This is a genomic window from Klebsiella sp. A-Nf5 (genome assembly GCF_002810545.1).
In the GTDB taxonomy this organism is placed as follows: domain Bacteria; phylum Pseudomonadota; class Gammaproteobacteria; order Enterobacterales; family Enterobacteriaceae; genus Klebsiella; species Klebsiella variicola.
On sequence record NZ_PIOG01000268.1, the window covers coordinates 169,804 to 285,146 of the forward strand.

Genomic DNA, 115,343 nt, shown 5'->3' on the forward strand with positions numbered 1-115,343 from the left:
CCACCAGTCCGCTTTCGCCTCCCCCGGCGGCGGCAGAAAGCTGCGCTGACGGGAGATCCGCCGCTCCGAGTTGGTGACCGTGCCATTCTTCTCGCCCCAGGCCAGCGCCGGAAAGCGGATGTGGGCGAAACGTCCGGTATCGGTCTGGGCGGCGACATCCGAGACGATCACCAGCGGACAGGCGGCCAGCGCCTGGCTCACCGCGTGGCTGTCAGGGAGCGACACCACCGGGTTGGTACCCATGATCCAGACCGCTTTGACCTCGCCGCGGCCAATGGCGGCAAACAGCTCCACGGCGGTCAGCCCCGGGGTCTGCGCCAGCCGTTCCGTCCCCCAGAAGCGGGCCAGCCGCTGCAGATCGTCTGGCACAAAATCCATGTGCGCCGCCAGCATCGTCGCCAGCCCGCCGACTTCGCGGCCGCCCATGGCGTTGGGTTGACCGGTCAGCGAAAAGGGGCCACAGCCGCGGCGGCTATACTTCCCGCTGGCCAGATGGACGTTGATGATTGCGTTACATTTGTCGCTGCCGCTGGCGGATTGATTGATTCCCATGGTGTAGAGGGTGATCGCCCGCGGGGCGGCGATGAACTCGCGATAGAAGGCCGCCACCTCATCGGCAGCCAGGCCGCAAAAATCCGCCACCTTCGCCACGTCCCAGCCACTCGCCTCGGCCAGCGCCTGCGAGCCATCGCGAAAGCCATCAACGCAGGCACCGGCTTGCACCAGGGCGTTAAGTAATCCCACAAACAACCCACCATCGCTTCCCGGGGCCAGCGCCAGATGGCGGTCGGCGATCTCGCAGGTGGCGGTGCGTCGGGGGTCGATCACCACGATCCGCAGCCGGGGATTATCCCGCTTCGCCTGCGCCAGCCGTTGGAACAGCACCGGATGCGCCCAGGCGGCGTTCGAGCCGACCAGCACCACCAGATCGCTGTTTTCCACATCCTCATAGCTACAGGGCACCACATCGGCGCCAAAGGCCCGCTTGTAGCCGGTCACCGCTGACGACATGCACAGCCGCGAATTGGTATCGATGTTCGCCGCGCCGATAAACCCCTTCATCAGCTTATTGGCGGCATAGTAATCCTCCGTTAACAGCTGGCCGGAGGCGTAAAAGGCCACCGCCTGCGGGCCGTGCTGGTCGATGACCTGTTGCAGGCGCGCAGCGGCCTCCGCCAGCGCCTGAGGCCAGGCTACCTGTTGGCCGTCGACCTCCGGCGCCAGCAGCCGCCCCGCCAGGCCCGTGGTCTCCCCTAATGCCGCCCCTTTGACGCACAGGCGGCCGAGGTTCGCCGGATGCTGATCGTCGCCGCGCACGCTCACCTGCCCCGCGTCATCCACGCTCGCCAGTACGCCGCAGCCCACACCACAGTAAGGACAGGTCGTTCGGATGGTCTGCATCAGGAGGCCTCCGCGCGCGCCAGCAGTTGCTGGCTGCCCACCCACACTTTGCCGTTTTCCACTTTTACCGGCCAGGCGCGTACCGCCTGTTCACTGCCGTCGCACGGCCAGCCGTCGCGCAGGCGAATCCGCTGTTTGTACAGTGGGGAGATCACCACCGGCTCGCCGCCGACGTCCCCTAACAGCCCGCGTGACAGGACGTTGGCCGCGCTGCCCGGCTCTCGGTTGTCCAGGGCGTAGACCCGATCGCCGAAGCGGAACAGGGCAATCTGCCGCTCCCCTAAGCGGGCGCCAATCCCCGCCTGCGCCGGGATGGCGTCAAGGTCGCATACCGCCTGCCACGGCCGGGATGGGAGTTCGCCTTCGGGCAACGTCTCAGTCAGCAACAGCTGCGGCTGACCACGCAGCTCGTGGCGCTGCACCGCCTCGTCCGGCTGGTCGCTGTTCACGAAGGAGCGGAACAGCGCCAGACGCTGCGGATCGTTGAGGGTGGTCTGCCACTCGCACTGGTAGCTGTCGACGATCCTGGCCATCTCCTGCTCCAGCTCCTCGCCAAGGCCGAGACTATCCTCCAGCACCACCTGCCGCAGATAGGCGACGCCGCCCTCCAGGTTATCCATCCAGGTGCTGGTCCGCTGCAGGCGATCGGCGGTACGGATATAGAACATCAGCAGACGATCGATGCTGCGGATCAGCGTCGCTTCGTCGAGATCGCTGGCAAACAGGTCGGCGTGACGCGGTTTCATCCCGCCGTTGCCGCAGACGTACAGATTCCAGCCTTTATCGGTGGCAATCACCCCGATATCTTTCCCCTGGGCTTCGGCGCATTCGCGGGTGCAGCCGGAGACCGCCATCTTGATTTTGTGCGGGGCGCGCAGCCCTTTATAGCGATGCTCGAGCCGCACGGCGAGCCCGGTGGAGTCCTGCACGCCGTAGCGACACCAGGTTGAGCCGACGCAGGATTTCACCGTGCGCAGCGACTTGCCGTAGGCGTGGCCGGTTTCAAACCCGGCGTCGGCCAGCTCGCGCCAGATAGCCGGTAGCTGTTCCAGCCGCGCGCCAAACAGATCGATACGCTGGCCACCGGTCACTTTGCTGTAGAGCTGGTAACGTTTGGCGATCTGCCCGATGGCGATCAGCCCGTCCGGCGTCACTTCCCCCGCCGCCATCCGCGGCACCACCGAATAGGTTCCGTCCTTCTGAATATTGGCGAAATAGCGGTCGTTGGTATCCTGCAGCGGCAGGTGCGCCGGCTTCAGCAGGTACTCGTTCCAGCAGGAGGCCAGCACCGAGGCCACCAGCGGTTTGCAGACATCACAGCCGTGCCCCTGGCCGTAGCGGCTAATCAGCTGCTCGAAGGTATGGATATGGTTGACCCGCACCAGGTGGTAGATCTCCTGGCGCGACCACGGGAAATGCTCGCAGACGTCTTTTTTCACTTCGACGCCCTGCTCCGCCAGCTGGTACTCCATCACCTGTTTCACCAGCGCGCTGCAGCCGCCGCAGCCGGTGGCCGCTCTGGTGCAGCTTTTTATCGCCGCCATATCCCCCGCCCCATGGTTCACCGCCTGGCAGATATCGCCTTTGCTGACGTTATGGCAGGAGCAGATCGGCGCGCTGTCCGGCAGCGCCGCGACGCCGAGCGCCTTCGGCGCGGCGCCCTCCAGCGCAGGCAGGATCAGGCTCTCCGGACGCGGCGGCAGCGCCATGCCGTTCAGCATCATCTGCAGCAGCGTGGCATAGTCGCTGGCCTCCCCCACCAGCACACCGCCAAGCAGGGTTTTGCCGTCCTGACTGACGACGATTTTTTTGTAAACCTGCAGCGGACCGTCGGTCCATTGATAGCTCTGGCAACCCGGCGTGCGCCCCTGCGCATCGCCAAATGAGGCCACGTCGACCCCCAACAGCTTCAGTTTGGTGCTCATGTCGGCGCCGCTAAAGCAGGCGTCTTCTCCCGCGAGGGTGGCCGCGGCGATACGCGCCATCTGATAGCCCGGCGCCACCAGACCGTAAATTTTATTGTCCCACAGGGCGCATTCGCCTATCGCCAGCACGTCCGGGTCAGAGGTGCGGCACTGGCCGTCGATGTGAATGCCCCCGCGTTCGCCCACCTGCAGCGCGCAGCCGCGGGCCAGCGCGTCCTGCGGACGGATCCCCGCCGAGAAGACCACCATGTCGGTCCGCAGCGTACCGCCGTCGGCAAAGTTCAGCCGCAGGCCGTCGGCCTCGCGCACGATGGCGGTGGTCGCTTTGCTGGTATGCACCCCCACGCCGAGGGCGACGATCTTCTCCCGGAGCATCGCCGCCCCGCCGTTATCCAGCTGGACGGCCATCAGGTTCGGGGCAAACTCCACCACGTGCGTGTTCAGCCCCAGCTGTTTCAGGGCGTTAGCCGCCTCCAGCCCGAGCAGGCCGCCGCCGATCACCACCCCGGTCTTCGCCGCGGCGGCATGGGCGGCGATACGGTCAAGATCGTCAAGCGTGCGGTAGACAAAGCACCCGTCGAGATCGTTGCCAGGGATCGGCGGAACAAAGGGATAGGAGCCGGTCGCCAGCACCAGTTTATCCCAGTGGGTTTCATGTCCCTCGGCGTCCCGCACCAGCCGCGCGTCGCGGTCGATCGTCGCCACCGCCTCGCCGAGACGGAGTTCGATGCCGTGCTGGTGAAAGAAATCATCGGCCACCAGCGATAGCGATTGAGCGCTGCGCCCGGCGAAATATTCGGAGAGATGTACCCGGTCGTAGGCGGCGTAACGCTCTTCGCCAAACACCACGATTCGATATTGCTGATGCAGGTTGCGGCTCACGCATTGTTCGAGAAAATGGTGGCCGACCATGCCATGTCCCACCAGCACTAATACAGGTTTCGTCATCGTCATTATTCCTGCAGCCTGCGGCTGCGTTGAAGAGGGGTCAAAAAGCCAGTCCGCAGTGGCGGGCTCGTCGCTGTCCAGGCGCGCGGTGAGCGCGGTGGCGGCGGTGCAGTCGCCCATCAGCAGCACGCCGCGCAGGCGGCCGTCGCGCAACAGCAGGCGACGGTAGTGGCGATCGATGGGGTCCCAGCTGGTATAGATGTCATCCTGTTCGCCGGCCTGCTGCTCCCCAGCGCCAAAGAGTTCAATGCCGGTAACCTTCAGGCGGGTCCCGGCGTCCTGCCAGACAAAGCCCTCGCCGGGGGCGCCGCACAGGCGATCCGCCAGTACTTCGGCCTGGCGCAGGCAGGGAGCTACCAGCCCCCAGGTCTGGCCGTCAATTTCGCAACATTCCCCGATGGCGCTGATCCCCGGCAGCGAGGCGGCCATCTGGCGGTCAACCACGATCCCCCGCTGGCACAGCACGCCGCTCTGCGCCGCCAGACGGCTGTCGGGCTGCACGCCGGCGGCCAGCACCACTCTGGCGGCGCGGAAAGCGCGCCCGTCCGCCAGCCGCACACCATCCTCTTCGATGGCGGCGATCCGGCATTCCAGCACGCAGCGGATGCCGCGCGCTTCAAGCTGCTGCCTGAGCTCATCGGCGGCAAAAGCGTCGGTCAGCGGCGCCATTAATCCGCTGCCGCGATGCAGAAGAGTGACCTCCCCGCCATGGCGACGCAGCGCCGCCGCCGCTTCCACACCGAGTACTCCGCCGCCAATCACCACCGCCGGCCCGGGTATCGCCAGAATTCGTTCCACGTCCACCAGGGTGCGGAAGGGGATAACCTGCGGACGATCACGGCCCGGCAGCGGCGGGATAAAGGGCCGCGAACCGGTGGCGAACACCAGCTCGTCCCACGGCAGCCAGGTTTCCGCGATGCGCAGCCGCCGTTGCTCAACATCGACTTCATCGACCGCCTCGCCGGATCGCAGGCACACCCCGTGCCGGGTGTACCACTCCGCCGGCAGCAACGGGAGCTGCGCCGCCGTTTTTTCGCCAGCCAGCAGCGGCGAGAGCTGAATGCGGTTATAGGCCGGGTGCGGCTCGTCGCCGACGACGGTAATGGCAAACCGCGCGGGGTCGCGCTCAACCAGTCGCTGCACCAGTCGGGTGGCCGCCATGCCGTTACCGATCACCACCAGTCGCCGCGTCATGACCGCCCCCTTACGCCGCTTTCGGCTGTTTTTCATACAAAAAATGCAGGATCTGCTGACGCAGATGGTGATACCGGCTGTCGTCCGCCAGCTGAACGCGGTGACGCGGACGCGGCAGATCGACCGCGAGGATCTCACCGACCGTCGCCGCCGGACCGTTGGTCATCATCAGCACCCGATCCGAGAGCAGCACCGCTTCATCAACGTCGTGGGTGATCATGACGATGGTGGTATTAAGCTCCTGCTGAATATGCATCACCGTGTCCTGAAGGTGAGCGCGGGTCAGCGCATCCAGGGCGCCGAAGGGCTCATCAAGCAACAGCACCTTCGGCTTCATCGCCAGCGCCCGGGCGATACCGACCCGCTGCTTCATGCCGCCGGAGATCTCCCCGGGACGTTTGTGCAGCGCATGCCCCATCTGCACGCGTGCCAGGTTGTGTTCGATCCACTCCCGGCGCTCACTCTTGCTCATGGTGCGACGGAACACCTGATCCACCGCCAGCGCCACATTATCGAAACAGCTCAGCCACGGCAGCAGCGAGTGGTTCTGGAAAACCACCGCCCGCTCCGGCCCGGGCCCGGCGATTTCCCGGTTATCACACAGCAGTCCGCCCTCGGTGGGCGTCGTGATCCCGGCGATCAGATTCAGCAGGGTCGATTTTCCGCAGCCCGAGTGGCCAATCAGACTGATGGTCTCCCCTTCGACGATATCGAAGGAGACATTCTGCAGCGCCAGGAACTCGCCGCTGGCGGTGTTAAAGCGCTGGCTGACGGCCTGCACCTGAATTAATGGTTTCATGTTGGCTCCTTATTTTTCCTGCCAGCTAAAGCGGCGGGCGAGCAGCATCAGACCCTGCTCCAGCAGCAGGCCGACGACGCCGATAATGACGATGGCGATGATGATGTTTTCCACATTGAGGTTGTTCCACTCGTTCCAGATCCAGAAGCCGATCCCCAGCCCGCCGGTGAGCATTTCCGCCGCCACGATCACCAGCCAGGCGATGCCGATGGAGAGACGCACGCCGGTGAGCACCGCCGGCAGCACCGCCGGAAAGAGAATTTTGCGCATCACCGTCCACTCCGAGAGCTGGAGGACTCGGGCGACATTGAGATAGTCCTGCGGGATCCGCCGCACGCCTTCCGCGGTGTTGATCACCATCGGCCAGATGGAGCAGATAAAAATGGTCCAGCTGGAGGCCGGCTCCGCCTTCTGGAACAGCAGCAGGCCAATCGGCAGCCAGGCCAGCGGGCTGACCGGGCGCAGCAGGGCAATCAGCGGATTAAACATGCGGGCGAAGAACAGCGAACGGCCGATCAAAAACCCCAGCGGAATGCCCGCCAGCGCCGCCAGGCCGAAGCCCACCGCTACGCGCTGCAGGGAGGCCAGCACGTTCCAGCCGATGCCCATGTCATTGGGCCCGTCCTGATAGAACGGATCGGCAAACAGCGTCAGCGCCGAGTCCAGCGTGCTCAGCGGCGTGGGAAAGCCTTTGCTGTGCATCGCCGCCAGCTGCCAGGCCAGCAGCAGCACCCCCAACCCCAACAGCGGGGGCAGCAAGCGCTGAGTGAGCTCACGCAACCAACGCGTGACGGTTGGCGTGGTACGCCGGACCTGCACCGGCGGCAGGATAATCACTTCGCCAGGCGCGTTCTCCACGCTGACGACCGGTTGCTTACGTTGTGCCTGCTTCATCTCATGCCCCCTTACGTTGAATGGCAAAATGGCGGGCGTAGCCTTCCGGGTCGGACCCGTTCCAGACCGTACCGTCCATCAGTGTGCTGCTGCGCATCGTGGCTGCCGGTGCGCTGATCCCGCCGACCGCCTGGGCGGCAGCCTGCCAGACGTCGATGCGGTTAATGCGTGACGCCACCGCGAGGTAATCCGGAGCCTGCTTCAGCAGTCCCCAGCGGCGGAACTGGGTGAGGAACCACATTCCATCCGACAGCCAGGGGAAACTGACCTCGCCCCCGGCCCAGAAGCGCATCGGATGGGCATCCTGCCAGCGGCGGCCGAGGCCGTTGTCATACTCCCCAAGCATCCGGCCGGTGAGGTACTGCTCCTTGGTATTGAGCCAGCCGCGTCTGGCGAGCAGGCGGGCCGTCTCCTGAGTGTTCTCCGGCGAGGCGGCGATCCAGCGCTGCGCCTCCATCAGAGCCGCCACCAGCGCGCGGGCGGTGTTCGGGTTGCGTTCCACCCAGTCGCGACGGGTGCCCAGCACCTTTTCCGGATGCTCGGGCCAGATATCCTGGGAAGTGGCCGCGGTGAAGCCAATGCGGTCGTTAATGGCGCGGGCGTTCCACGGCTCGCCGACGCAAAAGCCGCTCATATTGCCGATGCGCATGTTCATCACCATCTGCGGCGGCGGCACCACGACGGTGCGCACATCGTTAAAGGGATCGATGCCGGCGCTCGCCAGCCAGTAGTAGAGCCACATGGCATGGGTGCCGGTGGGAAAGGTATGGGCGAAGGTGTAGCTGCCCGGCGCGCTGCGGTCGATCAGCCGTTTCAGCCCGCCGAGGTCGGTTACCCCTTTCTCCTGCAACTCGCCGGAGAGGGTAATCGCCTGGCCATTACGGTTGAGGGTCATCAAATTAGCCATCGCCTGCGGCTTGCTGGCGATCCCCAGTTCAAGACCGTACAGCAGGCCGTAGAGAATATGTGCCGCGTCCAGTTCGCCGGCCACCAGCTTGTCGCGCACCGCCGCCCAGCTGGCTTCCTTACTCGCCACCAGGGTGATGCCATACTTTTTGTCAAACCCCTTCGCCGCGGCGATGGCCAGCGGCGCGCAATCGGTCAGCGGAATAAATCCGACCCGCACGCGGGTTTGCTCCGGTTTGTCCGATCCGCCGGCCCATGCGGCCTGCATCACACCCGGCAGCAGCATCGCGCCGCCCAGCGCGGCCCCTGCCTGCAGCAAGCGCCGCCGGGAAATTGAAAACTTGTCGCTCATATCCGCTCCACCACGCGCAAAAAAAAAGCGCCCGACAGTGCATACGCACTGCAGGACGCCTTTATCCACGGACACCCGAACCGCCATTGGTTCGTTGTCCGGACTTTTATTCACTCAATCAGTAATGCAAACGGGATGCCAGCTTTGGCAATGGCGCGCTGGCCGGCTTTTCCCCAGCGTTGGCCGGTTTCTCACGTAAAAGTGCACCGCCGGCAGGCAAAGAATGCCCATTGATTGTGCATCTACTCCTTTGGTGTTAGCGGCCAAATCGCCTTCACCATCAGCAGCGCGCGGGCTATCTCAACCATGCGCTGATTTTTATCCATGGCCATCTTACGCAGCGTCTGCCAGGCCTGCTCCTCCTGCATTCCCTGGTGCGTCATCAGCAGGCTTTTCGCTTTTTCGATCAGCTTGCGTTCTTCGAGCGCGTCTTTCAGCGAGGCCAGCTGGCTCGAGAGCTGCTGCAGCTCATAGGCCTGCTGGCGCACCAGCGGCAGCAGCTGTTTATCCAGATGCGGCGTCAGGGTATCGACTTCCTCGCCGGCCAGCCAGCCTGGCGCGTCGTCCACTAGCAGCGCGTCGGTGGCGTCCAGCAGATCGTCGATCAATTGTTCTTCCACTTCGCGCAGGTGCTCAAGCCGCTGGGTTTGCAGACCAAACCAGCGCAGCGCTGTTTCCCCGCCGTCGGCGGCAGGCTGGCGGGTGCAGGCGATCCGCCGCAGCTGTTCGATGTCCAGGCCGGCCTGGCACTGGGTGATAAACAGCTGGACGGTCGCCGGGCTGCCCAGCGCCTGAAAGCTGTCGAAGCAGGGCTGCTGACCGTCAATACGGTCCACCAGCTGCTGGCGCAGGCTGTCGCTGAACTCGCCGCGGGTAAAGCCCAGAGCGCCCAGCGCGCGTTCCTGACCCACCAGCTCTTTACCCTGCATAAAGCTGTACAGCGCGACCATGCGGCCAGCCACCGGCGGATCGTCAATGCTGTCATTGAGCTGCGGGACGATGTTCAGCAGCTGGCGGATGACGCGGCTGAACTGCTCCGTCGCGGCTTCAGCGGTAATCTGCCGGCGAGCGATCTGCTCGCGCAGCGCCGGAAGCTGCAGCAGATCGCCAACCGCCCTGGCAATGCGCCAGCACAGCGCGCTGCCGGCGACCGTACGTGCCCGTTCGAGGCTGGCATAGAACAGCGCTAACCGCTCATCAACCAGCGCCCCGCCCGCCCGACACTCCGCCGCATACAGTTGGCCGCCCGAGCAAAGAAAAATATTCGACGCCCCGCGCTCACACTGCAGCATATGCACCAGCGCGCTGAGCTGGCTGGCCAGTTCCCCCAGTTGGCTAAGCTGCTGAAGCTGTTGTTTTTGCAGGCGACGCGCCAGCTGTAGCCAGGCTGTCACATCGTCCGCGTGACCAGTCGTATTATTCATACCCCTCCTCCGGGTTAACGCTTTATACTGCGGTAAAGCAATAACCGTGCCTTTAAGAAGGAGTTTGTATGCAACGTATTGTGATTATCGCCAACGGCGCCGCCTATGGCAGCGAATCCTTGTTCAACAGCCTGCGCCTGGCCATTGCCCTGCGCGAGCAACAGTCCGACCTCGATCTCAAGCTGTTTCTGATGTCTGATGCCGTCACCGCCGGGCTGCGCGGGCAGAAGCCGGCGGAAGGATACAATGTGCAGCAGATGCTGGAGATCCTCACCGCCCAGCAGGTGCCGGTGAAGCTGTGCAAAACCTGCGCGGACGGTCGCGGCGTCAGCGCGCTACCGCTGATTGACGGCGTAGAGGTTGGTACCCTGGTTGAGCTGGCCCAGTGGACGCTGGCGGCAGATAAAGTGCTGACCTTCTGAAGATAGGCTGTCGAACGGGATGAAATGTCACGTATTGGCGCTTGAAGAGGCAAAAAAAACGTTAGCTGAATGCTTTCAGGAACAACGTCATTTTTGTTTAATCTTTATCCCTTTTTTTGATCAAAATCAGCATCCCGACCCGCGGCGTTTGATGTGATGCACAGAGCAAAGTGTGAACAATATCACGCGAGGACTGGGTGGGCAGGATGCTGTAGCGGGACAGAAACGGGGTACAAAAATGGCGATGGTTAAAGCAAGTTTGACGTTGTTTGGTGGTGACACACTGGTGGTGCGGTGCTCAGAGCGCTGCCATATTCATCTCATGAGCGCGAAGGTTCCGGGCGACAGCCATGCGGATATTCTGAGCGTGCAGGATCGGGACAGCGCCTATCTGACGGTGCCCTACAGCGGCACATGGAACGTGCTTATCGACAGTCACAGCCAGTCACTGGAGCACTCCATCAGCTACGTTCCGGCCTGACCGTCACTTCCAGAACTTACGCCCGGCCATGCCGGGCGTTTTTCTTTTCCGCGCACTCAGGCCAGGCCTGGCGTCGGACTCTCGCCCAACAGCGCGCGTACGCTGGCCACGAGGTCATCAAGACTGGCATCGTGCATACCCAGCGTGCTCAACGCCTGCTCAAGTGAAAAAAGGTACTGGGCGTTGGTGCCGAGCGGGCCGCTAGCCCGGGCGATCAGCGGGGCGATAACCTGGGCACTGGTATCCGGTTCAAACAGCGGATGGCGCGGATCCATAATAAACACCAGGGCATTCACCGTCCGTCCGTCGTCCAGCTCCAGCTTGCACCAGGTGGGCAGATAGCAGCCGGTGATCATCTCCCGCTTCCACAGCAGGGTCAGCTCTTCTTCCAGCGTGTCGTCAGGCAAACGATAGGCGACGCCGGTGGTTCGGCCGCCCTCTTTGAGAGCCAGCATGCGGCCCGGCTGGCAGGCGCTACCGCGCCCGGCGGTCAACCGCAGGCAAAACGCACGATGCCAGCCCGGCAGCGTACCGGTGCAGGACTCGCGATAATTGAGCGCCGGGTTCCAGATAAGCGAACCGTAGCCAAAGATCCATACTGAGCCATCATCCGGGCGGCAGGCCAGCGTCGCCGCCAGCGAGGCTGCACGTTGTTCTGCCGACCAGAGTAGCGATTCCTCAATAGCGCCAAACGCTGTCTTACAATCCGCATTCATTAAGAAATCACGAGTTAACACTGTTTACTACCTCCGCCACTGCCCGCTTCCCGGCGTTCGTCTCATGCATCCGTCAATATTGCTGAAATATTATCCAGCTTTATCCTTCAATAAGCAATCAGCGGGGCGCTGGCAAGCATAAAAGCGGCGTCAGCAATTATTTTTTCTTATGCCACTTATCATCATCGCCTTTCTCGTAGCTGTTCTTCACCGCCGCCCAGGCGACTTTGTGCGCCGTCTCTTCGCGGCTGGCGTCATCGCGCCGCTCATCTTTATCTTTATATTGATCCCAAGCGCTGTTAAACGCTTCTTTATAAATTTCCTGCGCATGAGCAGGCAGAACATGCTGAACGCTGTCGGGGAGTTCTTGTTTATTGCGATAGGGCATACTGACCTCCTGTTTGAGCATTAAATTTAAGTCTGGTACGCAAGCGGCTGGCTATCAACGTCAAAATGAGTAGAAAAATTATTTTAGTAATTATCTGAATAGTAAGAACTAAATAGTGGTAAACATAAATTATAATAAACTAATCAAGATATCACTCGATACCCGTAAATTTAAGTAAAAAACCAGCGGTAATTTATCAAAATCTGTTACTTTACCGCCCTACGTTTTTATAATTATAACACCTGCATAAATGGAGATGGTTCATGACCCATGCACATGAGGCGGTAAAAACCCGCCATAAGGAGTCTTCCCTCGTCTTTCCGGTGCTGGCGCTGGCGGTGCTGTTTTTCTGGGGCAGCAGCCAGTCACTGCCAGTGGTTATCGCAATTAATATCCTCGCGCTGGTCGGTATTTTAAGCAGCGCCTTCAGCGTGGTCCGCCACGCCGACGTCCTCGCCCACCGCCTGGGCGAACCCTATGGCTCCCTGATTCTCAGTCTGTCGGTGGTTATCCTTGAAGTCAGTCTGATCTCCGCCTTAATGGCCACCGGCGACGCCGCGCCGACCCTGATGCGTGATACGCTCTACTCCATTATTATGATCGTCACCGGCGGTCTGGTCGGTTTCTCTCTGCTGCTGGGCGGGCGTAAATTTGCCACCCAATATATGAATCTGTTCGGCATTAAGCAGTATCTTATCGCCCTGTTTCCGCTGGCGATTATCGTGCTGGTGTTTCCGATGGCGCTGCCGGGCGCAAACTTCAGCACCGGGCAATCGCTGCTGGTGGCGGTGATCTCGGCGGCCATGTACGGCGTTTTCCTGCTGATTCAAACCAAAACCCATCAGAGTCTGTTTGTTTATGAGCATGAAGACGACAGCGACGATGACGACCCGCACCACGGTAAACCGTCTGCCCACAGCAGCGGGTGGCATACCGCCTGGCTGCTGGTGCACCTGGTGGCAGTGATCGCGGTCACCAAAATGAACGCCAATCCGCTGGAAACACTGTTGACCAGCATGAACGCCCCGGTGGCCTTTACCGGCTTCCTGGTGGCCCTGCTGATCCTGTCGCCGGAAGGCCTTGGCGCCCTCAAAGCGGTGCTCAACAATCAGGTACAGCGGGCGATGAACCTGTTTTTCGGCTCCGTACTGGCCACCATCTCGCTGACGGTCCCGGTGGTCACCCTCATCGCCTTCCTGACCGGCAATGAGCTGCGCTTTGGCCTTGGCGCCCCGGAGATGGTGGTGATGGTCGCTTCGCTGGTGCTGTGCCATATCTCCTTCTCCACCGGGCGCACCAATGTGCTGAACGGCGCGGCCCACCTGGCGCTGTTCGCCGCCTATCTGATGACCATTTTCGCCTGACCCCGCTTACCCGCCCGGCGGAGTCCGGGCGAAAAAAAAGCCTGCCGGTGTTAACACCGGCAGGTTTTTTCATTGACGCAGTCAGGCTTACTTGCTGGTATCCAGCTCGTCGAAGCTTTTCACCAGATCGTCAATCGCTTTCATCTGCTTGAGGAACGGCTCCAGTTTATCCAGCGGCAGCGCGGACGGGCCGTCGCATTTCGCGTGCTCCGGATCCGGATGCGCTTCGATAAACAGACCGGCGATACCTACCGCCATACCGGCGCGAGCCAGTTCGCTCACCTGCGCACGGCGGCCACCGGAAGCAGCGCCAAACGGGTCGCGACACTGCAGCGCGTGGGTGACGTCAAAAATGACCGGCGAGTTGTTGGAGGCTTTCTTCATCACGCCGAAGCCGAGCATATCCACGACCAGGTTGTCGTAACCGAAGTTAGCGCCGCGGTCACACAGAATCACTTTGTCGTTACCGCCTTCGATAAACTTATCGACGATGTTGCCCATCTGGCCCGGGCTGACGAACTGCGGCTTCTTGACGTTGATCACCGCCCCGGTCTTGGCCATCGCTTCCACCAGATCAGTCTGGCGCGCGAGGAAGGCCGGGAGCTGGATCACGTCCACCACGTCAGCCACCGGCTGCGCCTGGCTGGCTTCATGAACGTCGGTGATGATTTTCACGCCAAAGGTCTGCTTCAGCTCCTGGAAAATCTTCATCCCTTCTTCCAGACCCGGACCACGATAGGAGTGGATGGAGGAACGGTTGGCTTTATCAAAGGAGGCTTTGAAAACGTAGGGGATGCCAAGCTTCTGCGTAACGGTCACGTAATGTTCACAGATGCGCATCGCCAGATCGCGAGACTCCAGCACGTTCATCCCGCCGAACAGCACGAACGGCAGGTCGTTTGCTACGTTGATATCACCAATGCTAACCACTTTTTGTTTCATAAGTTCGCCTTATCAGGGTGTAACCGGAATGGTTCCAGACTAATGCAATGTAATTTGTTTGTGCGAAATCGTGTTGATCTGTGCGCGGATCATCTCGCTGATCGGATCTTCCGGACACTGCTCAACGAAATAGCTTAGATCCAGCAGCGCCACGTGATCGCAGTCCAGCTGGGCGTATATCAGCCCACGATCGCGGATCTCGTACGGATCTTCCGGGTTAAACTGCAGCAGCGCCTCACTGGCGCGCAGGGCCAGCTCCATCTGCCGCTCTTCCATCAGCGCCGACTTCAGGGTATCCAGCAGTTTGCGGATCACTTCGGCGTTGTCGGCTTCGTCGAGATCTTCATTAAACAGTTCCGCCACCGGCCCGATGTTGCCCTTCAGCCATACCTCCAGGGTATGTTCGTCAAGGGTATCTCCGTTAAACGGATTAATCAGCCACATCTCTTCGCTGGTTTCCGGGTCCGCACGCAGCAGCATCTGGGTCGGGAAGATCACTGGCACCACCGGTAACCCCAGGCGCTGAGCGATCCACAGCAGGATGGCACCTAACGATACCGCGCTGCCCTGGCGGTTGATCAGCACTTTATCCAGCCACAATGCGTCGGAAAGACGATAAATGCCCTGCGAAGCGCCAAAGCCCCACTCTTTGTAAAACAGCGCCAGCAAGCGTTCTATCTGGCGTTCCTGGTCCCACGAAGTCGCAATCTCTTCCTGCGCCAGGCGCAGCAGCCGCTGCAGCTCTTCCTCGACAAAATGCGTCGGAAAATCGTCGCGGACCTGCTCAGAAATGAGGACCATGCCATCACATAATGGCGCTTTGTTAAATTCGAAATCCGCTAATGACCCCATGCCCTACCCCAGTATCGGTATTCTTGTGATGGCGAGTTGAATGATAATAAACAACACCACCAGCGCCAGCAGAAACGCGATAAAGCGGCTCTGCTGACTGCGCGGACGACGTCGGCCCAGCGCGATAAAACCTAATGCGATGTAAATGATAACGCCAAACAGCTTTTCAGTCAGCCATGCGCCGTCTTCGGTGAACGGCAGGTAGTGCGTTATCGCCATTAAACCCGCACCGCTGAGAAACAGCAGCGTATCGCTGCAGTGCGGCGCAATTCGCACCCACCGCTGGTTCAGCAGCGGGCTCTGGTGATACATCCACCAGTAACGTAAAACGAACAATCCTACCGACACCACCACGCTGGCGATGTGCAGGTAGAGGACAGCCGTGAATAAGTTCATCAGCCAACGTTCTCCATGTCGGGTAAGTGTCCGAGAGTCAGACGTTCATTGTCGCCATAGTCGCGACAAGTTGAGACGTCGAGATAGCCCGCTTCGCGGAACAGGGCGCGAACTGCCTCGCCCTGGGTCCAGCCATGCTCCAGTAGCATCCAGCCGCCGGGCTGCAGATACTGCCGCCCCTCGCGGATAATCTGCGCCAGATCGGCCAGCCCCTGGTCGGCAGCGACCAGCGCCGTCAACGGCTCAAAGCGCACATCGCCCTCGGCGAGATGCGGGTCGGCGGCGTCGATATAGGGTGGATTACTGACGATCATGGCGAAACGCTGCCCGGCCAGCGCGCTAAACCAGTCGCTTTGCCGTATCGTCACGTTAGCGATGCCCAGATGGGCGGCATTGCGCAATGCCAGCGCCACGGCGTCCGGGATCACGTCCACCGCGGTGACCTCACAGTCCGGACGCTCGCTGGCCAGCGCCAGGGCAATGGCGCCGGTCCCGGTGCCAAGATCGAGAATACGGCACGGCGCGGCAGGCAGTCGCGCCAGCGCTTGCTCCACCAGACACTCGGTATCCGGACGGGGGATCAGCGTCGCCGGGGAGACAAACAGCGGCAGCGACCAGAACTCACGCTGCCCAACCAGATGGGCGATGGGTTCCCCGCGCTGGCGACGCTGCAGGAGCGCCTCCAGCGTCGTCGCTTCGTCAGCAGACAGCATCGTTTCGCCGAAGGCCAAAATCCAGGTGCGCGCCCGGCCGGTAACATGTCCCAACAGGATCTCGGCATCGCGTCGCGGGCTGTCGCTTTCACGTAGCCGGGCGATCGCCTGCTGCAGCCAGGCCTGAAAGGTCATCATTCCTGCTCGGACAGTGCCGCCAGCTGATCGGCCTGATATTCCTGAACAATCGGCTCAATCAGCATATCGAGTTTGCCTTCCATGGTTTCATCCAGACGGTAAAGCGTCAGGTTGATGCGGTGGTCGGTCACGCGCCCCTGTGGGAAGTTGTAAGTACGGTTGCGGTCGCTACGATCGCCGCTGCCCAGCAGGTTACGGCGCGTGGAGGCTTCCGCCTGCTGACGCTTGGCCACTTCGGCGGCGCGGATACGCGCCCCCAGTACAGACAACGCCTTGGCTTTGTTTTTATGCTGGGAACGTTCGTCCTGACACTCCACCACAATGCCGGTCGGCAGGTGAGTAATACGGATAGCCGAGTCGGTGGTGTTGACGTGCTGACCGCCCGCGCCGGAGGAGCGGAAGGTATCAATGCGCAGATCCGCCGGGTTAATGTCCGGCATTTCGGCTTCCGGCAGCTCCGGCATCACCGCCACGGTGCAGGCGGAGGTGTGGATACGCCCCTGCGATTCGGTGGCCGGCACACGCTGCACGCGATGGCCGCCAGATTCAAATTTCAGCCGACCGTAAACGCCGTCGCCGCTGAATTTGGCGATCACCTCTTTGAAACCACCGTGTTCACCTTCGTTGGCGCTGAGGATTTCCACCTGCCAGCGGCGCGATTCGGCGTAGCGGCTGTACATGCGGAACAGATCGCCGGCAAACAGCGCCGCTTCGTCACCGCCGGTTCCGGCGCGCACTTCCACGAAAGCGTTACGCTCGTCATCGGGATCTTTCGGCAGCAGCAGCACCTGCAGCTGTTGCTCCAGCTGGTCGCCTTTATCTTTGGCGTCACGCAGCTCTTCCTGCGCCATTTCGCGCATTTCCGGATCGTCGAGCATCATCTGCGCAGTTTCGATATCCTCCTGCACCTGACGCCAGTCGGTATAACAGCGCGCCACATCGCTCAGTTGAGCGTATTCCCGCGACAACGCGCGGAATTTATCCTGATCGGCAATCGTCGCGGCATCGCCGAGCAGCGCCTGCACTTCTTCATGGCGCTCGTACAACGCTTCCAGTTTGGCAACAATAGAAGACTTCATAGGCGTGAATTCACCCTGTCCTGAAAATAAGAGAAAGGTGCGCTATTCCAGCCCGAGGCTGTTGCGCAGAATATGCAGGCGTTCGTCGTCCCCGTCACGGGCGGCCTGCTGAAGAGATTTGGTTGGCGCGTGGATCAGGCGGTTGGTCAGCTTACGCGCCAGATCCTGCATAATTTCCTGGGCATCACCGCCCTGCTCCAGCGCGGCCAGCGCCTTCGCCGTCAGCTCCTCACGGACCTGCTCAGACTGAGAACGGTATTCGCGAATGGTCTCGCTGGCGCTCTGCGCGCGCAGCCAGGCCATAAATTCGCTGGTTTCCTGCTCGACGATCGATTCCGCCTGCACCGCCGCGGCCTTACGCTGCGCCAGGTTGTGCTGAATGATGTTTTGCAGATCGTCGACGCTGTAGAGGTAGGCGTTGGCCAGCTTGCCGACCTCTGGTTCGACATCGCGCGGGACGGCGATATCCACCAGCAGCATCGGCTGGTTACGCCGCGCCTTGAGCGCGCGCTCCACCATACCTTTGCCGATGATCGGCAGCGGACTGGCGGTGGAGCTGATAATAATGTCGGCCTCTTTCAGCCGTTCGTCGATATCGCTGAGAGCAATCACCTCGGCGCCTACTTCGTCCGCCAGCACCTGGGCGCGTTCGCGGGTGCGGTTGGCAATGACCATTTTGCGTACGTGATGTTCGCGAAGATGGCGCGCCACCAGTTCGATAGTTTCACCGGCGCCGACCAGTAACACGGTGACGCTGGAAAGCGATTCAAAGATTTGCCGCGCCAGGGTACAGGCGGCGAACGCGACAGAAACGGCGCTGGCGCCGATATCGGTTTCGGTACGCACGCGCTTCGCCACCGAGAACGATTTCTGAAACATCCGCTCCAGTTCGCTGACGTTAAGATGGCCGCGGCTGGAGTCGGCAAAGGCCTTTTTCACCTGCCCGAGAATTTGCGGTTCGCCCAGCACCAGCGAATCGAGGCCGCTGGCGACGCGCATCAGATGGCTGACGGCGTCGTTATCCTGGTGCCAGTAGAGGCTCTTACGCAGGTCTTCTTCGTTGAGGCCGTGATAGTTGCACAGCCAGCGGATCAGCGCTTCCTGCAGGTTATCCTGCTCTTCGACGCTGAGATAGAGTTCCGTACGGTTGCAGGTCGACAGCACTACCCCACCCTGCACCATCGGCTGAGCCAGCAAGCTCTCCAGCGCCTGATCGAGCGTTTCCGGCGAAAACGTCACGCGTTCTCGCAGGTCGACCGGCGCTGTTTTGTGATTGATGCCAAGAGCTAAAAGGGTCATTGTGAGGGAGTAGTACCAGCGTTGCTAAGGTTAGTCTGAGTGCATCATACAGGATGCGCGTAATCAATAAAAGAGAGGCTCCCCTTTTGGAGTAATAGCCAAAGCAAGACCGCCATTAACGTTAATTTTTTGATTTCAGACAACTTGAACGTAGACGCTATCGCCCGGCGACGCTAGCATTAAGGGTTATAAATGTAACCTGCTACACAAATCGGCCCGCTGTTCCCCTGCCGCCGTTTTTCCCTGTAGACATCAAGGATTTATCATCATTATGAATCGACTGTTCCGCCTGCTGCCGCTGGCCAGCCTCGTCCTCACCGCCTGTTCTCTTCATACGCCACAAGGGCCTGGCAAAAGCCCGGATTCGCCGCAGTGGCGTCAGCACCAGCAGGCTGTTCGCAGCCTCAACCAGTTCCAGACTCGCGGGGCGTTTGCCTATCTTTCCGATGAGCAAAAAGTCTATGCACGCTTCTTCTGGCAACAGACCGGCCAGGACCGCTATCGCCTGCTGCTAACCAACCCATTGGGCAGCACCGAGCTGTCGCTGACCGCGCAGCCGGGCAGCGTGCAGCTGATCGATAACAAAGGCCAGACCTACACCGCCACCGATGCCGAAGAGATGATAGGCCGCCTGACCGGGATGCCAATCCCGCTGAACAGCCTGCGCCAGTGGATCATCGGCCTGCCGGGCGACGCCACCGACTATTCGCTGGACGAACAGTACCGTCTGCGTGAACTTAACTACACGCAAAATGGCAAAACCTGGCACGTCACCTACGGCGGCTACACCAGCGATACCCAGCCAGCCCTGCCGTCTAATGTCGAGCTGAACAATGGCGCTCAGCGCATCAAGCTGAAGATGGATAACTGGATCGTGAAATGATGAGCCGCTGGCCCTCTCCTGCAAAACTGAATCTGTTTTTATATATCACCGGCCAGCGGGCCGATGGTTACCATACCCTGCAGACGCTGTTTCAGTTTCTCGACTATGGCGACACCTTGACCATCGAACCGCGAACTGACGGTCAACTGCGCCTGCTGACGCCGGTGGCCGGCGTGCCGGACGAGGAGAACCTGATCGTTCGCGCCGCGCGTCTGCTGATGCGTGCCGCCAGCGAAAGCGACCGCCTGCCGGCGGGGAGCGGCGCCGATATCAGTGTCGACAAGCGCCTGCCGATGGGCGGCGGTCTGGGCGGCGGCTCATCCAATGCCGCCACCGTGCTGGTGGCGCTCAACCATCTGTGGGGCTGCGGTCTCTCGGAAGAGGAGCTGGCGACCCTGGGCCTTCAGCTGGGGGCCGATGTGCCGGTCTTCGTGCGCGGCCATGCCGCCTTTGCCGAGGGAGTCGGCGAAATTCTGACACCGGTGGAGCCCGAGGAAAAATGGTACCTGGTGGCGCACCCGGGGGTCAGTATTCCGACGCCAGTCATTTTTCGCGATCCGGAGCTACCACGAAATACCCCGCGCCGGTCAATTAATACGTTATTAAATTGTGAATTCAGCAACGATTGCGAGCTTATCGCAAGAAAACGTTTTCGCGAGGTTGATGCAGCGCTTTCCTGGCTGTTAGAATATGCGCCGTCACGCCTGACCGGCACAGGGGCCTGTGTGTTTGCTGAATTTAACACCGAATCCGCTGCCCGTCAGGTGCTGGACACTGCCCCGGCATGGCTAAATGGCTTTGTAGCGCGCGGAGTTAACCTCTCGCCGCTCAAGCAGGCCCTGCTCTGAATCCTGCGCCGTGATGGCGCAACGATAACGAGTCAACCGGGGAAATTGAGTTACGGTGACAACGTCACCCTGTTCCAGACGTTGCATCGTGCTCTTTAAATACACCGACTGGATCGAATGGCGCCAGCCCGCACATTATTGGCCCACTCATCCACCACTGGACGCATGCCTGAGGTTCTTCTCGTGCCTGATATGAAGCTTTTTGCTGGTAACGCCACCCCGGAACTAGCACAACGTATTGCCAACCGCCTGTACACTTCTCTTGGCGACGCCGCTGTAGGTCGTTTTAGCGACGGCGAAGTCAGCGTACAAATCAATGAAAACGTACGCGGTGGTGATATTTTCATCATCCAGTCCACTTGTGCTCCCACCAATGACAACCTGATGGAACTGGTTGTTATGGTTGATGCTCTGCGTCGTGCTTCGGCAGGTCGTATCACCGCCGTTATCCCTTACTTCGGTTATGCTCGCCAGGACCGTCGTGTTCGTTCTGCTCGTGTGCCAATCACCGCGAAAGTGGTGGCGGATTTCCTGTCCAGCGTCGGCGTTGACCGCGTGCTGACCGTTGACCTGCACGCAGAACAGATCCAGGGCTTCTTCGATGTGCCAGTTGATAACGTGTTCGGCAGCCCAATCCTGCTGGAAGATATGCTGCAGCTGAACCTGGACAACCCGATTGTGGTTTCTCCGGACATCGGCGGCGTCGTTCGTGCTCGCGCTATCGCTAAACTGCTGAATGATACCGATATGGCTATCATCGACAAGCGCCGTCCGCGCGCCAACGTCTCCCAGGTGATGCATATCATCGGTGACGTCGCGGGTCGTGACTGCGTGATGGTCGACGATATGATCGACACCGGCGGCACCCTGTGTAAAGCGGCAGAAGCGCTGAAAGAGCGTGGCGCGAAACGCGTATTCGCTTACGCCACGCACCCGATCTTCTCCGGCAACGCTATCCAGAACATCAAAAACTCTGTGATTGATGAATTTGTCGTCTGCGATACCATTCCGCTGGCACCAGAAATTAAAGCGCTGGATAAAGTGCGTACTCTGACGCTCTCCGGTATGCTGGCTGAAGCTATTCGCCGTATCAGCAATGAAGAATCTATCTCTGCTATGTTCGAACATTAATCGAGCCGAGCATAAAAACCCGCTGCGGCGGGTTTTTTTGTCTCTGAATTTTTAATTCTTCCACAAAATCATTCGGCATGCGTCAAGGCGGCAAGTGAATGAATCCCCGGGAGCGTACAGGCAGTACGTGACCGGGGTAAATGAACCCAGCCAACACAGAGGCATCCCGAAGGATGACGTGGAAATGACCAATGCCTCCTTCACCTGCCATTTAGTTGACAGATGATGCGCTCATGGATGAAACATTATTGTGAACAGATTATTTTCCTCACATGTGATGCCTTTCCGCGCCCTCATCGACGCTTGTTGGAAAGAAAAGTACACCACGGCCCGCTTCACGCGTGACCTGATCGCCGGGATCACCGTCGGGATCATTGCGATTCCGCTGGCGATGGCGCTGGCGATTGGCAGTGGTGTGCCGCCGCAGTACGGCCTCTATACCTCCGCGGTGGCAGGGATTGTGATCGCCTTAACCGGCGGGTCGCGCTTTAGCGTTTCCGGCCCAACCGCCGCCTTTGTGGTGATCCTCTATCCGGTCTCACAACAGTTTGGCCTGGCGGGGCTGCTGGTGGCGACGCTGATGTCGGGGATCTTTTTAATCCTCTTTGGCCTGGCGCGCTTTGGTCGTCTGATCGAATATATCCCGCTGTCGGTCACCCTCGGTTTCACCTCCGGGATCGGTATCACCATCGGTACCATGCAGATTAAAGACTTCCTCGGTCTGCAGATGCCCCATGTGCCGGAGCATTACCTGCAGAAAGTGGCAGCGCTGGCGATGGCCCTGCCAACGATTAATCCCGGCGATGCCGCCATCGGCGTCGTCACCCTTGGCACCTTGATCCTCTGGCCGCGGCTGGGTATTCGTCTGCCGGGCCACCTTCCGGCGCTGCTGGCCGGCTGCGCGGTGATGCTGGTGGTTAATTTGCTCGGCGGCGATGTCGCCACAATTGGCTCGCAGTTCCACTATCAGCTGGCGGACGGCACTCAGGGCAACGGCATTCCACAGCTGCTGCCGCAGCTGGTACTCCCCTGGGATATGCCGGGCTCAAACTTTACCCTGAGCTGGGCCTCGCTGCAGGCTCTTCTACCTGCCGCCTTCTCCATGGCGATGCTCGGGGCCATTGAATCTCTGCTGTGCGCGGTGGTGCTCGATGGCATGACCGGTACCAAGCACAAAGCCAACAGCGAGCTGATTGGCCAGGGGCTGGGCAACATTGTCGCGCCGTTCTTCGGCGGGATCACTGCCACCGCGGCGATTGCCCGCTCGGCGGCGAACGTCCGCGCCGGCGCCACATCGCCGGTGGCCGCCGTGATCCACGCCCTGCTGGTGATCCTGGCGCTGCTGATCCTCGCCCCGCTGCTCTCCTGGCTGCCGCTGTCGGCGATGGCCGCCCTGCTGCTGATGGTGGCATGGAACATGAGCGAGGCGCATAAAGTCATCAATCTGCTGCGCCATGCGCCGAAGGACGACATCGTGGTGATGCTGATGTGCATGTCGCTGACGGTGCTGTTTGATATGGTGATTGCTATCAGCGTCGGGATCGTACTGGCCTCGCTGTTGTTTATGCGTCGCATCGCACGCATGACCCATCTGGCGCCAGTCAACGTCGAGGTACCAGACGATGTGCTGGTGCTGCGGGTGATTGGCCCACTGTTCTTTGCCGCCGCCGAGGGCTTGTTCAACGACCTGGAGACCCGGATCGCCGGCAAGCGCATCGTGGTGCTGAAGTGGGACGCGGTACCGGTTCTCGACGCCGGCGGCCTGGATGCCTTCCAGCGCTTTGTGAACAAACTGCCGGAAGGCTGTGAGCTGCGCGTATCTAACCTCGAGTTTCAGCCGCTGCGCACCTTAGCGCGCGCCGGCGTCAAGCCGCTGCCCGGACGTCTGAGCTTCTACCCCGATCGTCAGGCCGCGCTGGCTGACCTGTGATCCCCCGACGGCAGGCCTCTGCGCCTGCCGCCGCCTGATATAACGCCATGATCAAGCATAAAACCGGGCGCAATATTTGTCTGCGGGCAACATTGGTAACGACGATATCTGGACAAAACAGGGGGTAAGGCGACGGGAACAAAACGAAGATGAAAGAAACGAAAACATGAAGATGCATCGGCCGTTACCGGCCGATGCGGAAAATCATTTTGCGGTTAGCTGTGGCGATGCTGATTACGACGGCAGCGTTTATCATAGTGGCGCACCCACCAGTAGCGGTCGCTGACCTGCTCGTGGCCGCCAATACGGGCACCGGCCAGCCAGAGCACGGCGCCAACGAAGATGCTTAAGATTGCGCCATGCGCAAAGAATTGCGGCAGGTTAAGCTGCGGAAGCTGGTTCAGAATGGAGTAACCTACCCCCACAACCATCACCACCAACCCTAACCCCATGAGTACGTTACCGAGTAACGAAGCGTTTTTGCGTTTCATGTGTCACCTCCGGACTTTGGGTTGCCAGGGAATATCCCCAAATCTTATAGGTGTAGTATAGACAGGGTCCCTGCCCTGGAGTGCGCCCACGATCACATTAGTGAACACCGATTAGACAAATATTTACAAATAAGCCTCTGAACAATATCAAATTCTAATGATTCAGGTGGGTAATCATCAATGCTGGTATTGTCTCGTGGGCAGAACTTTGTCAAGCGCGCCCGCAGACAGTACACTACGCGGCAGAGAATGCCCCATGCAGGAAAGAAAACGTGACCATTAAACTGATTGTCGGCCTGGCCAACCCCGGTGCGGAATATGCCGCCACCCGGCACAACGCTGGCGCCTGGTATGTAGATTTACTGGCGGATCGCCATCGTGCGCCGCTGCGCGAAGAGAGCAAGTTCTTCGGCTACACCTCGCGCATCAATCTGGCGGGCGAAGACGTTCGCCTGCTGGTTCCTACGACGTTTATGAACCTCAGCGGTAAAGCGGTGGCTGCAATGGCGACCTTTTATCGCATTAACCCGGATGAAATTCTGGTCGCCCATGATGAGCTGGATTTGCCGCCCGGAGTGGCGAAATTCAAGCTTGGCGGTGGCCATGGCGGCCACAACGGCCTGAAGGACATCATCAGTAAGCTCGGCAATAACCCGAACTTTCACCGCTTACGCGTCGGGATCGGCCATCCGGGTGACAAAAACAAGGTTGTCGGCTTTGTACTCGGCAAACCGCCGGCCAGCGAGCAGAAACTGATTGATGATGCCGTAGACGAAGCGGCGCGCTGCACCGAAATCTGGTTAAAGGACGGGCTGACCAAAGCCACCAACCGCTTACATGCCTTTAAGGCGCAATAAGCCGTTGTCGTGCGGCATTTTTGCCGCGCACCGTGTATAATAGGCAAAGCTATTCAATTTTCTGCAATCTGTTGCTTATAACAGATTGATTATCCAAAGATTAAGGTGATTTAAATCATGGGATTCAAATGCGGTATCGTCGGTTTGCCCAACGTCGGCAAATCCACCCTGTTCAATGCGCTCACCAAAGCGGGTATTGAAGCGGCCAACTTCCCCTTCTGTACCATTGAGCCGAACACCGGTGTCGTACCGATGCCCGATCCGCGTCTGGACAAGCTGGCTGAAATCGTCAAACCGCAGCGCATCCTGCCGACTACGATGGAATTCGTTGATATCGCGGGCCTGGTGAAAGGCGCGTCCAAAGGCGAAGGTCTTGGCAACCAGTTCCTGACCAACATCCGTGAAACCGAAGCCATCGGCCACGTGGTTCGCTGCTTTGAAAACGACAACATTATCCACGTTAACAACAAAGTGGATCCGGCTGACGACATCGACGTTATCAACACCGAGCTGGCACTCTCCGATCTGGACACCTGCGAGCGCGCTATCCACCGTGTGCAGAAGAAAGCTAAAGGCGGCGATAAAGACGCTAAAGCTGAGCTGGCGGCGCTGGAAAAATGCCTGCCGCAGCTGGAAAATGCCGGCATGCTGCGTTCACTGAAAAACCTGACCGAAGAAGACAAAGCGGCGATTAAATACCTCAGCTTCCTGACGCTGAAGCCGACCATGTATATCGCCAACGTCAATGAAGACGGCTTTGAGAATAACCCTTATCTCGATAAAGTCCGTGAAATTGCCGCCGCCGAAGGTTCTGTGGTCGTCGCCGTTTGCGCCGCCGTTGAGTCCGACATTGCCGAGCTGGACGACGCTGACCGCGACGAGTTTATGGCCGAGCTAGGTCTGGAAGAGCCAGGCCTCAACCGCGTGATCCGCGCCGGTTACGAGCTGCTGAATCTGCAGACCTACTTCACCGCAGGGGTGAAGGAAGTTCGCGCATGGACCATCCCGGTCGGAGCGACCGCGCCGCAGGCAGCCGGTAAGATCCACACTGACTTCGAAAAAGGTTTTATCCGCGCGCAGACCATCGCCTATGAAGACTTTATTACCTACAAGGGCGAACAGGGTGCAAAAGAAGCCGGTAAAATGCGTGCAGAAGGCAAAGACTACATCGTGAAAGATGGCGATGTGATGAACTTCCTGTTCAACGTCTGATCCCGCTGGCTGGCGTTTTCGCCACCACCGCGCCATAAAAAATCCACGCTCCGGCGTGGATTTTTTTTTACCCGGACGGCACGCTACTCCACAATATGGGTCTCTTCAGCCGTCTCATAGCCATCAACGATCTGCACAATTTTCTTTAACTCGCCCTCGATGAAAGCCGGGGTGGCGCTTTCCCCGGAGGCCGGGTGATGAAGCTCGACCGAGATGCCGCTGGCGGCATTGGTCAGTGACAAGCTGATCTCCTGCTGGCCCGCCGCTGACGATGGCCGCCCGATTTGCTGCACGATGGCCGCCGCCGCCGCGCGCGTATCAACTTCCGCGAGATGCCCCCACCTCATTTCAACATGTCCCTGCTGCCCTGCCTTTATCACCTGCAGCGTATAGCCGCTTCTTGCCGTTGCCATGTCTTTTCCTCCGGTTTCGTTGCCCGGGCGTCACATTATCAGCCCGGTTTTATCAGCAAAGTTCGTTCACGTGCACCTTGCCGTTAATGACTCTTTTCCACATAGGTCTGCATGTTTTCTTTGGTCACTAACTCAAACGGGATCCAGACATGAGACTCGACCTTTTCTCCTTTAATCAGCTTCAGCGCTACCGCTAAGGCCGTTTTGCCCTGACCGACGGCGTCCTGGAAGACCGTCACCTGGATCTTATCGCTGGCCAGGGCTTTCAGCCCGTCCGGGGTGGCGTCGATCCCACCGATCAACAGCTTCTTCTGGCTCTTCTCCAGCGCCATCGCCGCGCCAATCGCCATCTCGTCGTTGTTCGCCGCCACAATATCAATCGCTTCCCCGTTGCCTGTCCAGTTCTGCATCAGATCCATTCCCTCGCTGCGGGAATAGTTGGCCGGCTGTTTCTGCACCACTTTCATTGCCGGATACTTGGCCACCACCTGCTCCACGTCTTTGGTGCGCTGCAGCGCGCCGGCGTCAGTGAGATTGCCGATCATGATGGCGACATTGCCTTTGTAGTTCGCCAGCTTCGCCAGTGCCTCCATCTGCAATGTGCCGGACTCCCGCTCGTCCGAACCGACAAACACCACGCCGGGCGGAAGCGTTTTATCCCCAGGGGTCCGGTTCACATACACCAGCGGCATTTTGGCCTGCTGCGCCATCTTCGTCAGCTGCGGGGTGCTGGCGGAGTCCACCGGGTCGACGATGATCGCGTCCACGCCGGAGGCGATAAAGCTCTGCACCTGATCGGCCTGGCGTCCGGTGTCGCCGCGGGCGTCTTCAAACTGCACGTCGACATGACGGGCGCGGGCCTCTTTCTCAATGGACTGGCGGATAATGGTGAGAAAGTTTTGATCGAAGTAAGCCATTGAGACGCCGATCTTCTCCGCCAAAGCCGAGGCGGAACTGGCCAGTAACCCCACTAACAGGATGATTTTACAGTGCTTCATAGCATACCCTCAGAGGCCGAAATGAAATTTTCAATATAAACACAAATGGTATATTTAAATCATTTTCAGACTACGAAGGGCGTTCTGTTCTTGCAATAAGGATGTAAAGAAAATGTTGCCATGCGCACACTTTATTTCACCGCCTCACTCACCGGGGGCTCATCGGTAGGGGGGATCGCCGCGGGCGGCGACTGCTTTCGCTTCAGCAGGGCATACTCCACTATCAACTGTTGCAGATGCAGCTTCGCGAGGCTTTCCCGGGCGGCAGGCCAGGGTTGATCAACGGGAACCGCGGCCAGCTGGCGCAGCTGCTCCTCCAGCGGAACGGCGCGGTTAAACGACTGCATGATGGCAAACACTGCGGTTTTCAGTTCGCTCACCGTGAGGTATCTCCCCTTCTGTTCGTCGAGGGCATTGAGCTGGCCGGCGAGCCGCTGCAGCTGCTGCATTCCCTCGGACCAGCCGGTGAGGTTTTCCGCGGGCAATGCGGCAGCGCTCAACTGCTGCCGCCACTGCTGCGCCAGCGGTTGTGCCTGCTCCGGCCAGCGACTCAGGGCCTGCCGGACCAGCTGGTCGCCGTAGCTTACCGCCCAGTCCGGCGCCAGGCGGGCGAGCTCGCCAAGCTGGCGCTGCGTCTGAGGCAGATCCACCGGCATCAGGGGAGATGCCCCCGGCAGGCCCGGTATCACATTTTGGGTCACCGAAATGGGCGGTAAATCGGACTGACGCAACGCCAGCCATCCACCGACGGCGATGTCCGTCACCGCCAGCATGGTGACCATCCCGGCGACAAACGGCTTCCAGCGCGGCGCGGGTGCCGGAGAAGACGCCACCACTGGCGCGGGCCGCTTTGCAGGTAAAGGCGGCGCAAGCGGCTCAGCCTTTGGTCTACGTTTTAGTTCTGGCACTGGTTCAACCTTTGCCGCATCCTCTTCGCTGACCAGAGCGCCGGGAAGTTCCGCGTCAGACACCGCCACCGGCGGCGCGGTGGGGAGCGCTGGCGCAGGGTCGAGATTCTCGAAGCGGCTTACCGTGCTGTGCAACAGCGCCCGCAGGTCGCTCAGCGGGTTTTCAGGCGCGATCTCAAGGTGCTGGAGCACTGCGTCGAAGCTTTGCAGCGAACGTTCAGCCTGACCAAGCGACTCGAGATCCGCCGGGGCGAGACTCAGCGTGCGGATCACCTGCCGCAGCCGCTTGCTCAGGGTGCGGAAGATCTCTGTCCGGGCCGGGAGCGCCTGCGGCCACAGGTTTTTACCCTGGTGGGCCAGCAGCGACTCCATCAGCGACAGCCCCTCGTGGATCCCTGCCAGCCCGCCCAGCCGGGCGCGGGCCAGCGTATACCAGGCGACAGTCTGCAGATCCGCGCCGTGATGCTCTAGCAGCGAGCGGGCAAGCTGCTCGGTATACGGCCAGTTAATATCCGGCCGCGCCGGGTGGCTGAGCTTGTTCATTTCCGCACGCAGAGCAATAAAATCAGCCAGCGTGCGCGGGTCGCCACCGGTTTTATAGTGGCGGTCGTGGTGTGTTGTCATCATGATGTCTTTCAGCGAGAGATTAGAGGGCGGAGCGGGCGTCAAGGTACTGCTGACGTTTGAGGTGGCGGATCAACACCCTGCCCTCGGGCATAAACTCCGTGCCGTAACGCACCAGGCCAATATCCTTCAGCTCCGCATCAATGGCATAGCGCAGTTCGCCTGGCGCATGCTGATCGAGCATCACCACCGCGATCCGCTGCAGGCGCGGTTCGTATTTCAGCAATACCGCCGATAACGTGCTCATCAGCTGGTGCGCCGACGCCGGCATGCCCTGGAGGATAGCGGTCATATCCGGCAGGCCGTAGTCCGGCAGATGCGCCAGCGTTCCAGCCCGACAGTTGAGGATGCGCTGCATGTTATCGAGCACCGACAGAATGACCTGATCCGTTTCGCTGACAGTATTCAGGTCAAGCCCACCGGAAAAATTGCCGTACAGGATGTCATACAGGGAGGGACGAGGCATTTTCACTTCTCCTTAAGCGGGTGCAGAGTCAGTTGATTTTGGCTGGCTTCGATAATGCGCGGCTTCGCCGGGTCAAGATCGTCCCGGGTGAGTACCAGCCGCCAGCTGTTTTGCGTTAGGTCTGGATCGATAAACATGGCCGCCACCGCCACAAACTGCGCGCGGGTTTCCATGGGCATATCGACGGTCACCGATTCGCCCGGGCGCAGGCGAACATCTTTTTCCGCCACCCGGTCCGCCTGTAGCGCCTGACCATCGCCGGCAAACAGCGACGGGTAGTCAGTATTGTCAAACGCCTGCCGGTCCTTCAGCTGGTATATACGCACCACCGTCGCCAGGGAGGCGCCTTTGGCGTTGTTATTCACGCCTTCCCGGGCGCGAAGATCCAGATGCAGGGTTTTCACCTGGGGGTAAAAAATGGACTGGGTCACGGAAACGGCGCCGTCTTTTACGGTCTGCGTCAGGCCGCAGCCGGTTAAGACGGTAACCATGAGGAATGCCAGCAACCTGGCGGAGGGTTTAACTGCGGTAATCACCATCTTCATCGCTCTCCCTGCGGTGGATATTTTCCCGGACGCGCTGATAGCGCCCCAGATAAATCGTGATCCTGTCGTCAGCCTGTTTCTGCGCATCCAGCGGACGTAACACAGCGGTACGGCCAAGCTGGACGGCATGCGCCTGCTGGCAGCAAAGTTGCGCATCCGGCAGTAAATGGCGGGCGACGCAAAGCTGTAGCCGCACGTCGAGATGAGATCCGAGCCAGACGTGCAGGAGCGCCATCAGGTCGCTGAACAGTTCGCCGCCGGGCAGCCAGCCGCGGACCTCATCAGGCTTTTCCGTCGCCAGCTGCAGCAACACCTGACTGTTCACATACGTGGCGTGGGTTCCCATCACTGGCCTATGTTGCAGGCTAACCGGCTGGCGGACGCTCATCGTTAATGGCTGCGACAAGGGGATACGGCACGGATCGTGGTGGTACACCGTCGCCCGGGTCCCCGGGGCCAGGAGCGCCACCAGCGCCTCCATACCTTCCCCGGATCTCCCCGGCAGCATCATCACCGGCAGCAGCGCCAGAAATCGCGACAGCGGCGCTGCGGCAACGGCGGCACATCCCGGTATGCCCAGCCCCGCCAGGCCCAGCAGATACTGCGAGGTGTTGTCCGTGCCCCCCGCCCGAAAGGTTGCCGGGTAGGAATATTTGCGCCAGATACGGTAATACTGGGCGATCAGACGATGGTTAAAGATATCGAGGAAATCCTCGGTCGCCTCGACGCCTTCCCGCCGTTGCGCAATGTCATCGCTATAGTGGGTCGGCAGCGGGGATTCCACGCCGTAGAGCCCCATAAAAGCAACGCGCACCGCCGGCGGTCGGGGCGGTTCAGGAGCGTCCATTCCACGGATTTCGCCGGCCGGGAAACCCATCCCCGGATGCGGGCGAAAGCGTATGGGCTCATCACCCAACTGCCAGTCGCTGCCGATGACCGGCGCCTTCGGCTGGATCTTCTCCAGCAACTGGCAGAAGCGGTAAAAATTCATGTACGGCAACTGAGGCCGGAGCTGCGCCATCAGCCGGGCAGGCGCAGACTGTGATTCTCTTTCCACCGGATACATTTCCCTTCAGGTTGAACGATGAGCGTTAGCTGGTTGAACTGATTCATATCGGCATACAGCGCGAAAAAGCGGTTGAGCATGTCGCCAAACAGGTGGACATCGCCCGCGCCGGTAAATCCGCTACCGTCGAGCGTCACTTCGATATCCAGCCCGCGCAGCAGGAATCCCTGTTCGAAACGCTGAATTCGGTGATGGCTGACCGCCAGAATAACGTCCAGACGACGGTTATTGAGCTCATCCTCCCGCCAGTTGTAGAGCGACAGCGTACCGCGCAGTACCTCGGCGCTGCTCATCATGTTGAGAAAACGGGTGCCCAGATGGCTCATGACCCGCCAGTGGTAGCGGTCTTCCGCCGGGGGATATACCGGCAATGTGGGCTTACAGAGATTGCGGACGGTAAGCGGCGTGGCTGATATCGACTCACAGCGATCCAGCAGCGTGCTCTGTAGCGCCCGGCGCGGCAGCTGGCCGTTAGTGCCGGTGATGCGCAAGGAGACCGTTTCCCGCGCCAGCGCCCGGTCGGCCTCCCATTGCTGTCCGCCGAGGATAAGCCAGGTGTCGTGCATACCGGTAACGCCCCGCTTGACGCGGGTGTGGTAGTAGCGCTCCGGCGCATGGCGACGCATCATTCCCCCCTGGTGACGAAAGCGGGTGAAAGGCACATAGCGCGCCTCCCCGGTGCGCCCGGAGCCGGTCACGCTGTCGACAGAATAGATTTCGGTATGCCCGTCCTGCAGGCGCTTCGGACGCAGGAGGTATTCGCTCTCCAGCCCGCTGATGGTCAACGGTTCGGCCTCAAGGGTAAACAGGTTAATCACTGGCACACAGTGCAGGCGCAGGCTGCTTGCGCTGACGGGTAAATCGCTTTGCCAGACCTCGCTGAACACCACCTCAAGCGTGAAATGCGATATCCCCGCCGGCAGGGTGATGTTTTCCAGGCCATTTAGCTGCACGAACATAAATTTTTCGCGAAAGGTGAAATACTCGAGCAGCAACTGATAGCCGCTGAAAGCGCTCTCCCCCTTCGGCCATAAACGATCCTCCTCGCTGAATCCCCCCGGGGAAAAATAGCCGTCGAGGCTTATCCGCTCTGTCTGACCCGGCAGGCGCAGGAACAGCGCGGCCTGGCGTCGGGTCAGCCACAGATGGAGGGCGCTGCCGGTAACGGCGTCTTCCCCCAGGTACAGCGGCAGGCGGCGGAGATCGGTCTGCGACCAGTCCGCCAGCTCGCTACAGGTGAAGCGTAGCCGCAGGACCGAACGTCCGTCCGGCTCCGCCGTCATCACCGCCTCCTCTATCGCCAGCGGATTAAGCGTCAGATCGCGGGTGGTTCGGTACCGGCACACGGTATTTTTCGGCCCCAGTGGGCGGGAGCTAATCTCAAACCCGGCGGGCACCGTTTCCGCCATCTTCATCGCCGGCAGCGTTGGGGTCAGCGCCACGATCGATAGCGATGGAATGGTGCGCAAATAGTGCGGCCACAGCATGCTGACCAGCCCCTCGGTCAGCTCCGGCAGATCATCATCAATTTTTTCGCGCAAGCGACCTACGGAAAAGGCAAAGCCTTCAAACAGGCGCTCAACGTAAGGGTCCGGCGTACCGGCTTTATCGAGATCCAGCATCGCCGCCCGATCGGGGTGAGCCTGCGCGAACGCTTTTGCCGCCTCGCGCAGGTAGCGCATTTCAGCGTCAAAATATCGCAGGGTTAAATCGTCCATTATGAATATTCCATTATTCGTCTACAGGGAGACACGCAGCATGGCTGCGCGGTCAGATTAGTTGGCCGTCGGGCGGCCATGAGCGAAGGAGGCCTGGCGTTGCAGGTCAACGCCAATCAGTCTGGGAGGCGGTTTCAGTATCCCTCTTCTCCGGGTATATCGTCGGTCAGCGGAACACGCTCAGCAGGCGCGCGCACGCTGAATATCGTCTCCGGTAGCGTAAAGTTTCGCAGAGACAGCAGCGCCAGCGGTCCTTCCCCCGCCTCGGTACGCAGCGTGTAGTTCAGCAACAGACCATCCGGCGCTTTCCAGCTCAGGCTCCAGCTGCTGCTCGTTCCGGGATAAGCGCTGACTACCGCCTTATCCAGCAGGCGGATCCACCCCCAGGCGCCCGGGAAATCGCCATACTGGCGGGTGCCCGCCCGGGTACTGATCCAGCTCAGACTGGCGCCCGGCGCTTCGGTGTCGGCGGGCCAGCTGAACCGCCGCCAGGTCGGCATCTGGTTCATATAGACAAGTTTCTGACTGTCAATCAGCAGCTCCGTCTGCATCACGCCGTCCGCGGTGCCGGGGCGAAGCGCAAAATGCAATCCCGCTTCGCCGTTGGCGAACGCGACGTCGGAGAGATGGCTCAGGGTATTCATCGCCTGCAGAAAGGCCGGGTTAAATGTCAGTCCCTGAGCATTGATACTGTCCGCCATCCAGCGGCTCCCCTCTTTATGCAGCACACCCTTCAGCCGGGTCTGCAGAAAGCGGGCGATGCGCCCGGTCTCGCTATTAAGATATTTTGCCAGCAGCGGTAGAGAGACTTCACTGCTGGTATTTTTAAAGGGGTAGCGACCGCCAAAAGCGCTATTCCAGTCCTCCACCACCGCGCTGCGCCACTGGGCGTTGAGACTTTCCGCCGCCGGGGTCAGCACCTGCTGCCAGGCCTGCTCCATCGGGCGAACAAACAGCGTCTGCCCAAAACCACTCCACTGCTGGCCCAGTCCCGCCGCCACCAGGCTGCCGTAGTCGCGCGTTTCGGTTAAATCCACGGCCTTGCCCTGGAACACCGTCTGCGCAAGCAGGCGGGTCATCGCCTGCGGGTCGGTGGCGTTGGTGACCTGCTGCAGGCGCAGACGCACCTGGGTGACGCGGGTCAGGAAGGTCTGCAGGCTAAGACGGCTGGTGGGCGTCCCGCCGTCGCGATTGTCCAGCAGCGCCAGTACGGGCCCGAAGGTAGCATCCAGAGGACCGCGCGCGCCGGACCGTTGATCGATGGCGGGCGGGTTGTCACGGTTGAACAGCTGCCTGGCCGATTTGACCAGCGAATCGGCGATGGCTTCCCCGGTCTGGCCGGTTCGCCCCTGCACGCTCAGGGTGTTCATCAGCGCCACCAGCGGCGACTGGCGCACATCGGCCATCAGGGTCAGCTGGTCAATGGCATCAGAGAGGGTCGCCGCGCGCTGCCAGCGCAGACTGTTGAGAAAATCCAGCCAGGCGCCGCTGAAATCAGCGAAATAACGCTCCGCCAGCCTGGCTCGCAGAGCTTCCGGCGACGTCGACTGCGCGGCAGTCTGCTTCGTATCGCTCAACACCCAGTCCATTTCATCGCGGCGCTCCGCGACCACTTTCTCAATGGCCGGCTGCACGGCCTGCTCCCAGGCCTGACGGGTAAATATTCCCGGCACCACCTCATCAGTGCTGAACAGACGCGAAGCATCGGTGTCCGCAGTCATATCCGCCAGGCGCATATCGGCATACTGATTCGCCACCTGCGCGAGCATCTTCTGGTAAAGCGTGGACTCACTGTTGCGCTGGCCCATCTGTCGAATTAACCGTGTGCGCACCTGGCTGACCAGACCGTCATCGACAGGCAGACGCCACTGCGGATGCGACACCAGACTGGCGGCATAAAATGCCAGCAGCGAAGGGCCGCTACCCTGCCAGACGCCGTCCGCCACGCCGGAACGCTGCGGCCACTCGCGCATCAACGCTCCCGCAAACCACGCAGCATCCATTCTCTCCGGGCGGGCCAGCATCAGGTACAGTTTCAACTGGTCGTAAGCGGTCTTCGTCATCGTCTCACGCAGCGGGCTGTCCGGCGGCAGCTGTGCGAAGGCGTTCAGCTGCCGCTGAAGGTGCGCTGCTGCCGCATCGCGCAGCAGCGGCTGCGCCCTCTCTCCGTAGCGCGGAAACAGCGCCGCCAGCAGGTCATCGTTCTGACTGAGGCCAGCGCGGAAGTACCACGGCGCGCCGTGCTGCGAGCGGTATTCCAGTTGAGAAAGCGTTTTCTGTAACGCGGAGAGCGCATGCAGGCGTACGGCCAGCGGTTGTTTTCCCGCCGAGGCCTGCTGCACCTGCTGCTGTGCGGTCGCCACCAGCTCGCGGTTGGCGATAAAAGAGACTGTCATTGAGGCGGCCCAGAGTAACATCAGGGCGGCAGTGGCCACGCTCATCCCACGCATCCAGTTGACTCCCTGTTTGCGCGGACGTAGACCGGCTGGCAACCACAGCACAGAGTCTGGTATCGTTTCCCAGCGGTTATCCCGTCCCCAGTGATGACTGACACTGCGACCAGCCTCTACTGACGCCTCACTAAATACCACCCCGGCCAGCGGCAATGGTCTGTATGGATTAAGCAGTATCGATAACGATTCCACCACCGCTTCCGCTTCCCGAGTCAACTGGTCGGCCAGCGCGAGTAAAAAATTGTGCTGTGGTTGCCCGCATATCTGCTGGATGCCCTGCTCTATCAGTAACGGCGCCAGGGCAGTGAACTGTTCGGCAACTATTTGCGGCGTACAACCTGCGGGTAACAGGCAGCCTACAGGCTGAGTGATACGTCCATTTTTTTCGTTGCCCCCCTCATACAGCGACCAGACGTATAGGGGAAGTTTCCAGCCAAGAGCTTCGTAGCGTAGCTTTAGAGAGTGAGACACATTGTCCATTTCATCTGGCGTGAGCCTGGGCTTCGTTCTGTTCATCGTTGTCAAAACGCCGTCAAAGCCCGATGTTACCCACACCATACCATCAGCCGGGCGATAACGCAGTTTACGCAGCGCTGTGAACCAGGCGTTATCTACCGCTGCCCCAGGGTCTCCCCCCCACAGCAATAATGTACCCTGATCTTCTTGCCAGAGTTCCTGCGTGAGCTTTGGGGTCAGTTGTTCTACGTCTCTGACTGAGCCAATTATCAGCAGAATACGGACTTTGCGGGACCAGGCGCGTCCATACTGATAGCGTAGAATCTGGTGAATTTCCCCCACCGTAATATGATGGGGAGGTGTCAGCGCCACGCGCCCTTCTTCGCCGGGTAAGACGTTGGCCTGCTGCGACTGCCGGCGATATAAACTCTCCTTCACACGGCGGGACATTGCAGGAAGATAAAAAACAAATACCAACGCCAGACAGACCAGGACAAACGCCAGTACCTGCTCGCCCCGCGTATTGATATTCAGCATGCCGCCATAGCGGGTGATCCCCCACCATATTGCAGCCATCCCGGCCAACGTAAGCCCGGCCAGGCCAAACCGGCCCAGGCCATTACCCGGTATATTCATCTTCACTCCCTGTGGTGATGGTACTGATAAAATGTTCCTGTTCGCTGGAAAATAACGCCAGCAGGGGCTGTTTACGGAGGCTGACCAGATCGGCTGCCAGCGCGGTCAGGAGCCAGGGCGCTGCGGGTCCCGGAATACCGCACCATTTTTCCAGCAGCGCGATATCTTCAGCTTTCCATGGGGTATGCATTTTGCCGCCCTGCGTGATAAGCGCGGCGCTTCTTTCCGTCCATTTTTTTGCGTCCCCGATAACGGAGGGCGTCTGGCAGGCGACAGTCTGGGTTTCCAGAAACAGGGTGATATCGTCTTCAAAGTTCGTCATATCTAAGGGCATAGGACGTAACAGCCGTGATGAGTGCGGCAGATGGTATTTTTGCGCCACATCATCGCTGGTCAGCAGCAGCACGGCCAGCCCGTCGGAGTATGCTGTACCACCGTTGAGCTGGATGACCAGGAGTAGATTGACCGTCAGTACAGGCTGCTTCAGGCGCTCCTCCACTTCCGACAGTGAGAATGAGCCGGTAACGGTAATATCATCAGACACGGCGCGGCCAGGAATGTGTTCTTTCCAGAGATTACTGAAACTGCTGGTCAGCTCAGGCGAGGGATTATCCGTGATCAGGGTGACATGCAGCGGTAGCTCTTCCGGTAGGCACTGCACGCGCTCTTCTATACTGGTCAGCAGCGCATGCATCGCACTCAACTGCACGGGCTCTTCTGCCGGAAGGTAATTAATCCTGCGGGTAAGTCCGTATTGCTGAGGCCGCTCACTCCCCCAATGCGCCGCAGAAGTATGATCCGGCAACAGCACTGCACTGCCCAGAACGGCCAGCCAGCGCCCGGCCCAGTCTTCCCACCTCTGCTGTCCGTATTCCGCCTCTTTCAGCAAGAACTGATGCGCTTTCAGATCCCTGTCCCGCAGATAGCAACGCAGACAAAAAATCAGCAACCAGCATCCTGCAGGCATCAGGGATACCCACCAGATATTTATCACTGAGAGAATTTTTACGGTGCCGGAAGCATGGAGGATAAAGAGCAGGATACCGATAATCGCCATCAGTACACCGGCAAACAGCCATCGGGTCAGTGAAGGAGCCGATGGCTGCTCCATGGTCAATGCTTTTGTTCGTACCCAGCCCATTTTTTATCCTATCGCGCATTCCGGCGCGCCGGAAATCACCTGGCAACCGCACTGACATTTGCAGCCATCGACCACGATGGCTTTATCATCGGAAGACCATTCCGGCGCTCCCTCAATAATGGCATTAGTGCCATGTCCCGGAATCGGGCAGCTGACTTTATCCCCCACCAGCGCTACGGGCTTTCCATTTACAATCATGGCGGAGGATGCGGAAATAACAGCACCGCCGTGCGTGGTTTTATCGCCGAGTAATACAAAACCTTTGGACATTGAATTTCCTTTTATATATCAGCGATACAGTAATTGTTAATTAGAATACTCAATCGCATCTATTTCAACCTAAAGAGTGAGACAATAACATTTAATAACAGACAAAAACCGGCTACTCCTATCAAAGAAAGAATAATAAACATAAAATAATATCTGGAATATCTGCACGCCTCTCTTTACTTAATATATACTTCTTCCCCCAGGTGATATCCCCTACATTAATAACTTTTCACTTCGAACGCCAATTGCCAGACGACCTTATACTCGCGAGATCCGCCTTAATTTCTATTGCATGCTCTATACAATAAAAATACACTAACAACAAAATAATCAGAATTATAAGAAAATAAAACAGACATTTTCTGATTAGGTGGCAACAGTGGGTATACCTCGCTAATACGACGACTATAGCTCTCTATCGTTTTGCGTTCGCCATAACCTATGGGAAATCCGAAGCGTTCGCGCATCCATCGCTGCGTCATTACTGATTCAAGACTAAATGGCAGCGGATTAGGAAATAGCCAAGCCGTTTTTTTTTCATCTTCTAACCGCAAAGTCACTTCCTCAAGATTTTTTCTAGTTATTGATAAAAGATAAAAATATTCCTTACCGCCTCATATCCAGCCTGAAAATATCATCACCAACAGTAATCGTTGGTTTTGTTTTGTAGGGAATTAAACCTTGTTCATAAATATCCTGATAAGGTTTACCTAATTGCTTCACAAGTGTTTCGATATCAATATTCATTTGCCACAAAGTCGCTTTTTCTCCAGCGCAATATGAATCTCCTTTGCTCGCTTCAGTGGATAAAAAGTCACGGTTTCTGCAAATAAATCATTGTTATAGATAAATCCGACAGAACTATTTTGATGAGGCATAGGTAAGGTATATATCTCTTCCCCCCCTATAAGCAGTCATAACAATTTTTGCTTCAACGTAAACCATCGGAAATCCTAGATAAGCCCGCACCCACTGCTGAATCATAACTCGTTCCAGACCAAACGGCATAGGATTAGGAAACAGCCAGTCAGTTTTGGCTTCATCTTCAAACCTTAACATTTCTTCTTTCAGATTTTTAATGAGCACCACTTTTTTCCGTTGACAATCATCGTTGATGATGATGAAATAATTTCACTACTGTACATGATTTTACCATCCATTAGAAAAAAACCTTATATGTTGAACGCCACCGATTTTTTAAAATAAGATATAGCATCACACATTATTTATTAACGACACAACGAAATACATACTGCGGACCAACACCATATTTTTCATAGTCATCGTCTTTATCGATCTTCGGAACTGGCAATTTTGATTGCCTGAACATGGTTAAAGCGTACTGTCTGTCGCCGCCAATATATCCACGCAGGACTTTTTTAGTACCCTGCGCAGGCCCCTGAGGATCGTTTACCGGAGAATGAGAGTAATAATCTGCTGCATACCAGTCATTAGTCCATTCAGAGCCACTAAGCCCCATATCATACAGACCCAGGGGGTTTGGGGGATATTTGCCTACCGGGTAAAATGGGAAACCAAAACCATCTGTATATTTATCTAATTCATCTTTACCCGGAACATTTTTTCCAGGTAAATAGTCACCATTATTTGTTGGAAACTGAAAATATTGACCTCTGGATCTTGCTGCATATTCCCATTGCGCCTCTGTTGGTAAATCAATCTTTTTACCAGACTCCTTACCTAACCACTGACAATAGTCTTTTGCCTGTTGCCAGGTAACACCAACAGAATAATATCCTTTTTGCAAGGATGGATAATTTTTTAAAAAAATATGGATGGGTGCTTTTTTTACCCCTGTTATCTGCAAATATTTATTATAATCATCATTGGTGATTTTGTATTTTGATATCGAAAAATCGCTTAATACAACCTTATGTAATACCTTATCATCCTGGTTTATGCTGAAAGGCAGTTTTTCACCGACTAACGGCCCAAAATCCCCCATTAAGAACTCGCCGCCCTTAACGGGAACCATGTTAGAGAGTGACTTAGCAACAAGCGCTTCAGACAAGGTTTCACGCTTGTCAGTACTCTTCTGGTCGCACCCGAGCAGAAAACTGGCGGCAACAGTAGCAACTACGATTAATTTTCTCATCTTATCACCTAAGCCTTTGCATCAGGCAGTCATTGTCCCCGTCGGGTGCTGGTCGTCGATAATGGCAAGATATTCTGACATCAGGCTATCCGGGACAGGTTTAAACAGGCTGTCCAGCGGAATATTATATTCATTGAGCGTTCCGACTATAATATAGTATTACAGTCAAACGATATCATTTATTAATAACGCAACGAAATACAAAAAGAGGACTAACTCCAAACTTTTGATAATCATCACGCCCAGCAAATTTTGGCACAGGTTGTGACGATTGCCTGAATATAGTCAAGGCATACTGACGATCTCCGCCAACATACCCCCTTAAAACTTTTTCATTACCTTTAACTGGACCTTGAGGATCATAAACAGGGGAGTGGGAATAATAATCAGTTGAATACCAATCATTACTCCATTCGGCTCCACTTAGCCCCATATCGTATAAACCTAGCGGATTCGGAGGATATTTCCCAATTGGATAAATAGGAAAACCATAACCATCTGTGTATTCATCTAATTTCTTTTGTTCAGGTATATTAGAACCAAGCTCGAAATTTCCATTATTAGTCGCAAAAGGAAGATACTGCCCTCTTGACCTTGCCGCATATTCCCATTGTGCTTCTGTCGGTAAATCAATATTTTTATCGGACTCCTTACCTAGCCACTGACAATAATCTTTTGCCTGTTGCCAGGTCACACCAACAGAGTAATCACCTTTTTGCAAGGATGGGTACTCTTTTACCAGAATATTAATGGGAGGTTTTTTTATTCCTGTTATCTGCAGATATTTATTATAATCATCGTTGGTAACTTTAAACTTTGATATCGAAAAATCGCTTAATACAACCTTATGTAATACCTTATCATCCTGGTTTATGCTGAAAGGCAGTTTTTCACCGACTAATGGGCCAAAATCCCCCATTAAGAACTCGCCGCCCTTAACGGGAACCATGTTAGAAAGCGACTTAGCAACAAGCGCTTCAGACAAGGTTTCACGCTTGCCAGTACTCTTCTGGTCGCACCCGAGCAGTAAACTGGCGGCAACAGTAGCAACTACGATTAATTTTCTCATCTTATCACCTAAGCCTTTGCATCAGGCAGTCATTGTGCCCGTCGGGTGCTGGTCGTCGATCATGGCAAGATATTCTGACATGAGGCTATCCGGGACAGGTTTAAATAGTCTCTCCGGTTTATTGGAACATTCATTCAACGTTGTTGCTCCGGTTAAAATGATATATGTCACCACCAAACGACATTATTTATTGATGACGCAACGGAAAACATACTGCGGACCAACACCATATTTTTCATAGTCACCATCAACTTCTTCTGGGAGTGGTGAAGCAGATTGTCTAAACATAGTCAATGCGTACTGTCTGTCACCGCCAACATTCCCGCGCAGGACTTTTTTAGTACCCTGCGCAGGCCCCTGAGGATCGTTTACCGGAGAATGAGAGTAATAATCTGCTGCATACCAGTCATTGGTCCATTCAGAGCCACTGAGTCCCATATCATACAGACCTAAGGGGTTTGGCGGGAACTTCCCTATTGGATAAAAAGGAAGCCCAATACCATCAGTATAACTATCCAGTTCGTCCTGGTTCGGGAAATTTTTCCCGGGTAAAAGCTCACCATTGTTGGTAGCAAACGGAAGATACTGCCCTCTGGATCTTGCTGCATACTCCCATTGCGCCTCTGTCGGCAAATCAATTTTTTTACCGGACTCCTTACCTAACCACTGACAATAGTCTTTTGCCTGTTGCCAGGTCACATTTGCTGAATAATCATCGGATAATAAAGATGGATGATTTTTCATAAATGGACCTACCGGCAGTGCTCTTTTATTAGTAAGTTTTGTATACTCTTTATAATTCTTATTAATAACCTTATATTTTGATATTAAAAAATCACTTAACACAACCTTATGTAATACCTTATCATCCTGGTTTATGCTGAAAGGCAGTTTTTCACCGACTAACGGTCCAAAATCTCCCATTAAAAATTCGCCGCCCTGTACGGCGACCATGTCAGAAAGCGACTTAGCAACAAGCGCTTCAGACAAGGTTTTACGCTTTTCAGTACTCTTCTGGTCGCACCCGAGCAGTAAACTGGCGGCAACAGAAGCAACTACGATTAATTTTCTCATCTTATCACCTCAGCCATTGCATCAGGCAGTCATTGTCCCCGTCGGGTGCTGGTCGTCGATCATGGCAAGATATTCTGACATAAGGATGTCAGGAATGGGTTTAAATGGCTCATCCGGGTCAACAAAAACCGGGAGGTTATTATGCAATAAGGTGAGCTTTTCGCCATAATTGGTGTAGAAAAAAAATTTGTGTTCCCCGATACCTAAAAAGTTAATCACATCTTTTTCATTCAGTTCTTTATTACCTTTCTTCTCCCCTGGCGACAACGTCAAATGCTGCATAACATTGTTATAATCTGCCTGACTTTGTACCCACTTCAGTGCCATAAACACCGCTTGCTTTCGCCTCTTGAGAGGACCGAGCTTCCAACTGTTAACGGAAAAAAAATCATTATTTTGATTGCGAGGGTCAAGCCAGTCCACCCAATTCTGATCAATTAATGTGGCAATCACTGCCCCTTTTGTTTCTGGAGGAGTATATTTTAGCTGATCCGGATTAGACAAAATACTATACATTAAATCAATTCGTTTTCCCTCATCACTAATCTGATTACTCAAGTTAACTAACACTCTAGTTACATCGATGTACATCGCATCAATTGCCTGTATCCCTTGCGCAGCCATAATAATAGGAATTGCACATAAAGATCGAAAGGCATCCCCTGCCATCATCTGCTCAAGCTTCTGATAATCAACATTCCTTAGCATAAGCATAAAACTCTTCATAAAAGCCGCAAAGCTGCTGCCATCAACTTCAAAACCGACTTCCCCTTTGGCCCCCACTCCCCAACATAAAGCCGCTTTACAGTAAATACGAAAACGTCCCTGAATATAGGTGATATAAAAAACCCCACTTCCCCCAGCGCCTGCCTGCACCGTCATCCCCGCTTCCAGTTTGGCTATCGCGGCAAACTTCTTCTCTTTATTGACAATGGGTTTGTTATCTTTCTCGACACCTATAGCTACTGGCGTATCATCAGGATGCGGGTCAAACCACTCAATGGCACCACTGATATTACCTCCCGCCTGAGCACCAACAAAAACACCAATTTCACCTCCCCCCTGTGCTTCAGGTATCGTTGAGGTCTTTAAATTCACCTGCTGCTGTCCTGGCAACGGTGGAGCAGTCAGGGTTGCAGGACGGCCTTTAATGCTATAGCCCTTTCCCATTTCTCCACTCCAGTCTACTGTCACCCCTAATTCAATTGCAGCACTGGCACCAACGCTACCTGACAATACCAGTTTCATGGCAAAACGCAGCGCTCCCATATTACAGACACCATCCGGTGTCTGTGGCGTCACTTTTTTCGCCGGAAATAAAAGGCTGACACCTAACCTGTCCGGCAGGTACAGGGCCATTTCGGCCTTCGCCTCCCCCAGTGCAAAACTGGCATGACCTTCAATTTTGCCCTCCAGTTTTTTTTCTGACGGATTATATTCCGCTGATGCACCCGCTCCATGGCTGTAGCGCAATAGTTGAGCCTGCGCGCTGATATCAACATACTGGTGATATACAGATTCGTCGACTTTACCATCCCCCTTTGGCCAGGTCAGAGATTTGTTCATTTCCTCTGCCCAGTGACTGACAATAACATTCGTATCGTCAACAAGATCGAATTTCAGTGAAACAGGTACGTTACTTAGTTGTTTTTTTAGTTCCGCTGTATCTATTTTTCCCTGACGTATGGTTTTATTAACCGGATTACCATTCGCATCCTGAGAAACAATAGTTTTGTTTTTATATTTTATGAAACTGGCTTCACCACTTTCTTTATCAACTTCGCTGAGCTTATATGTTCGCCACTGGTGTTTTATTTTATCGGAACGCACATAAGTTTTCTTGAACCCTTTCACTGTGTTATTTTTAAGCGGAATAAGTTCCATTATACCAATGGCAGTATCTTTCATTTTATCATTAAGCAATTCCCCCTCCGGAGGATTCGCTGTTAGTGACATAAGCTCTTTCCGCAAAGCCTGATTTGCTTTGTTTAAGGCTTCATAGGCTTTAGTGATTTCACTTTCAAATTTTCTTGCTGGCACTCTGCCAGCCTGAGTGATTGCTTCAAAATTAATATCATCAAGATTTTTTTGCGCCTGTTTCTGAGTTTCAAGCAAGCCAGACAGAAAATCATGCTCCTGTTCGATAATTTTAGTATCTGAAGCCTCCAGAAAAAGCAATGTTGCGCTACCTGGGTGAAAATAACATTCTGGGCCATATTTTCCTTTTACAACCGTTCCCGTCCCTTGTACCGATGTTTTACTTTTCTCTTCTCCGGTAGCCATATGCTATTCCTTCATTCTTTAAAGTAATTCTATATGCAGGGCATCAGGCAGGGCAGTATAAACTGCAACAGTTTTACCTTCCGCATCGGTCCTGCCTTCAAATACTTTACCTTCACCGGTTGTTATCCTGTACCGGGTAAAAGGTAAAATCTCCCCGGACTCTTCATCTTTTGCAGTAAAAAACTCACTGAAACCGACGGGAAGCTCAGGTTTGTTTGCATCATAATCAGCTGCGCCCATTTTCTGCACATTGGCCGATTTCAGCAGAATATTCCCAGGGCAGCCCAGCTCGATATTGCCACCACTTAGCCTGATATACGCTCCCGCACAGTTCACCACCAGTTCCTCCGCCGCCGTGATTTCCACTCGCCCTTCCACGCTGGTCACGGTGATATCCTTTTTCGCCGTCGCCTCCAGCGCATCATCCTGCGCCTGGATTTCCATCTTTCCCTTCGCCGCAAACAGCTTCATCCCCGCCTTTCGCGCCAGCAGGCTGACGGCTTCTCCCGCCGCCACCGTAAAACGTTTCAGCGCACTGATGTCCGTATTCTGCTGTGACACAATCCCCACGCTGGCGCTACCCGAAGACAACCGTACCGCCTGCGGACTGCTGATGCTCACGCCCTGCGGCGCATTCAGCACTATCCCCGGCTGCGCCAGCTCTTTCAGCGCATCGTTCAGCGTCTGCTGGTTGCCGGTATCTGATGGCAGGGCCTGAGCCGATTCCGCTGCCGACGCCAGGCTTTTCGCAATACCCAGCGCATTTTCAAGCTGCGCAATCGCCTCCTCCATTGCCAGCATCCTGTCGCCTGCCGAAGGCTGTTTATCCGCACTGATAAACACCCCCGCCCCGCCCCGGATGCTCACCCATTTATCCGTACGCAGTTCCGCACCCTCGCCCCGCAACTCCCTCTGCGCATTCACGTTATGCCCGAGGTTCAGCTGCGTCTTGCCGCCGTACTCGGTGCTGAGCTTAATATGCTCCTCGCCGCGCTTATCCTCCATTCGCAGCTTATTATTGGCCGGAGTACGAATCACATTGCGGGTGCTGTTTTTCTCCGTCACAGGGTCGACATGCCGCGAGTCGTGCAGCGCATGCGCAATATACGGCCGGTCGGGATCGCCTTCGTGGAAAGCAATCGCCACCTCCGTGCCCTGGATCAGCGGGAAGTGAAAGCCGTACACGTCGCCGCCGTAGGGTTTGGCGAGACGCACCGGCATGCTTTCCTGACCCTGCCCTTTCTCCTCTCTGTCAGCGTCAAATTTCACCCGGTACAGGCCGGACGCATCCTGCCAGGCGTAGATATCATTCGCCTTCGCGCTGGTCACCCGCGCCGTCATGGTGCCAGTCACCTTCGGGCGCGGCAGCAGCGGCGGACGCCAGCACAATGTTTCGCTGTAGGGCACCGCCAGCAGGGACACCCGCAGCGCCTCCCGGCGACTGGCGGTAAAACCTGTGCCGGTGATTAACAGCGGATCCTGCACGGGCGCAGGCAGGGTCGGTGGGAGGCTGTCGGTAACGGTCAGCACCTGAGCCGGCGCCAGCCAGGCTGCAGTACTGCTCGCGGTAATAAGCGTCTGGTGAGCCAGAAAACGCTCATGGTCGAGACGGGCATAGAAGTTGGCGGTCTCCGTCTGCGGGTCGATTTTATCGCCACGCTCCCGGTGACGAAGCTTATAGTGGTATACCTCACCGTAAGTGAGGCCTTCCCCATTTCCCCGGGTCATATCCGCTGTCGCCGACTGGAGAACGCTCTGCGCATCGCGGGGGTTATAATCCCGGGTAGTAACGTTCGCCTCTACGACGTTGTGGGTGATGTTCAGACCCCATATCGATTCCGCACCGCTGTCGCTCATCCCGGACGGGCTGTTTACAGGGAGTGTTTTATCGAACATCAGCACCCGCTGCGCGTCGGCGAAGTGGACCACTTCGCTCTGGGCCTCTTCCTGCAGGGTGAAGAAATAAAATATCCCCACCTCTGCCAGCAGGCGCTGGATAAACGCCAGGTCGCTCTCCTGATACTGATTAATTTGCTCACGCCGCGGATAGTGTTGCTTGAGATTAAACTCATACTCCCAGTCATGCAGGTGATGTTCCTGCAATACCTGCTCCACCACCTCCGGCACCGATTTATTCACGAAAAAACGGTGGCTGCGAAACTGTTTATCCAGTAAGGAGAGGAAGGGTTCGAGGGTTATCTGATATTTCGACTGATCTTCTGAACTGCTGATACGCCGGAAGGCAGTCACCACGCCATGGACGCGTTTGCAGTCCGCCAGCTGCTGCAGTGCGCCGCCGCCCATCGTCAGCATGGCGGGTTTGCTCAGGAGCTGTGCGGCATCAATGTTTTTCTCTGCGCTGGTAAACGTAATGGTGTAATAATAAAGTTCACTCAGCTTTTCTGCACCACTGAATTCTTCTACATCCAGCGATGCGGTACATGAAGGAATATCCAGCTGGTAACGGTTAAGGGTGGTGCCGGTAATCATTGAAAAGGTATCCATTATATTCCTGTTTTACTCCGCAGTAATGACCACCAAAAATCAATTAACAGGATGCACTGTTTAATTTTTTTTAATGATAATCATCTCATTCATCATAAATATATTTATGTGCATATCGATATCTCAGATACCCCACCAGGAATTTCATAACTAAAAGGAAACCCCAGAGATATTTATATTCACTGACTGAGAAATAAAAAAAGCAGCCAGAAACCGGAACCTTCAACGTTTATCGCCGCCAGCATTTCTCTGGCAATGTCCTTAGCGCTATCTATGCTGAGCGCCTTTATCCCCTCTTTCCTGCGCTTCATCCCCGCAGAGGCCCCGCTTTGCCGACAAGATTGACTGGCTGCAGGCACGCTACCGCCCATCGCTGTTTCCTGTTTATCAGGAACCCGTAGCGCACAGGGTCAGGCAGGCATAATGTTGTTGTTCAACGTCCGCGATCGGGTTCGCGGGTTACTCGGTTTCGTTTTTTAAGGCGTCAGCCCCGGCTCCTGACGTATTAGCCGTGCCCGGCGTCAGACAGGCGTCCTTCTGCGGGACCAGACTGATCTCCACCCGGCGATTTTGCGCCCGCCCGTCTGGCGTCTCGTTGCTGGCGACAGGACGACTTGCGCCGTAGCCCTGCACCGCAAAACAACTCTCCGGCACATCGCCGGTATCGCGCATCCAGTCGCGGACCGCCTCGGCACGCTTCAGGGAGAGTTGTTGATTGGATTTATCGTTGCCGATGCTGTCGGTATGGCCTGCCACCACGATCAGCCAGCCGGGTTTGGCCTTAATGCCCAGCAGCGAGTTCACCAGCAGCTTTGTCGAACCCGGTTTCAGCGTCGATTTGCCGGTATCGAACAGCGCCATGCTATCGAGGCGGATCGTCTGCGGCCCCTGCACAACCTGCTTAATGACCGGACGCGGCGGCGGGGGCGGCGCCCAGTCATTGATAGCGGCTTCCACGAAGGGGATCAGCCGCATCCCCTGATACAGCCCCAGCCGGTAACGCAACGGCTCTCCCCGGCGCAGCCAGTCATCCAGCTGGCGGCTGTCGGTACGCAGACGCTGCTGCGCCTGCAGCTTCGGCGTCGGCGGCGTGCCGCTGAGGCGGTGATACACCGCCAGATGATCGCCGACGCTGCGCACCAGGCGCTGGTTGTTGATAAAGGAAGCCAGCATCGCCAGCGCCAGAAAGAGGAAGCCCACGCCAGCGGCAAGACCGGCATCGCGCATCCGGCGGCTGACCCCGTGGCGGTGCGGCAGTGACGACAGCAGAAGATCCGGCAGCGGGTGAGGACCTGGCGCCGCGGCGTTGCCCGGGGAGAGCGTGGTGATCCCGGCGATTTGCTGTTGCCAGAGGTTATTTGCCGCCGCTACCATCGGTGTCAGGCAGATGCCCGCGGCACACAGGTTCAGCGGAGGAAGTTCCGCCTGCCGGGCACGGAATGGCCGGAAAAGAGCGTTTTCGGCCAAGGTCAGAATGCTCTCCAGCCACAGCGTCTGATGCAGGCGTGAGCCAGGGCTGCCCTCCCGCTGCCACTCGGCAACCGACTGGGGCGCTTGCCCCTTCTGCTGCACCTGGAGACCAGGCCTCTCCGGCGTGACGGTAAACCAGCGGCTTTCCCCTGCCTGGCCGCCAGGCGGCGTCACCCAGAACACGCTCCACACCGGCGGCAGACCGTTTAGCCAGGTTCGACACTGAACGATACTCCGTCGCCAGTCGCGCAGCGACTGCGCCAGTTGCTCCCCGGAGGGGTGGTGCTCCGGTACCACCGCCAGCAGCACGGAAACCTGCGATACCAGCGCCGGACGCGCCGCCGCCAGGTACTGCGCCAGCAGCGGCAACTGCTCCGCGCTGTCTCCCCGTAGATACCAGCCGTGACGGGTTTCGCAGTGCGCCGAACGCCCGGGAAACAGACTGTCGGTATCCCCGCAGACCAGAACCACCGCCCCCTGAAAATCCTCGGGCGGCAGGACGATTTCCGATCGCTGACGGCTGACTGCCCGGCGACGCTGACGCCAGAGCGCCGCGCCGCCCGCCAGCAGGATGCACAGACTGAAGATCACCTGGTTGCCGATGGACAGCGGCCAGAAGCCCAGCACCAGCCACAGGGCCAGGATGACGGTCAGTAGCGTAAGCAGACGACGGGTGTTATCACGCATCTCTTATCCCTGCCCTGCTATCTTCGCCACCATCTGTGACAGCACGGCGGAGAAGGTCAACCACAGCGCGGCCAGCGCCACAATGCCAACCGCCCAGCCGCACCAGTACATCCGCCGTCCGCTGCGCAGCCGGGAGGCACGAACCACCACCGGCGCCTCCTGGGTCAGGCTGAACGGCGGGACCCGTGCGCCAAGCGCATGCGCCACGTCCTCACGCCGTTCGTCATCCTGGGCGCGGTACTGCCCGACAAACCCCAGTTGCAAAGTACGATAGAAACAAGTCAGCACTGCCGCATCCGCCGTGGACTCTCGCAGCAGCTGGCGGATCCGTTCCCAGAGCTCTTCCCCGGCGTTGAGAGTGCTGAAAAAACGCGCCTGCAGCGGATCCTTGCGCCACCTGCGGTAGCCATCATCCTGACTGGCGCGGTTGAGGACGCTCTCATCGAGCAGCGCGCAGTAGGCATAGAGCATCTGCTCAGCGCTGGTGTCACTGATTCCTGCCGCCGTCAGCGCCTCGCGCGCCTCGGTCACCCATCGACAGGCCTGACGATAGAGCGCCTCGCCATCGGTCACCGGCTGGCCGCAGCGTAACTGGCTGACCATCAGCCAGCCCGGGTAAAAAGTTTTGTTGATCAGATCGCTTTCAGAGGTATTCATGAGCGCAGTACCGCAAAGAGTTCAAGTTTCACGTCGCCAAGCGATTCCGGGGTATAGAAGGTGCAGTTGCCGGCCTCCAGCATCGCGCGGGCGGCATCGGTGGAGAGATCCAGAGCGAAATATTGGTTTTCCAGACGTAGCGGAATGGCCGCCGGCACGTGGCTCAGCGGTTTGATCGCGATGCCGCTTAGGGCAATGTTGACGACCTCGGCGACATCATCATGGCTACCCGCCTTACAGAGCTGCGGAAAGCGGCTCTGTAGCTGGTGAGGGGGGAGTGAAGAGCGCACCGACAGATAAAAATCCGCCCCCTCGCGCAGCCGCGCATCGTGTAGCCTGCCCCGCCAGATCTCCCGGTCGGCGCCCTGCTCCAGAGCGATGGCGATCACCCTTGAGGGCAGGCTGACTTCGAGCAGCGTATCCAGCAGGGCAAACAGCGGCGGGAATACCTGCTCCGGCGAGGCATGCCGGTAGCGGGGGATAGCTTCCAGATGATGTTCAAGGGAGAAGGTCATCAGACTGCCGGCCAGCCTGGCCAGTTCACGATAGAGCAGCTCCGGATGGCGCGAAGGGTCCTGATGCAGCTCGCTGAGCACCGGCTCGGCGCTGTTCAGCGCGTTGAGCAGCCAGAACAGGGAAACATCCGCCACGGCAAAATCAGCCATCCGCGCATTGCTTTCACGGCGCATGGCCATCAGGCGTCTGCGTCGGGCCTGCAGGCGATGTAACAGCTCGCCCAGCTCACTGATCAGCGTCGGGCTTGCCGCCAGCGACAGCAGCGGCGGGATGAATTCCGGGTCAACGATCCACTGCCCCTGGGCATCGCGCACCAGACGCGCTACCGGGCAGGTAAGGAAGGCCGCATTTTCCTCGGTGGAGAGACGCAGCGTCAGCGCGTGCCGCAGAACGGCCAGCTCGCTGCGTTCATGGCCGGCCAGCTCCTGCACGGTCACCTGCTCGGCGCGCCAGCGGCGCGGGCGGGCGCTCTCCTGGCCGTCATCAAGATTGCCGCCGCTGGCGCTGAGCAGCGGCAGAGCAAGTACAACCTCCACGCTGTCCAGCATCACGCCCGATACATCACGGACCGGTGGCAGAGTATCCGCCAGCTCGGTGTCAATCAGCGTTCCGTCGGCGAAACGCACGATCAGCCGGGTGGCGTTGAGCCGGGAAAGGGTGAGCGCGCTGGCGTCAAACTCCGCGCGCAATACCCCCCACGGGTGGGCGAGCGCCATGCGGGAGACCGTATCGGCGACGTGCGCATCCCAGCGAGCCTGTTGCTGAAACTGCTGCGGGACCAGAAAAGCCCCGTCGCGCCATAATGGGCGGAAAATCTTCATTGCACCTCCTGTGCCTTTCGCTTTCATCTGTCTGCAGACAGGACCAAATGCCCGGTCGGATATCCTTCATCCGCCGTACGTTCGCCTCAGCCTCTGCCTTTGCTCTGGCCTGTTCATCACTAGCGGTTTTTCTCCCGAACGTCGTTCGGCTCGATTTATTGCCTGCCGCTTCAGGGAAAGGAAATATCAACTCTGCCCGCGAGGGTTTAGAAGTCAGATGGTATTCTTTGTACAAGGGAGGTTTATCATAAAGCGAAAAAGCCAGGGGAGGTAACGCCTGGCCCTAAATAATATCTGAATTCAACCTACGGCTGCTTTTATGGCTCTTATTTAATTCATTGAGAAGGAATATTCCATAAGCTATCGTTTTTTTATTTCCCCATTGAATGTTAATTAGCGAATTAATCCCTCCGTCAGGCTTATTTATATTGATCTTAAATATAAATAATAATAAAAATATCATCGCAATCGATATACCTTCATTAGCGCCGAGGCCAAAGCCTCCCCCGGCATCAGAGAGATGCCCGGAGGAGTGCCCCGCCCCACCCGGCCATTGCCAGGCGCTGAATTACCCCGTATTTTGGTTTTCCGCTCCGCTGTGGGCGGGTATCAGGGCGAACGAGAGAGAGAAAATGAAACCGCTATTTGTCTATGGGACGCTCTGTCCCGGTCGCAGCAATGCGCACATTCTGGAGGCGATCGGGGGCGAGTGGCGTCCCGGCTACGTCACTGGCACCTTTTACGCGCGCGGCTGGGGCGCAGCCGCCGATTTTCCGGGGATCGTCCTCAACGCTCACGGCCCACGGGTCAACGGCTATCTGTTCCTGTCCGATCGTCTGGCGGCGCACTGGCCCATGCTGGACGACTTTGAGGAGGGGTACGATCGGGTGCCGGTGGAGGTGACCACCGACGATGGACAACAGGTCAGCGCCTGGATTTATCAGCTTCAGCCCCGGGAGTAATCCCCGCCGCGAACGCGCTGTACAATACAGCAGCCCAGCGCGTTCACGGCTTTGCGGTCAGTCCGCCAGGCTTTCCGCCACTGGAGTCACCAGCGCCTTCTTCTCAGCCCAGCAGGCAACGTTATCGAGCACCAGTTGCGCCATCGCCGCGCGGGTACTCCAGGTGGCGCTGGCTATATGCGGTGTGACGACCACATTACTGCGCTGCAGCAGCCCGGCCGGTACCGCCGGTTCATGGCTGAAGACATCCAGCCCCGCCCCGGCGATAATCCCGCTCTCCAGCGCGGCAACCAGCGCGGGCTCATCAATCACGCTGCCGCGCGAGATATTGATGAGGATCCCTTTCTCCCCCAGCGCCGCCAGCACCGGCTGGTTAATGAGCCCCTGGTTTGCCGCCGTTCCCGGCGTGCAGATAACCAGAAAATCACTCTCCGCGGCCAGGGTCAGCAGATCTTCCCGCCAGGCATAATTTAGCGCCGGGAGACGCTTGCGGTCATGATAAGCAATCTGCATGGCGAACCCCTCGCAGCGCCGGGCGATGGCCTGGCCGATGCGCCCCATGCCCACGATGCCGACCCGCGAACCGGAGACTTTTTGCGTCCACGGAAAACCGCCCGCCGCCCACTCGCCCGCTTCGATAAACTTGTGGGCGGCGACGATCTGCCGCGAGGTCGCCAGCATCAGGCCCAGCGCCAGATCCGCCACATCGTCGGTTAACACCCCTGGCGTATGGCTGACCCGCACCTGGTGCTCAGCGGCCGCCTGCACATCCACGCCGTCATAGCCGACGCCAAAGACGGCGATCAGCTCCAGCGCAGGCAGGCTGGCGATCAGCGCTCGCGTCACGGTGGCTTCGCCGTTGGTGATGAGCACGGTAAAGGTGCCGGCCAGCGCGCGAAAGTCGGCGTCAGTGAGTGCGGTCAGCTCCACGAGGTGATAGCGTCGCGCCAGTTCCGCGGTCAGGGCATCCGGGAGCGAAGCCTGTTTTAACACGTTCAGTTTCATAGCTTATCTTCTTTCAGAGTGTGGAAGGCGGAGGGTTTCTGGCCGCTCCGGGAGACGATGATGCCGATAACTCCGCCGAGGGCCAGCGCCACGGCGACGATCAGCAGTCCGGAGTGATAGCTGTTGGTCAGGTCCTTAATCTTCCCGAGCAGCGGCGGCAGGCCTAAGCCGACAAAATTGGCGATGGTGTTGATAAATGCAATGGAGGCCGCGGCCGCCACGCCCGCCAGCTTCTCGGTGGTCACCGCCCAGAATACCGGCGTTAGCGCGAAATTGAAGCCCACGGTGAGCACCAGCAGCAGATAGGCAACCAGCAGGTTGCCGGCATAGATGGCGACAGCCAGCGAGAGACCGGCCAGAATCAGCGGCAATCCCATATGCCATGCCCGCTCGCCGGTCAGATCCGAATGACGGCCATTGAGGTACATAAACAGGCAGGCGAAAATAAACGGCACCGCGGACAGCAGACTAATGACCACATCGCTCTGCTCGCTGACCATACTTTTGAGGATCAGCGGTAAGAAAAGCGTGATACCGATGGAGCCGAACGCCTGCAGAAACCAGACCAGACTCAGCAGGAGTACCACTTTATTTTTCAGCGCACTGAACCAGGAGGCGTGTTGATTGACTACCGCGCCGCGGTTATCAGCGGCAATCTGCGCCGTCAGCCAGCCTTTCTCCGCCTCAGAGAGCCAGGCCGCCTTTTGCGGGCTGGAAGGTAGCAGCCAGAGCACCAGCGCCCCCAGCACGATGGCGGGAACCCCTTCAATGGCGAACAGCCAGCGCCAGCCGGCAACATCGGCAATGCCATGCATATTTAAAATCAGCCCCGAGACGGGCAGCCCGATGATCGACGCCAGCACCGATCCCATATAAAAGAACGACATCGCCCGCGCCCGGTTGCGCTTCGGAAACCAGCAGGAGATATAGTAAATAATCCCTGGGGTGAATCCCGCCTCCGCCATGCCGAGTAAAAAACGCATAATATAGAGCTGGGTCGGCGTCTGGACGAACGCCATGCCGGCGCTCACCATTCCCCAGGTGATCATTATTCTGGCGATCCAGATCCGCGCCCCCACCCGGGTCATGATCAGGTTGCTGGGAATTTCGAAAATAATATAGGAAATATAAAACATGCCGACCCCAAGGCCGTACATGCTGGCCGTTAATCCCAGATCGGCGTTCATTTGCAGCGCGGCAATGGAAATATTGGTTTTATCAAGATTGGCGACAAAATAGCAGATAATAATAAAGGGGATGATTTTGCTGTTCAGCTTTTTTAATGTAGAAGTACAGAGTTCAATGCTCATAATAATAACCCCATGACTTTGCCTCGGGCAGGGGAAGACCGCCCGCGCCAGGCAAAGATTGATATTAAGAATCGCAGCAGGTATTAACCGGGGACTACCACTCGGCGACCACGCCATCGGCAAGGCGCCAGACGGGGTTCCGCCAGTCAGGAGCGCGTCGGCTCATCTCAATCACTTTCTCTTCGTCGATATCGACCCCCAGCCCCGGCTTCATTAACGGCTTAAAGTACCCCCCCTCCATATTGAAATCGGCTTTGTTTTTCACGAAGTCGAGTAACTCGGCGCCCTGGTTATAGTGGATCCCCATGCTCTGCTCCTGGAAGACAGCGTTGTAGGAAACAAAGTCCACGTGCAGACAGGCGGCCAGCGCGATGGGGCCTAACGGGCAGTGCGGAGCCAGCGACACGTCCGCCGCTTCCGCCATACCGGCGATTTTGAAGCATTCGGTGATGCCGCCAGCGTGAGAGAGATCGGGCTGCAAAATAGCCAGGCCGCCGGCCTCCAGCACCCGCTTGAACTCAAAGCGCGAGAACATGCGCTCGCCGGCGGCCAGCGGGATCGCGGTTTGCGCCGCCAGCCGCGGGTAGTACTCCGCCTGCTCGGCCAGCACCGGCTCTTCGATAAACAGCGGCCGATAGGGTTCCAGCTCTTTAATCAGCAGTTTCGCCATCGGCGCGCTGACGCGGCCATGAAAATCGAGGCCAAATTCAATGTCGTTGCCAAATGCTTCGCGGATTTGCGCCACCGTGTTCACCGCCGCATCCACCGTGCGCGAACTGTCAATCATCCCCATTTCCTGACAGCCGTTGAGTTTGAAGGTATCAAACCCCATCCCGCGCAGCGTCTTAATCCCGGCAATGACCTCGGCAGGCCTGTCTCCTCCTACCCAGCTGTAGGCTTTGATTTTATCGCGCACCAGGCCGCCCAGCAGCTGCCAGACCGGCGCATTTAACGCCTTCCCTTTGATGTCCCACAGCGCCTGGTCAATACCGGCGATCGCGCTCATCAGGATCGGTCCGCCGCGATAAAAGCCGGCGCGGTACATGACCTGCCACAGATCGTTGATCCGCGCCGGATCCTGGCCAATCAGATAGTCCCCCAGCTCATGTACCGCCGCCTCCACGGTGCGCGCCCGGCCTTCGACGATCGGCTCGCCCCAGCCGACTATCCCCTCGTCGGTTTCAATCTTGAGGAACATCCAGCGCGGGGGTAAACGCCAGGTGGTCAGTTTGGTTATTTTCATTTCACAGCCTCTTGATACGCCCTAACAAATGCGGCGGCCTGCTCTGCGGTCCGCGTTACCGGCTGACCGGCGCGATAGAGATCGCTGCCCAGCCCCGCGCCCGCACAACCGGCCTCGATCCATTGCGCCAGGTTTTCCGGCGTGACGCCGCCGACGGCAAATACCGGCACCGACGCGGGCAAAACCGCTTTCAGCGCCCTGATGTAGTCGGGGCCAAACGCCGAAGAGGGAAAAATCTTCAGCGCCTGAGCCCCGGCCTCCAGCGCGGTAAACGCCTCGCTTGCCGTCGCGCAGCCGGCGCAGACGGTCATCCCGTGCCCGACGGCCCGGCGGATCACCGCCGGCTGCACATTGGGGGTCACCACCAGCCGCGCCCCAAGCTGCGCCAGCCGATCGACCTGCGCTTCCTGCAGCACCGTTCCGGCGCCAATCAGCGCCTGCGCGCCGTAGGCCTCGACCACGGCCGGGATGCTCTGCTGCCATTGCGGTGAATTGAGCGGGATCTCCACGGTGTCGAACCCGGCGGCGATCGCCGCACCGACGTGCGCCAGCGCCTCGTCAGGGGTGATGCCGCGCAGAATAGCGATCAGCGGAAGTGAGGTTTGCCACTGCATGTACGATGCTCCTTATACCAGCCAGAAAGGCATCGTCGCCCGACACTGTCGTCACCTGGCGGCCCAGCAGCTGAAATGCCTGCTGATAGCGCGCGGAGAGGGACGGGCCGGCAACGATCGCGATAGCCTGTTCGTCGGCAATGAAGGCGCGCATGCTGGCCACCTCCGCGCCAATTAACAGGCCGGATAGATACTCGCTCACCTGCTCCCGGGCCAGCGCCCCCAACAGGTGCGCGGCGCGGGTCTCAAAAAGCTGTGGCAACACCGCGGGCGCGGCCAGGCCGCGCGCCAGCCCGGCGTGAAACGCCGCCGGCGCAGCCTGCTGCTCGGGTAATCCCGCACCGATCAGGGAGTGCGTCAGCAGCAGATGGTGCAGTTCGCCGGTCATCACCGTGCGAAAGTCCTCAATCCGCCGGCCGTCGGTTTTGACCCATTTGCAATGAGTGCCGGGCATGACATACACCGCCGCAGGGGCCAGCAGGCGTGCGCCGAGGAGCTGCGTCTCTTCGCCGCGCATGACGTTGTGGTGATCTTCGCGGGAAGTGCAAAGCCCGGGGACAATCCAGATCCCTTCATCTACGGCGGTCAACTGGTCGCCAATGGCCGCGAAATCGGCGGGAAGCGGTAAATAGGGCGCGTTCTTCCAGCCCACGTTGCTGCCTACCATTCCCGCCATGACCACTGGGGTACGCCCCTCGCGCCAGCCATGGATTTGTGTCGCTAACACCGCTGCCGGCGATTGACCGTTCAGGCGGGCGATCCCCACCGCCGACTGCCGGCTGTCGAGGCAGCGTTCGCCCTCAAACAGCCAGGCGCGAAAATTGGTCGATCCCCAGTCAACAGCGATGTAGCGAGATGTCATGTGATTTCCTTCAGTCTTCGTGTCGAGCTGGCGATCATGGTGAGCGCCGCCTGCTCTGCCGCGTTGCTGTCCTGATGGCGAATCGCATCGAACAGCGCTTTATGTTCCTGGAGCGTTTGCGGCATGTTGGCCTCATCCCCCATCCAGGTCCGTTCAAATATCGCGCGCTGCAGCGAGCTAATCGCCACGCTGAGCTGCTGCAGCACCGGGTTATGCACTGACGCCAGCACCGCTTCGTGATAGCGAATGTCGGCTTCATTAAAGGCATCGCGCTGCTGGTTGTTGGCGATCATGTCATTCAGCGCCGCCTCAATCTGCGCCAGATCGCTGGAGGTGGCCCGCTCTGCCGCCCAGCGGGCGATCGCCGGCTCCACCAGATTACGCACTTCGCTCATCGCCGCGATGAGCCCCGGGTCTTCATCCTGTTCCAGCGCCCATTGCAATACGTCGCTGTCGAGGAAATTCCACTGGCTGCGCGGCGCGACGAAGGCGCCGCGATAGCGTTTCATCTCAATCAAGCGCTTCGCCTCCAGCGAGCGAAAGACTTCGCGGATGATGTTGCGGGAGGTGGCAAACTCCTCGCACAGGTCAGCCTCCGCCGGCAGCGCCGCGCCGGGAAGATATTTGCCGCTCACAATCTGGCGGCCCAGGGTCACCATCAGCCGATCGGTTTTAGTCAGGTTCATAGCGTGTCCTTAACGGGGTTATGCCCGGTTACTTTACTCCGTTCAGCGCATTTCCACCCGGTCTGGTAGTACAAACGTGAACCTGTTCATCCTTGCCTGCGACACATAGTAGTACTATTAATAAAAATTGTACTACAATCTAGATCACAAAAAAGACAATCCATAACAAAAAAGGATCGTCGGCATGCCAAAAATGGTGGCGACGATCCTTCGCCGGGGACGGGAAAGATGAGCCTGCGAGGCGGGGTTAACGCGGCTTCGGCGGGGGGCTGTCAGGCTAATCGGGGTAACGAACGGTAGGTAGTCTGGCGTCGTTTCGGCCAATGCAGGTATACTTGGCAGATGTTTCCTCAGTTTCAGACATGCAGATGACAAAACTCACCTTACAAGAGCAGATGCTCAAAGCCGGCCTGGTCAGCAGCAAAAAAATGGCTAAAGTCCAGAGAACGGCGAAAAAATCCCGCGTTCAGGCCCGTGAGGCCCGGGAAGCGGTGGAAGAAAATAAAAAAGCTCAGCTGGAGCGCGATAAGCAGCTCAGCGAGCAGCAAAAGCAGGCGGCACTGGCGAAAGAGTATAAAGCGCAGGTGAAGCAGCTGATTGAGATGAACCGCATTACGGTCGCCCGGGGCGATATCGGCTTTAACTTTACCGATAATAATCTGATCAAAAAAATCATGGTCGACAAGCTCACCCAGACCCAGCTGATTAACGGCCGCCTGGCGATTGCCCGCCTGGCGGTGGATAACAAGCCCGAAGGTGAATACGCGATTATTCCGGCGGTGGTGGCTGAGAAAATTGCCCAGCGCGACGCCAGCAGCATCGTGTTGCACAGCGCCCTGAGTCAGGATGAACAGGATGAAGACGATCCGTACGCCGACTTTAAGGTACCCGACGATCTGATGTGGTAACCCCGGGCTTTCCCGCCGCGGGCAATCAAAACGGGCTCGCCTGCTGGATATGCATCGGCTCATGGCTGACGGGGTGGACAAAGCGCAGTTCGCTGGCGTGCAGCATCAGCCGCGGAGCCTGTTCCGTGCCGGGCAGCTCCCGGCCACCGTACAGATCGCAGCCAAGGATCGGATAGCCCAGCAGCTGGCAGTGGATGCGCAGCTGATGGGTGCGCCCGGTCTCCGGGGTGAGCGCCACCCGGGTTAACGTCAGCGCCCTCTCCCCATCCCGTGACTGATACAGGCGGTCAATGACCCGATAGCGCGAACGCGCCGGTTTGCCGTGCCGGGCGCAGAGCGACATGCGCGGGAAACGGGCCGGATCTTTGGCGATTGCCGCCTCCACTATCCCCTCGTCTTCCACCAGATGGCCGCACAGCAGCGCCGTATAGACCTTGTCCACCGTGCGCTGGCTGAACTGTTGGCACAGCAAGGCGTTAATGCCCTTGTTGCGGGCGATGACCATCAGGCCGGAAGTGCCGAAGTCCAGGCGGTGCACCAGGGTGCAGCCCGGAAAGCGCTGAACCAGCCGGTGATGCACGGAGTCGAGGTTGCGCGGATCTTTGCCCGACAGGCTCAGCAGCCCGGCCGGTTTATTGATCAACAGCAGGTGTTCATCCTGATACAAGAGGGTGATCTGTTCGCGGCACGGCGGCGCGACAAAGGTATCGATAATGGTGGACATCAGGCGGCCCTAAGATGGAGTGGCTGGCGATAGTACCCCATTTTGGCCGCCGGCACGACGCTGGCGCACAATCCGCCCTCGCGGCGGCGTCATTTATCACCCACACTTATCGCAAAGGCATGGCCTGCACAGGCAATGTGCTTTACACTGCGCGCTGCAAAATTTGTGTTAACCAACGAGTAATACGGTAATGGCGATGAACGGAACAATCACAACGTGGTTTAAAGATAAAGGTTTTGGATTTATCAAAGATGAAAACGGCGAAAATCGTTATTTTCACGTGATTAAGGTCGCCAATCCTGATCTTATCAAGAAAGACGCGGCGGTGACTTTCGAACCTACCACCAACAATAAAGGGCTGTCGGCCTACGCGGTGAAGGTCATTCCGGAGAGCAAATATATCTATATCGCCGGCGAGCGGCTGAAGCTGACCTCCATCAAATCCTATGTGGTATACCGGGAAGAAGAGCCGGTCGAGACCCGCGTCGATAAAGAAAACGCCGTGCTGTCGGTCGGGCTGCTGATGAACAGCATCCGACCAAAATCCGCGGTGCAGTCGGGGGAGATGCGCTCGGTGAAAAAGCTGGCGATCACCACCTTTCAGGGGACAACCCTGATCTTCTCGGAAGACGAAATCGATATCGATGCCACGGTAAAACTGCTTAAGGTGTAAGCCCCGGCGCGCGGTTTCCCGCGCGCCCGAAGACCTGCCCGATATGCTACCCGCCATCGCCCCTCGCCGGACGGGGCGATGGCGCCAGACAGCCGATAAGGATGCCGCCGCCATGCCCGTAAATTTTGACTTCAACGATCTCTACGCCTTTCGCGCCCTGATGGAATATGGCAGTTTTCGGCTGGCGGCCGAATCCATCTGCCTGTCGCAGTCGGCCCTCAGCCGACGTATCGAAAAGCTGGAGACGGCGCTGGGCAACCGGCTGTTCGAACGTACCACCCGGCGGGTGACCCTCACGCTGTATGGGCAGAATTTTGCCGAACGTTCGGAGCAGCTGCTGGCCCATGTCGAGACGGTGCTGGCGGATATCAGCCAGGTCAGCAAGGCGCGCACCGGGCTGGTGACGGTGGCGACGGTGCCCTCCGCCGCCTACTACTTTATGCCGGAAATCATTCGCAGCTTTCAGGCGCGTTATCCCCAGGTGCGCATCCGGTTGATTGACAGCAGCGTCGGCAATGTGATCGAGGCGGTCAGCAGCGGACAGGCTGACTTTGGCCTCTGTTTTGCCAAAAACCTGCCAGCCAGTCTCGAATTCACGCCACTGGCCGACGACCGCTATGTAGCCGCCTGTCGGTACGATCATCCGCTGGCGCGCAAGACGCACCTAAGCTGGCAGGCGTATTTTGAACAGGATTATATTGGCCTGGATCGGGTCTCGGGCAACCGGACGCTGCTTGACCGGGAGCTGGCGCATCTGACGCCGGCGCGGCCAAGTATCTGCGAAACCCGCCACGTCACCACGATGCTGGGGATGGTGGAAGCGGGCATCGGCATTGCCGCCGTGCCCGCGATGTCGATGCCCGCCGGGGAGCATTCCGTTCTCCGCGCTGTGCCGCTCACTGACCCGGTGGTCACGCGTACGGTAGGCCTGATCCGCCTCAGCGGCCGTATTCAGTCCTACGTGGCGGCAGAGCTGGAGAAGCTGATTATTGAACAGTATCCTTCTGGCTGACCGGCGCGGCGGCGGCCACGCTTCGCATGCCGGTGGCGTGGATGGTCTCCTGCGCCGCCGGTGAGGCCAGATACGCCAGCAGCGCCTTGCCTTCCTGCGGGTGGTCGGCGCTGATAGTCACCGCCCCGGCAAAGCGGGTGATGTACTGCAGGTTATCCGGCAGTTCGCCAACGAAGGTCACGCCGGGTACCGGCAGCAGTTCGCTCACCTGCTGAAAACCGATCGCATACCGTCCCTTCGCCACTTCCGAGGCCACCGGAATGCGCTCCACCATCTGCGCTTTGCTCTGCATCGCGTCATCAATGCCCAGGGTGTGGAACAGCGTCGAGCTAACATAGCGTCCGCTGGCGCTGTCGGAGTAAGCGACCGACGGTGCGGCCAGCAGCGTCGCCCGCAGCTGGTCTGCGCTGTGGATAGCCGGCAGCGGCGCCCCCGCCTTCACCACCACGCCGATCGGCGAGTCGGCCAGCTCCCGGCGCGAATCCGGTTGCGTACGGCCCGCTTTCTCGAGGCTGGTCAGCGCGTCCCCGACCATAATCACCACGTCCGCGTGTTCGCCCCGCGCCAGGCGGTTAGGGATCGCCTGCGGCGTTTTCCCCATCGACGGGCCGGGGATCACCACGAGGTGGTTGCCGGTTTGTTTTTCCCACGCCGGGGCCAGCTTTTCCAGCGCCGCTTTGAAGCCGCCGGAGATCATCACGGTGACCTCTGCGGAGAGCGCGCTGCCGCCGGTGGCGGCCAGCAGCAGCGTGGCCAGCAGGGTTCCTGTCGTTTTACGCATCATCTTCTCCCTGATTAACGTGCTGTCTGCAGCGCAACGGCGCTACGGCGATAGAGATAACAGGTGGCCAGCAGGCCGCAGACCGCGGCAAAGCTCATCCAGTAGCCGGGAGACGCTTTATCACCGGTATACTCGATCAGCGCCGTGGAAATCACCGGCGTGAAGCCGCCAAATACCGCGGTCGCCAGGCTGTAGGCCAGCGAGAAACCTGCCACGCGCACTTCGGCGGGCATAATTTCGGTCAGCGCCGGGATCATTGCCCCGTTGTACATGCCGTAGATAAACGACAGCCACAGCAGCACGCTCAGCATCATCAAAAAGCTCGGCGCGTTCGCCAGCATGGTCAGCGCAGGCCAGGCGGTAGCCAGCGCCAGCAGGGTCATGGCAATCAGCACCGGTCGGCGGCCAAAGCGGTCAGACAGCGCCCCGCCCACTGGCAGCCAGAAGAAGTTGGAAATCGCCACCAGCAGCGTAACCAGCAGGCTGTCAGAGGCGCTGAGCATCAGCACCTTTTTACCAAAGGTCGGCGCATAGACGGTGATCAGGTAGAACGCGGTGGTGGTCATCGCCACCATCATCATCCCGGCGATAACCACCTGCCAGTTCGCCAGCAGCGTGGCGAACACCTGGCGCATCGCCAGATGATGGCGGCGGGCCGTAAACTCCTGGGTCTCCTCCAGCTTACGGCGCAGGACAAAAATGAACGGTACGATCAGGCAGCCGAAGACGAACGGAATGCGCCAGCCCCAGCCGCTGATGGCGCTCTGCTCCAGCACCGCGTTGAGGGCAAAGCCCATCGCGGCCGCCACCATGATGGCAACCTGCTGACTACCCGACTGCCAGCTGGTGTAAAAGCCTTTGCGGCCCGGCGTGGCGATCTCGGCCAGATAGACCGACACCCCGCCCAGCTCGGCGCCAGCGGAAAAGCCCTGCAGCAGACGGCCGATCAGCACCAGCAGCGGCGCCCACAGGCCAATGGTCTGGTAAGAGGGGATCAGCACGATCAGGAAGGTGCCGGTGGCCATGATCGACAGGGTGACGATCAGCCCCTTGCGCCGCCCCACCTTGTCGATGTAGGCGCCAAGAACGATGGCGCCGATGGGGCGCATCAAAAAGCCGGCGCCAAAGACCGCGAAGGTCATCATCAGCGAGGCGAATTCACTGCTCGCCGGAAAAAAGGTATGTGCGATGTAGGTGGCATAAAACCCGAACAGGAAAAAGTCGAACTGTTCGAGAAAGTTACCGGACGTGACGCGCAGGATGGCGCCGATCCGGTCACGGGTACTCATCAGTGAGGTTGTTGAATGCATGCAGGTCTCCAGTTTGTTATCCACGCGTTGTCGCGCGCCTGTTGCTGAAGACTGAAACAGAACCGGGAACGAAATAAGCGTAATAAACGCATCCATTAATGCATTTTACGCATGAATAACATTTAACTAATTAACATTACTTTTGCATACAATCATTTAACACATACCGTGCTAACCACGCTGCGGGTGACGGCGAAAAAGTCAGTTTTCCGTTTTGTGACCGAGGCCAGGGTACGTCGCCGTGGGTTGACGGCATAAAAACCCTGGCCTGGGGTGAGGATACACGCTGCCGGCCGCAAAGCGCGTCAGGAAGCGGAAGCGGCGGACTCCCCCACCAGCGTCTGCAACAGAGCGATCAGCCAGCGGGTAGCCTCGCGTTTCCCGCTGCGTTGGTGGGCGTAAATCTTGACGTCAAACGGCGGAACCGGAAACGGCAGCGGGAAAATGGTCAGCCGGGCGGCGCGGGCCATCGTCTCCGCCGCTCGCCGGGGCAGCGCCATCAACAGGTCGCTCTGCTCAATAATGAAGGGCGCGCTCAGCATCGAGGGGGTTTTCATCGCCACCTGCCGCGAATAGCCCTGCCGCTCCAGCTCACGGTCCAGCACCCCCTGCTGCTCATTCCACGGGGTCACCACCAGATGACGGGCAGCAAGGTAGGCGTCCAGGGTCAGCGCCGTCCGGTCGGCCTGGCTGATGACCACATATTCGTCCCGCAGCCAGTTAATCTCCTCAAGATCGGGATGGGCTGGCTCGTCAGGGGTATTGAACCCGAGGGCCAGGTCGACCTCGCCCGCCAGCAGCTCGGTCAGCGCCGGGCTGTGGGGCAGATAACGGAGTTCAAACCGCAGCCCGGGCGCCTCACGCTGCAGGTGATGCATCAGCGTCGGAAAGACGCAGAACGCGGTGAAATCGGTGATCGCAATCTGCATGCAGTCGGTGCTGGCGGCCGGCACAAACGCCGCCGGCGGCGTCAGAGCTCCTGGTTGAGAAACTTCAGCGCCGAAGCAATAGAGGGCGCCAGCTGGCTGGCATAGACGCTGGGGCACATCCGGTGCCCTTCGCGATAGAACAGCGGATCGTTGAGGGCGCTGCGCAGCCGGGAAAGCGCATGGCTCAGCGCCGAGGTGCTCATTGCCAGCTCTTCCGCCGCCAGGCGCACCGAGCGGGAGCGATAGACCGCGTCAAAGACTGGCAGCAGGTTGAGGTCAATCCGGCGCAGGACAGGATGCATAATATTCATCGTTTGCTGATTTCATTGCACTTAATTCTTTTCACAATACCGCTTATCCTCAGGGTCAGCAATTTTGCTCTCTTTTGACTATTGATACAGGACGCCCCATGAGCATCACGATCCGCCAGGCCACCCCGGACGACGCCACCGCTATTTACGACATGATTTATGAACTCGCGGTCTACGAGAAAGCCCCTGAAGAGGTGGTGACGACGGCAGAGGAGATCAGAGAGACGCTGTTTGCCAGCGGCAGCAAAACCGAAGCGCTGATCTGCGAGGTGGCGGGCAAAGCGGTGGGCTACGCGGTGTTCTTCACCAGCTATTCCACCTGGCTTGGACGCAATGGTATCTATATGGAGGATCTGTACGTCACCCCCGACTTTCGCGGGATAGGCGCCGGAAAAGCGCTGCTGAAAACCATCGCGCAATATGCTGTACAGCGTCAGTGCGGGCGTCTGGAGTGGAGCGTGCTCGACTGGAACCAGCCGGCGATTGATTTCTATCTGAGCATTGGCGCGCAGCCGCAGGATGAGTGGGTGCGTTATCGCCTCACGGGCGATGCGCTGCGGGCCTTTGCGGAGTAAAGCGGCTCGCCAGCAGGTCGGCGCAAGGCGTCGACCTGCTGGCCGCGGATCAGGCTTCGACCGCGCTATTCTGCAGCTGCGGACCGGCCAGCGCCAGACGCGCGCCCGCTTCGGTATCGCTGTACTGCTTAAAGTTATCCATAAACAGCTGAGCCAGGCTCTCGGCCTTCTCCTGCCACTTATCCGCTGAGCTCCAGCCATTACGCGGATCCAGCACCGCGCTGTCTACCCCTGGAATGCTCTGCGGGATCGCAAGACCGAACACCGGGATGGTCTCATCGCGCAGCGGGCCGGTAGTGCCGTTGAGGATCGCGCTAATGATGCTGCGGGTATCGCGCAGCGACAGGCGTTTGCCCTCGCCGTTCCAGCCGGTGTTGACCAGCCAGGCTTCCGCACCGGATTCCGCCATCTTCGCCGCCAGGACGCTGGCGTACTGGGTTGGGTGAAGCAGCAGGAACGCCGCGCCATAGCAGGCGGAGAAGGTCGGCGTCGGCTGGGTAATGCCGCGCTCGGTACCCGCCAGCTTCGAGGTGAAACCCGACAGGAAATGGTACTGCATCTGCTCGGTGGTCAGACGGGAGACCGGCGGCAGGACGCCAAACGCATCGGCGGCAAGGAAAATCACCTTCGACGGATGGCCCGCGCGGGACACCGGCTTGACGATATTGTCGATATGCGACAGCGGATAGGAGACGCGGGTGTTTTCAGTTTTGCTGCCGTCGGCATAATCCACGCTGCCGTCAGCGCGCACCACCACGTTTTCCAGCAGCGCATTGCGGCGGATGGCGCCATAAATCTCCGGCTCCGCCTGCGGGTCGAGATTGATGGTCTTGGCGTAGCAGCCGCCTTCAAAGTTAAACACGCCGTCATCGTCCCAGCCGTGCTCGTCATCGCCAATCAGCTGACGATGCGGATCGGTCGACAGGGTGGTTTTGCCGGTACCGGAGAGGCCGAAGAACAGCGCCACATCCCCTGCTTCGCCACGGTTGGCCGAGCAGTGCATCGACGCGATGCCTTTCTGCGGCAGCAGGTAGTTCATGACCGAGAACAGCCCTTTCTTCATTTCGCCGCCGTACCAGGTGCCGCCGATGAGCTGAATACGCTCGCTGAGATTAAAGGCGACGAAGTTCTCGGAGTTCATCCCCTGCGCCTGCCAGTTGGCATTGGTGCAGCCCGCGCCGTTGAGCACCACGAAGTCTGGCGTAAAGCTGGCCAGCTCGTCGGCGCTCGGCACGATAAACATGTTTTTGACAAAGTGGGCCTGCCACGCCACCTCGGTAACGAAGCGTACGCCAAGGCGAGTGTCCGGGCTGGCGCCGCACCAGGCGTCGATGACGTACAGTTTTTTACCGCTCAGCTGGCCCGCGACCAGGCTTTTCAGGCTGCGCCACACGTCTGGCGATAACGGTTTATTGTCATTGCGGCCGAGGCCGGAGTCTGCCCACCAGACGGTGTCGCGAGTCTGTTCGTCGCGGACGATATATTTATCGCGCGGTGAACGGCCGGTGAAGATCCCGGTATCAACAGCCACAGCGCCAGAGTCGGTCATCACGCCGCGGGCCGCGCCGGTCAGTTCAGGAGCGGTTTCATGTGCAATAAGCAAATCGTAATCAGGGTTGTAAAAGAATTCGCCGCTTGCATTAATCCCCAGCTCCTGCAGAGCCATTTTAACTGATTCAATTTGTTGTGACATGGAACTCCTGACAAACTATTTAAGGTAAGAGGCCTGGGTTATTCATTGCTTTCGTCATCGTCGCCGGCGATTTAATAAGATAAGTCCTGGACAATAAAATAAAGCAATAAATAACCGTGAGTCGCGATTTCATATCGTGCTCATGTAGGGTCGCCGATATGCATTCATAAATCTCAACTTTCCAAAAAATGTTAACACCTGTCGATAATTATGTTAATTGCATAGTTTCTATGCGCTATGCTAAAATTGCATAGCCTTTATTGCGTTTTTGAGGACTGGATCGGTGTTGGCAAATCTGGAAGTAAAATGGCTGTATGATGTGATTGCCCTTGAGGAGTCGCGCAGCTTTACCCTGGCGGCTAAAGCCCGCAACATCTCTCAGTCCTCGTTCAGTCGACGCATCCAGTCGCTGGAGGCCTCCCTCGGATTCAGCATCTTCGATCGTAGCGCCAACCCCCTGCAATTGACCAACCGCGGGAAAATTTTTGTCGGCTATGCGCGAAATATGCTCGATGACATGGATTTTCAGATCAGTCGTATTAAGGGTTTAAATAACACGACCCAGAAAATAAGAATCGACGCGGCCCCTTCGCTGTCGGTGTTATTACTGCCGGAAATCATCGCCGGTTACACCGACCGTAAAAATAAGACTTTTCATGTTGAATCGATTAACGTCAACGACGCCGTATTTAACCTGAAAGAGGGAAAAAGCGATTTTATCCTCTCCTTCTATAATGAAGAATTAATGAACTATCCGTTTATTAATCATAAAATTTTTGATTCTTACCTGCACCTGGTCTCCCCCTGCGACGAACATGGCCGCCCGCTGTTTCATTTACATCGCGGCGTGCTGCCGCTGATGAAATACGCCAACGACAGCTATATGGGGCGCCAGGTGAACCAGGTGATCGACCGTACGCCGGAGATCACCTTCTCCCTTACGTTTGTCTCTTCCATGAGCGAGCTGCTCAAGCGCATGATCCTCAATGGCGACGGCGTGGGCTGGCTACCGCAATACTCTATTCAGCGCGAGCTGGACGAAGGCCGACTGACGATCCTCGATGACCGCCTGTCGCTGCCGATCGGCGCCTGGCTCTACCGCTCCGGCTCGCGGCTTAACCAGGCCGCCGAACGTTTCTGGCAGCACATTAAAACCCGTAACGAACCGCGGGAATAACCCCCTCAGCCGCTGATCCCCAGATATGCCTTACGCACCTCCGGGTCGTTGAGCAGCGCCTGGCCGCTGCCGCTCAGGCGGATCTGGCCGTTCACCATCACATAGGCGCGGTCCGACAGGTTAAGGGCATGGCGGGCATTCTGCTCCACCAGAAACAGCGTCATCCCCTGGGCCGTCAGCTCGCGCAGGATCTGAAAAATCTGCTTCACCACCAGCGGCGCCAGCCCCAGGCTTGGCTCATCCAGCAGCAGCAGGCGCGGTCGGCTCATCAGCGCCCGGGCGATGGCCAGCATCTGCTGCTCGCCGCCGGAGAGGGTCATCGCCCGCTGTCCCCGCCGCTCTTCCAGCCGGGGGAACAGCTGGTACATGCGGGCCATGTCTTCGGCCTGATAGCGGTTGCCAATGGCAATGGTCCCCATCAGCAGGTTCTCCTCGACGGTCATATCGGGAAAGATGCGCCGCCCTTCCGGGGCCTGGGCGATGCCGTTACTGGCGATAAAGTGGGTCGATTTCCGGCTGATCGCCTCCCCGCGATAGAAAATCTCCCCGCCGGCAATGCGCGGCTGGCCGAAGACCGACATCAGCAGCGTTGATTTACCGGCGCCGTTGGCGCCGATCAGCGCCACCGTCTCCCCCTCGTTGACGGTGAGGGAGACCTGCTTCAGGGCCTGGATCGGCCCGTAGAAGACATCCACCTCATCAAAAGCAAGCAATGGCTGGCTCATCGGCGCGTCTCCTCTTCCTCAGCGCCAAGATAGGCGGCAATCACGCTGGCGTTGGCCTGGATCGCCTGCGGCGCGCCGCGGGCGATGACGTCCCCGTGATCGAGGACGATGATATGATCCGAAATCTCCATCACCATCCCCATATCATGTTCGATCAACAACACCGTAATGTCGTGCTGCTGGCGCAGAAAGCGAATAATCCGGCTCAGCGCCTGGGTTTCCACTGGGTTAAGGCCGGCGGCCGGCTCGTCCAGACAGATCATCTCCGGGCGGGTACACATGGCGCGGGCGATCTCCAGCCGCCGCTGCTGTCCGTAGGAGAGGGTCCCCGCCAGACGGTTGGCGCAGTCCACCATCTCCACCACCTCCAGCCAGTAAAAAGCGCGGTCCAGCGCCTGACTCTCCGCCTGCCGATACCCGCGGGTATTGAGGATCCCGGCCAGCAGATGGCGGTTAACCTGGGTATGCTGGGCCACCAGCAGGTTCTCAATCACCGACATCTCGCGGAATAAGCGAATGTTCTGGAAGGTGCGCGCCAGGCCAGCGCGGTTCACCAGATGGGTGCCACCGAACATCTTGTAATAGATCCGCCGTCCCAGCTGCGCCGGGTGAAGAAAATCGTCCGGGTGAAGCTTCTGCCCCAGCACCTGAATAACATCGGTGACCTTTTCCCGCGCCCGCAGCACGATACTGCCCCCCGTCGCCCGGTAAAAACCGGTCAGGCAGTTAAACACCGTGGTCTTGCCCGCGCCGTTGGGGCCGATCAGGGCGGTGATCGACCCCCGCTCCACCTCCAGATTGACATCATTCAGCGCTTTGATGCCGCCGAAATGCATCATCAGATGCTCAACGCGTAAGATGCTGTCGGTCATGGCGCGACTCCTTTTCGCAACGCAACCCCACTGCGGCTGGTGCGCACCAGGCCGCGCGGCCGCCAGATCATCATCACCACCATCAGCACGCCGAACAGCAGCACCCGATATTCGTCAAAACCGCGCAGCAACTCCGGAGTGACCGTCAGGACAAACGCCGCCAGCACCACTCCCAGGGTGGAGCCCATTCCCCCCAGCACCACGATCGCCAGGATCAGCGCCGACTCAAAAAAGGTGAACGACGTCGGGTTAACAAACCCCTGATAGCTGGCGAAGAACACCCCGGCGATGCCGGCGGTCGACGCGCCGAGCATAAACGCCGAGAGCTTCACCAGCACGTGGTTGAGCCCCATTGCCCGACAGGCGATCTCATCCTCGCGCAGCGCCTCCCAGGCGCGGCCGATGGGCATCCGCGTCAGACGATGTTTCACCAGCAGTACCAGCATCACCACCAGGCACAGTACGGCGTAGAGGAAGATAAATTTCAGGTTGGGGTTGTAGCTGACGTGGAAAAACTCATGGATGGGGATGCCGCCATCCTTGGCCCGGCGGGTAAATTCGAGGCCAAACAGCGTGGGGGACGGCACCGGTACGCCGTTGGGCCCCCCGGTGAAGCTCACCCAGTTGTTGAGCACCAGGCGGATAATTTCGCCAAAGCCGAGGGTGACGATGGCCAGATAGTCGCCATGCATGCGCAGCACCGGAAAGCCCAGCAACGCCCCGGCGAGGGCCGCCATCACCGCCCCCAGCGGCAGCATCGCCCAGAAGCCGAGGCCGAGGTACTGGTAGCCCAGCGCCAGGCCGTAGGCGCCGATGGCGTAGAACGCCACATACCCCAGATCGAGCAGGCCCGCGAGGCCCACCACAATATTCAGCCCCAGGCCAAGCAGAACGTAGATCAGGCCGAGGATCGCCACGGTCAGCAGGTATTTGCTGGCGAGAAGCGGAAAGGCGATGGCCAGGACCACCAGCAGCGGCATTATCCAGCGCAGCCGCGAGCGGTAGCCCGGCGGCCGGACGTACACCCCGTCATCTGCCCCCTCAAAGCGGGCAATAAAGGCTTTTCCCCGACCACTCTGCAGCAGCAGGCTGAGCGCCAGCCTGCCGGCCATCACCACCGCCACCAGGATCGCCACCCGCGCGGGCGCGAGGGTAAAACCATACCCTTTGAGCACCACGCCGACGATCGGGCCAAAGACAATTAACGCGCAAAGACCGGCCAGCACGCTGTCGATCAGCGCGCTTTTGATATCCCGCGCAGGCTGGCGCGTAAATTCACCCATAAAGCCTCCTTAGACCTTGGCCACCAGCGGACGTCCCAGCAGCCCCTGCGGGCGAAAAATCAGGATCGCCACCAGCAGCGCAAAGGAAAAGACATCTTTGTAATCCGAATTCACCAGCCCGGCGAACTGCGCCTCGGCCACCCCGAGCAGCAGTCCGCCCAGCATCGCGCCAGGCAGCGAGCCGATCCCGCCCAGCACCGCGGCGGTGAAGGCTTTGATGCCGATAATAAATCCGATATAGAAGTCGAAGGTGCCGTAGTTCATGGTCACCAGCACGCCGGCCAGACCGGCCATCGCCGCGCCGATGACAAACACCAGGGAGATCACCCGGTCGGTATTGATGCCAAGGATCGCCGCCATGCGCCGATCCTGCTGGGTAGCGCGACAGATGCGCCCCAGCCGGGTGTACTGGATAATCCAGGTCAGGGTCAGCATCCCCACCAGCGCCGCGACGAGAATAAACACTTTGGTCCAGGTGATCTGCACCACCCCATCGCCCACCGTCATGCGCAGCGCGCCGCTGAGCAGCGTCGGGATCCCCTGCTGGTTCGGCCCCTGGCTCAGCTGGACATAGTTCTGCAGGATCAGCGACATCCCGATAGCTGAGATCAGCGGCGCCAGCCGCGTCGAGTTGCGCAGCGGCCGGTAGGCGATGCGCTCGATCGCCCAGCCATATACGCCGGTGACCACGATGGTGAACACCAGGGTGGCGAAAATCAGCAGCGGAAAGGAGTGGATCCCGAAGAAAGAGAGCAGCGCCAGGCCGATGGCGCACAGATAGGCGGAGACCATATACACCTCGCCGTGGGCGAAGTTGATCATGCCGATGATCCCATACACCATGGTGTAGCCGATGGCGATTAAGCCGTACACTGCGCCCAGCGTCAGCCCATTGATCAGTTGTTGCAGAAAAAACGCCGTCATAGCCCCTCCAGCCGCCAGGCAGACGGCCGCCGGGTTCCGTTCCCGGTCGACCGCCGTCATGTGACGATTCGCAAGTCAAAAGGACAGAGCGTCCTCAGGTCGTGGCCGATCAGAGCTGGTGATATTTGCCCTTGTCGTCCCACTGATAGACCACATAGTCGGACACCTTGAGGTCGCCTTTGCCATCCCAGGCTTTCTTGCCCATTACCGTCTCGACGTCGTGGCTCTTCAACCAGTCGCTGGCTTTGGCGTTATCGGTACCGACGGCGTTCCAGGCCGCGGCAATGGCCTGAATGGAAGCGTAGGCGTAGAGGGTATAGCCTTCTGGTTCAAAGCCGCTGGCGCGGAACTTCTCGATCACCGCTTTGCCTTCCGGGAGGGTGCGCGGGTCCTGACCAAAGGTCATCAGCACGCCGTTGGTGAACTGCGGCCCGCCGGCGGCCGTCACCAGCTCCTCGGTGACGATACAGTCGCCGGAGAAGAATTTAGCCTGCACCCCCTGCTCGCGCATCTGACGCACCAGCGGGCCCGCTTCCGGATGACAGCCGCCAAAGTAGACCACGTCCGGCTTGAGGGCGCCGATCTTGGTCACCAGGGCGTTAAAGTCTTTTTCACCGCGGGAAAGGCCTTCGTACAACACTTCTTTGGTGCCCCGCTTCGCCAGCGCCGCGCGGGTGGCATCGGCCAGCCCCTGACCATAGGTGTCTTTATCGTGGATGACGGCAATTTTCTTCGCCTTCAGCACATCCAGCATATAGTTGGCGGCAATCGCCCCCTGCTGATCGTCACGACCACACATGCGGAAAAGATCCTTCATGCCGCGCTCGGTGATCTGCGGGTTGGTCGAGCCGGGGGTAATGGTCAGGATCCCGGCTTCGTCATATACCTCGGAGGCCGGCATCGTTGAGGAAGAGCAAAAGTGCCCCACCACGGCAGAGACTTTCGCTTCGTCCACCAGCCGGTTGGCCACCGCCACCGCCTGCTTCGGTTCGCACGCGTCATCCCCCTGCACCAGCACAATCTTTTCGCCTTTGATGCCACCGGCGGCATTGATATCGGCCACCGCCTGCGAGGCCCCCTTCCAGTACTGGGCGCCGTAGGTGGCGTTGGGTCCGGTAAAGGGCCCGGCGACGCCGATCTTCACGTCTGCCTGGGCGTAAAAGGCCATGCTCATACAACCTGCTATCACAACATGAAGCGTCATTGTTTTCAGTTTCAAAGACATTCGGATATTCCTCAGCGATGTAAAGCCTGGCGTCATGTAATGACGCAGAAAATATCACTTACTGTGTGGTGCCGACGTTGGCGCAGCGCCAGGACGGCCAGGGTGGAAGAAGCAAAAATCCCGCCAGGTAGAGAGGTCGCGCCGGAGCGCGGACGCCCCGGTCAGTGCGCACGCGACGGCAACCCGTGCCGCATCCGGCAAGGGCGCATTCCCTTTCAGGTCAGGAGATCGGTTGCCATCACGTGGCGAGCCGGACAACGCGGTATCCGTACCGGCCCGTGAGCTAAACATAGATGCAGTTAGCGGTCGCTGCGCGCCAGCGTGGTGCAAAAATGCGAATATGATCAACAGTGGTGATTATTTTGTTGCGGTAATGTGAAGATGATAACAGGAGAGCCCGTTAAAGGCTCTCCTGTGGCCTGGCGGCCGCTCAGAGTTGACTGGTGAACGTTCGGGAGATCACATCCTGCTGCTGCTCGCGGGTCAGCGCGTTAAAGCGGACCGCATAGCCGGAGACGCGGATCGTCAGATTCGGATACTGCTCCGGGTGTTCTATCGCATCGAGCAGCTTTTCCCGGTTCAGCACATTGACGTTAAGATGCTGTCCCCCCTCCACCGTCTCCTCGTGGTGGAAGTAGCCGTCCAGCAGCCCCACCAGGTTGTTTTCCTGCGCCGACGGGGCTTTGCCGAGAGCCGCCGGCACGATGGAGAAGGTATACGAGATGCCATCTTTGGCGTAGGTAAACGGCAGTTTCGCCACCGAGGTCAGCGACGCCACCGCCCCTTTGCGGTCGCGGCCATGCATCGGATTGGCCCCCGGGGCGAACGGCGTCCCCGCCCGACGTCCGTCCGGCGTATTACCGGTTTTCTGTCCGTATACCACGTTAGAGGTGATGGTCAGGATCGACTGGGTCGGCACCGCCTGACGCCAGGTGGGGAGCGCCTGAATTTTACGCATAAAGCGCTCCACCAGGTCGCAGGCGATGGCATCGACCCGATCGTCGTTGTTGCCGTACTGCGGATAGTCGCCTTCAATGACAAAGTCCACCGCCAGCCCGTGGTGATCGCGCACCGGCTTCACCCGGGCGTACTTTATCGCCGACAGCGAATCCGCCGCCACCGACAGGCCGGCGATGCCGCAGGCCATCGTGCGGTAGACGTCGCGGTCGTGCAGGGCCATCAGCGCCGCCTCGTAGCTGTACTTATCATGCATACAATGGATGATGTTCAGCGCGCTGATGTACTGCACCGCCAGCCAGTCCATAAAGTGGTCGAGGCTGGCCATCACGGTGTCATAGTCCAGCACCTCATCACGCAGAGGGTCAGTTTTCGGCCCCACCTGGATCTTCAGTTTCTCATCCACCCCGCCGTTAATCGCGTAGAGCAGCGTTTTGGCGAGATTGGCGCGGGCGCCGAAGAACTGCATCTGCTTGCCGATCACCATCGGGCTGACGCAGCAGGCGATGGCGTAGTCGTCGCTGTGAAAATCGCTGCGCATCAGATCGTCGTTCTCATACTGCAGCGACGAGGTGGCGATAGAGACCCGGGCGGCATATTTTTTAAACGCCACCGGCAGCGCTTGTGACCAGAGCACGGTCAGGTTGGGCTCTGGCGCCGGCCCCATGGTGTGCAGAGTATGCAGGTAACGGAAGGTGGTTTTACTGACCAGGGTGCGGCCATCCAGCCCCATGCCGCCCAGCACCTCCGTCGCCCAGATGGGATCCCCGGAGAACAACGTGTCAAATTCCGGGGTGCGCAGGAAACGCACCATGCGGATCTTCATGATGAAGTGGTCAATGAGCTCCTGAGCCTGCTGTTCATTGAGCCGACCCGCCCGCAGATCGCGTTCGATATAGATGTCGAGGAAGGTGGCCGTACGCCCCAGCGACATGGCGCCGCCGTTCTGCGACTTCACCGCCGCCAGGTAGGCGAAGTACAGCCACTGCACCGCCTCCCGGGCAGTACGCGCCGGGTGGGCGATATCGCAGCCGTAGCGGGCCGCCATCTCCTGCATCTGCTGCAGCGCGCGCCGCTGTTCGGCCAGCTCTTCGCGCAGGCGCAGGGTGGCCTCCAGCGCCTCGCCGCGCTCCAGGGCTGGCTGCAGGTCGGCAAACTGCAGCTCACGTTCGCGAACCAGATAGCGGATGCCGTACAGCGCCACGCGACGGTAATCGCCGATGATCCGTCCGCGGCCATAGCCGTCCGGTAGCCCGGTGAGCACCCCCGACTTGCGACAGCGCAGCATATCCGGGGAATAGACGTCAAATACCCCCTGATTGTGGGTCTTGCGCAGCGCCGTAAACTGATACTCAAAGTCGGGATCCATTTCGCGGCCATAGGCCTCGAAGGCGCTTTTGATCATATTGATGCCGCCAAAAGGATGCAGGGCGCGCTTCAGCGGCTGGTCCGTTTGCAGGCCGACGATCCTTTCCAGTGGCTGGTTGATATAGCCCGCCGCGTGGGCGGTGATGGAGGTGGCGACATTGGTGTCGAAATCCACCGGCGCATGGGTGGCGTTCTCGACGCGGATCCCGGCCATTACCTGCTCCCAGAGGGCGGTGGTCGCTGGCGTCGCGTCGGCGAGGAAAGACTCATCGCCCTCGTAAGGGGTGTAGTTATGCTGAATAAAATCGCGGACGTCGATCTGCGTTTGCCACGCCGTACCGCGAAAGCCCTGCCAGGCCTCGGCGTATCGTACATCCTGGGTATCGATATCTACTTTCATGAACATCGTCTCTCTACAGAATAAAAAGTCAGGCCAGCGCCGCCGTGTGGATCCGCCCTAAGCGGATCGCATCAAGGGCAATCATGCGCTCTTCATTGGTAGGAATAACCGCGCAGCGCACCCGGCTGGCGTCGGCGGAGATCAGGCGTTCGCCGACCGAATTAGGCTGCTGGTTGCGGGCGACGTCCATCTCAAGGCCAAAAACTGCCAGCCGCTCGCTCACCAGCCGACGGATCAGCACCGAGTTCTCGCCAATCCCGCCGGTGAAAATAATGCCGTCGAGACGCTGCAGCGCGGCGGCGTGACCGGCAATATGACGGGCGATGCGATGGACAAAGGTTTTAATCGCCAGGCGGGCGCGGGCATGGCCCTCATGCCACGCCTGCTCCAGCACCCGCAGGTCGGAGGAAAGGCCGGAGATCCCCAGCAGGCCGGAGGCGGTGTTGGCCACCCGCTCGAGGTCGCTGAGGGTCTGCCGGGTTTCCCCGGCAATCCACGCCATGGCGCCGAAGTCGACATCGCCACTGCGGGTGCCCATCATCAGCCCCTCCAGCGGCGTCATCCCCATCGAGGTGTCCACGCTGCGGCCGTTGCGCACCGCGCAGATCGAGGCGCCATTGCCCAGGTGGGCGATCACCAGGCCGCTCTCCTGCTCCGGCAACCCGAGCAGCGCCAGGGCGCGCCGGGACACATAGCGGTGCGAGGTACCGTGGAAACCGTAGCGGCGTACCCCGAGGTTCTGGTAATACTCCCACGGCAGACCATAGAGAAAAGCTTCCGGGGCCAGGGTCTGGTGAAAGCTGGTATCAAAGACCGCCACCTGCATCACTTGCGGAAACAGCCGCTGCGCCGAGGCGATGCCGCTGAGACTGGCGTAGTTATGCAGCGGGGCCAGGGACGATACCTGGCGAATGTTAGTGATAACCTCCTCGCTAATAATGACCGACTCGGTGAAGAGGTCGCCGCCGTGGGCAACGCGGTGGCCAATCAGGGCCACGCTGTCGATGAGGTCGCGTTGGGCTAATGCCCCGGCAATCGCCTGCAGGGCGCCTTCATAGCCGCGCTGCGCCAGCGCCACCGGCTCGCCGCCGTTGAGCGAGAGAAACGCCCGTTCCGCGTTGATGCCCTCGGCCACGCCGTTCAGCAGGCAGTCGCAACTGGCGGCGTCCAGTACGGAAAATTTGATCGACGACGAGCCGCAGTTGATCACCAGTACTACCGGAAATTCAGTCATGTTGTACTCCGCGTGGCCTGAGCCGGATTAGAACAGTTTGTAAACGATGTTGAGGATGGTCAGCAGACCAATGGCGGTCACAAAGAGGTTATCGAGACGGCCACGGTATTTTGCCAGCGAAGGCGCTTTACGAATGGCGTACATCGGCAGCAGGCACAGCAGCGAGGCGATAATTGGCGCGCCCATGGCCTCAATCAGGTCGAGGATATTAGGGTTGGCATACGCCACCACCCAGGTCGAGCCCATGATGAACACCATGCTCAGGGTATTGAGCTTGCCGCTGGAGACCCGGGTTTTATCCCCTTTATAGCCGAAGCGCAGGATCAGACCGTTCAGCCCTTCAAGGGTGCCGAGATAGTGACCGAAGAACGATTTGAAGATGGCCACCAGGGCGATGATCGACGCGCCATACTCCAGCAGGGTGGCAAACGAGGATTTGGTGCCCGACATCGAGGCAAAGTGGTTCGCCAGATAGGAGAGTACCGGGATATTCTGCGCCTTGGCGTCCGCCATGTTCTGCGGCGAGAGGGTAAACAGGCAACTGAAGGCGAAGAACATCACCACCGCCACCATCAGCATGCTGGCCCGGGAGATGATCTGTGAGCATTTGCGTTCGGTATACTCCCGGCCAAACTGCGCTTCATACTCTTCGCGTTTGGAGACCACAAACGAGGAGACGATTGGCGAGAAGTTAAAGGAGAACACCATGATGGAGATGCCAAGCCATACCGTCACCAGAATGCCGTCGTGACCGGTTAAGGCGATATCGCTGAGGTTGACCTGCTCAATCACCGCGCTATTCCAGTAAGGGATCAGGGACAGGGAGATCACAACCAGGCTGGCAATAAACGGCCACACCAGATAGCTCATCACCTTGACCATCAGGTCTTTACCAAACCAGATGACAAACGCCATCAGCAGCAGCAGGAGCAGCGCCACCACCCCGCGGTTGAGGGCCGGCATCTGCAGCTGGTTCTCCCAGAAGGTCATAAAGGTATTGGTGATCGTGACGCCATAAATCCACAGCAGCGGACAGATGGCGAAGAAGTACAGAAAGGTGATCACCACCCCGCCGGTTTTGCCAAAATGCTCTTCCACCGTTTCGGTGATATTGCCGGAGGGGTTAGCCCCCGACAGGCACAGCCGGGCCAGCGCCCGATGGCAATAGAAGGCGATGGGATAGGCCAGCACCAGCATCACCAGGATCGGGATCAGCCCGCCGAAGCCGGCGCGGATAGGGAAAAACAGCACCCCGGCGCCGATAGCGGTGCCAAACAGGCCCAGGGTCCAGGTGGTGTCAGATTTACGCCAGGACGAAAGGCTTGTCTGGCTGGATGCAATGCTCTCAGTCGTACTCATATCCTGTCCTCACTTATGTATTGAATTAAGCGTCAACAAAACCCGTAATTTGCGATACCCGGGAGAGATCGATATTGCCGCCGGAAATCAGGCTGACCGTTTTGCGGTTCTGGATATAGCTGTCTAATTTGCCGCTTAATAACGCGGCGCAGGCCAACGCCCCGGCCCCTTCGGTGATCACTTTATTGCGCTGAATTAAGGCGACCATGCTCTGACGAATGTCGTCCTCACTGACCAGGACGATGTCATCCACCAGCTGGCGGGCGATTTCATAGGTCAGTTTCCCTGGCCGGGCGACATCGCAACCATCGGCTAAGGTGCCGGCGTGGCGATGGCTGGTGATCTCCCCGGCATACCAGGAGGCGGCCATCCCGTGAACATTCTCCGACTGCACGCCAATAATGCGGATCGTCGGGTTAATGGATTTAATCGCAATCGCGATACCGGCAATTAACCCCCCGCCGCCAATCGGCACGATGACATTATCCACGTCATACAGATCTTCTAATATTTCGAGACCAATCGTTCCCTGCCCGGCAATCACCTGCGGGTCGTCATAGGGGGGAATAAAAATACGCCCCTCAAGTTCAACAATATCGCTGGCTTTGGCGAGGGTATCGTTAAAGTTATCGCCATGCAGGACTACCTCTGCCGAATAATCGCAGGTGGCGGCGACTTTCGATTTCGGCGCCCCTTTCGGCATCACCACTTTCCCGTCAATGCCGAGCATGGCGCAGGAGAGCGAGACCCCCTGCGCATGGTTGCCCGCCGAACAGGCCACCACCCCTTTGCGTTTTTCCGCCGCGGTTAAACCGCACAGCTTATTAAAGGCGCCACGGATTTTAAATGATCCCGTGCGCTGCATATTTTCGAATTTAAGGAATATTTCCCCCTGGCAGCGTTCGCTAAAATAATTCGAGCGGGGCATGCCCGTTTTATATATTTTTCCCGCCAGGCGTTGCTTCGCCTCGAGAATATCGTCAATGGATACCGGAAGATCGTAGGTAATATGCATGATGGCCTCTGTATCTTAATATAAAGTCAATGACCGGGCGTCATCCTGCTGATAACAGCGAGGAAGTGTGTTGGGTTATTTAATCAATATCAGTCAGGCAATTTCTATTGGCTGCCAGTGGCGGTTGCCCTGCCCCGAAGAGTACTGTTTCGCCATCTCCACCAGCGACGCCGCCGCGGTTTTAAGCCGGTAATTCTTCGACCATACCGCCGCATAGCGCGCTACCGGCAAGGCCTCTTTAATGGGGATGGTCACAAACTGACTCGAGCCGAACGGCGTGGTCATGTCGCAGGGGATCACCGTCAGAAAATCGGCATTGAGTACCAGGTTATAGATCGTCACCACCGAATCGGTATTGACGATATTTTCGCGGCGGATGCCGCTGCGCTGCAGGGTGGCCAGCAGTTCGCTGTAATAGCCCATATTGGTCTCCGGCAGCACCCACTGCTCATGCTGGAGCGAGGCCAGGCGGACGGTGCCGTTGCCGATCCGCGCCCGGTTCGCCACCAGCACAAACTCAGACTCAAACAGCGGCTCGACGTGCAGGTCCTGCAGTTTCATCTCATCACTCAGCGTCCCGATGGCGAAGTCGAGACGCCCGTCGCGGATCGCCGGTAAAAAAGCGGAGAGCTGCGCTTCATACATCGATACCCGCGCCTTCGGGAAAGTCATTTTAAACTGATGCACCATCTCCGACATAAAGGTAAACCCGACCAGCGAAGGGAAACCAAAGGAGACATCCACCACCGCGCTGTTGGTCAGAGCATTCATTTCATTGACCATATTTTTCATTTCACGGGTGATCGCTTCTGACCAGTTGAGAAATACCTGCCCGGCCTCGGTGAGCGAGACGCCGGTATTTCGCCGGACGATTAATTCGCTGCCAAAATAACTTTCCATGTCACCAATGATTTTACTGACCGCCGGCTGAGTGAGTCCTAACACTTTTGCTCCGGCCCCGATTGACCCGCTGCGGATCACTTCCTGGAAAACCACCAGATGCTGTGTTTTAGGCAGAGAAAAAGTATTCATCGCGTCTCACTTTCATTCCTTTGTTGACGGCGGAAAGTGTAACAAATCGCGATTGCCGGGTTATGTGAGAGCTCTCACAAAGGCTCCGCCGCGGCGGATAGCCAGACTTCGCCAACAAAAATAAAAACACTAAAATCATTAAGTTATAATAAAAATGAGTATTCTTTATGCGACTTTCGGCGTGCGCGAATGCGGGGATAAAAATAATTGATGGCGATAACAGCGCCGCTAAAATGACGATAAAAAATACGCCTTTTGTACGCTATTCGACCATCACTGTCAGGCTGGTGGAAAATCCCAAAATTAAATTAATGCTGTAAACAATAAAAAGCAGACGTAATAAACGCCGTTATTTAATGACAAGCCGGTTGGGCATCACATTTTATCCCCAGCGGTTGGGGAAAATGCGCGGTCATTATTTACACCAAAGAAACATTAAATTCACAATCTTGTTTTTCTTGGCGGCGGACGGCGCTGCTTTTTTTCGCCATCTTACAGTCGGTCATACTTTGATTAAAATCAACCCTGGTAATTTATCTTTTACGGCGGCCAATGGAGAGTCATTTGTGTTGCCGATCACAAATCCATAAAACAACGGCCTGGCCTCGCTTCCGCCGCAGATGATTAACCAGCTTTTCACTATGCAAATGCAAATAACGTATTTGCCCTCCCCGCAGGCGCTCTGTAGTTTGAGCCAGGATCCCGGCGCCAGTTTATCCGGGTCAGGACTTTATTATTCAGAGTGTTAAATTCCGCCATGATAAAATTAGCGCATCTTTTTAAAACCTATCCAGGCAGCGCCCAGCCAGCCATTCGCGACCTCAGTCTGGATATTGATCATGGCGAATTCTGTACCTTCGTCGGCCCGAGCGGCTGCGGAAAAACGACTATCCTGCGGATGATTAACCAGCTGGATATTCCCGACAGCGGCGACGTCTATATTCAGGGCGTCCGCCTCGCTGACGCTGATATTATCCAGATCCGCCGCCAGATCGGCTTCGTGATGCAAAGCGCTGCGCTCTTTCCCCATCGTACCGTGGCGCAAAATATCGCTACCGTGCCGCGGCTGGCGGGCTGGAGCAAAGCGCGGATCCGCGCGCGGATTGACGAACTGGTGGCGCTGATGTCGCTCGATAGTCATCTGCTGCACCGCTATCCGCATCAGCTCTCCGGCGGCCAGCAGGGGCGTGTGGCCATCGCCCGCGCTATCGCCGCCGATCCGCCCATTTTACTGATGGATGAGCCTTTCGCCGCCATCGACCCGGTGGTCCGCGAACGCCTTCAGGATGAGCTCTTGCTCCTGCAGCAGCGGCTGCAGAAAACCATTGTATTAGTGACCCACGACATCAATGAAGCGATCCGCCTCGGCGATAAAATCGCCATTTTCCAGGAAGGCGGCGTGCTGGCGCAGTTTGATACCCCCGACCGTATTCTGGCCCACCCGGCGAGCGAGTTCGTGCGCCGCTTTATTGGCCCGGAACCCAATCTGAAGCGGCTGGGCATGATACAGGTCGGCCAGCTGCCGCGTCACGATGTCCCCCTGCTCGACGAAGCGCTGACGCCGATCGCCAGCGCCCATCCACCGCTGGCCAGCCCGTTGCGTCTGGTGCTTGACCGCCAGCGACGCCCGCTGCACTGGTTTGATCCGCAGCGGGGCCTCACCCTGCCGGTGGAGCGCCCGCTCGCCAGCAGCCACAGCCTGCGTTTTGCCTACAGCGCGCTGCTCGACGTGGCGACCGGCGTGCTGGTGCATGTGGATGACGAAGGACAATACCAGGGGGCGGTATCCCACACCCTGCTGCAGCAGGTGCTCGACGGCGCGGTGGGGGTGCGATCTCATGATTGACTGGGGTTGGGTTATCGATAACCGCGCGATGATCGGCGATCTGCTCTGGCAGCATGCGCGGATGGTCCTGCTGGCCCTGCTTTTCGGCTCCCTGCTCACCGGCGGCCTGTTAGCGGTGACCTTACGCTGGCCCGCGACGGCGCAGCCGCTCATCACCCTGTGCGGCGTGCTCTTTACCATTCCCTCGCTGGCGCTGTTTATTTTATTGCTGCCGTTTACCGGGCTGTCGCTGACCACCTCGCTGATTGGCCTGACGCTGTACTCCCTGCTGATCCTGCTGCGCAACGTGCTGGCAGGCATGGAGAAGCTGCCGCAGGCGGCGCTGGAGTCCGCGCGGGCGCTCGGCTACACCCGCGGGTTCCGCTTCTTCGATATCGAGCTGTGGCTGCTGCTGCCCTCTCTGTTTGCCGGGCTGCGCATTGCCTCGGTGACGCTGGTCGGCCTGGTCACCGTCACGGCGCTGATCGGCCAGGGCGGGCTGGGGCAGCTGCTGCTGGCGGGTTTTAATCAGGACTTTCTGACGCCGATTGTCGTTAGCCTGGTCCTGAGCCTGCTCCTGTCGCTGGTCTTTGACGGGCTGATTGCCCGTCTTGGCGACTGGCTAACGCCGTGGACCGAATGATGACGCTGCTTCTCGCCACCTTTCACTGGCTAACCCAGCCGGAGCACTGGCTGGGTGACGAGGGCATCTTGCTGCGCCTCGGCCAACACCTTTATTACGTGCTGGTCAGTATGGCCGTGGCCTGCGCCATTGCCCTGCCGCTCGGCATTGCGCTGGGCTACTGGCGCAAAGGCGCCTTTGTGGTGATCAACCTGTTTAATCTCGGCCGCGCCATTCCGTCGTTAGGGCTGATTTTATTATGCATCATTGTTTTTGGCTTTAACGATATCCCGGTGCTGGCGGCGCTTATCGCGCTCTCGATCCCGCCCATTCTCACTAACACCTGGGTGGGGATTTATCACGCCGACCGTCCACTGTGCGATGCGGCCATCGCGCTGGGCATGACCCCCTGGCAAAGCCTGTGGCAGGTGCGGATCCCGCTGGCGGCGCCGCTGATCCTCGCCGGGGTGCGCACGGCGCTGGTTCAGCTTATCGCCACGGCGGTGGTCGCGGCCTATGCCGGTCTGGGTGGGCTGGGACGTTTTCTGATCGACGGCCTCGGGCAGCGGGATATCCCGCAGGTGATCGGCGGCTCGCTGGTGGTTTCCCTGCTGGCGATAGGCGGTGAACTGCTTTTCGCCCGCTGCGCCGGCCGCCTGGTTCACCGCCGTATTGCCGCGCCTTATTAGCGTGAAACTGACATGACCCCAGCGCCTGGGGCTGATTAACCTGAAAATAAAAGAGGTATTATGAAGCAATTATTTGGCAAGGCCGTCACCGCCCGTCGATTTCGTCTCTCGCTGCTGGCTGCCGGGCTATTCAGCCTGAGCGTTAGCAGCCTTGCCGCCAGCGTCACGGTGGGCGGGGCCAACTTTACCGAAAGCTCCATTCTCGCCAACATCTACGCCAGCGCGTTAAAGAAAAATCATATCGAGGCCAACACCCGTCTCAACCTTGGCAACCGGGAAATTATTATTCCGGCGCTGCAGAGCGGTGAGATCGATATCGTCCCGGAATATCTTGGCGCTCTGCTCAATTTTTATAACGGCAAAACCGAGGCCACCAGCCAGCAGGCCGTTAGCGCTGAGCTGGCCCAGGCTCTGCCCGCCGATTTCACCCTGTTGACCCCGGCCCCGGCCACTTCGATCACCGCCTGGGCGGTACGTGCCGAGACCGCGGAGAAATACCATCTGCGCACCCTCTCCGACCTGAAGCCCGTTGCCCCGCAGCTGGTGATCGGCGGACCACCGGAGCTGGCGGTACGCGCCCTGGGCCTGCCGGGGCTGAAGCGCGTCTATGGTCTTGAGTTCAAAGCGGTGAAATCGCTGGACATGGGCGGGCCGCTGACCCGGCTGGCGCTCAATTCGGGCAAAATCGACGTCGCGACGGTCGTCTCCACCCAGGGCAACCTGGCGAAGGAGAAATGGGTGGTTCTGGAAGATGATAAACATGAGCAACCGAGTCAGAACGTGGTGCCGCTGGTGCGCAAAGCCAGTCTGACGCCGGAGATCAGCGCCGTGCTCAATGAGGTTTCCGGCAAGCTGGACAATGCCACGCTGATTGCCCTCAACCAGCAGGTGGATCTCCAGCATAAAGATCCGGCAGCCGTCGCCGAGCAATGGGTTAATGCCAACCTCCCCCAACACTGACCGTCACCCCGCCACGGATGGCGTTCAGCCGCGAGTCCACGCTATGTCTACCCGACACATGATCCTGAACCTGTTCTTTTATAACCCGCAGGGGGATTACCGTTTCTCCTGGCGTCACCCTGACGCACCAGAAGCGGAAATATTTACCCTCAACTATTACGCCAGTCTGGCGCGCAAGGCCGAAGCGGCGACCCTGGACGCTATCTTTGTCGCCGACCATATCGCGGTGTGGGATACGGTGCCCAGCGGCCTGACCCACTATGCCAACGCCCGGCTTGAACCCCTGACGCTGCTCTCCGCCCTCGCCGCGGTGACGGAGCATATCGGTCTGATGGCCACCGCGTCGACATCCTATAACGAACCCTATAACCTGGCGCGCTACTTTGCCTCGCTGGATTTCCTCAGCAATGGCCGGGCCAGCTGGAATGTGGTGACGTCGTGGCTGGAAGAAGAGGCGGCAAACTTCGGTCTGGAGCAGCTTCCCCGCCACGGCACCCGCTACCAGCGGGCCAATGAATTCATCGACGTGGTCACTCGCCTGTGGGATTCCTGGGAAGATGGCGCGGCGATCTTCGATAAAGCGCACGGATTATTCGCCGATGCCGGCAAGGTGCATCACCTCGACTATCAGGGCGAGTACTTTCGCGTGCGCGGCCCGCTCAACGTCCCTCGCCCGCCGCAGGGCCATCCGCTGCTGGTGCAGGCTGGCTCTTCAGAGGCGGGAAAAGCGCTGGCCGCCGCCTGGTCTGATATGCACTTCGTGTTTATTCACTCGATCGCCGAGGGGCTGGCCTATCGCGAAGAGATGAACCAGCGGCTGCGTCAGCACGGGCGAGATCCGGCCCATTTCAAAATTATCGCCGGGGTCCTGCCGGTGGTGGTGAATTCCAGCGAGGAAAAGGCGGCCCGCCAGCAGCTTAACGAGCAGCTGATGAGCGACCAGATGGCTATCGACCTGCTCTCCTCTTATCTTCGGATGGATCTCAGCACCCTGCCACGGGACCAACCCCTGCCGCCGCTCCCCGATGAAGAGAGCTTTGATGGCATCCGCACGGCGCTGAAGCTTATCCGCCAGTACGATCCGCGGCTCACCCTGCTGGAGTTGGGGAAATTGTTATTACAGAGTTCCGATAGCTGGCTGCTGCTGGGCAGCGCCGAGGAGATTGCCGCCACCTTAACGGAGACCTGGCAGGCGGGCGCCGCCGATGGGTTCAACCTGATGTTCCCGCTGCTGCCGGGAGACTTTGACCGCTTTGTTGACCAGGTGGTGCCGATTCTGCAGCGTAACGGCGTCATGCGCGATCGCTATCCACCCGGCACCCTGCGTGAAAAGCTCGGTCTGCCCGCGGTGGAAAACCGCTTCACCGCGCCGTAGCCCGGCGTGGCCCGGCGTGGCCCGCCCCGGCACAGACCGCTGGCCGGGGCATTTTACCTATAGCTGGCTGACTCCCAGCGCCGCGGCCTCATCCCGCCACGCCAGCAGCGGCGCATAGGCCTCCCGCGGCATATCGCTATAGCCGCAGATCAGCAAGGCATCGCACAGGGGACGATAGCGCGCATCGCTCACTAACTGCTGGAGCGCCTCGCGCAGGCTATTCAGCGTCGCCGCCGGAGTGGCGCCGGCGGTGATCAGCGGCAGCCCTGGCGCGGCCGGGCTCCAGCCGATCGCCACCAGGCCTGCCAGGGCCTGCGGCTGATGGCGCTGCAGCAGCGCGTAGGTCACGCAGTCGATGGCGGCGATATCGGCGTTTTCCTGCTGCAGCTCGCGCAGCGACTGCCGATGGCTGCCGCTGAACACCACCGCCGAAAAAAATCGCCCCTCCCGGGAGAGCGGCGCGACCATTTTACGCAGCACGTTGTAGCCGGACTGCGAGTGCTCGGCATTGCACGCGGCCCGACGGCCAAAAAAGTCCCCCAGCATCCGATGACTATCCGCTTCGCGGACCACCAACAGGCTGCGGTAGCGGCGCCCTTCACAACCGGGCGCGGCGTAGTGGAAACAGCCCACCGTCTGCACCTCCGGCAATTGGGTCACCAGCGGGTAGCCGCAGGTCTGGCTCAGCAACAGCGTCGGCTGGCGCCAGTGGTCCAGCAGATCCTCGGGGTCAGCCGCCGGAGGGTCTCCCGTCACCGTCACGCCGCGTTCGGCCAGCAGCGACTGCACCGCCTGCCACAGGGCCTGGGTCTGTTGACGGTGGATGGCATACATCGGAAAGGTCATGCGTTCAGCCATGTTCTCCTCCCGCTTGCGCCTGCTCGCCAAAGCCCGGATGGGCGTTCACCGCCACCGCCCGGCGGCCAAAATGGCGTCGCCACTCGCCGTACCCACGCACCAGGAACCCCTGATTACGCTGCAGATAAGCCGTCTGGCGATGCAGATACAGCTGACGTAAAGCGTACCAGGGGCCCCCTGGCAGGTCATGATGCACCGCATGGTAGTTGAGATTGAGGAACAGCACCCGCCAGGGGAGCCCGGCCTCGTTGATCACCGAGCGGGCCAGCGGGTCATCCGCGGCGCGGTGTTCGAGAAAAGAGCGCACTTTGGTCAGGGCCAGCGCCGGGTAGCTCACCGCCAGCACAAACCACAGTGGGGAAAAACCCTGCGCCGCCATCCAGGTCAGCAGGCCCGTCAGCAGCAACAGATGCAGACTCCACATGGCGATAGCGCGGCGGTCACCCTCGCGGAAAGCCCGCAGCGCGCTGTTCAGGGTGTGAATAATATCCATCAGCGGCGCCAGCAGCAGACGCCCCCAGAAGGTGTTGCGCAGGTGGATAAGGCGGCGCTGCCAGGCAGAGAAGCGCTGCCAGCTTTCCGCCGTCACATAGTACGATTCGGGGTCGTCCTCGGGGTGCGTCAGCAGATGGTTGCGATGGTGCGCCAGGTGGCTGTCGCGGTAGATGCCATAGGGATACCAGACCGCCAGCGGCAGCGTCCCCAACAACTGGTTAAACCATGCCAGCCGGGTGGGATGCCCATGGATAAGCTCGTGCTGTAAGGACATATACCAGGTGGTAAACCAGATCAGCAGCAGCGTGGCCGGCATCAAACCCAGCGTCTGCCAGCCCGCCACGCAGGCAAACCAGCCGCCGTAAACCGTCACTATCAGCAGCCATGTCGGCAGCTCGCTGCGCCACAGCCAGCTGCGCGCCAGCTGGCGGATCAGGATGCGCTGTTGGTCATCCACATAGACAGCCGTCTTCTTTTCCGTCACTTCCGATACCTTGCCCTGTTGCCTCATTCCCTCCGAAGATGTGAGATAACACGTTAAATAACAAAGTATTTAATTTACTTAGCTTTGCCAAAAAGCGCGTTTGTATTCACCGCTTTCATCAACACCTGAAACTGCGGATTAAATTCATCAAAGATTGGCAGCGCAGCGGCGCCCAGCGCGGCGGTATCGGTGCCGGTCATCCCCATTTTGACACGCTGCGCCGGCAGGTAACGCCCGCGCACAGACTGATACAGCGGCGGCAGCCGCGCCAGCACTTTCTCCAGCAAGGGGGCGGGCATCATACCGCCCACCACCACCGTCTCGGCATCGAAGACGCACTCCAGCAAATTGATCGCCTGACGCAACGGCGCCAGGATGCTGGTGATCCACTGGTCGAAAAGCGCAGCGTCCACCGACAGCAGATCTTCCGGCAGCGCGCGATAGGGGTCGAGGCCGCAAAACTCATAGGCCGCCTGCAGCGAAACATAGCGCTCAAGGCATCCCTCATTCCCGCAATAGCAAGGGCGACCGTTCGGCGCGACCACGATATGCCCGACCTCACCGGCGTTATGGGCATGGCCGGTATACACATGACCATCGGTAAAAATACCGGCGCCCAGACCGGTGCCAATATAGAGATAGACAAAAGAGTTGAGCTGCCGCGCCACGCCGTGAAAGCGTTCGCCAATGGCGGCCACCGTGGCGTCGTTTTCGAGGGTCACCGGCAGGCCGCTGAGTCGCCCGAGCTCCGCCGCTACGTCGACCCCTTCCCAGCCGTTGAGCGTCGTGGGTCCCGTCGACGAGATCCCTTCCACGCCAAACGGCCCCGGCATCACGACCCCCATTCCCAGCACCCGCGACCAGTCCAGCGTCGGCAGCGCACGGATCTCATCCAGCACCTCAGCGAGGCGGGCAAAGGTCGCACCAGGCTGGGGCTTTTGCACCAGAATGAGTCGGCGAAAATGGACCTCACCGGCCAGATCCACCAGCACCACAATCAACGTCTGATGATCAAGATGGATGCCAATTGACCAGGCACTGGCGGGATTGAGGCTCACCGGCACCGCTGGCTGTCCACGGCCGCTGGCGCGCCGCGGTTGGTGGCTGGTCAGGAGATCCATCTGCTCCAGCTCCGCCACAATATTCGACACGGTCTGCGGGGTCAGCGCGGTCAGCCGCGCCAGCTCGGCGCGGGTCAGCTCGCCATGTAAACGCACCGCCTCAATGATTACCCGGCGGTTATGGACCCGGGCATGTTCAAGGTTTGTACCTGATGTTTTCATCGTTTCCCTTCCAGGCTGGACTGGTGAAATTTTAGCCGGCATCACAGATCTGACAACGACCCGCGCAGGCGGGTCTTCGCGATGGCATACCCTTTGCTACGCTTAGTGCTGGGGCCACTCGGGAGATGTTGCCGATAGTGTCGCCCTGATTAAATCAATCAAATTGATTTAATAAATCATAACCCCTTTCAGTACAGCACAGCGGAGAGCAAAGATGAAATACCACAGCGCACTACGGGTCAACGCCTGTCTGCTGGCGATGCTCGTTATCAGCGGGAGCGTCAGCGCAGCGACCCAGATTAATGCCCTGTTCATGACCCAGGCGGCCTATAGCGAAAACGACATTCGCGCGATGACCAGTGACTTCGAAAAGCAACACCCTGACGTGAAGGTCAACCTCGAATTCGTCCCCTATGAAGCGCTGCACGACAAGATCGTCGCCGCCCGCGGCGCGGGGGGTAACGGCTACGATGTGGTGCTGTTCGACGCGATCTGGCCGGCGGAGTTTAGCCGCTTTGATCTGCTGCAGGATGTCTCCTCACGGATTGCCGCCGACGAGCGCGAAAAGATTTTCCCCGGGGCGATGAATACCGTGGTGTATCAAGGCAAAACCCTCGGCATGCCGTGGATCCTCGACACCAAATATCTGTACTACAACAAAGCCATGCTGGACAAAGCGGGGATCAAAACACCGCCTGCCAGCTGGCAGCAGGTAATGGACGACGCCAAAGTGCTTAAGGACAAAGGGATCGTTAAATATCCTCTGGTCTGGAGCTGGTCGCAAGCGGAAGCGCTGGTCTGCGATTACACCACCCTCGTCTCCGGCTTCGGCGGGAGCTTCTACCAGAACGGCAAGCTCGATTTTTCGACGCCCGCCTCGCTGAAAGCGGTCACGCTGATGAAAACCTCGCTCGATCAGGGGCTGAGCAACCCGGCCTCACGTGAATACCTTGAGGAGGATGTGCGTAAGGCTTTCTCCAATGGCGACGCCGCCTTTGCGCTCAACTGGACCTATATGTACAACATGGCCAACGATCCGAAACAGAGTAAAGTCGCAGGTGATGTGGGCATTGTCCCCGCCCCAGGCGATACCCCGGATAAACCCGGCGCCGTCAACGGTTCAATGGGCCTGGGCATCGCCAAAGCCAGTCAGCATCCGGAAGAGGCCTGGCAGTATATTCACTATCTGACCTCCCAGCCGGTACAGGACAAGTATGCCAAACTAAGCTTGCCGGTGTGGAAAGCCTCGTACCAGGATCCTGCCGTTGCCAAAGGCCAGGAGAGCCTGATCGCCGCCGCCGACAAGTCGTTGAACGTGATGCTCTCTCGTCCCGAAACGGCAGATTACTCGCGCCTGTCAAACACCCTGCAACAGCAGCTTCAGTCGGTACTGCAGGGTAAAGCCACGCCCGACGTCGCCCTCAAGGCGGTCGACACCAGCGCGGCCCGTCTGCGTTAAGGAGGCATGATGCTGAGTCTGCAACGACGCGAGCATCGTCAGGCATGGGTGCTGTTAGCGCCCATGCTTATCGCGATGTTTATCCTCACCGCATGGCCGCTGGCGCGCACGCTGTGGCTGAGTTTTACCGATACTGCGCTGGCGGGAAGCGGCGAGGCGACCCACTACGTCTGGCTGGATAATTATCTTTATGCCCTGACCGACCCGGACTTTCGCGCGGCCTTCGCGCGAACGCTCTATTTCACCGTGGTCTCGGTGGCGATTGAGGGGGCGATCGGCGTACTGGTGGCGCTGTTGTTGAATCAGCGTTTTGTCGGGCGAAATGTCCTGCGGGTGCTGGTGATCCTGCCGTGGGCGTTGCCGACTATCGTTAACGCCATGATGTGGCGGCTTAACTTTAATCCCGACTATGGCAGCGTTAATGCCCTGCTCAGCCAGCTGGGGCTGATTGACAGCTATCGCAGCTGGCTGGGCTCGCCGGATTCTGCGCTGCACGCGGTGATGCTGGCGGATATCTGGAAAAACTACCCGCTGGTCACCCTGCTGGTGCTGGCCGCCCTGCAGTCCGTTCCCGACGATCTGTACGAGGCGGCGCGGCTCGACGGCGCCTCGGCCTGGCGGCGTTTTCGCGCCATTACCTTTCCGGCCATTGTGGGCCCCCTTGGCGTTGCGCTGGTGCTACGCACCATCGATGCCTTCAAAGTGTTCGACATTATCTATGTGATGACCCGCGGCGGCCCGCTCGACAGCACCAAAACGCTGAGCTTTTTTGTCTATCAGGAGTCCTTCAGCTACCTGCGCGCCGGCAGCGGCGCGGCCTACGCCATGCTGATGAGCCTGATGTGCGCCGTGCTGATAGCCCTGTATCTGTTTTTGCTGCTGCGTCAGCGGCGCCGGAGTGTTGATGATGAAGCGTAAAGGGTACATCGTACTGCGTTACCTGGCGGCGCTGGCGGTGGCGATCTCGATTCTCGCCCCGATGCTGTGGCTGTTTTTGATGAGCGTCAGCACCACCGCGGACCTCACCCGCGTCCCGCTGGAGTGGCTCCCGCGGCAGTGGGACTTCAGCCGCTATGGCCACCTGCTGTCGCTGGCCCCTGGCGAACCCGGGGCGCTGTTTCTTCCCGCGCTGGGCAACAGCCTGCTGGTGGCCGCCGGCGCGACGCTGGTGTCGCTGTTGCTGGCGATCCCCGCCGCCTTCAGCTTTTCCCGTTATCCCGGCCGCGACGGCTGGCTGTACGCCGGCCTCGGCATCTATATGGTGCCGCCCGTGGCCTTTGTGCTGCCGCTCTATTTTATTCTTGAACACTTTGCCCTGCTCAACACCCGCAGCGGGCTGGTGCTGGTCTACTGCTCGCTGATCGTGCCGTTTCTGACGTGGATGGTCAAAAACCAGTTCGATACCCTGCCGCAGGATATCGAGCAGGCGGCCCGGCTTGACGGTCTGCGCATCTGGCAGGTCCTGCTGCGCATCACTCTGCCGCTGGCGAAACCGATGCTTGGCGCCGCCGCGCTGTTCGGCTGGCTGCTGGCGTGGGACGAGTTTTTCTATGCGCTACTGTTCACCAGCAACCTCGCCGCCCAAACGCTGCCGGTGACCATCGCCGGCTTCACCGCCGGCCGCGCCACCGATGACGGACTGGTGGCGGCGGTCGGCATACTGGCCTCAGTCCCTCCGCTGTTGATTGCTATCTGGCTGCAAAAATCGCTGGTCAGCGGCCTCACCAACGGGGGAAGTAAAGGATAACTATGGATAACACCAGGACACCTGTGCTCTATATCGTGGGCAATTACAATATTGACTTAGTGATGGGAACCCTGACCCACTGGCCTGCCCAGGGGACTGAGATGATGCTCGAGCACAGCGCGCTGCGGCCCGGCGGCTCTGCCGGCAACTGCGCGCTGGCCGCCGCCGCCATGCAGCTTCCGCACTGCGCGGTCGGCTGTCAGGGCGACGACGCGTTTACTCCGTGGCTGGCGGCACAGTTTCCCGGCGGCAGCGATCGCTGGCCGCAGTATCCCTGTGAAACTTCGCTGACGGTGGCGATCACCCATCCCAACAAAGAACGCTCCTTCCTCAGCAACCACGGACATATTACCCGCCTGACCGCCGGGGATGTGCTGAGCCAGCTGCCGGCCGCCGCTGGCGAGGGCGATATCGTGTTGCTCTGCGGTACCTTTCTCTGTACCGGGCTGCTGTCCGACTATCCGCAGCTGCTCGCCACGCTCCGCCAGCGCGGGTTTACCCTCGCCGTCGATACCGGCTGGCCACCTCAGGGCTGGAGCGACCCGCTGCGTCATGAGGTCGACCGCTGGCTGGGCGACTGCGACTGGCTGTTGCTCAACGACCTTGAAACCCTGCAGCTGGCCGGCCACCTGACCCTCGCCGAAGCCGCCACAGCCCTGGCGGCACGGCTCAGCGGCCGCGGCGGGTGCGTGGTGAAGCGCGGCGCCGACGGCGCGGACTGCTGGACGACCGACGGCCATCACCATGCGCCGACCCGGCCAGTCACCGTGATCGATACCATCGGGGCTGGCGACAGCTTTAACGCAGGATTCCTTGCCGCACTGCTGAGCGGTAAACCTGCGGCGGCCGCGCTGCGCTGGGGAAATACCGTCGCCGCGCAGGCGATCGGCACCTCCCCCCGCCGCTATCCCGACTGGCATACCCTGCAACATCACCTTGAGGAGGCCACCGATGGCCAGTGTTGAACTGATCGATGTCGCCAAGCGCTACGGCAAACAGACGGTGCTCCAGCCGCTGGACCTCACCATCCCCGACGGCAGCTTTACCGTGCTGGTGGGTCCTTCCGGATGCGGCAAGTCGACCCTGCTGCGCCTGCTGGCCGGTCTCGAAACGCTTTCCGGCGGCACCATTCTGATGAACAAGCGGCCGGTCAACGATCTGGATCCGGCCGACCGCGATGTGGCGATGGTCTTTCAGAGCTACGCGCTCTACCCCCACCTGACGGTGGCGGAAAATCTCGCCTTTCATATGCAGGTCAAAAAGGTGGATAAGCAGTTACAGAAAAGCAAAGTGCAGCAGGTCGCCAGCCTGCTGGGGATTGATAAACTGCTGGCTCGCTATCCGCGTGCGCTCTCCGGGGGCCAGCGCCAGCGGGTGGCGATGGGCCGGGCAATGGTCAGAAACCCCCAGGTTTTCCTGTTCGATGAGCCGCTGTCGAACCTTGACGCCCAGCTACGGATGGAGCTGCGCGCGGAGATCAAATCCCTTCATCAGCGCATCAATACCACCATGATCTATGTCACCCATGACCAGGTGGAGGCGATGACCCTGGCCGATCAGATTGTGGTGATGCGCGACGGGCAGATCGTCCAGCAGGGGGCGCCGCTGGCCATTTACGACCAGCCCTGCAATACCTTCGTCGCCCGCTTTATCGGCTCCCCGCCGATGAATCTCCTGCCCGGTCAGCGCGCCGTGCGCGACGGCCAGCCCGGCGTCGCCTGCGGCGCGCTGTGGTTTCCGCTGGCCGAACGCTGGCATCAGGCCGTGGCGCAGCAGGGCGATGCCCCGCTGATTGTCGGTCTCCGTCCACAGGATATTCTGCCGGATGCGCATGGCGCGCCGGCAACGGTAAACATCATGGAGGTGACGGGGGAATCCACCCTGCTGCATCTCGACTGGCAGGGTTTTCCGGTGCATGTGCAGGTTGCCGGCAGGGTGGCGGTCGCGGCGCAGCAGACGCTGGGGCTGACTCTCCGCCGCGAAAACCTGCATCTGTTTGATGCCGCCAGCGGCGAGCGCCTGGCGGAGACGCGCTAAGGGCGAAGGGAACCGGTCATCTTCCGTGTGGCCGGGCTCCGTGCGACGTCGAGTTCCAGGGCTACTCCTCTTCCCTCTCTGCTGGGGTCCAGGTCGGCAGCGTCTGGAAGGTGTGCAACAGCCCTTCGGACCACGCCTTGCGGATGCGGTTGAAGTAGGGATCGCTGTCGGTGATGCGATGCTGCCCGGCACTGCTCAGGCTGCCGCTGCGGTAGAGCAGCGTATCCAGCGGCAGGCCGACGGACAGATTACTGCGCAGCGTCGAGTCAATGGAGATCAACGCGCAGCACATCGCCTGCTCCAGCGGCGTATCGATGGTCAGCACCCGATCGATGATCGGCTTGCCGTACTTGCTTTCACCAATCTGGAAATAAGGCGTGTCGCGGGTGGCTTCAATAAAGTTGCCCTCCGGATAAATATGGAACAGACGATGGGTTTCGCCGGCGATCTGGCCGCCAAGCAGCAGGTTGCAGTTGAAGTTGGTGTTACTGCAGTTCTGCTGGTTGCTGCTGTCGCGCTGGATCACCTCCAGCAGCGTTTTACCGATCAGCATCGCGGCGTCGTAGAGGGAGGTGACCTGCATCAGATTCGGCTCCTGCTGGGTACGGATGCGCGCGCTGAGCAGGCTTATCACGCTCTGGGTGGTGGCCAGGTTGCCAGCAGATTGCAGCACCAGCACCCGTTCCCCCTCCTGATGGAAAACGTGCAGCTTTTTAAAAGTGGCAATATGGTCGACTCCCCGTTGGTGCGGGAGTCGGAAGCAAACACCAGTCCATCCGCCAGGCACATGGCCACACAGTAGGTCATTGCGGTTTTTCCCGTATTATTGCTGCTGCGCCTGCTGGCTTTGTTCGCGCACTTCAGCGTTGGTTAACATAATCTCCCCGCCGCCGCCCAGCCGGGTGCCCCGTACCGGGCAGGCGTCGAGATAATCCAGCCCGGTCGCCAGCCGCAAATGCTGATTCAGGCGACGAGTATTATTGGTGATATCAAACGACAGCCAGCGGCCTTCGAGCCAGACTTCCGCCCAGGCGTGCATCGCCACATGCTGAGCGTTATCGCTGTAAACATAGCCGCTGACGTAGCGCGCCGGGATCTCCAGCGCGCGGCAGCAGGCGAGAAAAACATGGGTATGATCCTGGCACACTCCCTTCGCGCGGGCGAAGGCGTCGGCGGCGGAGTCCTGCACCTGGGTCGCGCCGGGGGAGTATGGCATTCTTAACAGCAGATCCGCCATCAGTTGATTCAGACTTTCTTCCGCCGCATCGGGACGATAGAGGCGCTGGGCAAACTCACGGATCGCCGTATCGGCGCGGGTTAGCGGCGTACAGCGCAGAAAAACCAGCGGCGACAGCAGCTCGGCCTCTTCATCACGCGTCTCTTCCCCTTCGTCAGCGATATCGACAATCCCGCTGGCGCGGATAGTGATCTCCTTGTGCGGGTTATCCAGCGTCAGCACATGCAGCACATTGCCCCAGCCGTCGGTGGTGGTCACCGCCGCCCCGTCCGGCAGGGTCAGCGTCCAGGCGGTGATGGTCTGCCGGCCGGTACTGCGCGGCGTCAGGCGCAGATACTGGGTGGAAAACTTCACTTCTTCATCGTAGCCATAGCGGGTGAGATGATCGATGACCAGTTTCATAAGGCCTCCAGATAGGTTTGTCTGATGCTGTCGGACAGCGCGTTAATTCTCGCCAGCAGGCCGTTAAGGGTGGTCTGCAGGTCCGCCTGCGCCAGGTCGTCGCGGGTGCTGAAGCGCAGGTCAACGTTGAGCTGATGGGCCAGGCGCAGCGGTTGATAGGAGCGATCGTTGGCGATTTTCTCCAGCTCGCCGACCAGATCGGCAATGCTGGCGCGCAGCGAACGCGGAATATCGTTACGCAGGATCAGCAGCTCCATCACCGTTTCACGACTGACCGGCTGGCGGTAGAGGCTGTTGTAGGCTTCGCGGGCGCTGACCGCATTGAGCAAGGTATCCAGTCGATAGTATTCCCGCACCGGATCCGGGTCGTTGGTCAGTTGTTGATCCTTAATCAGCAGCAGTTGGGTGGTGGCAAACGCACGCTCAATCAGCGTGCCGATACCGATAAAGCTCAGCGCGTCGTTGCGCAGCAGCGTGCCGATCACCGCCCCGCGAAACAGATGCACCCGCTCTTTCACCCACTCGAAAAAGCCGTCGCTCCCCAGTTCGCCCAACCCCTGCTGGCGCAGGGTTCGCAGCTCGATTCGGGTGGCGTTGATGCTCTCCCACACCTCGGCCGACAGACTGCCGCGCACCGCGTGCGCATTGTTCCACGCCATCTCCACGCAGCTGTAAATACTGCAGGGGTTGTTGCCATCGAGGGCAAAAAAGTTGAGCAGGTTGCTCATGGTAAAACGGGCATGGCGCGCCTGAAACAGCTCGTGGGTCATCGACAAATTCAGCGGCAGCGCCAGATCCCGCGACTGCTGGCTGTGGCGGGGGATCATCGATAATTTCCAGGTCACGTCCAGTACCCGGGCGTAGCTTTCCGCCCGCTCGAGATAGCGGGCCATCCAGAACAGTTCACTCGCCGTACGACTTAGCATGATGCGTCATCCTCCATCACCCAGGTATCCTTGGTTCCGCCGCCCTGCGACGAGTTGACCACCAGCGACCCTTCGGTCAGCGCCACGCGGGTCAGGCCGCCGGGCACCAGCCGCATCTCCTGCCCGGACAGCACGTAGGGCCGTAAATCGATATGTCGCGGCGACAGACCTTCATCAACGAAGGTGGGACAGGTCGACAGCGCGAGGGTGTCCTGGGCGATATAGTTGGCCGGATTGGCCAGCAGGCGCTGGCGGAAGGCCTCTCGCTCCTCTTTGGTCGAACGCGGGCCAACCAGCATGCCGTAGCCCCCGGCGCCATGGACCTCCTTGACCACCATCAGCTCGAGATTACTCAGCACATAGCGCAGGTCCTCTGCTTTCCGGCACTGCCAGGTGGGGATATTACTGAGGATCGGCTGTTCACCGAGGTAAAAGCGGATCATCTCCGGAACGTACGGATAGATTGATTTGTCGTCGGCGACGCCGGTGCCGATGGCGTTGGCCAGCACCACGCCGCCGGCGCGATAGACTGACAGCAGCCCCGGTACGCCAAGCATCGAATCGGCGCGGAAGGCCAGCGGGTCGAGCCAGGCGTCATCGATGCGGCGATAAATCACATCCACCCGCCGCGGCCCCTCGGTGGTCCGCATATACACCGCGCCGTTCTTAATGAACAGGTCGGCGCTCTCCACCAGCTCGACCCCCATCTGCTGCGCCAGGAAGCTGTGCTCGAAGTAGGCGCTGTTGAAGCGCCCCGGGGTCATCACCACGACGCAAGGGTCATCCACCAGCGAGCTTTCGCGCAGGGTCTGCAGGAGGTAGCTCGGGTAGCGCTCCACCGGCGCAATGTGATGCTGTTCGAACATCTCCGGATAGAGGCGCATCATCATCTTACGGTTTTCGAGCATGTAGGAGACGCCGGACGGCGTACGCAGGTTATCCTCCAGCACGTAGTACTGACCGTCGTTATTGCGCACCATATCGACGCCGGTGATATGGGCATAGGTATTGTTTGGCAGGTTGATGCCCTGCATGCACGGCTGATACTGCTCGTTGGCCAGCACCTGCTCGGCCGGGATCAGCCCCGCGCGCAGGATATTCTGCTCATGATAGATGTCATAGAGGAAGGCGTTCAGCGCTTTCACCCGCTGGCGAATACCGCGGTCAATGCGCTGCCACTCCCCGGCGGGTATGATCCGCGGCACACTATCAAACGGGATCAGCCGCTCGGTTCCCTCATCCTCGCCGTACACGTTAAAGGTGATGCCGATACGGTGAAAAAGCAGTTCCGCTTGCGCTTTTTTCTGCCGGATAGAGAATTGATCAGTGTTGCGAAACCATTGCCACCAGGCATTATAGTGCGGCCGCTGTTCACCCTGCGCGGTCAGCATCTCGTCATAATAATGCCCGTCAGGTAGCGTAATTTTAATCATGGCTATCCCCTCCGGTTGTACTCACTTTGTGGTAATCCCGGTAAGAGATAAGCATTAATTATGCCAGGTCCTCTGCCGCCGCGGCGTTGTGCAAATCTGTTCTGACCCGCCGTCTGGTTGTGCAAAAAATCGCCAGAACAGCCGCCCGCGCCCGGCTACGGTTGCACCGTCGTGAGGCAGCGCTACGGTTTTTGCGCCATCGTGGACGCCAGCGCCTTCAGCCAGGCGGCATAGGCCGTGGGCCAGGCGGTCGTCGGCGTTCCCGGGCGCCCCATACCAAAGCCATGGCCACCGCGGGTATAGCGGAAAAGCTGCACCGGAACCTGATGCTGGCGGCAGGCGTCAGCCATCACCAGTGTATTGTGCGGATCGGAAACCGGATCGTCCTGTGCCTGCACCAGGAAACAGGGCGGCGTGGCCGTTGTCACCCAGGTTTGTACCGACCAGGCGCGGTCGGCCGCCTCGCTCGCCTGCGGCCCCACCAGCAGACGATGGGTCGCCGTATGGCTCCAGGGTGGCAGGAGCGTGATCACCGGATAGATCAGCGCGGCGCCGTCGGTGGTGGCGGGCTGGTGGTCCAGCGCATCCACCGGCGGGTAGCTGGCGAACGTCGGCCGACAGGCGGCCATCCCCAGCAGATGTCCCCCCGCCGAAAAACCGAGCACGCTGACCTGCGATTCCCGGGCGCGGACCAGCCGCAGAGCTCGCTGCGCATCCTGCAGCGGCGCCAGCGCACCGGCCTGCCAGCCCTCCCCCGGCAAGCGGTAGCTCAGGACATAGGCGGTATAGCCGTGCGCTGTCAGCCAGTGCGCCGCAGGCCAGGCCTCACTGCCCATCTCGATCCGCTGGTATCCGCCGCCGGCCGCCACCAGCACCCCGTGGCCAGTGGCCCGGGCGGGTTGCCAGACCGTCAGCACAGGACGAGCGATATGGCTCAGCGCGCCGCGGGCGGATAACCGAGACTCGCCCCCCGGCCCGCCTCCGCCCGGCGGTTGATCCGGCCACAGCGGCAGCGTCAGCGCCGGAGCAGTGGCCGCCGCGCCCCGCGCCGCAGACAGCGCGGCGGCACTGAACAGCAGAAATTGACGTCGATTCATGACTGGCTCCCGGGCGCGTTGGCTTGCCTGTAAGCCTAACCGCTTTGCTGGCGGTTGTATCAGAAAACCTGACAGGTAAATCCTCTGTTTTCGCGCAAAATGTTACCCCTGACACGCGCAGCGGCAGATATTCGTCTAAGGTTTTTGGATGGCCAAACGTCGTGGCCCGCAGTCGATAATGATAAGGAGAACTCCCCATGACGAGTACTGATGCACATCGTCCCGCTGCTTTGCCCTGTTCCCTGCGCCTGGCGATCGGCGGCGCCCTGCTCGCTCTGATGAGCCTGAATGTCCAGGCGGAAGACGGCAAAACCGCACCGCCCCCCTCGCCGGATATTCTGCTGGGCCCGTTATTCAATGATGTCCAGAGCGCGAAGCTCTTTGCCGATCAAAAAACCTTCGCCGACGCGATCCCTAACAGCGATCCGCTGATGATCCTTGCCGATTACCGGATGCAGAAAAACCAGGCCAGCTTTGACCTGCGCCACTTCGTCGAGCTGAACTTCACGCTGCCGAAAGAAAATGACACCTATGTGCCGCCCAAAGGGCAAACCCTGCGTCAACATATCGATGGCCTGTGGCCGGTCCTGACCCGCAGCACTGTCGAGGTGGAAAAATGGGACTCGCTGCTGCCGCTGCCTAAGCCCTACGTGGTCCCCGGAGGACGCTTTCGCGAAGTCTATTACTGGGACAGCTATTTCACCATGCTGGGTCTTGCCGAAAGCGGTCACTGGGATAAAGTCGAAGATATGGTCGCCAACTTCGCCGCGGAAATTGACACCTGGGGCCATATCCCCAACGGCAACCGTACCTATTACCTCAGCCGTTCGCAGCCCCCCTTCTTCTCCTTTATGGTGAGCCTGCTGGCGACGCACGATGGCGACAAGGTGCTGAAAACCTACCAGCCGCAGCTGGAGAAGGAGTATCGCTACTGGATGGCCGGGGCGGACGCGCTGGCCCCCGGCAGCGCCGACAAACGGGCGGTGCGGATGGCGGACGGCGCGCTGCTCAACCGCTACTGGGACGATAACGACACCCCGCGCCCCGAATCCTGGCTTGACGACGTCAAAACCGCCAAAAGCAACCCGAATCGTCCGGCAACCGAGATCTATCGCGACCTGCGCTCCGCCGCCGCCTCCGGCTGGGATTTCAGCTCCCGCTGGATGGATAATCCGCAGCAGCTCGCCACCATTCGCACCACCTCGATTGTCCCGGTCGATCTCAATGCCCTGATGTTCCATCTGGAGAAAACCCTCGCCCGCGCCAGCAAGGCATCCGGGGACAGCGCTGGCGCTACGCAGTACGATGCGTTGGCTAACGCCCGCCAGCAGGCCATCGAGAAATATCTGTGGAATGATAAAGAGGGATGGTACGCCGATTACGATCTGAAAACCCACAAGGTGCGCAATCAGCTGACCGCGGCGGCGCTGTTCCCGCTGTACGTCAATGCGGCGTCACGCGAGCGGGCGACGAAAGTGGCCGCCGCCGCTGAGTCGCGCCTGCTTAAACCCGGCGGGCTGACCACCACCACCGTCAACAGCGGCCAGCAGTGGGACGCCCCGAACGGCTGGGCGCCGCTGCAGTGGGTGGCGGTCGAGGGCCTGCAAAACTACGGCCAACAAAAGATCGCCATGGAGGTCAGCTGGCGCTTCCTGAGCAACGTTCAGCATACCTATGACAGCAAGCAAAAGCTGGTGGAGAAGTATGACGTCAGCTCGACCGGCACCGGCGGCGGTGGAGGGGAATATCCGCTACAGGATGGCTTTGGCTGGACCAACGGCGTCACCCTGAAGATGCTGGATCTGATCTGCCCGCAGGAGAAACCCTGTGACGCCCTGCCCGCCACGCGCCCGGCGGCGGCCCCTTCCGCGCAGAGCAAGCCAGCCGCCAACGACCCCGCGCCGGCGGCAGCGCAAAAGACCGGCGCCTGACGCTTTTCCGGCCCGTCCCTCCCCCTACCAAAATCAGTAGGGGGAGTTATCTCCCTGCTGACTACGGCCCCGCGCAGCCCCGCTCTGCGGCCCGCGGGAAGCACGTCACTCCCCCCATCGCCCTGAACCGGTCACCTTTCGCTTGATCACATAAATACAAACAATAATAATTCGCATTACTTTTTAACGAGCAATGACAGATTCGTTTTTCACGCGGCGGCGTACAGGAGTACCAGACCGCGTTGGTTCAGGATGATCTTATGAACGTGGCTATTTCCCGAAAACGCCCGAGGCTGCTGTACGCCCTCGTGGTCACCCTTCCCCTCACCGCGCAAGCCGAAGAGACGGTGGTGGTCACTGCCAGCCCGCCGGCGTCCGCCAGCGCGCCGACTGAAGGCTACAGCGCCAGCACCTCGCTCGGGGCAACGAAAACCGACCAACCGTTAATCACCACCGCCCAGTCGGTATCGGTTGTCACCCGCCAGCAGATGGCGGACCAGGGGGCGAATACCATCAGCCAGGCGCTGGAATATACCCCGGGGGTTTACTCCAGCTTCGGCGGCGGCGCGACCCGGTTCGACGCCATCTCCCTGCGCGGCTACCACGGCGGCGACGTCGATAACCTGTTCCTCGACGGTATGCGCCTGATGAGCGACGGCGGCAGCCATAACGTTGTGCAAATCGACCCGTGGTTTATCGAACGCGTCGATGTGATCCGCGGCCCCTCCTCCGCGCTCTACGGGCAGAGCGTGCCGGGCGGCGTGGTCAACCTGACCTCCAAACGCCCGCAGTTCAGCCAGCAGGGCCACGTCCGCCTGACCGGCGGTACGCAAAATACCAAAGGCGCGGCCTTCGATTACACCGACGCCATCAACGAGCAGTGGGCATGGCGGCTGATCGGTATGACCCGCAGCAGCGACACGCAGTATGACCATACCCGCGAAGAGCGCTACGCCATTTCACCTTCCCTGCTATGGCAGCCGGACAGCGACACCTCGCTGCTGCTGCGCGCCTATCTGCAAAAAGATCCTTCCGGCGGCTATCATGGCTCTTTGCCGCTGGACGGCACCCGCTACGCGCACAATGGTCGTAAGCTCTCCCCCAGCACCAACGAGGGCGATCCGGGAGATGGCTATCAGCGCCGCCAGCAGATCTACAGCTATGAGTTTGACCACCAGTTCACCGACGTCTGGTCGGTCTATTCCGCCGGGAGCTACACCCATACCAACGTCTCCCTCGATCAGGTCTACCAGGTCGGCTGGATAGATGACAGCGACATGCTGGCCCGCGGCTACAGCGGTTCGCGCGGTTCGCTGGACGGCTGGTCAACCGATAACCGCCTGCGCGCCGATTTCAATACTGGCGACCTGGCGCATACTCTGATCCTCGGCGCCGAATATCATCGCTTCCGCAACGATCTGTGGACCGGCGCCGGCGGTGCGGCGCCGCTAAACCCGTTTAGCGGCTATACCGCGCAGACCGGGCATACCGTCACCTACAGCGATGACAATCATCGCCGCTACTACCAGACCGGGCTGTATCTGCAGGATGAGATGGTCTGGAACCGCTGGCATGTGGATGTTTCCGCTCGCTACGACCGCATCGTCTCCCAGCAGGTCAGCGATACCTTCGGCACCTCAAACCGCCGTTCAGACGACCATATTAGCGGCCGCGCCTCGCTGTTGTACGCCCTGGATAATGGCCTTTCGCCCTATCTGAGCTACAGCCAGGCGATCACCCCGGCGATGCTGCCGGGCGCGGACGGCAAACCGTTGAAACCGACCACCGCCGAGCAGGTCGAAGCCGGCCTGAAGTTCCAGCCGCCGGGCAGCCGCGACCTCTACAGCATCGCAATTTACGACCTGACGCAAAAGGATGTCGCCACCCGCGACCCGAACATCGCCACCGCCACCTATATTCCGGCGGGTAAGGTCCATTCCCAGGGCGTTGAGCTGGAAGCACACCACCAGATCACCCCGCAGCTGAGTACTATCGCCTCGTATACCTGGAATCGTCTGCGCTTCCAGGACACCAAGGACGGTACCGACAACAACACGCCGCAGCTGACCCCGGATCAGATGGCCTCCTTCTGGGCGCGTTATCAGTTCCCGGCGGGGATCTCCGTTGGCGCTGGCGTCCGCTATATCGGCAAACAGTGGGCGGATGATACCAACACCGAGCGGCTGCCGTCGGTCACGTTGATGGATGCCATGATGCGGGCCGACCTCGGCGTCTGGTCGCCGGGGCTGAAAGGCGCTTATGTGCAGGTTAACGCCAACAATATCGGCGACCGCGAGTATATTTCCGGCTGCTACGGCACCGGCAACTGTTACTGGGGAGCAGAGCGCAGCGTTATGGCCACCGTGGGCTACGATTTCTGAGGACTGAGGACGTGGCCTCCGGGAGACTCCCGGAGGCCAAACGAGGGATTACATGGCGTCCAGCGCTTTCTGCAGTTTCCAGATATAGCGCGGCGCCTGCGGTGCCGGGTGTTTTTTCACCACATGCTCGAAGAACTCATCGGCGTCGAGATCGTTAATCTCATCGATGGCGTCCTGGCGGTCCGACGAGAAGGTACGCAGCAGGGCGCCGGCACCGTTGGCATAGGAGACCACCACCGCGTAGCGCATCACCTGCGGGTCTTTGATCCCCGCCAGCGGACCGTTCTCCAGAATGCTCAGGTAGGCGGCCCCCATCGAGATATTCCGTTCCGGGTTTTTCAGCTCACTGACCGACGGCTCGCCGCGCCAGCCCATCCGCCGGTAGACATCGCGTCCGGAGGTCGACGGCTTGAGCTGCATCAGCCCGACGGCGCCGGATTTACTCACCACCGCTGGATTACCGCCCGACTCGATGGCGATGATCGCTGTGATCAACTGCGGATCCACGCCCCAGGCGGCGCCGGCTTTTTCACTGATCGGCATCCACTGCATCGCCCGCTTCACCGGGACCTCGGGGTTCCACGGCGGGTTAGTGTAATCATGTTTCGAACTACAACCGGCCAGAAAAACGACTAAAATAAGCAACCATCTCAATTTCACACATCTATCCTTATCTACCCAAACGCCATCATGCTGCAGAACGACGGCAGCGGTACGTCCCCCGCCTGCCGACAACCTGAAGGATGACGGGTGCGGACTGAAGTTAGCCACCTGGAGATGACAATCGCCATTCCAGGCGGCATCATAACCCTTTCATTCATAGCAAGGAATTATCATGTCTCAGTTTTATCTGGTCGCGCCATCGGGTTATTGCATCAACCAGCAGGCGGCAGCCCGCGGCGTCGAGCGTCTGCAGCAGGCCGGACATGAGGTGGGCCACCAGCAGGTCATTCCCCGCCGGCAGCAGCGTTTCGCCGGGACTGAACATGAACGCCTGGCCGATATTAACCAGCTTGCCCAGTTGCCCGGACGCAACCGTATCGTCCTCGCGGTGCGCGGCGGCTACGGCGCCAGTCGCCTGCTGCCGCATATCGACTGGCAGGGACTGATTGCCCGCCAGCAGCGCGACCCGCTGCTGATTTGCGGCCACAGCGATTTCACCGCTATCCAGTCGGGCCTGCTGGCTACGGGCAACGTCATCACCTTCAGCGGGCCAATGCTCGCGGGCAACTTCGGCGCGGAGACCCTCGATCCGTTTACCGAGCACCATTTCTGGCAGGCGCTACGCCAGCCGGAATTTACCCTCGAATGGCCGGGCGAAGGGCCGAACTGCCGGGTGGAAGGCACCCTGTGGGGGGGAAATCTGGCGATGCTGACCTCGCTTATCGGCACGCCGTGGCTACCGGCGATCCGCGACGGCATCCTGGTGGTGGAGGATATCAACGAGCACCCGTTCCGCGTCGAGCGCATGCTGCTTCAGCTGTTGCATAGCGGCGTGCTGGCGGCGCAGAAAGCGGTGATCTTTGGCAGCTTCACCGGCAGCGCGCCAAACGACTATGACGCGGGGTACGATTTGCCGCAGGTCTTTGATTACCTGCGCCAGCAGCTCTCCCTGCCGTTGATTAGCGGACTGGAGTTTGGCCACGAGCAGCGCACGGTGACCCTGCCGCTGGGCGCCCGCGCGCGACTGGTGAATCAGGCAGCCACCACCACTCTGACGATCAACGGCCACCCGGTGCTGACAGAATAAATTTCCCGGACGCATAGGCGGATCCCCTGCGAATTGTTAAAATAGTGTCACTTTTAGCCATTTTTTCACGCCAGTCAGGGAGTACGTGAACATTGGACGCCGCTGCGGTCATTAGTCTGTTTATTCTGGGTTCTGTTTTAGTAACCTGCAGTATCTTATTGAGCTCCTTTTCTTCGCGCCTTGGCATCCCGATTCTGGTCATCTTTCTGGCCATCGGGATGCTGGCAGGCATTGACGGCATCGGTGGCATCCCCTTCGACAACTACCCCTTCGCCTATATGGTGAGTAACCTGGCGCTGGCGGTGATCCTGCTGGACGGCGGGATGCGCACCCAGGCCAGCTCCTTTCGCGTCGCACTGTGGCCCGCACTATCGCTGGCGACGGTCGGGGTACTGATCACCTCGGCGCTAACCGGGATGATGGCGGCCTGGCTGTTCAAGCTGGATATGATCGAAGGCCTGCTGATCGGCGCTATTGTCGGCTCCACCGACGCCGCGGCGGTCTTCTCGCTGCTCGGCGGCAAGGGGCTCAACGAGCGCGTCGGCTCAACGCTGGAGATTGAGTCAGGCAGTAACGACCCGATGGCCGTCTTCCTGACCATCACCCTTATCGAAATGATCCAGCAGCACCAAACCGGCCTCAGCTGGATGTTCGCCGTGCATATCATTCAGCAGTTCGGCCTCGGGATCGCCATCGGCCTCGGCGGCGGCTACCTGCTGCTGCAGATGATTAACCGCATCGTGCTGCCCGCCGGACTCTATCCGCTGCTGGCGCTGAGCGGCGGGATCATGATTTTTGCCGTCACCACCACCCTCGACGGCAGCGGTATCCTTGCCGTCTATCTCTGCGGCTTTCTGCTGGGCAACCGGCCGATCCGCAACCGACACGGCATCCTGCAGAACTTCGACGGCCTGGCGTGGCTGGCGCAGATCGCCATGTTCCTGGTGCTGGGCCTGCTGGTGACGCCATCCGACCTGCTGCCTATCGCCATCCCGGCGCTGCTGCTGTCGATGTGGATGATTTTCTTTGCCCGTCCGCTGTCGGTGTTTGCCGGCCTGCTGCCGTTTCGCGGCTTTAACCTGCGCGAACGGGTGTTTATCAGCTGGGTTGGCCTGCGCGGCGCGGTGCCCATTATTCTCGCGGTATTCCCGATGATGGCCGGGCTGGACAACGCCCGTCTGTTCTTCAATGTCGCCTTCTTCGTGGTGCTGGTGTCGCTGCTGCTGCAGGGCACCTCGCTGTCGTGGGCGGCGAAAAAAGCCAAAGTGGTGGTGCCGCCCATCAGCTGGCCCATCTCCCGCGTCGGGCTGGATATTCACCCGGAAAACCCGTGGGAGCAGTTTGTCTATCAGCTGGGCGCCGATAAATGGTGCATCGGCGCGGCGCTGCGCGATCTGCATATGCCGCCGGAGACGCGGATTGCGGCGCTGTTTCGCAACAATGCCCTGCTGCACCCTACCGGCAGCACCCGCCTGCGGGAAGGCGATATCCTGTGCGTCATTGGCCGGGAGCACGACCTGCCGGCGCTGGGCAAAATGTTCAGCCAGTCGCCGCCGGTGGCGCTCGATCAGCGCTTTTTCGGCGACTTTATTCTTGATGCCGAGGCCCGCTTCGCCGATGTGGCGCAAATCTACGGTCTCGACGGCGGAGAGGAGTTTCGCGAGCATCAGCAATCGCTCGGGGAAGTGGTGCAGCAGCTGCTGGGCGCGGCGCCGGTGGTGGGCGACCAGGTGGAGTTCGCCGGAATGGTGTGGACGGTGGCGGAAAAAGAGAACGATCACGTGCTGAAGGTCGGGGTGCGGGTCGCGGAAGACGAGGCGGAGTGATCCGCCCCGGAATAAGTTACAGGGTCACAACCGGCACCCGCGGCGCCAGGGCGCACATCAGCTCATAGCCGACGGTGCCGCTGCTGGCCGCCACGTCGTCGATTTTAATCTCTTTGCCCCACAGCTCGACCGGCGCGCCGATACCGGCCTGCGGACAAGGCGTTAAATCGACCGCCAGCATATCCATCGATACGCGTCCAACGGTGGTGGTGCGTACGCCATCCACCAGCACCGGCGTGCCGCTCGGCGCCACCCGCGGATAGCCATCGGCATAGCCGCAGGCGACGATGCCGATCCGCTGCTCCTGGGTGGTGCGGTACAGGCCGCCATAGCCAATCGCCTCGCCGGGGCGCAGGTTCTGCACGCCGATGATTTCGCTGCGCAGCGTCATGACCGGCTTCAGCCCGGTGTTCGCGATGTCCTGCCACTGCCCGGAAGGCGACGCGCCATACAGCACGATGCCCGGACGCACCCAGTCAAAATGCGCTTCCGGATGCCAGAGAGTCGCCGCCGAGTTGGCCAGCGAGCGCGGGCAATCCAGCCCCTCCGCCGCCTGTTCAATACGGCGCATCGGCTCGACAATCCCCTGCGGGTTCTCCGCCTCCGCGAAGTGCGACATCAGCGTCATTTCTCCGACGTTGCTTATCGCCCGCAACTGCTGCCAGACGGTATGCACCCGCTCCGGCATAAAGCCCAGCCGGTTCATACCGCTGTTCACCTTGAGATAGATATCCAGCGGCGCGCGCAGCTTCGCCTGCTGCAGCGCCTTAATCTGCCAGTTGCTGTGGACGCTGGTGGTTAAGCGATATTGATCGAGCACCGCCAGCTCATCGGCATGGAAGAAGCCCTCCAGCAGCAGGATCGGACCTTTCCAGCCCTGCTCGCGCAGCAGAATCGCCTCTTCCAGGTTGAGCAAGGCGAAACCATCCGCCCCGCTTAACGCACTCCATACGCGCGCCACGCCGTGGCCGTAGGCGTTGGCCTTGACCACCGCCCACAGGCGCGACCCGGGGGCCGCGCGACGCACTATCTGTAAATTCTGCCGCAAGGCCAGCAGGTCGATGCTGGCCACTACCGGACGGGTCATGCAAGCTCCTTAGTTGTGTGCGCCATGCAGATGCTGTGGGCGCGCCGGGGTGAAGCCGGGGCTGTAGCGGGCGACCGCCAGATCGTCGTAAGGGATCGCCGGCGTGCGCCCGGAGATCAGATCGCTGATAAGCTGCCCGGAACCACAGGCCATGGTCCAGCCAAGCGTGCCGTGGCCGGTGTTGAGCCACAGATTTTTATACGCCGTGCGTCCGACCACCGGCGTGCCGTCCGGCGTCATCGGCCGCAGGCCGGTCCAGAACGTCGCCTGCTCCACGTGGCCGCCGCGTGGGAACAGGTCGCGCACCACCATCTCCAGGGTTTCGCGACGCGGCTGCAGCAGCGCTTTGTTAAAACCGACGATCTCGGCCATGCCGCCGACGCGAATGCGCTGATCGAAACGGGTAATAGCGATTTTGTATGTCTCATCAAGGATAGTGGAAACCGGCGCGCCGTCCTCCTGGGCAATCGGAATGGTTAATGAGTAACCTTTCAGGGGATAGACCGGTATATCCACCAGCCCTTTAAGCATCGCCGTTGAGTAGGAGCCGAAGGCCATCACATAGGCGTCGCCCTTGATAATCTCATCGCCGCATTTCACCCCGGCAATGCGATCGCCCTCCTGCAGCAGGGCGTCCACGGCGGTGTTGAAGCGGAAGGTGACCCCGGCCTGTTCCGCCATCGCCGCCAGACGGGTGGTAAACAGCTGGCAGTCACCGGTTTCATCATTGGGCAGGCGCAGGCCGCCGGTCAGTTTATGGCTGACTTCCGCCAGCGCCGGCTCCACCTCCGCCAGCCGCTTCGCTTCCAGCAGCTGGTACGGCACGCCGGCATCTTCCAGCACCGCGATGTCGCGGGTGGCATTTTCATACTGTTTGGCGGTCCGGAACAGCTGAAGTGTCCCGCCCTGACGTCCTTCATACTGAATGCCGGTGGTGTCGCGCAGCGCTTTCAGGCAGTCGCGGCTGTACTCCGCCAGGCGCACCATACGGCCTTTGTTCTCCATATAGTGGCGGGTGTCGCAGTTACGCAGCATCTGCCACATCCACTTCAGCTGGAACGACGTGCCGTCAAGGCCTATCGCCAGCGGCGCATGGCGCTGAAACATCCATTTGATCGCCTTCAGCGGCACCCCCGGCGCCGCCCAGGGCGCCGCATAGCCGGGAGAAATCTGCCCGGCGTTGGCCGCGCTGGTCTCCTCTGCCGGGCCAGGCTGACGGTCGATAACCGTCACCTCATGACCCGCCTGACTCAAATACCACGCGCTGGCTACCCCAACCACCCCACTTCCCAGTATGACGACACGCATAGCGACTCCGTAACAGTTAAAGAACAATCATCTAATTACAAATTGATAACTCAGTTGAAAATATTATTCAACATACGCTTTATTTATGGTGACTTAACTCACAGCAAACCGCACCAGCCCTGCGCTGCGAGATTTACGATCTCATGCTGCGCTTTATTTTTACCCAGCATTAAATTCTGTAAATAAGCGCAAAAAACGGCTTTGAGATGGGGAAATCGCGAAGAAAAGAAATTGTCTGACGATACAGTTTGCCATCCGGTGTTCTATGCTTGTTTAGAGGTTTTCCGTTCAGAGAAAACCAACAACAACGAGGGCGCGCTAATGGCTACGATTGACTCCATGAACAGGGACACCACCCGTTTAAGCGATGGACCCGACTGGACGTTCGAGTTACTGGAGACCTACCTGGCCGAAGTGGACCGGGTCGCCAAGCTCTATCGTCTTGACACCTACCCGCACCAAATCGAAGTCATTACTTCCGAGCAGATGATGGACGCCTACTCCAGCGTCGGCATGCCCATCAACTATCCGCACTGGTCGTTCGGCAAAAAATTCATTGAGACCGAGCAGGCCTATAAGCACGGCCAGCAGGGCCTGGCGTATGAGATAGTCATCAACTCCAATCCTTGTATCGCCTACCTGATGGAAGAAAACACCATCACCATGCAGGCGCTGGTCATGGCGCACGCCTGCTATGGGCATAACTCGTTCTTTAAAAATAACTATCTGTTTCGCAGCTGGACCGACGCCAGCTCGATCATCGACTACCTGATCTTCGCCCGCAAATACATTACCGAGTGCGAAGAGCGCTATGGCGTCGACGAAGTGGAGAAACTGCTCGACTCCTGCCACGCGCTGATGAACTACGGCGTCGACCGCTATAAACGTCCGCAAAAAATCTCTCTGCAAGAGGAGAAAGCGCGGCAGAAAAGCCGGGAAGAGTATCTGCAAAGCCAGGTGAATATGCTGTGGCGCACCCTGCCGAAGCGCGAGGAAGAAAAAGCGATTGAGTCCGCCCGTCGCTACCCTTCCGAACCGCAGGAGAACCTGCTGTACTTTATGGAGAAGAACGCCCCGCTGCTCGAATCGTGGCAGCGCGAGATCCTGCGCATCGTGCGTAAAGTCAGCCAGTATTTCTATCCGCAGAAACAGACCCAGGTGATGAACGAGGGATGGGCGACCTTCTGGCACTACACCATCCTCAACCATCTCTATGATGAAGGGAAAGTGACGGAGCGCTTTATGCTGGAGTTTCTCCACAGTCACACTAACGTGGTGTTCCAGCCGCCGTACAACAGTCCGTGGTATAGCGGGATTAACCCCTACGCGCTGGGCTTCGCCATGTTCCAGGACATCAAGCGCATCTGTCAGTCGCCCACGGAAGAGGACAAGTACTGGTTCCCGGATATCGCCGGTTCTGACTGGCTGGAAACGTTGCATTTCGCGATGCGTGATTTTAAGGACGAGAGCTTTATCAGTCAGTTCCTGTCGCCGAAGATCATGCGCGATTTCCGCTTCTTCACCGTGCTCGACGACGATCACAACAATTATCTTGAGATCTCGGCGATCCACAACGAAGAGGGCTATCGCGAGATCCGCAACAAGCTCTCGGCGCAGTATAACCTCAGCAATCTTGAGCCGAATATCCAGGTGTGGAACGTTGACCTGCGCGGCGACCGCTCGCTGACCTTGCGCTATGTGCCGCACAACCGCGTCCCACTGGACAAAGGCCGGCGCGAAGTGCTGAAACATGTGCATCGTCTGTGGGGATTCGATGTGCTGCTGGAGCAGCAGAACGCCGACGGCAGCATTGAGCTGCTGGACCGCTGCCCGGCGCGCCCGAACGCGCTATAGCATTGCGGGACGATGAAAACGACGAAGGGGGCCATTGGCCCCCTTATGTTGTTTATCGATCGCTAATATCCGGCTTAACGCATATTCATGGCTAAATCGCCGGGCAGCGATTTCTGCATCCGATGCCAGATCTCCCCGCTGTCATGGCCGTAGCGACGGACCAGCTCGTACACCTGATCGTGCAGGCCGCCTTCGCACACCTTCGCCAGCTGATGATAAAAGCCCAGCGCCAGGCTGCGCGCTTCCGGGCTGGAGAAATAGTGGCGGCCGATGCGGGTATACAGCCCCTTCATGCCGTTGAGGATCAGGCCGTAAATCGGGTTGCCGGAGGCAAACGCCAGACCACGGAAGATGTTGTAATCGAGGTCGGCAAAGGCGTCGGCGTGATCTTCCACTTCCCGGGCGCTGTCCAGTACCGCCAGCGCTTTATCCGGATGCTGACGGAACGCGGTGCGAATAAAAATCGTGGAAATATTGGTGCGCACGGAGAGCAGGTTATCAATCAGCTGCGGCACGCTGTCGTGATCGAGACGTGCCAGCGTTTCGAGGATATTCAGCCCGGAGGTCTCCCAGAAGTTGTTCACTTTAGTGGGTTTGCCATGCTGAATGGTCAACCAGCCGTCACGCGCCAGACGCTGCAACACTTCGCGCAGAGTGGTGCGGGTAACACCGATCAGCTCAGAAAGCTCGCGTTCAGCGGGGAGAATCGATCCAGGTGGGAAGCGGTTATTCCAGATGCTCTCAATGATATACTCTTCCGCGAAACCCGCAGGGCTCTGCGCCTTAATGACCATAATAATATTTCCATTACACATTGTTGCAATTGCACTCATCATACCAGAGCCGCTATAGCGCAGATAGCATCGCAAGTGAATTAAAAAGGGATCGCCGTTTCATTTTCCGTTTTTACTTTGCGCTTTTCCTTATCTCCCGTCACCGCCGCCGCGGTGCGAAGAAAGTTGCTTCTCATTTTGCTCAACTGGTACTCTTGCCAATAGTTACGCACAAAATCATGTACTAATTTGACGGGGAAGGATTCTGTCGTGGAAATTTCATATGGCCGCGCGCTGTGGCGCAATTTTCTTGGCCAGTCGCCTGACTGGTACAAGCTGGCGTTAATCATTTTCTTAATCGTAAATCCGCTGGTGTTTGCCGTGGCGCCGTTTGTCGCCGGCTGGCTGCTGGTCATCGAGTTTATCTTTACCCTCGCCATGGCGCTGAAGTGCTACCCGCTGCTGCCGGGCGGCCTGTTGGCGATTGAAGCACTGCTGATCGGCATGACCAGCCCGGCGCATGTGCGGGAAGAGATCGCCGGCAACCTTGAAGTGCTGCTCCTGCTGATCTTCATGGTGGCGGGCATCTACTTCATGAAACAACTGCTGCTGTTCGTCTTCACGCGCCTGCTGCTGGGGATCCGCAGCAAGATGCTGCTGTCGCTGGCCTTCTGCCTGGCGGCCGCTTTCCTCTCCGCCTTTCTCGATGCGCTTACCGTAGTGGCGGTGGTGATTAGCGTCGCCGTTGGGTTCTACGGCATCTACCATCGCGTCGCTTCGGCTCGCCCTGATGATAACGATCTGCTGGACGACAGCCATATCGAGCAGCACTACCGCGAGGTGCTGGAGCAGTTCCGCGGCTTTCTGCGCAGCCTGATGATGCACGCCGGCGTCGGGACCGCCCTCGGCGGAGTCATGACCATGGTTGGCGAACCGCAAAATCTGATTATCGCCAAAGCGGCGGGCTGGCATTTTGGCGAGTTCTTTATCCGCATGGCGCCCGTCACCTTGCCGGTGATGGTGTGTGGGCTGTTGACCTGCCTGCTGGTCGAAAAGTATCGCCTGTTTGGCTACGGCGAACCGCTGCCGCCCGCGGTGCGGAAGGTGCTGCAGGACTTTGACGACCGCAGTCGCGCCCAGCGCAGCCGTCAGGAGCAGTTGCGGCTGATTGCCCAGGCGGTGATTGGTGTCTGGCTGATCGTCGCCCTCGCCTTTCATCTGGCCGAAGTCGGGCTCATTGGCCTGTCGGTGATCATCCTCGCCACCACGTTTTCCGGGGTGACTGATGAGCACGCCATTGGCAAGGCGTTCACCGAGGCGCTGCCCTTCACCGCGCTGCTGACGGTGTTCTTTGCCATTGTGGCGGTGATCATCGACCAGCAGCTGTTCACTCCGGTCATTGAGTTTGTGCTGCAGGCCTCGCCGCACGCACAGCTGTCGCTCTTTTATCTGTTTAACGGCCTGCTGTCGTCCATTTCGGATAACGTTTTTGTCGGCACGGTCTACATTAACGAAGCGAAAACGGCCCTCGAACATGGCGTTATCAGCCTGCCACAGTTTGAGATGCTGGCAGTGGCGATCAACACCGGTACCAACCTGCCGTCGGTCGCCACCCCCAACGGCCAGGCGGCATTCCTGTTCCTGCTGACCTCCGCGCTGGCGCCGCTGATCCGACTCTCCTATGGCCGCATGGTGTGGATGGCGCTGCCCTACACCATCGTACTGACGCTGGTCGGCCTGCTGTGCGTCGAGTTCACCTTGATGCCGGTCACCAACTGGCTGCTGGCGCACGGCTGGGTGACCACGCCCACGCTACCCTGACCCGATCCTGGCCCGGATCCATCCGGGCCATTCAATAACCCGTTACGTAATATTTTCTGCCGGGCCGCTGGCGTCGGTTCGGTTTTCGTTTACACTGCCATGATTTAGCATCTTCCAGGGAAATGATTATGTTGCAATATTTAAACCAGTGCTCAAGGGGACGCGGTGCCTGGCTCCTGATGGCATTGACCGCTTTTATTCTCGAACTCGTTGCGCTGTGGTTCCAGCATGTGATGCTGCTGCAGCCGTGTGTGATGTGTATTTACGAACGCTGTGCCCTGCTCGGCATCATGGGCGCGGGGCTGGTGGGCGCCATCGCGCCTAAAACGCCGCTGCGCTATGTCGCCATGGTGATCTGGTTGTACAGCGCAATACGTGGACTGCAGCTGGCGTGGGAGCATACGATGATCCAGCTGCACCCTTCGCCGTTCCAGACCTGCGATTTCGCCGCCCGCTTCCCGACCTGGCTGCCGCTGGATAAATGGCTGCCGCAGATGTTTGTTGCCTCCGGCGACTGTTCGGTACGTCAGTGGCAATTTCTGTCGCTGGAAATGCCGCAATGGCTGGTCGGTATTTTTGCTGCCTATCTGGTGGTCGCCATCCTGGTGATCATTGCTCAGCCGGTCAAAATCAAAAAACGCGATCTGTTTGGCCGCTAAGTCGCTGCGTGTACAGCACAAGATGAAACGCCCTGCGGGGCGTTTTTTTATGCCAGCAGCCGGTCGCTGAATCATATCCTGCCTGTCTCAAGGCGCACATGATGTCACCTGCGAAGAAAGCGCGATCTGGCGTTTACAGCGCCCTGTCAGGCAGATTGAGGATATGGTCCTGCCAGTCGACGACGGTGGACTCGGGCACCGCAATATGGCGAACAGAGATGCGTTCACCGTGCATTGCCGCTTTTGAACCGGTCAACAGCGGATGCCAGGCCGGCAGCGGTTTGCCCTCCGCAAGCAGGCGATAGGCGCAGGTCGGCGGCAGCCATTCGAAGGTTGGCAGGTTTTCGCGGGTAAGCTTGATGCAGTCTGGCTCGTACTCGAAGCGACGCTCGTAGTTACGGCACTGGCAGGTTTTGATATTGAGCTGACGGCAGGCAACGTTGGTGAAGTAGATTTCATCGGTGTCTTCATCCATCAGCTTGTGCAGGCAGCACTGGCCGCAACCGTCACACAGCGATTCCCACTCCGCGTCGGTCATTGCATCCAGTGTTTTTTGTTGCCAGAAAGGTTGTTCGCTCATCGGAGTGTCCGTCGTTGCCAGTTAAGGGTGCACCTTATAACCAGTCTGGCACGCCGATGCAAGTTTTGCCGCCCCAAAAGGCGGCAAGCAGCGCTTACAGCACGCGGGTGGTGAGCGACAGGCCGTTGAAACCCACTTCCAGCTCGTCACCACTGTGCAGCGGCCCCACCCCTTCCGGGGTGCCGGTGAGGATCACATCCCCGGCTTTGAGGGTAAAGAAGCGCGACATGTAAGCGATCAGCGGCACAATCTTATGGATCATGTCGGCAGTGGTTCCCTGCTGGCGCACTTCGCCATTAATCTTCAGGCTTAACGGCGTATTCTGCGGGTCACCGTGGAACTCAGCGGCCGGGATAAAGCCGGAGATCGGGCTGGCGTTATCGAAGCCTTTCGCCTTC

The 115,343-nt window shown here is 59.2% G+C and carries 103 protein-coding genes and 6 pseudogenes (2 of these 109 only partly in view); 33 read left to right on the forward strand and 76 right to left on the reverse strand.

The window, feature by feature from the left end; translation table 11 throughout:
• The 6 genes from CWM53_RS25960 to nasR form a co-directional block, all read right to left on the reverse strand.
• Positions 1-1,401: the 5' portion of a nitrate reductase gene (locus CWM53_RS25960; protein WP_100750901.1), read on the reverse strand. 1,206 nt of this gene lie to the left of the window's left edge; the window shows 1,401 of its 2,607 coding nt (coding positions 1-1,401); the start codon lies at positions 1,399-1,401; its stop codon lies beyond the left edge, outside the window.
• On the reverse strand, positions 1,401-5,468 hold the full coding sequence (gene nirB / locus CWM53_RS25965) for a nitrite reductase large subunit NirB (RefSeq protein ID WP_100729520.1): 4,068 nt from the start codon (positions 5,466-5,468) through the stop codon (positions 1,401-1,403). The genes CWM53_RS25960 and nirB overlap by 1 nt, the downstream gene beginning before the upstream one ends.
• Positions 5,469-5,478: 10 nt before the next feature.
• Complete coding sequence (locus tag CWM53_RS25970; RefSeq protein WP_004145418.1) at positions 5,479-6,267, reverse strand: ABC transporter ATP-binding protein; 789 nt, start codon at positions 6,265-6,267, stop codon at positions 5,479-5,481.
• Between the two features lie 9 nt (positions 6,268-6,276).
• On the reverse strand, positions 6,277-7,161 hold the full coding sequence (gene ntrB, locus CWM53_RS25975) for a nitrate ABC transporter permease (protein ID WP_023290141.1): 885 nt from the start codon (positions 7,159-7,161) through the stop codon (positions 6,277-6,279).
• Between the two features lies 1 nt (position 7,162).
• Positions 7,163-8,419 carry a CmpA/NrtA family ABC transporter substrate-binding protein gene (locus tag CWM53_RS25980; RefSeq protein ID WP_032733486.1) on the reverse strand — a complete coding sequence of 419 codons (1,257 nt, stop codon included), beginning with the start codon at positions 8,417-8,419 and terminating at the stop codon, positions 7,163-7,165.
• A gap of 242 nt (positions 8,420-8,661) precedes the next feature.
• A complete protein-coding gene (gene nasR, locus CWM53_RS25985; RefSeq protein WP_074385523.1) occupies positions 8,662-9,843 on the reverse strand; it encodes a nitrate regulatory protein NasR in 1,182 nt (393 codons plus the stop codon).
• 68 nt (positions 9,844-9,911) lie between these two features.
• Here nasR and CWM53_RS25990 point away from each other — a divergent pair, with 68 nt between their 5' ends.
• On the forward strand, positions 9,912-10,265 hold the full coding sequence (locus CWM53_RS25990; protein ID WP_012541343.1) for a DsrE/DsrF/TusD sulfur relay family protein: 354 nt from the start codon (positions 9,912-9,914) through the stop codon (positions 10,263-10,265).
• A gap of 238 nt (positions 10,266-10,503) precedes the next feature.
• Positions 10,504-10,746, forward strand: coding sequence for a DUF1883 domain-containing protein (locus CWM53_RS25995; protein ID WP_002910387.1), 243 nt, complete (start codon positions 10,504-10,506; stop codon positions 10,744-10,746).
• A gap of 56 nt (positions 10,747-10,802) precedes the next feature.
• On the opposite strand, the gene CWM53_RS26000 is transcribed toward CWM53_RS25995, so the two are convergent.
• Both CWM53_RS26000 and chaB read right to left on the reverse strand, forming a co-directional pair.
• Positions 10,803-11,483 (reverse strand): gamma-glutamylcyclotransferase, encoded by a 681-nt coding sequence (locus CWM53_RS26000; protein ID WP_074385521.1) that lies wholly within the window; start codon positions 11,481-11,483, stop codon positions 10,803-10,805.
• Between the two features lie 136 nt (positions 11,484-11,619).
• Positions 11,620-11,850, reverse strand: a complete 231-nt coding sequence (gene chaB / locus CWM53_RS26005) for a putative cation transport regulator ChaB (RefSeq protein ID WP_008804392.1) — start codon at positions 11,848-11,850, stop codon at positions 11,620-11,622.
• A 263-nt stretch (positions 11,851-12,113) separates the two neighbouring features.
• On the opposite strand from chaB, the gene chaA reads away from it, so the two are divergent.
• Positions 12,114-13,214, forward strand: a complete 1,101-nt coding sequence (chaA, locus tag CWM53_RS26010; RefSeq protein ID WP_008804391.1) for a sodium-potassium/proton antiporter ChaA — start codon at positions 12,114-12,116, stop codon at positions 13,212-13,214.
• Between the two features lie 87 nt (positions 13,215-13,301).
• Here the strand turns inward: chaA and kdsA are convergent, their stop codons facing one another.
• From kdsA to hemA, 6 genes are read right to left on the reverse strand one after another with little or no spacing between them, the layout of a single operon-like run.
• Positions 13,302-14,156, reverse strand: a complete 855-nt coding sequence (gene kdsA, locus CWM53_RS26015; RefSeq protein WP_061154187.1) for a 3-deoxy-8-phosphooctulonate synthase — start codon at positions 14,154-14,156, stop codon at positions 13,302-13,304.
• Positions 14,157-14,195: 39 nt separating this feature from the next.
• A complete protein-coding gene (sirB1, locus tag CWM53_RS26020) occupies positions 14,196-15,008 on the reverse strand; it encodes an invasion regulator SirB1 (RefSeq protein WP_074385519.1) in 813 nt (270 codons plus the stop codon).
• 3 nt (positions 15,009-15,011) lie between these two features.
• Entirely contained in the window at positions 15,012-15,404 is a 393-nt protein-coding gene (gene sirB2, locus CWM53_RS26025) for an invasion regulator SirB2 (protein WP_008804389.1), read from the reverse strand.
• Positions 15,404-16,252, reverse strand: a complete 849-nt coding sequence (gene prmC, locus CWM53_RS26030) for a peptide chain release factor N(5)-glutamine methyltransferase (protein ID WP_100729521.1) — start codon at positions 16,250-16,252, stop codon at positions 15,404-15,406. The genes sirB2 and prmC overlap by 1 nt, the downstream gene beginning before the upstream one ends.
• Positions 16,252-17,334: a peptide chain release factor 1 gene (gene prfA / locus CWM53_RS26035; protein WP_061154184.1), complete on the reverse strand. Its 1,083-nt coding sequence runs from the start codon at positions 17,332-17,334 to the stop codon at positions 16,252-16,254. The genes prmC and prfA overlap by 1 nt, the downstream gene beginning before the upstream one ends.
• 42 nt (positions 17,335-17,376) lie before the next feature.
• Entirely contained in the window at positions 17,377-18,633 is a 1,257-nt protein-coding gene (gene hemA / locus CWM53_RS26040) for a glutamyl-tRNA reductase (RefSeq protein WP_008804386.1), read from the reverse strand.
• 271 nt (positions 18,634-18,904) lie between these two features.
• On the opposite strand from hemA, the gene lolB reads away from it, so the two are divergent.
• The 4 genes from lolB to dauA all read left to right on the forward strand — a co-directional run bounded on the left by lolB (position 18,905) and on the right by dauA (position 23,425).
• Positions 18,905-19,516, forward strand: a complete 612-nt coding sequence (gene lolB / locus CWM53_RS26045; protein ID WP_100729522.1) for a lipoprotein insertase outer membrane protein LolB — start codon at positions 18,905-18,907, stop codon at positions 19,514-19,516.
• A complete protein-coding gene (gene ispE, locus CWM53_RS26050) occupies positions 19,516-20,364 on the forward strand; it encodes a 4-(cytidine 5'-diphospho)-2-C-methyl-D-erythritol kinase (protein ID WP_012541338.1) in 849 nt (282 codons plus the stop codon). Before lolB ends, ispE begins: the two co-directional genes overlap by 1 nt.
• 183 nt (positions 20,365-20,547) lie before the next feature.
• The gene (gene prs, locus CWM53_RS26060; protein ID WP_002910407.1) at positions 20,548-21,495 is read left to right on the forward strand and encodes a ribose-phosphate diphosphokinase; all 948 of its coding nucleotides are present in this window, start codon (positions 20,548-20,550) and stop codon (positions 21,493-21,495) included.
• Between the two features lie 250 nt (positions 21,496-21,745).
• Positions 21,746-23,425 (forward strand): C4-dicarboxylic acid transporter DauA, encoded by a 1,680-nt coding sequence (gene dauA / locus CWM53_RS26065; RefSeq protein ID WP_071787626.1) that lies wholly within the window; start codon positions 21,746-21,748, stop codon positions 23,423-23,425.
• A gap of 215 nt (positions 23,426-23,640) precedes the next feature.
• On the opposite strand, the gene ychH is transcribed toward dauA, so the two are convergent.
• The gene (gene ychH, locus CWM53_RS26070) at positions 23,641-23,916 is read right to left on the reverse strand and encodes a stress-induced protein YchH (protein ID WP_002910437.1); all 276 of its coding nucleotides are present in this window, start codon (positions 23,914-23,916) and stop codon (positions 23,641-23,643) included.
• A 272-nt stretch (positions 23,917-24,188) separates the two neighbouring features.
• Here ychH and pth point away from each other — a divergent pair, with 272 nt between their 5' ends.
• Positions 24,189-24,773, forward strand: a complete 585-nt coding sequence (gene pth, locus CWM53_RS26075; protein ID WP_004180389.1) for an aminoacyl-tRNA hydrolase — start codon at positions 24,189-24,191, stop codon at positions 24,771-24,773.
• Between the two features lie 117 nt (positions 24,774-24,890).
• Positions 24,891-25,985, forward strand: coding sequence for a redox-regulated ATPase YchF (ychF, locus tag CWM53_RS26080; protein ID WP_100729523.1), 1,095 nt, complete (start codon positions 24,891-24,893; stop codon positions 25,983-25,985).
• A gap of 83 nt (positions 25,986-26,068) precedes the next feature.
• Here the strand turns inward: ychF and CWM53_RS26085 are convergent, their stop codons facing one another.
• The 25 genes and pseudogenes from CWM53_RS26085 to tssK form a co-directional block, all read right to left on the reverse strand.
• Positions 26,069-26,398, reverse strand: a complete 330-nt coding sequence (locus CWM53_RS26085; protein ID WP_100729524.1) for a DUF1869 domain-containing protein — start codon at positions 26,396-26,398, stop codon at positions 26,069-26,071.
• Positions 26,399-26,481: 83 nt separating this feature from the next.
• Positions 26,482-27,396: a sugar ABC transporter substrate-binding protein gene (locus tag CWM53_RS26090; RefSeq protein WP_032730670.1), complete on the reverse strand. Its 915-nt coding sequence runs from the start codon at positions 27,394-27,396 to the stop codon at positions 26,482-26,484.
• 131 nt (positions 27,397-27,527) lie between these two features.
• Positions 27,528-28,931 carry a VasL domain-containing protein gene (locus CWM53_RS26095; protein WP_100729525.1) on the reverse strand — a complete coding sequence of 468 codons (1,404 nt, stop codon included), beginning with the start codon at positions 28,929-28,931 and terminating at the stop codon, positions 27,528-27,530.
• A 19-nt stretch (positions 28,932-28,950) separates the two neighbouring features.
• Positions 28,951-29,394 carry a type VI secretion system baseplate subunit TssE gene (tssE, locus tag CWM53_RS26100; protein WP_100729526.1) on the reverse strand — a complete coding sequence of 148 codons (444 nt, stop codon included), beginning with the start codon at positions 29,392-29,394 and terminating at the stop codon, positions 28,951-28,953.
• A gap of 2 nt (positions 29,395-29,396) precedes the next feature.
• Entirely contained in the window at positions 29,397-29,933 is a 537-nt protein-coding gene (gene tssJ / locus CWM53_RS26105) for a type VI secretion system lipoprotein TssJ (protein ID WP_100675767.1), read from the reverse strand.
• A complete protein-coding gene (gene tssG, locus CWM53_RS26110; protein WP_165785138.1) occupies positions 29,914-30,930 on the reverse strand; it encodes a type VI secretion system baseplate subunit TssG in 1,017 nt (338 codons plus the stop codon). The genes tssJ and tssG overlap by 20 nt, the downstream gene beginning before the upstream one ends.
• A gap of 29 nt (positions 30,931-30,959) precedes the next feature.
• A complete protein-coding gene (tssF, locus tag CWM53_RS26115; RefSeq protein WP_100729528.1) occupies positions 30,960-32,723 on the reverse strand; it encodes a type VI secretion system baseplate subunit TssF in 1,764 nt (587 codons plus the stop codon).
• Between the two features lie 134 nt (positions 32,724-32,857).
• Complete coding sequence (locus tag CWM53_RS26120) at positions 32,858-36,268, reverse strand: ImcF-related family protein (protein WP_100729529.1); 3,411 nt, start codon at positions 36,266-36,268, stop codon at positions 32,858-32,860.
• Entirely contained in the window at positions 36,252-37,409 is a 1,158-nt protein-coding gene (locus CWM53_RS26125) for a type VI secretion protein (protein ID WP_074385506.1), read from the reverse strand. The genes CWM53_RS26120 and CWM53_RS26125 overlap by 17 nt, the downstream gene beginning before the upstream one ends.
• Before the next feature lie 3 nt (positions 37,410-37,412).
• Positions 37,413-37,679, reverse strand: a complete 267-nt coding sequence (locus CWM53_RS26130) for a PAAR domain-containing protein (RefSeq protein WP_008804370.1) — start codon at positions 37,677-37,679, stop codon at positions 37,413-37,415.
• 278 nt (positions 37,680-37,957) lie between these two features.
• Positions 37,958-38,233, reverse strand: coding sequence for a DUF6392 family protein (locus CWM53_RS32165; protein ID WP_100729530.1), 276 nt, complete (start codon positions 38,231-38,233; stop codon positions 37,958-37,960).
• A gap of 52 nt (positions 38,234-38,285) precedes the next feature.
• Positions 38,286-38,426, reverse strand: coding sequence for a DUF6392 family protein (locus CWM53_RS32170; RefSeq protein ID WP_157847514.1), 141 nt, complete (start codon positions 38,424-38,426; stop codon positions 38,286-38,288).
• A gap of 114 nt (positions 38,427-38,540) precedes the next feature.
• Positions 38,541-38,768, reverse strand: coding sequence for a DUF6392 family protein (locus CWM53_RS26140; protein WP_162536011.1), 228 nt, complete (start codon positions 38,766-38,768; stop codon positions 38,541-38,543).
• 133 nt (positions 38,769-38,901) lie between these two features.
• On the reverse strand, positions 38,902-39,795 hold the full coding sequence (locus tag CWM53_RS26145; RefSeq protein ID WP_072045410.1) for a formylglycine-generating enzyme family protein: 894 nt from the start codon (positions 39,793-39,795) through the stop codon (positions 38,902-38,904).
• A 21-nt stretch (positions 39,796-39,816) separates the two neighbouring features.
• The gene (locus tag CWM53_RS32435) at positions 39,817-39,918 is read right to left on the reverse strand and encodes a hypothetical protein (RefSeq protein WP_371934360.1); all 102 of its coding nucleotides are present in this window, start codon (positions 39,916-39,918) and stop codon (positions 39,817-39,819) included.
• A gap of 52 nt (positions 39,919-39,970) precedes the next feature.
• Positions 39,971-40,864 carry a formylglycine-generating enzyme family protein gene (locus CWM53_RS26150; RefSeq protein WP_080787157.1) on the reverse strand — a complete coding sequence of 298 codons (894 nt, stop codon included), beginning with the start codon at positions 40,862-40,864 and terminating at the stop codon, positions 39,971-39,973.
• A 21-nt stretch (positions 40,865-40,885) separates the two neighbouring features.
• Positions 40,886-41,002 (reverse strand): hypothetical protein, encoded by a 117-nt coding sequence (locus CWM53_RS31440; protein WP_004217423.1) that lies wholly within the window; start codon positions 41,000-41,002, stop codon positions 40,886-40,888.
• 45 nt (positions 41,003-41,047) lie between these two features.
• The gene (locus tag CWM53_RS26155; protein ID WP_074385502.1) at positions 41,048-41,938 is read right to left on the reverse strand and encodes a formylglycine-generating enzyme family protein; all 891 of its coding nucleotides are present in this window, start codon (positions 41,936-41,938) and stop codon (positions 41,048-41,050) included.
• A 21-nt stretch (positions 41,939-41,959) separates the two neighbouring features.
• Positions 41,960-42,040 (reverse strand): annotated as a pseudogene (locus tag CWM53_RS32125) (hypothetical protein); the annotation flags it as partial.
• Between the two features lie 215 nt (positions 42,041-42,255).
• A pseudogene (locus CWM53_RS26160) lies at positions 42,256-43,318 on the reverse strand (hypothetical protein).
• A gap of 921 nt (positions 43,319-44,239) precedes the next feature.
• A complete protein-coding gene (locus CWM53_RS26165) occupies positions 44,240-46,726 on the reverse strand; it encodes a DUF2345 domain-containing protein (protein WP_100729531.1) in 2,487 nt (828 codons plus the stop codon).
• A 150-nt stretch (positions 46,727-46,876) separates the two neighbouring features.
• Positions 46,877-47,001, reverse strand: a pseudogene (locus CWM53_RS31450) (hypothetical protein).
• 184 nt (positions 47,002-47,185) lie between these two features.
• Positions 47,186-48,883, reverse strand: coding sequence for an OmpA family protein (locus CWM53_RS26175; RefSeq protein ID WP_100729532.1), 1,698 nt, complete (start codon positions 48,881-48,883; stop codon positions 47,186-47,188).
• Positions 48,884-48,886: 3 nt separating this feature from the next.
• Positions 48,887-49,540 (reverse strand): type VI secretion system protein TssL, short form, encoded by a 654-nt coding sequence (tssL, locus tag CWM53_RS26180; protein ID WP_100729533.1) that lies wholly within the window; start codon positions 49,538-49,540, stop codon positions 48,887-48,889.
• On the reverse strand, positions 49,537-50,877 hold the full coding sequence (tssK, locus tag CWM53_RS26185; RefSeq protein ID WP_100675410.1) for a type VI secretion system baseplate subunit TssK: 1,341 nt from the start codon (positions 50,875-50,877) through the stop codon (positions 49,537-49,539). The genes tssL and tssK overlap by 4 nt, the downstream gene beginning before the upstream one ends.
• Positions 50,878-51,509: 632 nt before the next feature.
• Between tssK and CWM53_RS26195 the strand changes: the two genes are divergently transcribed.
• Positions 51,510-51,839, forward strand: a complete 330-nt coding sequence (locus CWM53_RS26195; protein ID WP_008804357.1) for a gamma-glutamylcyclotransferase family protein — start codon at positions 51,510-51,512, stop codon at positions 51,837-51,839.
• 57 nt (positions 51,840-51,896) lie between these two features.
• On the opposite strand, the gene CWM53_RS26200 is transcribed toward CWM53_RS26195, so the two are convergent.
• The 6 genes from CWM53_RS26200 to dgoR all read right to left on the reverse strand — a co-directional run bounded on the left by CWM53_RS26200 (position 51,897) and on the right by dgoR (position 57,559).
• Complete coding sequence (locus CWM53_RS26200) at positions 51,897-52,844, reverse strand: 2-hydroxyacid dehydrogenase (RefSeq protein WP_100729535.1); 948 nt, start codon at positions 52,842-52,844, stop codon at positions 51,897-51,899.
• A complete protein-coding gene (locus CWM53_RS26205; protein WP_038421434.1) occupies positions 52,841-54,154 on the reverse strand; it encodes an MFS transporter in 1,314 nt (437 codons plus the stop codon). Before CWM53_RS26205 ends, CWM53_RS26200 begins: the two co-directional genes overlap by 4 nt.
• Before the next feature lie 94 nt (positions 54,155-54,248).
• Positions 54,249-55,397 (reverse strand): galactonate dehydratase, encoded by a 1,149-nt coding sequence (dgoD, locus tag CWM53_RS26210; RefSeq protein WP_023322864.1) that lies wholly within the window; start codon positions 55,395-55,397, stop codon positions 54,249-54,251.
• Positions 55,394-56,011: a 2-dehydro-3-deoxy-6-phosphogalactonate aldolase gene (locus CWM53_RS26215; RefSeq protein WP_023340379.1), complete on the reverse strand. Its 618-nt coding sequence runs from the start codon at positions 56,009-56,011 to the stop codon at positions 55,394-55,396. The genes dgoD and CWM53_RS26215 overlap by 4 nt, the downstream gene beginning before the upstream one ends.
• The gene (locus CWM53_RS26220; RefSeq protein ID WP_100729536.1) at positions 55,956-56,873 is read right to left on the reverse strand and encodes a 2-dehydro-3-deoxygalactonokinase; all 918 of its coding nucleotides are present in this window, start codon (positions 56,871-56,873) and stop codon (positions 55,956-55,958) included. Before CWM53_RS26220 ends, CWM53_RS26215 begins: the two co-directional genes overlap by 56 nt.
• A complete protein-coding gene (gene dgoR / locus CWM53_RS26225) occupies positions 56,870-57,559 on the reverse strand; it encodes a D-galactonate utilization transcriptional regulator DgoR (RefSeq protein WP_022066201.1) in 690 nt (229 codons plus the stop codon). The genes CWM53_RS26220 and dgoR overlap by 4 nt, the downstream gene beginning before the upstream one ends.
• A 368-nt stretch (positions 57,560-57,927) precedes the next feature.
• Between dgoR and CWM53_RS26230 the strand changes: the two genes are divergently transcribed.
• Positions 57,928-58,467, forward strand: coding sequence for a DUF2058 domain-containing protein (locus tag CWM53_RS26230; RefSeq protein WP_100630701.1), 540 nt, complete (start codon positions 57,928-57,930; stop codon positions 58,465-58,467).
• 25 nt (positions 58,468-58,492) lie between these two features.
• Here CWM53_RS26230 and CWM53_RS26235 read toward each other — a convergent pair whose 3' ends face one another.
• Positions 58,493-59,191, reverse strand: a complete 699-nt coding sequence (locus tag CWM53_RS26235) for an RluA family pseudouridine synthase (RefSeq protein ID WP_100729537.1) — start codon at positions 59,189-59,191, stop codon at positions 58,493-58,495.
• A 190-nt stretch (positions 59,192-59,381) separates the two neighbouring features.
• Here CWM53_RS26235 and CWM53_RS26240 point away from each other — a divergent pair, with 190 nt between their 5' ends.
• Together CWM53_RS26240 and CWM53_RS26245 are read left to right on the forward strand one after the other, a co-directional pair.
• Complete coding sequence (locus tag CWM53_RS26240) at positions 59,382-59,864, forward strand: cold-shock protein (protein WP_061154172.1); 483 nt, start codon at positions 59,382-59,384, stop codon at positions 59,862-59,864.
• A gap of 112 nt (positions 59,865-59,976) precedes the next feature.
• Entirely contained in the window at positions 59,977-60,876 is a 900-nt protein-coding gene (locus CWM53_RS26245) for a LysR family transcriptional regulator (protein ID WP_008804348.1), read from the forward strand.
• On the opposite strand, the gene CWM53_RS26250 is transcribed toward CWM53_RS26245, so the two are convergent.
• The 3 genes and pseudogenes from CWM53_RS26250 to CWM53_RS26260 form a co-directional block, all read right to left on the reverse strand.
• Positions 60,851-61,660 (reverse strand): substrate-binding domain-containing protein, encoded by an 810-nt coding sequence (locus tag CWM53_RS26250; RefSeq protein ID WP_165784162.1) that lies wholly within the window; start codon positions 61,658-61,660, stop codon positions 60,851-60,853. The two genes, CWM53_RS26245 and CWM53_RS26250, sit on opposite strands and share 26 nt — an antisense overlap.
• An 11-nt stretch (positions 61,661-61,671) precedes the next feature.
• Complete coding sequence (locus tag CWM53_RS26255) at positions 61,672-62,967, reverse strand: MFS transporter (protein WP_100729553.1); 1,296 nt, start codon at positions 62,965-62,967, stop codon at positions 61,672-61,674.
• Between the two features lie 305 nt (positions 62,968-63,272).
• A pseudogene (locus CWM53_RS26260) lies at positions 63,273-64,207 on the reverse strand (LysR family transcriptional regulator).
• Between the two features lie 98 nt (positions 64,208-64,305).
• On the opposite strand from CWM53_RS26260, the gene CWM53_RS26265 reads away from it, so the two are divergent.
• Complete coding sequence (locus tag CWM53_RS26265; RefSeq protein ID WP_012541306.1) at positions 64,306-64,782, forward strand: GNAT family N-acetyltransferase; 477 nt, start codon at positions 64,306-64,308, stop codon at positions 64,780-64,782.
• Between the two features lie 49 nt (positions 64,783-64,831).
• On the opposite strand, the gene pckA is transcribed toward CWM53_RS26265, so the two are convergent.
• On the reverse strand, positions 64,832-66,475 hold the full coding sequence (gene pckA, locus CWM53_RS26270) for a phosphoenolpyruvate carboxykinase (ATP) (RefSeq protein WP_012967799.1): 1,644 nt from the start codon (positions 66,473-66,475) through the stop codon (positions 64,832-64,834).
• 283 nt (positions 66,476-66,758) lie between these two features.
• On the opposite strand from pckA, the gene CWM53_RS26275 reads away from it, so the two are divergent.
• Entirely contained in the window at positions 66,759-67,652 is an 894-nt protein-coding gene (locus tag CWM53_RS26275) for a LysR substrate-binding domain-containing protein (protein ID WP_008804342.1), read from the forward strand.
• A 5-nt stretch (positions 67,653-67,657) separates the two neighbouring features.
• Here the strand turns inward: CWM53_RS26275 and CWM53_RS26280 are convergent, their stop codons facing one another.
• From CWM53_RS26280 to CWM53_RS26300, 5 genes are all read right to left on the reverse strand, one after another.
• Positions 67,658-68,377: an ABC transporter ATP-binding protein gene (locus CWM53_RS26280; protein WP_100729538.1), complete on the reverse strand. Its 720-nt coding sequence runs from the start codon at positions 68,375-68,377 to the stop codon at positions 67,658-67,660.
• Entirely contained in the window at positions 68,374-69,249 is an 876-nt protein-coding gene (locus CWM53_RS26285; RefSeq protein ID WP_061154166.1) for an ABC transporter ATP-binding protein, read from the reverse strand. Before CWM53_RS26285 ends, CWM53_RS26280 begins: the two co-directional genes overlap by 4 nt.
• Positions 69,246-70,532 (reverse strand): high-affinity branched-chain amino acid ABC transporter permease LivM, encoded by a 1,287-nt coding sequence (livM, locus tag CWM53_RS26290; protein WP_074385495.1) that lies wholly within the window; start codon positions 70,530-70,532, stop codon positions 69,246-69,248. The genes CWM53_RS26285 and livM overlap by 4 nt, the downstream gene beginning before the upstream one ends.
• Before the next feature lie 9 nt (positions 70,533-70,541).
• Positions 70,542-71,456: an ABC transporter permease subunit gene (locus CWM53_RS26295; protein WP_008804338.1), complete on the reverse strand. Its 915-nt coding sequence runs from the start codon at positions 71,454-71,456 to the stop codon at positions 70,542-70,544.
• Positions 71,457-71,565: 109 nt separating this feature from the next.
• Complete coding sequence (locus CWM53_RS26300) at positions 71,566-72,624, reverse strand: branched-chain amino acid ABC transporter substrate-binding protein (RefSeq protein WP_162493310.1); 1,059 nt, start codon at positions 72,622-72,624, stop codon at positions 71,566-71,568.
• Positions 72,625-72,913: 289 nt separating this feature from the next.
• On the opposite strand from CWM53_RS26300, the gene CWM53_RS31455 reads away from it, so the two are divergent.
• On the forward strand, positions 72,914-73,060 hold the full coding sequence (locus tag CWM53_RS31455) for a hypothetical protein (protein WP_004225356.1): 147 nt from the start codon (positions 72,914-72,916) through the stop codon (positions 73,058-73,060).
• 51 nt (positions 73,061-73,111) lie between these two features.
• Here the strand turns inward: CWM53_RS31455 and pflB are convergent, their stop codons facing one another.
• From pflB to tdcA, 5 genes are all read right to left on the reverse strand, one after another.
• Positions 73,112-75,406 (reverse strand): formate C-acetyltransferase, encoded by a 2,295-nt coding sequence (gene pflB, locus CWM53_RS26305; protein WP_100675766.1) that lies wholly within the window; start codon positions 75,404-75,406, stop codon positions 73,112-73,114.
• A gap of 28 nt (positions 75,407-75,434) precedes the next feature.
• On the reverse strand, positions 75,435-76,640 hold the full coding sequence (gene tdcD / locus CWM53_RS26310; protein ID WP_074385494.1) for a propionate kinase: 1,206 nt from the start codon (positions 76,638-76,640) through the stop codon (positions 75,435-75,437).
• A 27-nt stretch (positions 76,641-76,667) separates the two neighbouring features.
• The gene (gene tdcC / locus CWM53_RS26315) at positions 76,668-77,999 is read right to left on the reverse strand and encodes a threonine/serine transporter TdcC (protein WP_100681143.1); all 1,332 of its coding nucleotides are present in this window, start codon (positions 77,997-77,999) and stop codon (positions 76,668-76,670) included.
• 25 nt (positions 78,000-78,024) lie between these two features.
• Entirely contained in the window at positions 78,025-79,014 is a 990-nt protein-coding gene (gene tdcB / locus CWM53_RS26320) for a bifunctional threonine ammonia-lyase/L-serine ammonia-lyase TdcB (RefSeq protein ID WP_002910762.1), read from the reverse strand.
• Between the two features lie 93 nt (positions 79,015-79,107).
• Positions 79,108-80,046: a transcriptional regulator TdcA gene (gene tdcA, locus CWM53_RS26325; protein ID WP_100630704.1), complete on the reverse strand. Its 939-nt coding sequence runs from the start codon at positions 80,044-80,046 to the stop codon at positions 79,108-79,110.
• A 757-nt stretch (positions 80,047-80,803) separates the two neighbouring features.
• Here tdcA and CWM53_RS26335 point away from each other — a divergent pair.
• The 5 genes from CWM53_RS26335 to CWM53_RS26355 are packed head-to-tail and all read left to right on the forward strand — an operon-like array spanning position 80,804 to position 85,517.
• On the forward strand, positions 80,804-81,892 hold the full coding sequence (locus CWM53_RS26335) for an ABC transporter ATP-binding protein (protein WP_100675406.1): 1,089 nt from the start codon (positions 80,804-80,806) through the stop codon (positions 81,890-81,892).
• On the forward strand, positions 81,885-82,514 hold the full coding sequence (locus CWM53_RS26340; RefSeq protein WP_074385493.1) for an ABC transporter permease: 630 nt from the start codon (positions 81,885-81,887) through the stop codon (positions 82,512-82,514). Before CWM53_RS26335 ends, CWM53_RS26340 begins: the two co-directional genes overlap by 8 nt.
• Positions 82,514-83,182, forward strand: coding sequence for an ABC transporter permease (locus CWM53_RS26345; protein ID WP_004203269.1), 669 nt, complete (start codon positions 82,514-82,516; stop codon positions 83,180-83,182). Before CWM53_RS26340 ends, CWM53_RS26345 begins: the two co-directional genes overlap by 1 nt.
• A 60-nt stretch (positions 83,183-83,242) precedes the next feature.
• Positions 83,243-84,142 carry an ABC transporter substrate-binding protein gene (locus tag CWM53_RS26350; protein WP_074385491.1) on the forward strand — a complete coding sequence of 300 codons (900 nt, stop codon included), beginning with the start codon at positions 83,243-83,245 and terminating at the stop codon, positions 84,140-84,142.
• A 58-nt stretch (positions 84,143-84,200) separates the two neighbouring features.
• Complete coding sequence (locus CWM53_RS26355) at positions 84,201-85,517, forward strand: LLM class flavin-dependent oxidoreductase (RefSeq protein WP_227520638.1); 1,317 nt, start codon at positions 84,201-84,203, stop codon at positions 85,515-85,517.
• Between the two features lie 57 nt (positions 85,518-85,574).
• On the opposite strand, the gene CWM53_RS26360 is transcribed toward CWM53_RS26355, so the two are convergent.
• From CWM53_RS26360 to CWM53_RS26370, 3 genes are all read right to left on the reverse strand, one after another.
• The gene (locus tag CWM53_RS26360) at positions 85,575-86,375 is read right to left on the reverse strand and encodes a phosphate/phosphite/phosphonate ABC transporter substrate-binding protein (protein ID WP_042947078.1); all 801 of its coding nucleotides are present in this window, start codon (positions 86,373-86,375) and stop codon (positions 85,575-85,577) included.
• A complete protein-coding gene (locus CWM53_RS26365; protein ID WP_165785136.1) occupies positions 86,368-87,354 on the reverse strand; it encodes a fatty acid desaturase in 987 nt (328 codons plus the stop codon). Before CWM53_RS26365 ends, CWM53_RS26360 begins: the two co-directional genes overlap by 8 nt.
• A 74-nt stretch (positions 87,355-87,428) precedes the next feature.
• Positions 87,429-88,637, reverse strand: coding sequence for an ROK family transcriptional regulator (locus CWM53_RS26370; protein WP_032733255.1), 1,209 nt, complete (start codon positions 88,635-88,637; stop codon positions 87,429-87,431).
• 214 nt (positions 88,638-88,851) lie between these two features.
• On the opposite strand from CWM53_RS26370, the gene CWM53_RS26375 reads away from it, so the two are divergent.
• The 5 genes from CWM53_RS26375 to CWM53_RS26395 are packed head-to-tail and all read left to right on the forward strand — an operon-like array spanning position 88,852 to position 93,880.
• Positions 88,852-90,096: an extracellular solute-binding protein gene (locus tag CWM53_RS26375; RefSeq protein WP_008804325.1), complete on the forward strand. Its 1,245-nt coding sequence runs from the start codon at positions 88,852-88,854 to the stop codon at positions 90,094-90,096.
• Positions 90,097-90,105: 9 nt separating this feature from the next.
• A complete protein-coding gene (locus tag CWM53_RS26380; RefSeq protein ID WP_012541290.1) occupies positions 90,106-91,014 on the forward strand; it encodes a carbohydrate ABC transporter permease in 909 nt (302 codons plus the stop codon).
• Positions 91,004-91,843: a carbohydrate ABC transporter permease gene (locus CWM53_RS26385; RefSeq protein WP_100729554.1), complete on the forward strand. Its 840-nt coding sequence runs from the start codon at positions 91,004-91,006 to the stop codon at positions 91,841-91,843. The genes CWM53_RS26380 and CWM53_RS26385 overlap by 11 nt, the downstream gene beginning before the upstream one ends.
• 2 nt (positions 91,844-91,845) lie before the next feature.
• Positions 91,846-92,808: a carbohydrate kinase family protein gene (locus CWM53_RS26390; RefSeq protein WP_100675403.1), complete on the forward strand. Its 963-nt coding sequence runs from the start codon at positions 91,846-91,848 to the stop codon at positions 92,806-92,808.
• On the forward strand, positions 92,795-93,880 hold the full coding sequence (locus CWM53_RS26395; RefSeq protein ID WP_008804321.1) for an ABC transporter ATP-binding protein: 1,086 nt from the start codon (positions 92,795-92,797) through the stop codon (positions 93,878-93,880). Before CWM53_RS26390 ends, CWM53_RS26395 begins: the two co-directional genes overlap by 14 nt.
• Positions 93,881-93,941: 61 nt before the next feature.
• On the opposite strand, the pseudogene CWM53_RS26400 reads toward CWM53_RS26395, so the two are convergent.
• From CWM53_RS26400 to CWM53_RS26420, 5 genes and pseudogenes are all read right to left on the reverse strand, one after another.
• Positions 93,942-94,687, reverse strand: a pseudogene (locus tag CWM53_RS26400) (peptidase).
• Between the two features lie 16 nt (positions 94,688-94,703).
• The gene (locus CWM53_RS26405; protein WP_100696751.1) at positions 94,704-95,519 is read right to left on the reverse strand and encodes a transglutaminase family protein; all 816 of its coding nucleotides are present in this window, start codon (positions 95,517-95,519) and stop codon (positions 94,704-94,706) included.
• Positions 95,516-96,445 carry an alpha-E domain-containing protein gene (locus tag CWM53_RS26410; RefSeq protein ID WP_002910835.1) on the reverse strand — a complete coding sequence of 310 codons (930 nt, stop codon included), beginning with the start codon at positions 96,443-96,445 and terminating at the stop codon, positions 95,516-95,518. The genes CWM53_RS26405 and CWM53_RS26410 overlap by 4 nt, the downstream gene beginning before the upstream one ends.
• Positions 96,439-97,878, reverse strand: coding sequence for a circularly permuted type 2 ATP-grasp protein (locus CWM53_RS26415; protein WP_004180417.1), 1,440 nt, complete (start codon positions 97,876-97,878; stop codon positions 96,439-96,441). The genes CWM53_RS26410 and CWM53_RS26415 overlap by 7 nt, the downstream gene beginning before the upstream one ends.
• A gap of 182 nt (positions 97,879-98,060) precedes the next feature.
• On the reverse strand, positions 98,061-98,975 hold the full coding sequence (locus CWM53_RS26420) for an alpha/beta hydrolase (protein ID WP_100675400.1): 915 nt from the start codon (positions 98,973-98,975) through the stop codon (positions 98,061-98,063).
• A gap of 197 nt (positions 98,976-99,172) precedes the next feature.
• Here CWM53_RS26420 and CWM53_RS26425 point away from each other — a divergent pair, with 197 nt between their 5' ends.
• Both CWM53_RS26425 and CWM53_RS26430 read left to right on the forward strand, forming a co-directional pair.
• Positions 99,173-100,906, forward strand: coding sequence for an alpha,alpha-trehalase (locus CWM53_RS26425; RefSeq protein ID WP_074385483.1), 1,734 nt, complete (start codon positions 99,173-99,175; stop codon positions 100,904-100,906).
• Positions 100,907-101,166: 260 nt separating this feature from the next.
• Positions 101,167-103,287: a TonB-dependent siderophore receptor gene (locus CWM53_RS26430; RefSeq protein ID WP_100630710.1), complete on the forward strand. Its 2,121-nt coding sequence runs from the start codon at positions 101,167-101,169 to the stop codon at positions 103,285-103,287.
• Positions 103,288-103,335: 48 nt separating this feature from the next.
• Here CWM53_RS26430 and emtA read toward each other — a convergent pair whose 3' ends face one another.
• Positions 103,336-103,947, reverse strand: a complete 612-nt coding sequence (emtA, locus tag CWM53_RS26435) for a membrane-bound lytic murein transglycosylase EmtA (RefSeq protein WP_008804313.1) — start codon at positions 103,945-103,947, stop codon at positions 103,336-103,338.
• Positions 103,948-104,122: 175 nt separating this feature from the next.
• On the opposite strand from emtA, the gene ldcA reads away from it, so the two are divergent.
• Both ldcA and CWM53_RS26445 read left to right on the forward strand, forming a co-directional pair.
• Entirely contained in the window at positions 104,123-105,037 is a 915-nt protein-coding gene (gene ldcA, locus CWM53_RS26440) for a muramoyltetrapeptide carboxypeptidase (protein WP_100729540.1), read from the forward strand.
• Between the two features lie 92 nt (positions 105,038-105,129).
• Entirely contained in the window at positions 105,130-106,863 is a 1,734-nt protein-coding gene (locus CWM53_RS26445; RefSeq protein ID WP_074385480.1) for a potassium/proton antiporter, read from the forward strand.
• Between the two features lie 16 nt (positions 106,864-106,879).
• Here the strand turns inward: CWM53_RS26445 and dadX are convergent, their stop codons facing one another.
• The 3 genes and pseudogenes from dadX to CWM53_RS31460 form a co-directional block, all read right to left on the reverse strand.
• Positions 106,880-107,950: a catabolic alanine racemase DadX gene (gene dadX / locus CWM53_RS26450; RefSeq protein ID WP_022065918.1), complete on the reverse strand. Its 1,071-nt coding sequence runs from the start codon at positions 107,948-107,950 to the stop codon at positions 106,880-106,882.
• A 9-nt stretch (positions 107,951-107,959) separates the two neighbouring features.
• A complete protein-coding gene (locus CWM53_RS26455) occupies positions 107,960-109,258 on the reverse strand; it encodes a D-amino acid dehydrogenase (RefSeq protein WP_008804309.1) in 1,299 nt (432 codons plus the stop codon).
• A 98-nt stretch (positions 109,259-109,356) separates the two neighbouring features.
• A pseudogene (locus CWM53_RS31460) lies at positions 109,357-109,491 on the reverse strand (hypothetical protein); the annotation flags it as partial.
• 88 nt (positions 109,492-109,579) lie between these two features.
• Here CWM53_RS31460 and CWM53_RS26460 point away from each other — a divergent pair.
• Entirely contained in the window at positions 109,580-111,112 is a 1,533-nt protein-coding gene (locus CWM53_RS26460) for a SpoVR family protein (RefSeq protein WP_004203310.1), read from the forward strand.
• Between the two features lie 74 nt (positions 111,113-111,186).
• On the opposite strand, the gene fadR is transcribed toward CWM53_RS26460, so the two are convergent.
• Positions 111,187-111,906 carry a fatty acid metabolism transcriptional regulator FadR gene (fadR, locus tag CWM53_RS26465; RefSeq protein WP_012541278.1) on the reverse strand — a complete coding sequence of 240 codons (720 nt, stop codon included), beginning with the start codon at positions 111,904-111,906 and terminating at the stop codon, positions 111,187-111,189.
• 249 nt (positions 111,907-112,155) lie between these two features.
• Between fadR and nhaB the strand changes: the two genes are divergently transcribed.
• Together nhaB and dsbB are read left to right on the forward strand one after the other, a co-directional pair.
• A complete protein-coding gene (gene nhaB / locus CWM53_RS26470) occupies positions 112,156-113,706 on the forward strand; it encodes a sodium/proton antiporter NhaB (RefSeq protein WP_074385478.1) in 1,551 nt (516 codons plus the stop codon).
• Positions 113,707-113,834: 128 nt separating this feature from the next.
• The gene (gene dsbB / locus CWM53_RS26475; protein ID WP_074385477.1) at positions 113,835-114,365 is read left to right on the forward strand and encodes a disulfide bond formation protein DsbB; all 531 of its coding nucleotides are present in this window, start codon (positions 113,835-113,837) and stop codon (positions 114,363-114,365) included.
• 133 nt (positions 114,366-114,498) lie between these two features.
• Here dsbB and CWM53_RS26480 read toward each other — a convergent pair whose 3' ends face one another.
• Both CWM53_RS26480 and CWM53_RS26485 read right to left on the reverse strand, forming a co-directional pair.
• Positions 114,499-114,945 carry a YcgN family cysteine cluster protein gene (locus CWM53_RS26480; RefSeq protein WP_061154143.1) on the reverse strand — a complete coding sequence of 149 codons (447 nt, stop codon included), beginning with the start codon at positions 114,943-114,945 and terminating at the stop codon, positions 114,499-114,501.
• A 94-nt stretch (positions 114,946-115,039) separates the two neighbouring features.
• Positions 115,040-115,343 carry the end of a fumarylacetoacetate hydrolase family protein gene (locus tag CWM53_RS26485; protein WP_012967776.1) on the reverse strand. The gene runs 356 nt beyond the window's last position, so only the last 304 of its 660 coding nucleotides appear in the window; its start codon lies off the right edge, out of view — the gene reads right to left on this strand; its stop codon occupies positions 115,040-115,042.

Bases quoted from the DNA above. Each gene is read 5' to 3' on its own strand.
- CWM53_RS26220 (WP_100729536.1), bottom strand. From the start codon at position 56,873: ATGACATCTCGCTACATCGCTGTTGACTGGGGATCGACCAATTTTCGC.
- CWM53_RS26300 (WP_162493310.1), bottom strand. From the start codon at position 72,624: ATGGCCTTTTACGCCCAGGCAGACGTGAAGATCGGCGTCGCCGGGCCC.
- CWM53_RS32170 (WP_157847514.1), bottom strand. From the start codon at position 38,426: ATGAATATTGATATCGAAACACTTGTGAAGCAATTAGGTAAACCTTAT.
- hemA (WP_008804386.1), bottom strand. From the start codon at position 18,633: ATGACCCTTTTAGCTCTTGGCATCAATCACAAAACAGCGCCGGTCGAC.
- sirB2 (WP_008804389.1), bottom strand. From the start codon at position 15,404: ATGAACTTATTCACGGCTGTCCTCTACCTGCACATCGCCAGCGTGGTG.
- pckA (WP_012967799.1), bottom strand. From the start codon at position 66,475: ATGTCACAACAAATTGAATCAGTTAAAATGGCTCTGCAGGAGCTGGGG.
- tssE (WP_100729526.1), bottom strand. From the start codon at position 29,394: ATGCCTCGTCCCTCCCTGTATGACATCCTGTACGGCAATTTTTCCGGT.
- CWM53_RS26370 (WP_032733255.1), bottom strand. From the start codon at position 88,637: ATGAAAACATCAGGTACAAACCTTGAACATGCCCGGGTCCATAACCGC.
- CWM53_RS26165 (WP_100729531.1), bottom strand. From the start codon at position 46,726: ATGGATACCTTTTCAATGATTACCGGCACCACCCTTAACCGTTACCAG.
- CWM53_RS26340 (WP_074385493.1), top strand. From the start codon at position 81,885: ATGATTGACTGGGGTTGGGTTATCGATAACCGCGCGATGATCGGCGAT.
- prfA (WP_061154184.1), bottom strand. From the start codon at position 17,334: ATGAAGTCTTCTATTGTTGCCAAACTGGAAGCGTTGTACGAGCGCCAT.
- CWM53_RS26090 (WP_032730670.1), bottom strand. From the start codon at position 27,396: ATGAAGCACTGTAAAATCATCCTGTTAGTGGGGTTACTGGCCAGTTCC.
- CWM53_RS26285 (WP_061154166.1), bottom strand. From the start codon at position 69,249: ATGACCGACAGCATCTTACGCGTTGAGCATCTGATGATGCATTTCGGC.
- dgoD (WP_023322864.1), bottom strand. From the start codon at position 55,397: ATGAAAATAACCAAACTGACCACCTGGCGTTTACCCCCGCGCTGGATG.
- tssL (WP_100729533.1), bottom strand. From the start codon at position 49,540: ATGAATACCTCTGAAAGCGATCTGATCAACAAAACTTTTTACCCGGGC.
- CWM53_RS26155 (WP_074385502.1), bottom strand. From the start codon at position 41,938: ATGAGAAAATTAATCGTAGTTGCTTCTGTTGCCGCCAGTTTACTGCTC.
- lolB (WP_100729522.1), top strand. From the start codon at position 18,905: ATGAATCGACTGTTCCGCCTGCTGCCGCTGGCCAGCCTCGTCCTCACC.
- pflB (WP_100675766.1), bottom strand. From the start codon at position 75,406: ATGAAAGTAGATATCGATACCCAGGATGTACGATACGCCGAGGCCTGG.
- CWM53_RS26215 (WP_023340379.1), bottom strand. From the start codon at position 56,011: ATGCAGTGGCAAACCTCACTTCCGCTGATCGCTATTCTGCGCGGCATC.
- tssK (WP_100675410.1), bottom strand. From the start codon at position 50,877: ATGAAGATTTTCCGCCCATTATGGCGCGACGGGGCTTTTCTGGTCCCG.
- CWM53_RS26120 (WP_100729529.1), bottom strand. From the start codon at position 36,268: ATGAATATACCGGGTAATGGCCTGGGCCGGTTTGGCCTGGCCGGGCTT.
- CWM53_RS26195 (WP_008804357.1), top strand. From the start codon at position 51,510: ATGAAACCGCTATTTGTCTATGGGACGCTCTGTCCCGGTCGCAGCAAT.
- ispE (WP_012541338.1), top strand. From the start codon at position 19,516: ATGAGCCGCTGGCCCTCTCCTGCAAAACTGAATCTGTTTTTATATATC.
- dgoR (WP_022066201.1), bottom strand. From the start codon at position 57,559: ATGAACCTGACTAAAACCGATCGGCTGATGGTGACCCTGGGCCGCCAG.
- fadR (WP_012541278.1), bottom strand. From the start codon at position 111,906: ATGGTCATTAAGGCGCAGAGCCCTGCGGGTTTCGCGGAAGAGTATATC.
- CWM53_RS26430 (WP_100630710.1), top strand. From the start codon at position 101,167: ATGAACGTGGCTATTTCCCGAAAACGCCCGAGGCTGCTGTACGCCCTC.
- prmC (WP_100729521.1), bottom strand. From the start codon at position 16,252: ATGACCTTTCAGGCCTGGCTGCAGCAGGCGATCGCCCGGCTACGTGAA.
- CWM53_RS26335 (WP_100675406.1), top strand. From the start codon at position 80,804: ATGATAAAATTAGCGCATCTTTTTAAAACCTATCCAGGCAGCGCCCAG.
- CWM53_RS25990 (WP_012541343.1), top strand. From the start codon at position 9,912: ATGCAACGTATTGTGATTATCGCCAACGGCGCCGCCTATGGCAGCGAA.
- CWM53_RS26420 (WP_100675400.1), bottom strand. From the start codon at position 98,975: ATGAATCGACGTCAATTTCTGCTGTTCAGTGCCGCCGCGCTGTCTGCG.
- CWM53_RS26150 (WP_080787157.1), bottom strand. From the start codon at position 40,864: ATGAGAAAATTAATCGTAGTTGCTACTGTTGCCGCCAGTTTACTGCTC.
- CWM53_RS26375 (WP_008804325.1), top strand. From the start codon at position 88,852: ATGAAATACCACAGCGCACTACGGGTCAACGCCTGTCTGCTGGCGATG.
- CWM53_RS26355 (WP_227520638.1), top strand. From the start codon at position 84,201: ATGATCCTGAACCTGTTCTTTTATAACCCGCAGGGGGATTACCGTTTC.
- tdcB (WP_002910762.1), bottom strand. From the start codon at position 79,014: ATGCATATTACCTACGATCTTCCGGTATCCATTGACGATATTCTCGAG.
- nirB (WP_100729520.1), bottom strand. From the start codon at position 5,468: ATGACGCGGCGACTGGTGGTGATCGGTAACGGCATGGCGGCCACCCGA.
- CWM53_RS26255 (WP_100729553.1), bottom strand. From the start codon at position 62,967: ATGCATTCAACAACCTCACTGATGAGTACCCGTGACCGGATCGGCGCC.
- CWM53_RS26250 (WP_165784162.1), bottom strand. From the start codon at position 61,660: ATGATGCGTAAAACGACAGGAACCCTGCTGGCCACGCTGCTGCTGGCC.
- ntrB (WP_023290141.1), bottom strand. From the start codon at position 7,161: ATGAAGCAGGCACAACGTAAGCAACCGGTCGTCAGCGTGGAGAACGCG.
- ldcA (WP_100729540.1), top strand. From the start codon at position 104,123: ATGTCTCAGTTTTATCTGGTCGCGCCATCGGGTTATTGCATCAACCAG.
- CWM53_RS26235 (WP_100729537.1), bottom strand. From the start codon at position 59,191: ATGTCCACCATTATCGATACCTTTGTCGCGCCGCCGTGCCGCGAACAG.
- dadX (WP_022065918.1), bottom strand. From the start codon at position 107,950: ATGACCCGTCCGGTAGTGGCCAGCATCGACCTGCTGGCCTTGCGGCAG.
- CWM53_RS25970 (WP_004145418.1), bottom strand. From the start codon at position 6,267: ATGAAACCATTAATTCAGGTGCAGGCCGTCAGCCAGCGCTTTAACACC.
- CWM53_RS26455 (WP_008804309.1), bottom strand. From the start codon at position 109,258: ATGCGTGTCGTCATACTGGGAAGTGGGGTGGTTGGGGTAGCCAGCGCG.
- dsbB (WP_074385477.1), top strand. From the start codon at position 113,835: ATGTTGCAATATTTAAACCAGTGCTCAAGGGGACGCGGTGCCTGGCTC.
- CWM53_RS26395 (WP_008804321.1), top strand. From the start codon at position 92,795: ATGGCCAGTGTTGAACTGATCGATGTCGCCAAGCGCTACGGCAAACAG.
- tdcD (WP_074385494.1), bottom strand. From the start codon at position 76,640: ATGACTGAATTTCCGGTAGTACTGGTGATCAACTGCGGCTCGTCGTCG.
- kdsA (WP_061154187.1), bottom strand. From the start codon at position 14,156: ATGAAACAAAAAGTGGTTAGCATTGGTGATATCAACGTAGCAAACGAC.
- CWM53_RS26205 (WP_038421434.1), bottom strand. From the start codon at position 54,154: ATGAGCATTGAACTCTGTACTTCTACATTAAAAAAGCTGAACAGCAAA.
- CWM53_RS25980 (WP_032733486.1), bottom strand. From the start codon at position 8,419: ATGAGCGACAAGTTTTCAATTTCCCGGCGGCGCTTGCTGCAGGCAGGG.
- CWM53_RS26240 (WP_061154172.1), top strand. From the start codon at position 59,382: ATGGCGATGAACGGAACAATCACAACGTGGTTTAAAGATAAAGGTTTT.
- chaB (WP_008804392.1), bottom strand. From the start codon at position 11,850: ATGCCCTATCGCAATAAACAAGAACTCCCCGACAGCGTTCAGCATGTT.
- nasR (WP_074385523.1), bottom strand. From the start codon at position 9,843: ATGAATAATACGACTGGTCACGCGGACGATGTGACAGCCTGGCTACAG.
- tssF (WP_100729528.1), bottom strand. From the start codon at position 32,723: ATGGACGATTTAACCCTGCGATATTTTGACGCTGAAATGCGCTACCTG.
- CWM53_RS26295 (WP_008804338.1), bottom strand. From the start codon at position 71,456: ATGACGGCGTTTTTTCTGCAACAACTGATCAATGGGCTGACGCTGGGC.
- CWM53_RS26390 (WP_100675403.1), top strand. From the start codon at position 91,846: ATGGATAACACCAGGACACCTGTGCTCTATATCGTGGGCAATTACAAT.
- tssG (WP_165785138.1), bottom strand. From the start codon at position 30,930: ATGAATTTTTACCGCTTCTGCCAGTTGCTGGAGAAGATCCAGCCGAAG.
- sirB1 (WP_074385519.1), bottom strand. From the start codon at position 15,008: ATGGGGTCATTAGCGGATTTCGAATTTAACAAAGCGCCATTATGTGAT.
- CWM53_RS26425 (WP_074385483.1), top strand. From the start codon at position 99,173: ATGACGAGTACTGATGCACATCGTCCCGCTGCTTTGCCCTGTTCCCTG.
- CWM53_RS26200 (WP_100729535.1), bottom strand. From the start codon at position 52,844: ATGAAACTGAACGTGTTAAAACAGGCTTCGCTCCCGGATGCCCTGACC.
- CWM53_RS26385 (WP_100729554.1), top strand. From the start codon at position 91,004: ATGAAGCGTAAAGGGTACATCGTACTGCGTTACCTGGCGGCGCTGGCG.
- tdcA (WP_100630704.1), bottom strand. From the start codon at position 80,046: ATGAATACTTTTTCTCTGCCTAAAACACAGCATCTGGTGGTTTTCCAG.
- CWM53_RS26085 (WP_100729524.1), bottom strand. From the start codon at position 26,398: ATGGCAACGGCAAGAAGCGGCTATACGCTGCAGGTGATAAAGGCAGGG.
- CWM53_RS26265 (WP_012541306.1), top strand. From the start codon at position 64,306: ATGAGCATCACGATCCGCCAGGCCACCCCGGACGACGCCACCGCTATT.
- CWM53_RS25995 (WP_002910387.1), top strand. From the start codon at position 10,504: ATGGCGATGGTTAAAGCAAGTTTGACGTTGTTTGGTGGTGACACACTG.
- CWM53_RS26405 (WP_100696751.1), bottom strand. From the start codon at position 95,519: ATGAAACTGGTCATCGATCATCTCACCCGCTATGGCTACGATGAAGAA.
- CWM53_RS26350 (WP_074385491.1), top strand. From the start codon at position 83,243: ATGAAGCAATTATTTGGCAAGGCCGTCACCGCCCGTCGATTTCGTCTC.
- ychF (WP_100729523.1), top strand. From the start codon at position 24,891: ATGGGATTCAAATGCGGTATCGTCGGTTTGCCCAACGTCGGCAAATCC.
- CWM53_RS26130 (WP_008804370.1), bottom strand. From the start codon at position 37,679: ATGTCCAAAGGTTTTGTATTACTCGGCGATAAAACCACGCACGGCGGT.
- CWM53_RS26280 (WP_100729538.1), bottom strand. From the start codon at position 68,377: ATGAGCCAGCCATTGCTTGCTTTTGATGAGGTGGATGTCTTCTACGGG.
- CWM53_RS26410 (WP_002910835.1), bottom strand. From the start codon at position 96,445: ATGCTAAGTCGTACGGCGAGTGAACTGTTCTGGATGGCCCGCTATCTC.
- CWM53_RS26230 (WP_100630701.1), top strand. From the start codon at position 57,928: ATGACAAAACTCACCTTACAAGAGCAGATGCTCAAAGCCGGCCTGGTC.
- CWM53_RS26145 (WP_072045410.1), bottom strand. From the start codon at position 39,795: ATGAGAAAATTAATCGTAGTTGCTACTGTTGCCGCCAGTTTTCTGCTC.
- CWM53_RS26345 (WP_004203269.1), top strand. From the start codon at position 82,514: ATGACGCTGCTTCTCGCCACCTTTCACTGGCTAACCCAGCCGGAGCAC.
- CWM53_RS26360 (WP_042947078.1), bottom strand. From the start codon at position 86,375: ATGGCTGAACGCATGACCTTTCCGATGTATGCCATCCACCGTCAACAG.
- CWM53_RS26095 (WP_100729525.1), bottom strand. From the start codon at position 28,931: ATGATGACAACACACCACGACCGCCACTATAAAACCGGTGGCGACCCG.
- CWM53_RS26380 (WP_012541290.1), top strand. From the start codon at position 90,106: ATGCTGAGTCTGCAACGACGCGAGCATCGTCAGGCATGGGTGCTGTTA.
- chaA (WP_008804391.1), top strand. From the start codon at position 12,114: ATGACCCATGCACATGAGGCGGTAAAAACCCGCCATAAGGAGTCTTCC.
- CWM53_RS26175 (WP_100729532.1), bottom strand. From the start codon at position 48,883: ATGCGTGATAACACCCGTCGTCTGCTTACGCTACTGACCGTCATCCTG.
- CWM53_RS26460 (WP_004203310.1), top strand. From the start codon at position 109,580: ATGGCTACGATTGACTCCATGAACAGGGACACCACCCGTTTAAGCGAT.
- tssJ (WP_100675767.1), bottom strand. From the start codon at position 29,933: ATGGTGATTACCGCAGTTAAACCCTCCGCCAGGTTGCTGGCATTCCTC.
- ychH (WP_002910437.1), bottom strand. From the start codon at position 23,916: ATGAAACGCAAAAACGCTTCGTTACTCGGTAACGTACTCATGGGGTTA.
- CWM53_RS26125 (WP_074385506.1), bottom strand. From the start codon at position 37,409: ATGGGCTGGGTACGAACAAAAGCATTGACCATGGAGCAGCCATCGGCT.
- livM (WP_074385495.1), bottom strand. From the start codon at position 70,532: ATGGGTGAATTTACGCGCCAGCCTGCGCGGGATATCAAAAGCGCGCTG.
- CWM53_RS26415 (WP_004180417.1), bottom strand. From the start codon at position 97,878: ATGATTAAAATTACGCTACCTGACGGGCATTATTATGACGAGATGCTG.
- CWM53_RS26480 (WP_061154143.1), bottom strand. From the start codon at position 114,945: ATGAGCGAACAACCTTTCTGGCAACAAAAAACACTGGATGCAATGACC.
- tdcC (WP_100681143.1), bottom strand. From the start codon at position 77,999: ATGAGTACGACTGAGAGCATTGCATCCAGCCAGACAAGCCTTTCGTCC.
- CWM53_RS26245 (WP_008804348.1), top strand. From the start codon at position 59,977: ATGCCCGTAAATTTTGACTTCAACGATCTCTACGCCTTTCGCGCCCTG.